Source organism: Gardnerella sp. DNF00038, from assembly GCF_049262855.1.
GTDB lineage: Bacteria > Actinomycetota > Actinomycetes > Actinomycetales > Bifidobacteriaceae > Bifidobacterium > Bifidobacterium vaginale.
Map to the genome: position 1 here is coordinate 1326443 of NZ_CP058407.1, position 115343 is coordinate 1441785.

83 protein-coding genes, 5 tRNA genes and 1 riboswitch (2 of these 89 running past the window's edge) are annotated in these 115343 nt (G+C 42.2%); of the genes, 10 read left to right on the forward strand and 78 right to left on the reverse strand.

The window, feature by feature from the left end; translation table 11 throughout:
- Together HXT19_RS05155 and HXT19_RS05160 are read right to left on the reverse strand one after the other, a co-directional pair.
- A protein-coding gene (locus HXT19_RS05155; RefSeq protein ID WP_415699078.1) for a class C sortase crosses the window boundary here: on the reverse strand, positions 1-401 show its 5' end (the start). 757 nt of this gene lie to the left of the window's left edge; 401 of the gene's 1158 nt are visible here — the first part of the coding sequence; its start codon is at positions 399-401; its stop codon lies beyond the left edge, outside the window.
- Between the two features lie 194 nt (positions 402-595).
- The gene (locus HXT19_RS05160) at positions 596-2428 is read right to left on the reverse strand and encodes a SpaH/EbpB family LPXTG-anchored major pilin (RefSeq protein WP_101890036.1); all 1833 of its coding nucleotides are present in this window, start codon (positions 2426-2428) and stop codon (positions 596-598) included.
- Between the two features lie 691 nt (positions 2429-3119).
- Between HXT19_RS05160 and HXT19_RS05165 the strand changes: the two genes are divergently transcribed.
- Positions 3120-4562, forward strand: a complete 1443-nt coding sequence (locus HXT19_RS05165; protein WP_415699079.1) for an ATP-binding protein — start codon at positions 3120-3122, stop codon at positions 4560-4562.
- 220 nt (positions 4563-4782) lie between these two features.
- Here the strand turns inward: HXT19_RS05165 and HXT19_RS05170 are convergent, their stop codons facing one another.
- The 5 genes from HXT19_RS05170 to HXT19_RS05190 all read right to left on the reverse strand — a co-directional run bounded on the left by HXT19_RS05170 (position 4783) and on the right by HXT19_RS05190 (position 15087).
- Positions 4783-8802 (reverse strand): DNA-directed RNA polymerase subunit beta', encoded by a 4020-nt coding sequence (locus HXT19_RS05170; RefSeq protein ID WP_004573798.1) that lies wholly within the window; start codon positions 8800-8802, stop codon positions 4783-4785.
- An 87-nt stretch (positions 8803-8889) separates the two neighbouring features.
- Entirely contained in the window at positions 8890-12456 is a 3567-nt protein-coding gene (rpoB, locus tag HXT19_RS05175) for a DNA-directed RNA polymerase subunit beta (protein WP_004114480.1), read from the reverse strand.
- A 199-nt stretch (positions 12457-12655) separates the two neighbouring features.
- On the reverse strand, positions 12656-13390 hold the full coding sequence (locus HXT19_RS05180; protein WP_422119656.1) for a peptide ABC transporter permease: 735 nt from the start codon (positions 13388-13390) through the stop codon (positions 12656-12658).
- 54 nt (positions 13391-13444) lie between these two features.
- On the reverse strand, positions 13445-14083 hold the full coding sequence (locus HXT19_RS05185) for a tRNA (cytidine(34)-2'-O)-methyltransferase (RefSeq protein WP_226988348.1): 639 nt from the start codon (positions 14081-14083) through the stop codon (positions 13445-13447).
- Between the two features lie 56 nt (positions 14084-14139).
- On the reverse strand, positions 14140-15087 hold the full coding sequence (locus tag HXT19_RS05190) for a DMT family transporter (RefSeq protein WP_004114476.1): 948 nt from the start codon (positions 15085-15087) through the stop codon (positions 14140-14142).
- A 277-nt stretch (positions 15088-15364) separates the two neighbouring features.
- On the opposite strand from HXT19_RS05190, the gene HXT19_RS05195 reads away from it, so the two are divergent.
- Positions 15365-15449, forward strand: a tRNA-Ser gene (locus HXT19_RS05195).
- 100 nt (positions 15450-15549) lie between these two features.
- Here the strand turns inward: HXT19_RS05195 and HXT19_RS05200 are convergent.
- The 9 genes from HXT19_RS05200 to pgi form a co-directional block, all read right to left on the reverse strand.
- A complete protein-coding gene (locus tag HXT19_RS05200; protein WP_422119657.1) occupies positions 15550-16287 on the reverse strand; it encodes an HNH endonuclease family protein in 738 nt (245 codons plus the stop codon).
- Complete coding sequence (locus tag HXT19_RS05205) at positions 16271-18871, reverse strand: ABC transporter ATP-binding protein (RefSeq protein WP_422119658.1); 2601 nt, start codon at positions 18869-18871, stop codon at positions 16271-16273. Before HXT19_RS05205 ends, HXT19_RS05200 begins: the two co-directional genes overlap by 17 nt.
- Positions 18872-19124: 253 nt before the next feature.
- The gene (locus tag HXT19_RS05210) at positions 19125-19808 is read right to left on the reverse strand and encodes a ribonuclease HII (protein WP_004114467.1); all 684 of its coding nucleotides are present in this window, start codon (positions 19806-19808) and stop codon (positions 19125-19127) included.
- A gap of 39 nt (positions 19809-19847) precedes the next feature.
- Positions 19848-20702 carry a signal peptidase I gene (lepB, locus tag HXT19_RS05215; protein WP_004114465.1) on the reverse strand — a complete coding sequence of 285 codons (855 nt, stop codon included), beginning with the start codon at positions 20700-20702 and terminating at the stop codon, positions 19848-19850.
- 38 nt (positions 20703-20740) lie between these two features.
- Positions 20741-21109 carry a 50S ribosomal protein L19 gene (gene rplS / locus HXT19_RS05220; RefSeq protein WP_004114457.1) on the reverse strand — a complete coding sequence of 123 codons (369 nt, stop codon included), beginning with the start codon at positions 21107-21109 and terminating at the stop codon, positions 20741-20743.
- A gap of 253 nt (positions 21110-21362) precedes the next feature.
- Entirely contained in the window at positions 21363-22913 is a 1551-nt protein-coding gene (locus tag HXT19_RS05225; protein ID WP_004138653.1) for a nitrate/sulfonate/bicarbonate ABC transporter ATP-binding protein, read from the reverse strand.
- Between the two features lie 95 nt (positions 22914-23008).
- The gene (locus HXT19_RS05230) at positions 23009-24757 is read right to left on the reverse strand and encodes an ABC transporter permease (protein WP_004114453.1); all 1749 of its coding nucleotides are present in this window, start codon (positions 24755-24757) and stop codon (positions 23009-23011) included.
- A gap of 137 nt (positions 24758-24894) precedes the next feature.
- Positions 24895-25107, reverse strand: a complete 213-nt coding sequence (locus tag HXT19_RS05235; RefSeq protein WP_226913173.1) for a hypothetical protein — start codon at positions 25105-25107, stop codon at positions 24895-24897.
- 113 nt (positions 25108-25220) lie between these two features.
- A riboswitch (M-box (ykoK) riboswitch) is annotated at positions 25221-25381 on the reverse strand.
- Between the two features lie 468 nt (positions 25382-25849).
- Positions 25850-27544 (reverse strand): glucose-6-phosphate isomerase, encoded by a 1695-nt coding sequence (gene pgi, locus HXT19_RS05240; protein ID WP_174190809.1) that lies wholly within the window; start codon positions 27542-27544, stop codon positions 25850-25852.
- A gap of 315 nt (positions 27545-27859) precedes the next feature.
- On the opposite strand from pgi, the gene HXT19_RS05245 reads away from it, so the two are divergent.
- Positions 27860-27932: transfer RNA gene (locus HXT19_RS05245), tRNA-Thr, on the forward strand.
- Positions 27933-27969: 37 nt separating this feature from the next.
- A tRNA-Leu gene (locus HXT19_RS05250) sits at positions 27970-28050 on the forward strand.
- 86 nt (positions 28051-28136) lie between these two features.
- On the opposite strand, the gene HXT19_RS05255 is transcribed toward HXT19_RS05250, so the two are convergent.
- The 3 genes from HXT19_RS05255 to HXT19_RS05265 form a co-directional block, all read right to left on the reverse strand.
- A complete protein-coding gene (locus HXT19_RS05255; protein WP_422119659.1) occupies positions 28137-30056 on the reverse strand; it encodes a glycoside hydrolase family 25 protein in 1920 nt (639 codons plus the stop codon).
- Between the two features lie 175 nt (positions 30057-30231).
- A tRNA-Gly gene (locus tag HXT19_RS05260) sits at positions 30232-30305 on the reverse strand.
- A 216-nt stretch (positions 30306-30521) separates the two neighbouring features.
- Complete coding sequence (locus HXT19_RS05265) at positions 30522-30998, reverse strand: holo-ACP synthase (protein WP_004573780.1); 477 nt, start codon at positions 30996-30998, stop codon at positions 30522-30524.
- Positions 30999-31570: 572 nt separating this feature from the next.
- Here HXT19_RS05265 and HXT19_RS05270 point away from each other — a divergent pair.
- Positions 31571-40783 (forward strand): Rib/alpha-like domain-containing protein, encoded by a 9213-nt coding sequence (locus HXT19_RS05270; protein WP_422119660.1) that lies wholly within the window; start codon positions 31571-31573, stop codon positions 40781-40783.
- 1216 nt (positions 40784-41999) lie between these two features.
- Here HXT19_RS05270 and pulA read toward each other — a convergent pair.
- From pulA to HXT19_RS05290, 4 genes are all read right to left on the reverse strand, one after another.
- On the reverse strand, positions 42000-48038 hold the full coding sequence (pulA, locus tag HXT19_RS05275; RefSeq protein WP_180947130.1) for a type I pullulanase: 6039 nt from the start codon (positions 48036-48038) through the stop codon (positions 42000-42002).
- 424 nt (positions 48039-48462) lie between these two features.
- Positions 48463-58023, reverse strand: coding sequence for a type I polyketide synthase (locus tag HXT19_RS05280; protein WP_101887705.1), 9561 nt, complete (start codon positions 58021-58023; stop codon positions 48463-48465).
- 171 nt (positions 58024-58194) lie between these two features.
- A complete protein-coding gene (locus HXT19_RS05285) occupies positions 58195-59841 on the reverse strand; it encodes an acyl-CoA carboxylase subunit beta (protein ID WP_004138555.1) in 1647 nt (548 codons plus the stop codon).
- Entirely contained in the window at positions 59838-61685 is a 1848-nt protein-coding gene (locus tag HXT19_RS05290) for an acetyl/propionyl/methylcrotonyl-CoA carboxylase subunit alpha (protein WP_004138642.1), read from the reverse strand. Before HXT19_RS05290 ends, HXT19_RS05285 begins: the two co-directional genes overlap by 4 nt.
- Before the next feature lie 150 nt (positions 61686-61835).
- Here HXT19_RS05290 and HXT19_RS05295 point away from each other — a divergent pair, with 150 nt between their 5' ends.
- On the forward strand, positions 61836-62489 hold the full coding sequence (locus HXT19_RS05295; RefSeq protein ID WP_032834152.1) for a biotin transporter BioY: 654 nt from the start codon (positions 61836-61838) through the stop codon (positions 62487-62489).
- Positions 62490-62712: 223 nt separating this feature from the next.
- Here HXT19_RS05295 and HXT19_RS05300 read toward each other — a convergent pair whose 3' ends face one another.
- On the reverse strand, positions 62713-63171 hold the full coding sequence (locus HXT19_RS05300; protein WP_004116604.1) for a Panacea domain-containing protein: 459 nt from the start codon (positions 63169-63171) through the stop codon (positions 62713-62715).
- Between the two features lie 47 nt (positions 63172-63218).
- Here HXT19_RS05300 and HXT19_RS05305 point away from each other — a divergent pair, with 47 nt between their 5' ends.
- Complete coding sequence (locus HXT19_RS05305) at positions 63219-64349, forward strand: RelA/SpoT domain-containing protein (protein ID WP_004116602.1); 1131 nt, start codon at positions 63219-63221, stop codon at positions 64347-64349.
- A gap of 209 nt (positions 64350-64558) precedes the next feature.
- On the opposite strand, the gene HXT19_RS05310 is transcribed toward HXT19_RS05305, so the two are convergent.
- The 8 genes from HXT19_RS05310 to HXT19_RS05345 form a co-directional block, all read right to left on the reverse strand.
- Positions 64559-65887 (reverse strand): ABC transporter substrate-binding protein, encoded by a 1329-nt coding sequence (locus tag HXT19_RS05310; RefSeq protein WP_020759440.1) that lies wholly within the window; start codon positions 65885-65887, stop codon positions 64559-64561.
- A 114-nt stretch (positions 65888-66001) separates the two neighbouring features.
- Complete coding sequence (locus tag HXT19_RS05315; protein ID WP_101887706.1) at positions 66002-68137, reverse strand: glycoside hydrolase family 43 protein; 2136 nt, start codon at positions 68135-68137, stop codon at positions 66002-66004.
- Positions 68138-68159: 22 nt separating this feature from the next.
- Complete coding sequence (locus HXT19_RS05320) at positions 68160-68960, reverse strand: carbohydrate ABC transporter permease (protein WP_004116594.1); 801 nt, start codon at positions 68958-68960, stop codon at positions 68160-68162.
- A 19-nt stretch (positions 68961-68979) separates the two neighbouring features.
- Positions 68980-69963 (reverse strand): carbohydrate ABC transporter permease, encoded by a 984-nt coding sequence (locus HXT19_RS05325; RefSeq protein ID WP_020759438.1) that lies wholly within the window; start codon positions 69961-69963, stop codon positions 68980-68982.
- Between the two features lie 296 nt (positions 69964-70259).
- Complete coding sequence (locus tag HXT19_RS05330; RefSeq protein WP_004116592.1) at positions 70260-71288, reverse strand: LacI family DNA-binding transcriptional regulator; 1029 nt, start codon at positions 71286-71288, stop codon at positions 70260-70262.
- A gap of 411 nt (positions 71289-71699) precedes the next feature.
- Positions 71700-72722 (reverse strand): linear amide C-N hydrolase, encoded by a 1023-nt coding sequence (locus tag HXT19_RS05335; RefSeq protein ID WP_101887707.1) that lies wholly within the window; start codon positions 72720-72722, stop codon positions 71700-71702.
- Between the two features lie 46 nt (positions 72723-72768).
- Positions 72769-73740, reverse strand: coding sequence for a DMT family transporter (locus tag HXT19_RS05340; protein WP_004114440.1), 972 nt, complete (start codon positions 73738-73740; stop codon positions 72769-72771).
- A gap of 65 nt (positions 73741-73805) precedes the next feature.
- On the reverse strand, positions 73806-74549 hold the full coding sequence (locus tag HXT19_RS05345; protein WP_009994300.1) for a glutamine amidotransferase: 744 nt from the start codon (positions 74547-74549) through the stop codon (positions 73806-73808).
- A 275-nt stretch (positions 74550-74824) separates the two neighbouring features.
- Between HXT19_RS05345 and HXT19_RS05350 the strand changes: the two genes are divergently transcribed.
- A complete protein-coding gene (locus tag HXT19_RS05350) occupies positions 74825-75811 on the forward strand; it encodes a LacI family DNA-binding transcriptional regulator (RefSeq protein WP_004114438.1) in 987 nt (328 codons plus the stop codon).
- Between the two features lie 310 nt (positions 75812-76121).
- Here the strand turns inward: HXT19_RS05350 and HXT19_RS05355 are convergent, their stop codons facing one another.
- The 8 genes from HXT19_RS05355 to HXT19_RS05390 all read right to left on the reverse strand — a co-directional run bounded on the left by HXT19_RS05355 (position 76122) and on the right by HXT19_RS05390 (position 85905).
- Positions 76122-76976, reverse strand: a complete 855-nt coding sequence (locus HXT19_RS05355) for a hypothetical protein (protein WP_101887708.1) — start codon at positions 76974-76976, stop codon at positions 76122-76124.
- Between the two features lie 170 nt (positions 76977-77146).
- Positions 77147-78439, reverse strand: a complete 1293-nt coding sequence (locus HXT19_RS05360) for a hypothetical protein (RefSeq protein ID WP_101887709.1) — start codon at positions 78437-78439, stop codon at positions 77147-77149.
- Positions 78440-78928: 489 nt separating this feature from the next.
- A complete protein-coding gene (locus tag HXT19_RS05365) occupies positions 78929-79483 on the reverse strand; it encodes an SIS domain-containing protein (protein ID WP_004114429.1) in 555 nt (184 codons plus the stop codon).
- A 63-nt stretch (positions 79484-79546) separates the two neighbouring features.
- Positions 79547-80422, reverse strand: a complete 876-nt coding sequence (locus HXT19_RS05370; RefSeq protein ID WP_004114428.1) for an ABC transporter permease — start codon at positions 80420-80422, stop codon at positions 79547-79549.
- Positions 80423-80655: 233 nt separating this feature from the next.
- Positions 80656-81633 (reverse strand): ABC transporter permease, encoded by a 978-nt coding sequence (locus HXT19_RS05375; RefSeq protein ID WP_016810457.1) that lies wholly within the window; start codon positions 81631-81633, stop codon positions 80656-80658.
- Positions 81634-81680: 47 nt separating this feature from the next.
- The gene (locus tag HXT19_RS05380; protein WP_180947119.1) at positions 81681-83252 is read right to left on the reverse strand and encodes a sugar ABC transporter ATP-binding protein; all 1572 of its coding nucleotides are present in this window, start codon (positions 83250-83252) and stop codon (positions 81681-81683) included.
- Positions 83253-83294: 42 nt separating this feature from the next.
- Positions 83295-84332: a substrate-binding domain-containing protein gene (locus tag HXT19_RS05385; protein ID WP_013399756.1), complete on the reverse strand. Its 1038-nt coding sequence runs from the start codon at positions 84330-84332 to the stop codon at positions 83295-83297.
- Positions 84333-84420: 88 nt separating this feature from the next.
- Positions 84421-85905, reverse strand: coding sequence for a xylulokinase (locus HXT19_RS05390; RefSeq protein ID WP_048730823.1), 1485 nt, complete (start codon positions 85903-85905; stop codon positions 84421-84423).
- 222 nt (positions 85906-86127) lie between these two features.
- Here HXT19_RS05390 and HXT19_RS05395 point away from each other — a divergent pair, with 222 nt between their 5' ends.
- The gene (locus HXT19_RS05395; protein WP_014554354.1) at positions 86128-87333 is read left to right on the forward strand and encodes an ROK family protein; all 1206 of its coding nucleotides are present in this window, start codon (positions 86128-86130) and stop codon (positions 87331-87333) included.
- Positions 87334-87436: 103 nt separating this feature from the next.
- On the opposite strand, the gene HXT19_RS05400 is transcribed toward HXT19_RS05395, so the two are convergent.
- From HXT19_RS05400 to HXT19_RS05435, 8 genes are all read right to left on the reverse strand, one after another.
- Positions 87437-87889: a hypothetical protein gene (locus HXT19_RS05400; protein WP_101886607.1), complete on the reverse strand. Its 453-nt coding sequence runs from the start codon at positions 87887-87889 to the stop codon at positions 87437-87439.
- 18 nt (positions 87890-87907) lie between these two features.
- Positions 87908-90925 carry a glycoside hydrolase family 2 TIM barrel-domain containing protein gene (locus tag HXT19_RS05405; RefSeq protein WP_101887711.1) on the reverse strand — a complete coding sequence of 1006 codons (3018 nt, stop codon included), beginning with the start codon at positions 90923-90925 and terminating at the stop codon, positions 87908-87910.
- Positions 90926-90938: 13 nt separating this feature from the next.
- Entirely contained in the window at positions 90939-91586 is a 648-nt protein-coding gene (gene pgmB, locus HXT19_RS05410; RefSeq protein WP_101887712.1) for a beta-phosphoglucomutase, read from the reverse strand.
- A 7-nt stretch (positions 91587-91593) separates the two neighbouring features.
- The gene (locus HXT19_RS05415) at positions 91594-92466 is read right to left on the reverse strand and encodes a DMT family transporter (protein ID WP_004121002.1); all 873 of its coding nucleotides are present in this window, start codon (positions 92464-92466) and stop codon (positions 91594-91596) included.
- Between the two features lies 1 nt (position 92467).
- Entirely contained in the window at positions 92468-94804 is a 2337-nt protein-coding gene (locus tag HXT19_RS05420; RefSeq protein ID WP_180947120.1) for a glycoside hydrolase family 65 protein, read from the reverse strand.
- Between the two features lie 67 nt (positions 94805-94871).
- Positions 94872-95693 (reverse strand): carbohydrate ABC transporter permease, encoded by an 822-nt coding sequence (locus HXT19_RS05425; protein WP_004114402.1) that lies wholly within the window; start codon positions 95691-95693, stop codon positions 94872-94874.
- On the reverse strand, positions 95690-96655 hold the full coding sequence (locus HXT19_RS05430; RefSeq protein WP_004114399.1) for a carbohydrate ABC transporter permease: 966 nt from the start codon (positions 96653-96655) through the stop codon (positions 95690-95692). The genes HXT19_RS05425 and HXT19_RS05430 overlap by 4 nt, the downstream gene beginning before the upstream one ends.
- An 8-nt stretch (positions 96656-96663) precedes the next feature.
- Complete coding sequence (locus tag HXT19_RS05435) at positions 96664-97887, reverse strand: ABC transporter substrate-binding protein (protein WP_004114397.1); 1224 nt, start codon at positions 97885-97887, stop codon at positions 96664-96666.
- A 198-nt stretch (positions 97888-98085) separates the two neighbouring features.
- Between HXT19_RS05435 and HXT19_RS05440 the strand changes: the two genes are divergently transcribed.
- Positions 98086-99102 carry a LacI family DNA-binding transcriptional regulator gene (locus HXT19_RS05440; RefSeq protein WP_004114395.1) on the forward strand — a complete coding sequence of 339 codons (1017 nt, stop codon included), beginning with the start codon at positions 98086-98088 and terminating at the stop codon, positions 99100-99102.
- 286 nt (positions 99103-99388) lie between these two features.
- Here HXT19_RS05440 and HXT19_RS05445 read toward each other — a convergent pair.
- The 30 genes from HXT19_RS05445 to rplD form a co-directional block, all read right to left on the reverse strand.
- Positions 99389-99474, reverse strand: a tRNA-Ser gene (locus HXT19_RS05445).
- Positions 99475-99573: 99 nt separating this feature from the next.
- The gene (gene truA, locus HXT19_RS05450) at positions 99574-100506 is read right to left on the reverse strand and encodes a tRNA pseudouridine(38-40) synthase TruA (protein ID WP_101887714.1); all 933 of its coding nucleotides are present in this window, start codon (positions 100504-100506) and stop codon (positions 99574-99576) included.
- A 78-nt stretch (positions 100507-100584) separates the two neighbouring features.
- Positions 100585-101865: an Mbeg1-like protein gene (locus tag HXT19_RS05455; protein WP_101887715.1), complete on the reverse strand. Its 1281-nt coding sequence runs from the start codon at positions 101863-101865 to the stop codon at positions 100585-100587.
- A 153-nt stretch (positions 101866-102018) separates the two neighbouring features.
- Positions 102019-102453 carry a 50S ribosomal protein L17 gene (rplQ, locus tag HXT19_RS05460; RefSeq protein ID WP_004114389.1) on the reverse strand — a complete coding sequence of 145 codons (435 nt, stop codon included), beginning with the start codon at positions 102451-102453 and terminating at the stop codon, positions 102019-102021.
- A 79-nt stretch (positions 102454-102532) separates the two neighbouring features.
- Positions 102533-103528, reverse strand: a complete 996-nt coding sequence (locus HXT19_RS05465; RefSeq protein WP_004114387.1) for a DNA-directed RNA polymerase subunit alpha — start codon at positions 103526-103528, stop codon at positions 102533-102535.
- Between the two features lie 79 nt (positions 103529-103607).
- On the reverse strand, positions 103608-104006 hold the full coding sequence (rpsK, locus tag HXT19_RS05470) for a 30S ribosomal protein S11 (protein WP_004105468.1): 399 nt from the start codon (positions 104004-104006) through the stop codon (positions 103608-103610).
- A gap of 83 nt (positions 104007-104089) precedes the next feature.
- Positions 104090-104467 (reverse strand): 30S ribosomal protein S13, encoded by a 378-nt coding sequence (gene rpsM, locus HXT19_RS05475; RefSeq protein ID WP_004105472.1) that lies wholly within the window; start codon positions 104465-104467, stop codon positions 104090-104092.
- A 132-nt stretch (positions 104468-104599) separates the two neighbouring features.
- The gene (gene rpmJ / locus HXT19_RS05480) at positions 104600-104713 is read right to left on the reverse strand and encodes a 50S ribosomal protein L36 (RefSeq protein ID WP_003842636.1); all 114 of its coding nucleotides are present in this window, start codon (positions 104711-104713) and stop codon (positions 104600-104602) included.
- 21 nt (positions 104714-104734) lie between these two features.
- On the reverse strand, positions 104735-104953 hold the full coding sequence (infA, locus tag HXT19_RS05485) for a translation initiation factor IF-1 (protein WP_004105485.1): 219 nt from the start codon (positions 104951-104953) through the stop codon (positions 104735-104737).
- 148 nt (positions 104954-105101) lie between these two features.
- Positions 105102-105662, reverse strand: coding sequence for an adenylate kinase (locus tag HXT19_RS05490; RefSeq protein ID WP_004114385.1), 561 nt, complete (start codon positions 105660-105662; stop codon positions 105102-105104).
- Positions 105663-105725: 63 nt separating this feature from the next.
- Complete coding sequence (gene secY / locus HXT19_RS05495; protein WP_422119661.1) at positions 105726-107066, reverse strand: preprotein translocase subunit SecY; 1341 nt, start codon at positions 107064-107066, stop codon at positions 105726-105728.
- A gap of 202 nt (positions 107067-107268) precedes the next feature.
- The gene (rplO, locus tag HXT19_RS05500) at positions 107269-107724 is read right to left on the reverse strand and encodes a 50S ribosomal protein L15 (protein WP_004114381.1); all 456 of its coding nucleotides are present in this window, start codon (positions 107722-107724) and stop codon (positions 107269-107271) included.
- 2 nt (positions 107725-107726) lie between these two features.
- Positions 107727-107909, reverse strand: coding sequence for a 50S ribosomal protein L30 (gene rpmD / locus HXT19_RS05505; protein WP_004114379.1), 183 nt, complete (start codon positions 107907-107909; stop codon positions 107727-107729).
- Positions 107909-108637, reverse strand: coding sequence for a 30S ribosomal protein S5 (gene rpsE, locus HXT19_RS05510; RefSeq protein ID WP_004114377.1), 729 nt, complete (start codon positions 108635-108637; stop codon positions 107909-107911). The genes rpmD and rpsE overlap by 1 nt, the downstream gene beginning before the upstream one ends.
- Positions 108634-109005 (reverse strand): 50S ribosomal protein L18, encoded by a 372-nt coding sequence (rplR, locus tag HXT19_RS05515; RefSeq protein WP_004114376.1) that lies wholly within the window; start codon positions 109003-109005, stop codon positions 108634-108636. The genes rpsE and rplR overlap by 4 nt, the downstream gene beginning before the upstream one ends.
- A 1-nt stretch (position 109006) precedes the next feature.
- A complete protein-coding gene (gene rplF, locus HXT19_RS05520; protein ID WP_004114374.1) occupies positions 109007-109546 on the reverse strand; it encodes a 50S ribosomal protein L6 in 540 nt (179 codons plus the stop codon).
- A gap of 16 nt (positions 109547-109562) precedes the next feature.
- Positions 109563-109961 (reverse strand): 30S ribosomal protein S8, encoded by a 399-nt coding sequence (rpsH, locus tag HXT19_RS05525; protein WP_422119662.1) that lies wholly within the window; start codon positions 109959-109961, stop codon positions 109563-109565.
- 82 nt (positions 109962-110043) lie between these two features.
- Entirely contained in the window at positions 110044-110229 is a 186-nt protein-coding gene (locus tag HXT19_RS05530; protein WP_004114370.1) for a type Z 30S ribosomal protein S14, read from the reverse strand.
- A gap of 1 nt (position 110230) precedes the next feature.
- Positions 110231-110803 (reverse strand): 50S ribosomal protein L5, encoded by a 573-nt coding sequence (rplE, locus tag HXT19_RS05535; RefSeq protein WP_004114368.1) that lies wholly within the window; start codon positions 110801-110803, stop codon positions 110231-110233.
- A complete protein-coding gene (rplX, locus tag HXT19_RS05540; RefSeq protein ID WP_004114367.1) occupies positions 110800-111135 on the reverse strand; it encodes a 50S ribosomal protein L24 in 336 nt (111 codons plus the stop codon). The genes rplE and rplX overlap by 4 nt, the downstream gene beginning before the upstream one ends.
- Before the next feature lies 1 nt (position 111136).
- Positions 111137-111505: a 50S ribosomal protein L14 gene (gene rplN, locus HXT19_RS05545; protein WP_004114366.1), complete on the reverse strand. Its 369-nt coding sequence runs from the start codon at positions 111503-111505 to the stop codon at positions 111137-111139.
- Positions 111506-111595: 90 nt separating this feature from the next.
- Positions 111596-111862, reverse strand: coding sequence for a 30S ribosomal protein S17 (gene rpsQ, locus HXT19_RS05550; protein ID WP_004114365.1), 267 nt, complete (start codon positions 111860-111862; stop codon positions 111596-111598).
- 2 nt (positions 111863-111864) lie between these two features.
- Positions 111865-112116, reverse strand: a complete 252-nt coding sequence (rpmC, locus tag HXT19_RS05555) for a 50S ribosomal protein L29 (protein WP_004105502.1) — start codon at positions 112114-112116, stop codon at positions 111865-111867.
- Positions 112116-112535: a 50S ribosomal protein L16 gene (rplP, locus tag HXT19_RS05560; RefSeq protein WP_004114362.1), complete on the reverse strand. Its 420-nt coding sequence runs from the start codon at positions 112533-112535 to the stop codon at positions 112116-112118. Before rplP ends, rpmC begins: the two co-directional genes overlap by 1 nt.
- 4 nt (positions 112536-112539) lie before the next feature.
- Positions 112540-113355 (reverse strand): 30S ribosomal protein S3, encoded by an 816-nt coding sequence (rpsC, locus tag HXT19_RS05565; RefSeq protein ID WP_004114360.1) that lies wholly within the window; start codon positions 113353-113355, stop codon positions 112540-112542.
- A gap of 2 nt (positions 113356-113357) precedes the next feature.
- Positions 113358-113717, reverse strand: a complete 360-nt coding sequence (rplV, locus tag HXT19_RS05570) for a 50S ribosomal protein L22 (protein WP_004114358.1) — start codon at positions 113715-113717, stop codon at positions 113358-113360.
- A gap of 16 nt (positions 113718-113733) precedes the next feature.
- On the reverse strand, positions 113734-114012 hold the full coding sequence (rpsS, locus tag HXT19_RS05575) for a 30S ribosomal protein S19 (RefSeq protein ID WP_004114357.1): 279 nt from the start codon (positions 114010-114012) through the stop codon (positions 113734-113736).
- Between the two features lie 15 nt (positions 114013-114027).
- A complete protein-coding gene (rplB, locus tag HXT19_RS05580) occupies positions 114028-114858 on the reverse strand; it encodes a 50S ribosomal protein L2 (RefSeq protein ID WP_004114355.1) in 831 nt (276 codons plus the stop codon).
- Between the two features lie 34 nt (positions 114859-114892).
- A complete protein-coding gene (gene rplW, locus HXT19_RS05585) occupies positions 114893-115189 on the reverse strand; it encodes a 50S ribosomal protein L23 (RefSeq protein WP_004114354.1) in 297 nt (98 codons plus the stop codon).
- A gap of 5 nt (positions 115190-115194) precedes the next feature.
- Positions 115195-115343, reverse strand: the 3' portion of a protein-coding gene (gene rplD, locus HXT19_RS05590) for a 50S ribosomal protein L4 (RefSeq protein ID WP_004114353.1). Its footprint extends 517 nt past the window's final position; the window shows 149 of its 666 coding nt (coding positions 518-666); its start codon lies off the right edge, out of view; the stop codon is at positions 115195-115197.

The following is a 115343-nucleotide window of genomic DNA, read 5'->3' on the forward strand; positions in this document are numbered from 1 at the left end:
TTCTTAATGCGAAGGCGAGCCATAAGACCATCGTCATTCGCTTTCAACTGATCCCAATAGTTTTGACTAACGTCAGATGTTTCGCCATGGGATGTTGGAATATTCGTGTTCGCCTCATATATTGCGCCTACGGATAGCTTGCGATTGTATTCGCGCGCGCGAGCCAGCTGCTCATGCGGAGCTGGAATAGCATGCGTGATTAGCTTAGCGTATTCTGCGGCTACTTCCGACATGTGATACTGGCTTAACCACATTGCTGCATGTGGGTATAACAGTGAGGCGAACGATGCGGTTAATAGAAGCGCTGGAACGATAGAAGATTTAGAAAATCTCCACTTTCGCTTATCGCGCTTCTTATGCTTAACCGCAACGTTTCGATTTAAGAATAAAAACCTAAGCATTTGTTGCTTTGCGATTGGACTTGAAACTGGACTTGTGATTTTATTTGCGATTTTATTTGCGACTTGATTTTCGGTTTTGTAAGCCGATGCGAGTATTCGCGAATACGCGCAATTCACTCACTTGAATACGCAAACACTCGCATACAGCTTAAATCACAAAATAATCACAAAATAATCACAAAACCAAGTAAGCCTTACGCTTCTTCTTGTTCCTTGCGGCGACGGGTGATGATGTAGAACAACGTGCCGCCCAAGCCAACAATGCCGAATGCAGTGAGCAACACTAAGCCGCGCGCACCAGTCATTGGCAGTGCTGCGAGGATCTTGTCTAAGCCAGTGGCTTTCTTGTTTTCGATTTCCTTAGTATTGTTCTTTGTAGCATCTGCAGCAGTATCTGCCTTCAAAGCAACGCACTTAGGAGTAGAATCAAGCAAATAACCAGCAGGAGCCTCAGTCTCAACCACGCAGTAAAGCTTAGTTGTTACAGCAGGATTAGTTTCCTTTGAATTGTAGACGAACAATCTTACGGAATCTGTACCTTCAGTCTTAGCTCCACCATCAATCTTTTCTTTAGTTTTTAGTGAAACATTATTGAGCTTAGTTCCAGCATCCTGATTATTCTTCTTAATCTTGCCATCTGAAACAGTAAAAGTGTCATTTGCAGTTGCAGATGTGTCAGTAACCTCATATACATCAAACTTTGCATCATTCAAAGGCAACTTTTTCTTATCACCATTTGCGCCGATTTCTTCCGTAACCTTATTAACAGTCAACGTACCAAAGTGAGCGGTATCATTAGGAATGTCGTCACCACCGCAGTCACCATCTTTCTTGGTTGGTGTACATGGATCATTACCATCACCGTTACCAGTCTTATTATCATCAACGTACGTATTGGCTACGTTAGCAATGTCCTTAACAGTATCAGCAACTTTAGTGACAAGCTCTACCTCAAGCTTAACAACTTTCTTATCGGTAGTGTGTTTAGAATACTCATCATAAGCCTTTTTGAGACCACCAGTAGATTCGGTACTAGTAAGAGAGAATGAAACTAAACCATTAGTATTTGTAGCTGTGTAATGAGTAGTAGCATCAAGAGGTACATCATTTGCACTTGTATCTTTTTGACCAGAATCAGTATAAGTCACAAGTTTTGCACTGCTAATCTTATCGTAAGTTAAACCAGTTTCTAGCTTATCCTTAAAACCGATCTTCTCGTACTTATTGCCATTCTTAGGAGCTGTGAGAGGAATCGCAATCTTCCAAGTTATAGTGGTTCCATTATCCTTAGTCAAATCCTTACGGCTTAAGCTGCTAACTGTCTTAGTTGGACGTTCCTTGCTTGTATCATTCTTTGGATACACATTAACAGCGTAAATCCAAGGATTAGCCTTGTCTTTAGGATTTGGAAGAGGAGTGGTCACAAAGAACGGAGAAACACGCTTTGTAATGGAAACCTTTTTCCATGTGCCGTCTTCTTGTAATTGTGCACCAGAAGTATCGGTTTCTTCGATGTAGTAAAGACCCATCGCAAGATTTTCAAATTTGGCTTCACCAGTATCACCAGTTATTTGGCTTGTGCCATCCGTACTAGCCTTCTCGAAATCAGGATTAGCACCATTAATAAAATCAGAAGCAGTCTTTTTACCAGCAACAGTTGTTTCAACTAAATCATCTAACTTTTTAATCTTTTCCCAGTCTGAAGACTTTGAAAGATCAATATCATCAGAAGAATTTGTATTCTTCTTCTTTACTCGCCATAGGGTAAACTTAACACCCTTAACTGGCTTCTTATTGGTTAAAGTCTTAACAGTACCATCAGAACGTTCACCAGTTGCAGGACCTTGATACTTGTGAATAATAATGGATGTAGCGCTCTTTTTGCCCTGATTAATATTAGCAGTGTCAACACCCTTAGCCTCACCCTGCGCATAAGCAATAGAGCCAGCAATACAGCATGTTCCAAGTGTGCATACCGCCGCCAAAACAGCAACGGTGCGCTTCAGCGAATTCGTATTTAAACGCATGTTTCCTCTCTTCTTTAGAGTGACATCTCGTTATGAGAATTTTGTGTTTAGAAAGAATCGCCCATGTGATTAGACTTTTCCGCAAAAATCGCATAAATATCGCGAACTACAGATTCCTCTCACCGGGCTTCTATGCGCACTAAAGCTGTGCGCCAAACCTTCATTGACTAAAACAGACTAGCATTTTGCAGCGTAAAAATCACCTAAAAATCACCTAACAAAAGCCTACTAAAATAAGCTTTTAATACCCCCCCCCCGGTATTGTTGAAATATCAGGGTTTTCTCAGCTTAATAAGTGATTAAAATTGTTAAAAATTCTTTCCGAATTTTTGCTAAATTCGCACCTTGGCGTGTCGAATAAACCGCGTCGTTATCGCTTGCGCGAACAGCGCGCGAACGTCTTCGCCGCGCAGAAGCAGTGCTTCTGCTTTGAGCGGCTCAGCGCTCCAAATTGCCTTTTCGCGCTACGCTCTAAGCGAAAAGGCAGGTCGTCGCGCACGTTTGTTTTTCCCTTTTTCAGCAAATATGACTACAAACACGGGCAAAAATAAACAAACACAAGCGAATCAAGTCAAATTGCATTTTATAGCAAAATGTCGATTCTGCAATAAATCATCAAAATAAAATTGTCGATTCTGCAAAAATTTGCTAAAATAAAATAATCGATTTTGCAAAGAATGGCGGAATTACAATGATTTATAACCTTAATCAATCAGCATCCAGCACAACAAACACTGCACGCAAATTTCCACGCAAAATCTATTCGCACATGCTCAATTGGAAAAACTCTTCTAACGGGAAAACAGCACTACTCATAGAAGGACCACGACGCGTAGGAAAATCCACTATTGTAAAAGAGTTTGCGCAAAATGAGTATGAAAGTTACATATTAGTGGATTTTTACACAGCATCTCCAGAAGTAAAACAACTATTTGAAGACCTTTCAGATTTAAACTACATCTTCTTGCAACTCCAGCTTACATATAAAACAAGCCTCAAAGAACGCAAGTCGTGCATTATTTTTGATGAAGTTCAACTCTGCCCAAAAGCGCGCCAAGCAATTAAAGCCCTAGTCAACGACGGAAGATACGACTACATAGAAACGGGCTCACTAATTTCAATCCACAAAAACGTTAAAAATATTCTTATTCCAAGCGAAGAACGCAAACTAAAAATGCATCCTATGGATTATGAGGAATTTAAATGGGCACTTGGCGACAATACAACCATTCCGCTTCTAAAAAAACTCTACGATTCTAAAAAACCAATCGGTCAAGCAGCATGCAGAAAAATGCTAAGAGATTTTAGACTTTATATGCTTGTTGGAGGAATGCCACAAGCTGTTGAAAGCTATATTGAAACCAACGATTTTAGTGCTGTAGATAGAGTAAAACGCGATATTCTTTCACTTTACGAAGATGATTTTAGAAAAATAGACCCTACTGGTAAAATATCTGCAATTTTTGATTCTATACCAGCTCAGCTCATGTCTAACACTTCCCGTTACCATGTTTCGAGCGTTCTTGCTGGCAACAGAGCAAATACTGTTCTTGAACAACTAGCTCAACTAGAAGATTCTGGAACTGTGCTAATCTCCCATCATACTAACGATCCTAATTCTGGAATGGCTCAACATAAAGATTTATCTAAGTTCAAACTCTTTCTTGCAGATACTGGTTTGTTTGTTACGTTAGCATTTAAAGACAAGTCTTTTACAAGCAACGACATTTATATGCGATTGTTAAACGATAAGTTGCAAGTAAATCTAGGTTATGTATACGAAAATATTGTTGCTCAAACTTTGAGCACTCATGGACACGAATTGTATTATCACACTTTTATGGACGGCGACGCGCGCTTAATCGCGGACGATACTAATGTTGAGATTGACAATCACGATAATCGAAATAATCACAACAATCGCAGCTATGAAGTAGATTTCTTGATTGCTGATAAGAACAAGATTGTGCCGATTGAAGTAAAAAGCTCAGGTTATAAAACGCATGCTTCGCTTGATACTTTCGCGCGCAAGTTTTCTTCGCGAATCGCACGGGAAATTCTGATTTATACAAAAGACTACCAACATAACGGAATGCTGGAATACATTCCAATAGTAATGACTGAGTTCTTGTAATTCCCCACGTTTGTTCCCTTTCTGGTTGATTTGGAAAACAAAAGCAGGATAAAGTAAACGCAAACGCAAAAAAACAAAAAACAAAAAGCCGCTGCAAGATGTGTAAAACAACTTGCAACGGCTAATTCAATTCAGACTAGCAAAATCAAACCTAGAGATTTAAGCAAATCACCCATAAATAATATAGATAGCCTAAAATCGCCAGTTATACCTAGCCTGATTAGTTAAGGTCATCGTCATAATCACCCTGACCACCCTGATCATCAAGGAAGTCATCTGGATTAAACTCATCCCCAAGCTGCATGTCGCCAAAATCAATGTTCGAGAAATCAACATCTCCCATGTTGCTCTCGCCAAAGTTTGACGGAGTGCCATTTGCTCCACCCAAACCAAGGTTTGGATAAACAGCATCACGCACCTCAGGATCTGCAAAGACATCCGCATTACGATAACGCGCCAAACCAGTACCAGCTGGGATGAGCTTACCAATAATAACGTTCTCCTTCAAGCCCTTAAGATCATCTTCCTTCTGGCTCAAAGCAGCTTCAGTAAGCACGCGAGTAGTCTCCTGGAAGGATGCGGCAGAAAGCCAAGAATCTGTAGCCAAAGAAGCCTTTGTAATACCCATAAGCTCTGGACGACCAGCAGCAGGCTTACCACCATTCTTAACAGCCTCAAGATTTGCTTCACGGAACTTAGCCTGATCCACAAGTTCGCCTGGAAGAAGGTTCGTGTCTCCAGAATCAATCACCGTAATGCGGCGAAGCATCTGGTGAACAATAACCTCAATATGCTTATCGTGAATATCAACGCCCTGAGAACGGTACACGTTGTGCACTTCTTCCACAATGTTCACCTGAGCAGCACGAGGACCAAGAATTCGCAGAATCTTCTTAGGATCCACAGAACCTTCAATCAGCTGCGTACCAACCTCAACGTGGTCTCCATCCTTAACAAGCATTGGAGCACGACGAGTTACTGGGTAAACGATTGGCTCAACCGTAGTATCGTCTGGAGTCAAAGTCACCTGACGACCATGGTCAGTATCCTCAACCTTCACAACACCTGGGAACTCAGCAATTGGAGCTTCGCCCTTAGGTGTACGAGCCTCGAAAAGCTCGGTAACACGAGGAAGACCCTGCGTAATATCGCTTGCCGAAGCAACACCACCAGAGTGGAAGGAACGAAGCGTAAGCTGCGTACCAGGCTCACCAATGGACTGTGCTGCAACAATACCAACAGCCTCGCCAACATCAACAAGAGAGCTTGTAGCCAAAGACCAACCGTAGCACTTTGCGCAAACGCCACGCTTAGACTCGCAAGTAAGCACAGAACGAGCCTTAACTTCTTCGACACCATGCGCAACCAAGTCACGCAAAACATCCATCGAAAGCGCGTCACCACACTTAGCCAAAACGGTTGTACCATCTGCTGGATCGAGAACATCTGCAGCAAGCAAGCGCGAGTATGGACCACCATCAGCAGCCTTAACAAGCGTCAAATTGCCATTTTCGTCGCGGTCCGCAATCTTCATCATAAGACCACGCTTTGTGCCGCAATCTTCCTCACGAACAATAACTTCCTGAGAAACGTCCACAAGACGACGAGTCAAGTAACCAGATTCTGCAGTACGAAGTGCGGTATCAGCCAAGCCCTTACGCGCACCGTGCTGGGAGATGAAGTACTCCAACACAGAAAGACCATCACGGTAGTTTGACTTAACAGGACGAGGAATAATCTCACCCTTAGGGTTTGCCACTAAGCCTCGCATACCAGCAATCTGACGAATCTGCATCCAGTTACCGCGTGCACCAGACTGAACCATGATGTTCACGTTGTTATCATCATGGAAGTTCTCGCGCATAGCATCTGCAACCTTATCGGTGCATTCAGTCCACAAGTTAATCAACTCTTGACGACGCTCTTCATCTGTAAGAAGACCCATATCGTACTGGGAGTTAATCTTTGCAGCCTGATTCTCGTAGTCTTGTGCAATAGCCTCACGATTTGAAGGAAGCACAATATCAGAGAATGCCATTGTAACGCCAGACCAAGGTGCTCGAGTAAAGCCAAGATCCTTCAAAGCATCAAGGGATGCGGCTACCTGAGCAGTGGAATAACGTGTAGCAATATCGTCAACAATCTTGGAGAGAACACCCTTTGGAACCTGCTGGTTCACAAACGGATAGTCCTCTGGAAGAGTGCCGTTAAACAACACGCGACCGTAGGATGTGGCGAACAATACAGTTCCATCCTTAAAGCGCTCTTCATGAACAACATCTGGGCTGCCTGGCTCTGGATCTACGACCTTAAGTTCTCCTGGCTCCCAATCCTTTGGTAGCACAAAGTCCTCTGGCACGCGGATTAATACCTTTGCCTGCATGTCAATCTCATGCTTGTCGAGTGCCATTTGAGCCTCTGCAAGCGAAGAGAAGATTCTGCCTTGACCCTTTGCACCGTCTATTACTGTAGACAAGTAGTACAAGCCCAAAATCATATCCTGAGATGGCATGGTAACAGTGTGACCATCTGCTGGCTTCAAGATATTGTCGGATGCCATCATCAAGCTGCGAGCTTCTGCCTGAGCTTCGGCGGAAAGTGGCAAATGCACTGCCATCTGGTCACCATCGAAGTCAGCGTTGAATGCGGCGCAAGCAAGTGGTGGAAGGTGAATTGCTTTACCTTCAACCAAAATTGGCTCAAATGCCTGAATACCCAAACGGTGAAGTGTAGGAGCACGGTTAAGAAGCACAGGATGTTCAGAAATAACTTCCTCAAGCACACCCCAAACCTCGGAATCTCCGCGATCTACAAGGCGCTTTGCGCTCTTCATATTCTGAGCAAAGCCCTGATCCACCAAACGCTTAATAACGAATGGCTTAAACAGCTCCAACGCCATTGGCTTAGGCAAACCGCATTGATGCATGCGGAGGCTTGGACCAACAACGATTACGGAACGGCCAGAATAATCAACTCGCTTACCGAGCAAGTTCTGGCGGAATCGACCCTGCTTACCTTTAAGCATATCGGAAAGCGACTTTAGTGGACGGTTCGATGCACCAGTTACTGGGCGACCACGACGACCGTTGTCGAAGAGTGAATCAACTGCTTCCTGAAGCATGCGCTTTTCGTTATTAAGCATGATTTCAGGAGCACCAAGTTCAATCAACCTCTTCAAACGATTGTTACGGTTGATTACTCGACGGTACAAGTCGTTCAAATCAGATGTTGCAAAGCGTCCACCATCAAGCTGAACCATTGGTCGCAAATCTGGTGGGATTACTGGAATAACGTCCAAAACCATTGCTTCTGGCTTGTTTCCAGTAGTCAAGAACGCGTTTACAACTTTAAGTCGCTTCAAAGCGCGCGCCTTGCGCTGACCAGTACCATTGTCGATTTCTTCGCGAAGTTCTACGGCAGCAGACTTAAGGTCGAAGTCCTGCAAGCGCTTCTTGATTGCTTCAGCACCCATGCAGCCTTCAAAATAGTCACCGTAGCGGTCTTCCATTTCTCGCCAAAGGTCAACATCGCCTTCCATATCTCCTGCGCGTAAGCCCTTAAAGCGATCGAAAACTGCGTTCAAACGCTGAATCTGCTCATCGTAGCGAGTACGAATAGCAGCCATTTCTCGCTCTGCTCCAGCGCGCAATTTAGACTTTGCGTTGCCTTTTGCTTCGCCTGATTCTTCCAGCTCGTGCAGGTCTTCTTCTACCTTCTTTGCGCGAGCTTCAATCTCATTGTCGCGGCGCTTACGAAGATTGCCGATTTCCGTATCGAACTCGTCTTGCAAGTCTGGAAGATCTTGATGACGCTGCTCTTCATCTACCTTAGTAACCATGTAGGCTGCAAAGTAAATAACCTTTTCCAAGTCTTTTGGAGCAATATCAAGCAGGTAACCCAAGCGGCTTGGCACACCTTTGAAGAACCAAATGTGTGTTACAGGAGCAGCAAGCTCAATATGACCCATGCGTTCACGGCGAACGCGGCTGCGTGTAACTTCCACGCCGCATCGCTCGCACACGATTCCCTTAAAGCGCACGCGCTTATACTTGCCGCACGCGCACTCCCAGTCGCGAGTAGGACCGAAAATCTGCTCACCGAACAGACCATCCTTCTCTGGTTTAAGGGTACGGTAATTAATGGTTTCTGGCTTCTTAACCTCGCCGTGGCTCCAGCTACGGATGTCGTCGGCGGTTGCCAGTCCAATCCTCAGTTTGTCAAATGCGTTGACGTCCAGCACTATTATCGTCCTGTCTCATGAAATTGTTTTTCTAAGTTTCTTAAAGTGATTAGTGATTAGTGATTAAGTTATTTCTAATCACTGGCATCACTGGTATTCAGGTTCTTGAATAACTTGATCTTCCTTGGCGGACGAATCTGGTCGCGCACCAATGTTGAAGCCCAAATCTTCAGAAGACGACACCGGATCATCATCCTCATCCTTCATGTCAATTGCCACTCCTTCGGAGTTAAGCACCTCAACATTCAAGGAGAGCGACTGCATTTCCTTGAGCAACACCTTGAAGGACTCAGGAATACCAGCTGGTGGAAGGTTATCGCCCTTGACAATAGCGCCATACACGCGCACGCGGCCGTCAACGTCATCAGACTTTGTGGTCATCATTTCGTGCAATGTGTAAGCAGCGCCATAAGCCTCAAGCGCCCACACTTCCATTTCGCCGAAGCGCTGGCCGCCGAACTGCGCCTTACCACCCAACGGCTGCTGGGTAATCATAGAGTAAGGACCAGTGGAACGAGCGTGAATCTTATCATCAACCAAGTGATGCAGCTTCAAGATGTACATGTAGCCAACAGAAATTGGCTTAGGGAATGGCTCACCAGTGCGGCCGTCAAACAATGTTGCCTTACCGTCGGAACCAACAAGCTTATTGCCATCGCGGTCTGCAAGCGTAGTGCTCAAAAGACCCTTCAAGGTTTCTGGGCGCACGCCGTCGAACACTGGAGTTGCAACAGGAGTGCATGGATCGCCATGCTCAGCGCCTTCTGGCACATACTTCTTCCAAGCAGCCTCAAGGTCTGGATCCAAATTAATATCCCAACCAGCGTGAGCAATCCAACCCAAGTGAAGCTCGAGCACCTGACCCAAGTTCATTCGAGAAGGCACACCCAACGGGTTAAGCATAATGTCTACTGGAGTACCATCAGCCAAGAATGGCATATCCTCTTCTGGCAAAATGCGGGAAATAACACCCTTGTTGCCGTGGCGACCAGAAAGCTTATCGCCCTGCGTAATCTTACGATGCTGAGCAATGTACACGCGAATCATCTGGTTTACGCCATTTGGAAGCTCATCGCCATCGTCTTCAGCGTCTTCACGAGTGATTTCCTTAACAGCAATCACAGTACCAGTTTCGCCGTGTGGCACGCGCAAAGAAGTGTCTCGAACTTCACGGCTCTTTTCGCCGAAGATTGCACGAAGCAAGCGCTCTTCTGGAGTAAGCTCAGTCTCGCCCTTAGGCGTTACCTTACCAACCAAAATGTCGCCAGCTTCCACCTCGGCACCAATGCGAATAATACCGCGCTCATCGAGGTTTGCAATAGCGTCTTCGCCAACGTTTGGAAGGTCGCGAGTAATCTCTTCGGCACCAAGCTTAGTTTCACGAGCATCGATTTCGTACTCTTCAATGTGAATCGAAGAAAGCGTATCGTCTTGCACAAGACGCTGGGAAATAATAATAGCATCCTCGTAGTTGTAACCATTCCAAGGCATAAACGCAACGAGCAAATTCTTGCCGAGTGCAAGCTCACCCTTGTCTGTTGCAGGACCGTCTGCCAAAACTGTACCTGCTTCCACACGCTCGCCATCTTTAATAAGCGGCACCTGGTTGTAGCAGGTAGTCTGGTTGGAACGCTGGAACTTAGAAAGCTTGTAGCTGGACTGAGTTCCATCGTCGTTCATAACGCGAATAATATCTGCAGAAACGTAGGTTACAACGCCTGGCTTTTCGGAAAGAATCACGTCTCCAGAATCAACTGCAGCACGCCATTCGGAACCCGTACCAACAAGTGGACGCTCCGACTTAATAAGCGGCACAGCCTGACGCTGCATGTTGGTACCCATCAAAGCACGGTGGCCTTCATCGTGCTCCAAGAATGGAATCAAGCTTGCGCCGAGGGAAACCATCTGACGTGGAGAAACATCCATGTAGTCAACAGTGCTTACAGGAACATCGACTGCTTCTTCTTCGTCAACACGAGCAAGTGCCTGAGTGCCAACAAAGTTGCCATTTTCATCGAGTTCCTGATTTGCCTGAGCAATAACGTGCTCGGCTTCGCGATCTGCAGTCATATATTCGACTTCGTTAGTCACATGACCATTAACGACCTTACGATAAGGTGTTTCAATAAAGCCGAATGGGTTGATGCGACCAAAGGTTGCAAGCGAACCGATAAGACCAATGTTTGGACCTTCTGGGGATTCGATTGGGCACATACGACCAAAGTGGGATGGGTGCACGTCTCGAACTTCCATAGATGCGCGGTCTCTAGAAAGACCACCAGGACCAAGAGCCGAAAGACGACGCTTGTTTGTAACGCCCGCCAAAGGATTGTTCTGATCCATAAACTGGCTAAGCTGAGAAGTTCCGAAGAACTCCTTAATAGTAGCGTTAACTGGTCGAATGTTAATCAACGACTGTGGTGTAATCGCCTCAGCATCTTGCGTGGTCATGCGCTCGCGCACAACGCGCTCCATACGGCTTAAGCCAGTACGAATCTGATTCTGTACAAGCTCACCAACCTGACGGATTCGACGGTTTCCAAAGTGATCGATATCGTCCACGTCTACACGCAATTGCACATCTTCGCCATCGCGCTTGCCTGGGAAGGTCTTTTCACCCGAGTGCAAAGTAACCAAATACTTGATTGTGGCAATAATGTCTTCGCGATTCAAGCTGCGATCGTTGTAATCCGCTTCCAAACCAAGCTTGCGATTGATCTTGTAGCGACCAACGCGCGCCAAATCGTAGCGCTTTGTGTTGAAGTAGAAGGATTCGAGCAAATTGCGACCCGCGTCTGGAGTTGCGGTATCTGCTGGGCGAATCTTGCGATACAAGTCTGTAAGAGCATCATTTTGAGTGTCGATTGGCTCTTTTTCTAGAGCGTCGAGAACAAGAGGATACCCTTCGAATGCCTCGGCAATTTCTGGCTTAGTCATGCCAATTGCCATCAAGAACACGATTGCAGACTGCTTACGCTTGCGATCTACGCGTACGCCAAGAACATCGCGCTTATCAATCTCAAACTCAAGCCACGCTCCGCGACTTGGAATGATTTTTGCGCCAAAAACGTCTTTGTCAGAAGTGCGATCTTGCGTGCGGTCAAAATACACGCCTGGGGAACGCACAAGCTGGGACACGATTACGCGCTCAGTGCCGCCAATAATGAATGTTCCGTGTGGTGTTTGCAGCGGGAAATCACCCATAAACACAGTCTGGCTCTTAATCTCGCCAGTTTCGCCGTTTTCAAACTCTGCGTTTACGTACAAAGGAGCGGAATATGTGTAATCCTTCTCTTTGCACTCAAGCACAGTGTGACGTGGCTCTTCAAAATATGGATCCGAGAATGTGAGGCTCATTGTCTCAGCAAAATTCTCGATTGGAGAAATCTCTTGGAACACTTCTTCCAGACCAGAGACATGAGGCACAGTGTGAGTGCCATTTGCCTCATCTTCTTCGACGCGCTTCTTCCAACGCTCGGAGCCGATCAGCCAGTCAAAGCTGTCGGTTTGCACACCGAGGAGGTATGGCACATCGATTGGCTCACAAATGGAGCCGAAATTCACACGATCCGACGCTTTATGCAATTTAATGCTGTGCTCGTCGGCACGCGCGATGACTTTGGTGGTGTTCGTCGTAGCTTGTTCAGCAGCCAATGGACGTTCCTTTATCGCTAGCTAGTTTTCTTAATCCTTGGGAGCTTTAGAAAATCGCAGCAAACGCGCTTAAAATCAACGATTTTGGGTTTGCGGGCGCCTTCTTCGGTTCCTTGAGTATGCCCGCTATATGACACACCTTGTACAAAGAAACAATTTTACCCCTTCACATCGACTTTTGGCGCCATTTGTGCATGTGCTAGCGAACAGAAATAACCACGGGATTGCTTTGTAATCCTGACACATCCTTATGCGCAATTTGTGCAATGTAAGTTCCGCGCGAAACTTTAGGCAACTCGGCGTCATCTAAGCAATCCTTGCCAGTAGGCGTTCCGACTGTAGCATCCGTGCCCCATACAATTTTTTTCTCGTACGAATCGCCTTTTGCCATTAACAAAGGCTTGAGTGGAATTCCGCACACATCTGATCTCCACTGCGGCTCTATTTTCTGCTGCTTTTCTTGCTTTTCTCTAGATTTATCTGATTTATCTGATTTATCAGACTTATCAGACTTATCAGCACTTACGCTGTCTCCAATTGTCAACACCATTCTGCCATCCGACGCATCTATTCTGCAAGAATCGTCTCCTTCATGAACTATGCGAGCAGTAAATTCTACGCTTCCTCCCATCGGTACAGATTGCGATGCTGAGGTTAATTCAATACGAACGTCTTTTGCACTACATTTTTTTATGATTCCAACAGGTCTTGGATCTGGCACAAGTTGTTTAGATAGAGTAACGTCTGAATGTTTGCTTATAGCAGTTCCGATTGCGGCAATTCCTTTGAAAACGCTGATTATGCAAAAGATACAAAACACTAAAACAGCCAGCAGCCCCACGCAAACTATGATTCGGCGGCGAATGTACATGCGGCGGCGCGCAGCACTAATCTTCCGCTTCGGTTTACGTTTTAACACAGGCATAGTCACCATTGTAATGCATGAGTAGTTTTAAGACTATTTTTGACTATAAGCTATTTTTATAGACTATTTTCCGCCCTCAAATCCAAGCTGACGCCACGCTTCATAAATGGCGATTGATGCGCAATTTGTAAGATTTAAGCTTCTAAGCGAAGGACGCATTGGCAAGCGAACCTGTTCCGCAACATGAGGGCCAGCCATAATATCCATTGGGTCTGGAATATCTCCTGGCTCTGGTCCAAAAAGCAAAATATCGTTCGGCTTATACTCAATATCTGTGTAAAGTTTTGTGGCATTTGCAGTAAACGCGATTATGCGAGAATTTGGCATTGATTCCACAAGGTTTTCAAAATTCGGGTGCATAACAACGTGTGCCATATCGTGATAATCAAGACCCGCGCGACGAAGCTTTGTGTCTTGAAGATTAAATCCAAGCGGCTCTACAAGATGCAAAATGGTGCCCGTTACCGCGCAAAGGCGAATCGCAGAGCCTGTGTTTCCTGGGATTCTAGGCGAATAGAAGCACAAGTGCGGGGTCTGAGTTTGCGCAGTGCTTGCATCTTGCGCGCTTAGCATGGCATCCATAACGCTGATTGGATTTCCGTGCGCGTCTGTTACAAGCTCGTCCGGACCGTAGTTTGACTTTCGGTAGCCGTACTCATACATCTGCTCTACACGATTGACTGGGTTTTGTGCGTCTTGCATACTTTTATCTTCTTTACTTTTATCTTCTTTACCTGTGACTTGCATACTCGTAATAATCACCTCAATAAAATCATCATAATAAAAATAAGCGCAAATCCTGCAAAATCAGCCCACGAGAACACAGCTCCCGTAAACACAACAGCCGTGATTGCAGCCATAACAGGCTCGCTCGCCCCCAAAAGCGTTCCGCGCACAGATCCAACTCGCATAACGCCAGCCAAAAACATCCAATATGCGCCAAAAGTTCCGCCAACAATCGTAAAAGTAAACAGCAAGTACGCGCGCAAATCCAAAGGAGGCATTGTTTGCCATGGCTTCACAAATGGCATCATAATAAGACCTGCAATAATAAACGTAATTCCGTTTACAGTAAGATTTCCCCATTTTGCAATCAATTTGACTGGCATAATCGCAAGAGCCGCCGTACTTGCAGCATCTGCTAATCCCCACAAAAGTCCCATCAGCGGCAGCGAAAGCGAGCTAAAATTGCCTCCCGTTGCCATAAGCGCAGTTCCTGCAAATGCAAGCAAAACACCAATGTTTTCGCGCAAAGTCGGAGTTCTTTTTGACCGCAAACACACATAAACAAGCACAAAAAGCAGATTCAGGCTTTGCAAAACAGTAGCCGTGCCAGAATTAGTCCAGTCAATTGTAAAAAGATACGCCACTTGCGTTAAAAGCACACACACAATACCTGTTACAACTAGCATTGGCCATGATTTTTTTGTGCTTAATGCATCAACGAGTTGCTTGCGATTAACAATTGACGCAACGATTACAAAAAGCACGCCTGCAGCAAGCTGACGAACGCACGCGATTTGCAACGGACTCACAAGGTATTGTGACATTAGAATCTTAGAAACAGTAGCATTTGTGCCCCAAAGCGCGCCACCAAGAATCGTCAAGATTATGCCAATCATCATTGTGCGCGGACTATGATCCACCGCAGGATTTGGCTTTTTAGGCTTTATTTTTTGGATATTCTTTACAAAACCAACATCCATGCTAAACACCTTCTAAACTTACATCCCGTACTCGCTAATAATCCTGTAGTTTTGCGCATATGTAGCAAGTTGTAAGTCGCAAACCTCGCAAATCGCTTACTACATATGAAAAATCTACACTATCACATAATCAACAACACGCACATAATCAACAACACGCAATTGCAAGGATTGCATACTCAAACCAATACGCCACGCGCGACTTTGCATTATCCTCAGTTTATGTTATCTTATTTAAGTTGTCTTTCGTTATGCTGTTTAGCACAATGATTGATGTGGAGAATTCGCCTAGTGGTCTATGGCGCACGCTTGGAAAGCGTGTTGGTGTAACAGCCTCACGAGTTCGAATCTCGTATTCTCCGCGAGTAGGGGTTCTAGCCAGTATGAGTGGTTAGAACCCTTTTTATATATTTGCCTATGCATCAAAATATATGAACATAAACAAGCAGCTTAGCGTCGAACTCAACTGTTAGGCAATTTCTGCGCAGAACAACCATGCAAAATTGAAGCCATGCTACGTTTTTCCGCATTAGTAACGCTAAGATCGTACTTATACTTAACAGCAATCTGCCTAGCAACATAATCGCATCTAAAGGATTTATTAGATGGAAGCCAATAAGCCGCAGAAGCAGATCCTTTTTCTTGGTTCGCTGCTCCTTGAACAGCAAGAAGATTAAGCATATCGTTACCAAACTTAAGCCTCTTGGCATGACTCCATTTCCAAGCGCCTGATTGCCAAGCGTTTTCTAGTGCTACAACATGGTCGATTTGAACAAGAGCACTAGTTTTTCTTCCTCGAACAAAATTAATATTTAAACCGGTATAAGGATCGTGCAAAAGCCCTGATGCTACTTTGCAAGAACCAGAATACTTAAAACGAACCTGTTTTAAATCGCGAGCAAGAACATCTTCTCTAACATCACAGCCATTTTTATCAACATCTGTAGTCCTGTATCCAAAGACACTCCTGTTGTATCCAGACGGATGTGATTTAGAGACTTTTAGCTTATTAAGAAGAGCAGCAGCATCTCCATCAGCAGCGTATTCACCAGTAATTTCGCCAACATCATGATTGATTTTTGGCAAAACAAGCCCAATAACAATGCCTATAATAATAGCCAAAGAAATAAGCCATATAAAAGAGGTTATTCTTTTAGATATAGGGTTACTTGAATAATGCGTATTACGATCGTACTGCATGATTTATATCTACAACCCAAGGAATACGCCTAATAACAACGTCTAGAACTTGTTGAATAAGGCTAATAAGCACAATAATTGCCATAACTGCGTAAACAACATTCCATTGTGGATTCTTAGTGACAATTGGGTGAATAGTGTTAGAAACAAGCATTATTGCGTTCGCAATACCTATAAGAGCAACAGACATAAGAATTGCCTGCATTCTTCCCACTTTACGAGATAATCGCACTCGCTGTTGTGAAAGCTTACGCATTGAATCAACAACACGCTTAACACAATGCTCGCCCTGTCGGAAAGCTAGAACCTCATCAATACCAAGTTCTACATCATCAACTTCAAGCTCTACCATCTTTTGCTCTGAATGAACTTTTTTAATAAAACTGCGGAGTCTAAGTCTAAATAATCCTGGAATTATAAACACTATTAGAGCACAAATCACAACAGCAAAAATAGCAATTTGAATATCAAAGTAACATAACAAAACGATTGCTGGAATAATCGACAAAACCATTCCAACACTCATGCTTAAACCTGCCTTGTGCAAATGCGCATGATGAAGATCCACGCCAGCAAAAGATGTTACTAATGTTATGCATCTTAAACATGCGCATACGCTTACGATAAGCACGTATTCTTGCATAGCAAGTCCAAAAAGCGGTCGATTAGCGATAGCGAACATTGCTGCAAAAGTGCAAACAGGTATCAATACTGCGCAAACTATATTGATTGCTGTAGAGAATGCTGAAAGAATCGCAAAAAACGCCTTTTTCAACGAAGATATAGTTGATTTACTTTCATGAGATAAATCTTTCAATAAGCCTTCGTGTTTTGCATTATTAAAATTCTTATTAGAGTTTTCATCAAAACTTTTAGCATATTCGTCTACTTTATTAGCTTTATCAACGCTTCCATCTGCGAAATTTTCGGCATAAGAGCTAATAGAACTAGAACTGGTGTAATGCGAATTATGATATACACTAACGTTAACCAAATTGTCCGCTTTAGAAGCGTAGTTATCGTCTGGCAAAAATACAAGAATCGTAGCTTTTTTAGCAACATGACGCAAAATATCACATAAATTCTTAGCTTCATCAGAACTAATATCGCTTGAAGAATAGTCGAAAATATACACTGGAGTTCTACGAATAAGCGCACGAGCCATAATAATTCGTCGGAAAATATCTTGCTTATTTTCAACCTGAATATTGTCTACACGCAAATCTAATCCGTTATAATCCGCATAAACAACACCATCTACATGAGCAGTACGCAATGCTTGCCACATAGATGTAGTAGTAGCATTAGACGATGCCATGAGCAGATTCTCTCGCAAAGTGGCTGAAAACAGATGACTATTTGAACGAACAATAGTAACAAGATCTGCAATAGCACCAGGATTTTCATTATTTAGTGAAACATAAGTTGAGTTTCCAGAAATATCACCAAAATCAGATACCACAAAAGGCGATTCAACATCTACTTCAGAAAAACCATATCTATCGCTGTAAGATAGCGCAACATCTGATTTATCGCTAAAAACTACGCCATTCAAAACATTATTAGTAAATAATTCGTAGTATTCCTTTGGCATTACATTCAATTTTCCACTTGAAATATTAAAGGATGCACGCAAAGGTTTATTATTTTCAGTGAAATTGCATCGCACATGAAGAGAAACATTACTGGCTCCATCTGGGATGCTCAGCGACTTTTTATTATCTGAGAAATCTATGGAATCTGCAGAAGCAGAAGATTCTACAGAGTCTAAATTAGAAGAATGAACCTTATTAGAAGCAACACTTTTAAACAAGTCACTAATGTTATTCAAACCTAAAACAGCCCGATTTTTAATATGCATACAGTTAGCAACTCTACGTATTGGATCTACGCTTAGCATAAGAAGGGGCAAAGTTAGCATTGCAGCAGGAAGACCAACAGATTTAACAGAAAGAAGCCAAACTGTAGAAATAATTGCCACACCAGTCATTAAATACGTTAAAAATACGCATAAACAGCGCCACAAAACGCGAACATCTGCAAGAGCAGATACAAGTGCCAAAGTAGAAAAAATTGACGCAAAAACGCAAATCGTGGCAACATAAGAGTTTATTGAAAACATTGCAACACTAACCGCAAAAGGCATAGGAAAAGCAGCAATGATCTGCGGCAAAAGTAAACCATACCAACGTTGAACCCACGCAACATCATCGTTCACACAAATAGAAGAATATCCCTTAGACCACTTTTTAGAAGAACTCAAAGAAAGCATAGAACGCAACATTTTTGGTCTAAGCTTCATAGATACGCGAGTTCCAATTTCGGTAGAAATAATGCATGACTGATGGAACGCAATATATTTTACGATGAGTATTCCAACAAGAGAAATAAGATAAGACGTCAATTCAACAGAGCTTAACAAGGATTTGCCAGTATATTTTGCAGGAATAAGCACTGGCGAAAGAATTCCAACACAAACATACACAAAACCAATATTCGCAAGAGAAGATATAGCAAGACATGCCGCTCTTAAAACAACCAAGTGCTTAACACCTGGAACAAAAGCGAAGAAACGACCAATCATTTAACTATCCTTTTCTTTTCCATAGAAAACTCTTTTAAATTCCAAAAATACTTTCACGCACTACAAAGTACACACACGATACCCTGCAGATTGAATCTACAAATTCGAGTAGCTCGCACTGTTAAAATCAGCTTTAAATCTCTTAAAAACGTTATCTAAACACTCTCTACAAACACATACCCACGCACTAGCTCACTACCCCTTTAGCATTCAAGATTACGCTGAGCATCAGGCATCAACACGCCGAAGAACTTTAGCTTAAATGCCAACTAATACGATGCAAATCACTAGGACCATACTCTAAAATCGCAGCTCTATGCGATTTAGAACCATAACCCTTGTTATGTGCCCAATCATAAATTTTATATTTAGGATCGTCAGACAAGCTTGTCATAAGAGAATCTCGAGTCACCTTTGCGATCACAGAAGCTGCAGAAACACTAGCACACTTCTGATCAGCCTTAACTAAAGTGTGAACTTTAACAGGAAAATCAATACTAGGCGCATCAAAAGTTCCAGAAACCTTACCAATATAATTAAATGGTCCATCTAAAATCGCTGCAATATGAGCATTTTCAAGCTTATATCGCATACTGTTTTGCACATCTGAAATTGCACGAATCGCGGCTACACCAAGAGCATAACTTATTCCCCACTCGTCAATCTCGCGATTTGTACAAGAACCAACAGCAAAAGCATCGCACCAATTTTCAAGAGGCTCCAATAATCCTTCACGCTTGTGAGCGTTAATAAGCTTGGAATCAGCTAATCCATCAGGAAAATAACCAGAATTAATTTTATCGGCACCAAAAAGAGCAGCACCAACCATAACAGGACCAGCTAAACTACCACGTCCAACCTCATCTAATCCAATAACCCAATCGAAGCCACTTTTTAAAAGGTCTTGCTCAAAGTTAAAAGACGGAACAGCAGCCAAAATCTCCCCAAATCTAATATCTACGCACGTTTAAAAGAACTATTTAGCATCTGACTTATTTCTTACATCATCAAACGCATCGCTATGATTTTCAAAAATACCCATACGATTCAAAGGCCAAAAACGCATAAATGCCACGCCTTCAACCTTAGAAATAGGTACCAAACCATCGTCACCATCATTCTTATGATACCTAGAATCCGCAGAGTTAGCGCGATTATCTCCTAGAACAAATACATGACCAGGTTTAACCTTCACCTTAAACGGGAAGGAACTAGGACTTACACCTGGTTTAATATAAGCAGATTCAAGCACAGGAACACCGTTAACAAGAATTGGGTCACCATCGCCCTTACATTCAACAGTATCCCCAGGCAATCCAATTAGACGCTTTATAAGATCTTTACCAGACACAATTCCGCCGCGACTATTTTCACCTTGAAGCCAATTAGCAGGATCTTCAAAAACAACAATATCTCCACGATTTAGTGGAAACAGGCGAGGAGTGAGCTTAGACGTAACAACATAATCGCCAATATGAATTGTGTCTAGCATGGAGCCAGATGGAATAAAATATACGCCGAGAATAAAAACACGAAGAAAAATAACAACAAGAATAGGCACAAGATACCATGCAACAAGCTCTTTCCAAGATGTTTTAAAAAGCTTGCGAGTACGAACCTTGGACTGAGATTTAGAGGAATCATAATCACTATCTTGATATCCAGAAATATGATTCCCTTTTATTTTTCCATGCCTAGCACGTTTAGCACTGAAGCCAGAAGTTAGACTTGGTCTTTCTTCTGGCTCCGGTGGAACTGGAGAAGGATTTAAGCCGTGACCTGCCACATTAACAATGTGACCATCGCTATTTTGCAAGTCTTCGGCAGACATATTAATCCTTAATGTTAAATCCTTAACCTTAAATAAATTTACTTAGCAGCGCTGTTGTCACGACGCTCGGCAATACGAGCAGCCTTACCACGCAAAGCGCGCAAGTAGTAAAGCTTAGCGCGACGAACGCGACCACTACGAACCAGCTTAATCGAATCGATAGCTGGGGAATGAAGTGGGAAGCGACGCTCAACACCAGTGCCGAAGCTCACCTTACGTACAACGAAAGTCTCGCGAACACCAGCACCCTTACGAGCGATAACAACGCCAGTAAAGGTCTGAATACGAGTGTTGTTGCCTTCCTGAATCTTAACGTTAACGTCAACAGTATCTCCAGGACGGAAAGCTGGGATTTCCTCAGCAGACTTAAGATGCTTAGCATCAAATGCTTCTACAGCATTCACCATGATAATTCCTCCTCGCCGCCGCATATCGACGTAAGCTACATCAAAGTAAGTTAGTCTAATTTTAACTTTTTCAACTTTACTTTGAATAATCCTTCCCAAAAAGTTTGCTTTTCAGGGCTTCCATCTGCCAAAACTTTAAAAAAGCAGGCTAGACTATTGATAAGTCGACTATGCGGCATCGCCTTATCGAAAGCATACAAAACACAAATTTATGCTCAATAATGGACATTATTGAGCATTATTTCGCACTATTTCAGCGCGCAACTCCATTAAGCGGCGCCGTCTCAACAGTACGGGTTAATTCGTCATCATCGGCATCGTAGTCAAAAAGCTCACCATAACGACCCCAGCTAATCGCAATATCAAATTGCTGACGAGCCAAGGCGTCCGTATGCTTGCTGCGAAGCAAATCCAAAATCAACTCGCCACGAAGCTTGCCATTGCGGTTTCGGCTCAAAGCCTGATCAATTGCATGAACAAGAGGAGCATGCTCAATTGCAAGACGCGCAAACACCTGCTTGCTGTGCAAAATGTCGGCATTATGCCATTCTTGACCTGCTGGCGTAATAGTAATATGACCATTTTCTGCTGTAAGCAAATTAAGCATTGTTCCAGCATCTACAAGTGGGAACAAGTCATCGATTTCGAACGACAGATCCGCAGCCAAATCAGCCAAATCAATGCCATCTGGCTCTTCCGAAATAACGTCTAGCAAACCTGCCATTCCTCCTGGCGTTGCGTTCGGCAGCAAGTGCACAGCAACAGGCTCAGGCTTCGGCTCCCCCGCATCCGCCTGCTCTTCGTTTTGCTTAGCTTCTGCCTCCGCGTCGTGATGCTTTTGAATAAGCATGTCGGCGATTGCAGCAGCCTCTGTTTCTTCCGCATCCGTCTGTTCCACAGGTTGAGAATCGCCATCTGCACCAGACAAGTCGCCAGCAACCGTTGTATCAGTATTATCTGGCTCAGATTCACCCTCTGGCATAGAACCAGTCAAAATCGCATAAAGATTATCAACCATCGCCTCAAATTCAGCACTATGCTTGTCTCTCGGGCGAGGCAAATCAACTTGCACGTCTGCAATCAAATGCCCAGGATGAGATCCCAAAACCACCACGCGATCTGCCATTTGCACAGCTTCTTCAATATTGTGCGTAACGATTACAACAGACTTGATATCACGCTCTTCACTAGACCAAAGCTTAAGAACTTCCTGACGAAGATTTTCTGCTGTAAGAACGTCAAGCGCAGAAAATGGCTCGTCCATAAACAGAGCATCTGGGCGCAAAACCAGTGCGCGCGCAATACCTACGCGCTGACGCATGCCGCCAGAAAGCTCCTTTGGGTACGCTGTTTCGAAGCCGTCCAAACCAATAGCATCAATTGCAGCTAACGCAAGCTCCGTGCGCTTTTCTTTACTAACGCCTCTAGCGCGCAAACCAAGCTCCACATTGTCTTGAACTGTAAGCCATGGCATAAGTGCGAAGGTTTGGAAAACGATTGCCACCCCTGGGTTTGGACCAGTAAGCTCGCGACCGCGATACGTTACAGTTCCCTCTGTTGGCTGAATTAAGCCTGCCATTGTTCGCAAGAAGGTTGATTTTCCAGCGCCAGAACGCCCTAGAATTGCAACGATTTCGCCTTCGCGCAACGTAAACGATATATCGTGAAGTACGTGCTGAGTAGTTCCACTATCCGATGTGAAACTTTGAGTTATGTGTTTTGCGTCGATGATATCGCTTGTAACTGAAGATTGCGCAGCCAAATTCTGCGCAGCCTTTTCTGCGGTTTTGTTCAAAGTGTTCATAATATTTGCCAATCTGTTTTGTAAAGTTAAAAAGTTTATAAACTTAAAAAGTTTAATTTTCCGTAGTTTATTTGATTATTCGATTGATTATTCGATTAATTCAAAACAAATCTTTTTGCCGAATACCTTTGCAAAGGAGTCCAGAACAGTCGATTACTTAACACCACTATTAAGCTCATAACCGTTACTCCCACAAGCGTTTTTACAGAATCACCAACGGTTGTTGCATTCGTAATATACGCGCCCAAACCTTGAGTTGCCATGTGATTCTTGCCGTATTCCACAATCTCTGACACAATCGAAGCGTTCCAAGCACCACCAGCGGCAGTAATTCCGCCAGTGCACCAGGATCCAAAAATCGCAGGCAAAACAAGAGTCTTCCACTTGAGCATACGATTTAATCTAAAGCTTCTTGTCATTTCTCTTAAATCATCTGGAATCGCGCTAGCGCCTGCAATAACGTTAAACAGAATGTACCATTGCGTGCCAAGCGCCATCAAAATAATACTTCCCCATCCAAGGTCAATGTGCCAAGCCATAAACCACATCATTGCAAATGGGAACACAAAGTTTGCTGGGAAGCTAGCCAGAATTTGCACAACAGGTTGCATAATTCGCGAAATCTTAGGATTCATGCCAATATATACGCCTACTGGAACCCAAATCAGCGAGCTCACAAAAATCAACACAGCTACGCGAGCAAAAGTCAAAGCTCCTAACGCTCCAGCTGTAGCAAACTCCTGCAAACCTGTGCGAGTTGCTACAAAGTAAAGCATTTGAGCAGCAAGCCCCAAAATCAGCACAGCCATAACAATGTTGAAAACCAAGTCGCCAAGTTTACGCTGTGATGCTTTACGCGGCCACTGTGAACCTGTGCGTCCGAATGGTCGTGTAATAATTTCAAGCCATTCGCGAATCGGAGAAAACAGCTTGCTAATAACTTCGTCGGCATGCGAATGACGAATAAGTGTCAAAACAGCACTCTTTCGTTCTTCGTCGGATGCGCTTTGAGTTATGCGGAATCGTTCTGCCCAGGCGGTAAGCGGCTTCCAAAGGAAGAAGTCAATCGCTAGCACAACAACAATCATGGATAAAATAGCCCACCAAATGTTTCCAAGCTTGTTTTCTGCTGCAGATTGCGCCACAAAACTACCTACTCCAGGCAGCGCGTAAGTGTGATTGTTTACGGAAATCATTTCGGAAGCAGTAAGGAAGAACCATCCGCCGCCAACGCTCATCATGCAATTCCAAAGCAGCGGAATCATTGCGTTTGGCATATCTAGTACCCAGAATCGCTGCCAATGCGTAAGTTGCAAGCTGCGCACTGCCTCGTCTAGCTCTTTTGGCTCGCTTAAAAGCGAACGGTGGAACGAGAAAGTCATATTCCAAGCCTGGCTTGTAAAAATCGCAAAAATCGAAGCGGCTTCAACGCCCATCATCGATCCTGGGAAAATCACCAGCCAAATCGTTACTGTAGCCGAAAGGAAGCCAAGAATTGGAACGGATTGCAAAATGTCTAGCAACGGAATAAGAACCTTGCCTAGTCGGCGGCTGCGCGCTGCAAGAGATCCGTAAATAATGGTAAAAATCAGCGATGCTATAAGCGCAAGCATCATACGAAACACGGATCTAAGCGTGTAGTAAGGCAAATTAATAAGGTCAGTTGAAACTGCAGAAGGTATTCCTTTAGGTCCAATCGGCTGGTTAATGCGCTGCAAAAGGAAAGCGCTTACTCCAAAAAGCGCGATTATACCAACGCACACAATAATGTCGGACCAAAAACGAGTGTTTTCGTCTACTTGCGTACTAGCACCGTTTTTTCCAGATGTTGTAAATATTGTCATGATAAGTCCTCTGGGAACGCGTATTTTTACACGCGTTTGCCGCTTATCACCACTATTTTTTGCGTTTATCTTAAATTTCGCTTAGAATTTTAGACTTTATTTTAGAAGCGCTTATTTAGCGCGCGGTTGCTGGCGACTTATCCCAACAAATCAAATAAAATAAAATCTTTAATCGCAAAACCTGTAATCGCAAACATTTTGGCGGTGACTGCCGGTTTTTTATATTCATCTTTTGTATATTCAGGGGGAACGTCTGTACTACTACTAATACTGTCTGAATCGTCACTAACGGCATTAACTGTATTAGCACTTTGATTACAACTGGTACTACTGCTACTGTCATGTTTCACGGCAATCACCTCCTCTAGCTTGTGCGCGCCAACGCAAAACCGTATCATCGTATCATCATTGAACCGGACGGCAAGCAAGAAGACATAAGGTGATTTTTAAATCAAAAGAAATCAGCCTTAATCTTGTCGTTCAAGCTTCAGCTTCGCAGGGCGGTGGTGTTGCATTAGTCGAAGCCTTGAAATCGACAACGACTGTTGACCAACTTGCAGTGTCTCCACTGTGTTGCGGCAGCAACCCGTATCCCCGTGGTAGCCTTACCTACCGACCGTGCTCATTATAAATTATCACTGCTCTTGTGTCAACCTATTTTTGAATTGACTTGAGAAGATTAGCCACCACTTGCACCTGTAGTGCGATTGTATAGCGACACGCCGTAAATCAGGTACAAACGCACTACAAGAAAAATCGAGAATCTCGGTGTTTAAGCGATACGCAATTGCTCAAGCACGTAAGAGGGCTTGGTGATTCTTGGTCGAACAATATAAGAGCGGTAGCCGATACCAAATAATCCAATGATCAACCACTACAAACAAACTTCAACCTAAAAACAAAATCAAAGACAAAACGGAACAACCGCAACAACAACCAACACGTAATAGGCGGAGCGTTGTGAGACAAGAAACACCCAGCCCTCGCGCAACAGTAAGCAAGGAAATGCCTCGATTAGAGAAAAAGCCTCTTGAAGATTTAATCAACAAGAGGCTTTAAATCAACAATCAAATAAGATTGCTACACACTCACTTACTTGCGATGAGCGCGATAGAAGCGAATCAAGCTCTGGGTAGAAGCATCCTGAGCTGCCAAAGCATCGTCATCCTTAGAGATTGCAGGAGTAATCTGCTTTGCAAGCTGCTTGCCAAGCTCCACACCCCACTGATCGTAGGAATCCAATCCCCAAACAGTGCCTTCGACGAAGGTGATGTGCTCGTAGAGAGCGATCAACTCGCCCAAGCTAAATGGAGTCAAAGCTTCGCCAAAGATAGAAGTGGTTGGACGGTTTCCGCTAAATACGCGAGCTGGAACAATCTCTTCTGGAGTTCCTTCAGCGCGAACTTCGTCTGCCGTCTTGCCGAAAGCAAGAGCCTTAGTCTGTGCAAGATAGTTGCCCAAGAAGAGCTCGTGCACATCCTGATCGCCATCCTTAGTAGGATTTGGCGTGTTCACGAAAGCAATGAAGTCAGCTGGAATAAGCTGAGTGCCCTGGTGAATCAACTGGTAGAAAGCGTGCTGGCCGTTGGTGCCTGGCTCACCCCAGAAGATTTCGCCGGTTTCGCTTGTTACAGGAGTGCCGTCCCAGCGCACAGACTTACCGTTGGATTCCATGGTGAGCTGCTGCAAATAAGCTGGGAAACGGTGCAAGTACTGATCGTATGGAAGCACAGCGTGAGAAGCAACCTTGTAGAAGTTGCGGTACCAAACGTTGAGCATACCGAGAAGCACAACAACATTCTTCTCGAATGGGGTTTCAGCAAAGTAAGTATCGATTGCGTGGAAGCCCTTCAAGAACTCTTCGAAGCGCTCTGGTCCAAGAACTACAGCCAAAGAAGTGCCAACAGCGGAATCCACAGAGTAGCGGCCGCCAACCCAGTTCCAGAATCCGAAAGCGTTGGTTGGGTTAATGCCGAACTCTTCAACCTTCTCGAGGTTGGTGGAAACAGCCACGAAGTGCTTAGCAACAGCTTCAGCCTTCTTTGCGTCGCTGCCGTCAATAGCACCGCACTCCTGAAGCTTATTAAGCAACCAGGTACGAGCGGTACGAGCGTTGGTCAAAGTCTCCAAAGTGGTGAAAGTCTTGGAAACAATGATGAAAAGCGTGGTTTCTGGATCCAAATCCTTGGTCTTCTCTGCCATATCGTTTGGATCGATATTAGAAACGTAGCGAGCGCTAATACCAGCGTCAGCATATGGCTTCAAGGCTTCGTAAACCATGACTGGACCAAGGTCGGAACCGCCGATACCAATGTTTACAACGGTCTTGATGTTCTTGCCAGTAACGCCCTTCCAAGCGCCGGAGCGAACTTCGTTAGCAAAATCGTAAATGCGACCCAACACTTCACGCACGTCGGCAACTGTATCTTGACCGTCTACCATGAACTTACCAGCATCTTCGGCTGGACGACGCAAAGCGGTGTGCAATACTGCACGATCTTCGGTGTTGTTAATGTGCACGCCAGTGTACATCGCCTTAGTGCGCTCATCAAGCTTAACTGCCTTTGCAAGGTCGGCGAAAAGCTTAAGCGTCTCTGGCTTAATCAAATTCTTAGAAAGATCGAAGTGGAGGTCTCCAGCTTCGAAGCTCAACTTATCCACGCGATTTGCATCCTGAGCAAACCACTTCTTCAGGCTCACGCCTTCGGACTGCAATTCATCATAGTGCTTCTGTAAAGCAGCCCATTCAGGTGTTTTAACGGCGTCAACTGGTGGATTGATGGCCATTTCTTGGTCCTTTCATCTTGAATGAAGTGACGTGATGCCTTGTTTTATCAATCTTTAGGCACACTTGAACACGTTTTAATCACAATAATCATCGAGAATCATAGTGAACTATAAAGTAAACACGTGTAAATGCGCGCAAAGTGGAACTTGTGCATCACTATCTTCCAATTGCCAAGATACTCACAAAAGCGGACAGAAATACACTTTGACTAGAACACATGCGAACATTTGCGGCGCGTCATGCTAGACAAATTGCAAATATTAATATATAGTATTTGATTTGTGCGCGAGTCGCGAATGCTTCTCGGGCAAATTGCCACTTTAGCTCAGTCGGTAGAGCGTCTCACTCGTAATGAGAAGGTCGACAGTTCGATTCTGTCAAGTGGCTCTTAAAGTTTCTTTTTCGCTTGTTTTAGGCGATTTAAGCGCGAGTGGCGAAATGGTAGACGCGCAGGATTTAGGTTCCTGTGTCTTACGACATGTGGGTTCAAGTCCCATCTCGCGCACAAAAATGGACCAGATGCTATTGCACTTGGTCCATTTTTTCTCTTAAACTAAACAACCAGAGAAAATATTAACTCTTGGTCTAAAACTACACTCCAAAAGCATAAGTCTTAGTATCTTTGAGTGTACCATTAGATGTGTAGGCTTCAAAATGTGTCCAATAAATTCCAGGCTTAGGACTCCACAAAGCCCACGGACCCTTAAATTGGCTCACCCATTGTTTGGCGTTATAGTCATATATTTTGATAATCGTGTAACCATTAGGATTATTTGTAGTAGCACCTAGTAAAACATTGCTACCACGCCAAGCCGCATAAGTGCCAGAAATCACGGTATCACCTGTAAAAACAGGAGCCGGTGCATTTTGAATCTCATAATGGAAAGCAATGGTTTTGTTGCCCAAAGGCTTCTTAGTGAACGAATCACGAACATCACAGTGAAGCCAATAATCACCGTTGCTTGTCACCCAAGAAGCCCAATTGCTAACAGACCAGTCAGAAATAGTCTTCCACTGCTTATTAAGCAAATCGTAAGCAAGCCAGCGATATTCCATATGATTGTAAATACTACTACTTGCTGCGGCACCTACAGCTATATCGTTACTGCGAATAATCCACGTAAAATCGATGTGAGCGCGGCTTGTAGGCGTAGTTGGCCTAGTACCAAATGCATTTAAATCAACATTACCTTGAATTCCAGATACAGAACCGCTAGAAGTGTACTGCCAGCCGCCTAATGGTGTTGTAATGTTAAAAAGCGTACTGGCACCATAGCTAGCAACCCAGCTTGTACGATCGTGAATATATTGGGAATTAAGCGGACCGTTTAAATAATTAGCATAAGAATAAACACCTAGATTAGTGTATCCAGCAGAAGCAAGCTGGTTCCACCACGATGCAACAATATTCTGATAAACGTATGGATCAGTAGGTGGTTGATGCCCTGCCCACTCCCATCTTTCCAAATCATAGTAAACAGGGTATGCAAGGTCACTTGGATTAACGCCAGCACCTTGCAAAAGCCTTGCCACATCAGCACCTTCGGAAGCTCCATCAGAAGGCGTTTCAGCGTAGGAATAAACATAAACTCCAAAAGGAATACCTAAACGCTTGCATTCGTTAATATTTCGCACAGCATACTTGTCGTAACCATTATCCCAACCGTAGCTGATGCGAATTATCGCACCTTCTACTCCAGCGGCTTTAGCAGCAGCCCAATCAATTTCGTGCTGATGTTCAGAAACATCTATAACACCCCTAGCGTTATAAGCAAACATGTTTCCGTTGCCATCAAAGAATGATTGAGAACCATTGTAATCTTCCCATTCCACACCATAATTTGTTACAGGCAAATAGGCTTTGCGAACAATACCATCAGTTGTTGTGGCTGTTTTAGAAGACAATATTGTTGAATCTTTTGCTTTAGCAGAAGATTTAGACTCGTCTGGAATAGGCTGATTTGAGCTTATTAGACGAACTTTGGAAGGATTGGCGGAACTGGCAGAATTCGTAGAATTCGTAGAATTGTAGCGCTTAATTGCTTTTCGCAAATCTCCAACAGTAATAGGCGTAAAACGTCTTCCATCGCTCTTAGCAAGAGGATCTGGCTGCTTGTCTTTAGTGCCAATAATTTTAGGATCAGTAACAATATCGCCAGTTTTAAGAGATTTCAAATGACCAGTAGATGTAAGAGCATATTTTGAAGAAACTACTTCGTCACTATTCTTAAATGACGACGCCACTTTTGAAGGCAACTTAAAATCAGGATTATTGGCATCACCATCGGCAAAACCATTCAAACGATTATCTTCAGAAGAATTAATATTCCCATTATCTGCACTTTTTATTGCATTATTTTTGGCACTTCTTAATGAACTTCTTGATGAACTAGAATCAGAGCCTTCAAAAACACCACGTCCTTCAACATTAATAGATGGAGAAACGTTCATAACAAATGCAGCAGCAACAGAAACTAAACTTGCAATTACACGTACAATAATTTGTCCCACAACTCCTCCAGAGATATGCTTTTACGTGTTTTTACCTCATACAACCATAGCAATATGCGCAAACAGTAAAGAAACAAGTTGCAAATCATATAGAATAACGAAAAACACAAAAATAACTAGAACTAATCACGATATATTTAGAACAATCGGAATCAAAGAAATCACAGAAATCAAGTGGAGCGGATGACGGGAATCGGACCCGCGTCATCAGTTTGGAAGACTGATACTCTACCATTGAGCTACATCCGCAATTGCACGTAATGGAATTTTTATAAGACCCCAAAACAGCGACTCGAACAATTATACAGATGATTTTGACATAAAACAACTAACGACACTCCACTTAGATTCTCAAGAGCGTTGTAGCACACTATTAACATTCCCGCGTTTGTTCCCTTTTTATGCAAATACGACAACAAACGCGGGAAAAATACACAAAACCATACAGTGCAAATTGCAAAATATCTAAGCTATTTCTAGAATCACAAACGCAGATGCGATTGCAGATGCGTCTTCAAGCAAACCATCGTGGCTCAAAGAAACATGCCATCTAATAGAAAAGCCATTCTGTGCATTAATCATAGGAACCGTGCCTAAAGATTGCATAAGCTTTTCATTAACAGCATCATCAAGATGAACACTTGGGCAACCATAAGAATCATCTAAAATCTCAATACTCGCCCACGGTGTGTTATCTAGCGTGTAAGGATATTTTGCATCTCCAAACGAAGATAAAGCCTCACACCAAGATTTTATAACCGCCTCTTTTCCAGCCCAGCGCGCTGCAATATGCATCGCCTCAGCGTCGTTTTTTGAGTGCGCTCGCATGGCGCACTGTCTAAGCTCTCTCTGAGAAAACAGAGCACGCCAACCATCGCCATCATGCATCTGCTGAGCGAATTGTGCAACGTTTACCAAGTCGTGCCCTATTCCTGCAATCATACACACCTACTTTTAGTACATATACATACTTTTTTATGTTCTACGCAAAAATACTATATAAAATCTTGTATAAAATATATTTAAATCAACAATCACTTGCACGCTTTTACTGCAGTAGCAAACGCCGAAAAAGTCACCGGCAAATGTTTTCCAAAACTACAAAAACGACAGCAAACGCCAGAAAATTACGCCGCTACGACCTGCTTAAGCATGTGTACAAGAAACGCTACAAGTGTGATTAATTCATATGCGAATAAATTACTATAAAACGATAAAATTTTAGATAATTTTAAACAATCCGTCGTTATGCCAATATTTTATACATAGAGCACCCCCCCCCCCCGCAGGAAATTTTACAGTTATGGAACACTTAACAATAAAAAAATTACGACAAAATAGTAAAAATACGATATAATATTATGCAGCATGTATATAAGCGTACTTATTGTCTACCGTTGCTTTATGCAAACACAGAATTCGTATTTGAAGAAGAACTAGACACAAGTTTATATACGACACACATTAAGGAACGTTAAATTAAGAAGCACAAGAATAAAGGATTACGGATTATTATGGCAAATAACAACCGCAAAAAGCATGCACGCGAGCAAGTTGAGAGCTCGTTTAAAAACGTTGATTCATCTTCTGCGTATGCAACCATGCGCAAGGTGTCATTGAGCACACTTGCCACAGTTCTCACTGCAGCAACCTGCTTGGGTGGTCAGCCAATCCTCGCATCCTCTAATATTCTTCTTCCTCCAACTACGGCAGCTTTCGCGCAAGAAGTGCGTAACGCAGACACTACTCCTTGGCTACATACGCCGAATATTCTTGAGTTCCAAAGGTATCGCTTTGCTAACAGCAATGGAACAATCGGTCAAATAGGATCCGACGGTTTAGGTGATTACAGTAATACTACTAAAAAGTCGGATATGTATGCACACCTTGAAGAAAACAACGGTGCTAAGTATTTAGTCTTCGATGTGTTCTTTAACAACGATGGTAAAGATATGACTGGCGCTTCCAAACAACAACAGTATGTTTGGCAAATTCCTTTTGCAGTTGCTGACTTAAATAATGGTTATTACAATGGAGACACATTAAGTGATTTAAGCTTTAATTTTTATAAACGAAATAGCACTAGTCCACAAACAAAAAACGCTGTTCTTTCACGCGATTTTTCATTATTCACTAAAGAAGATAGCCAATCAGCAACACTTAGTAAGCCTTTGCAAGATGATCAGCACCTTGGAAATTCTATTTACAAAATAACCTTAGGCATAAGAGGAGGAAACAGCAACAAGCAAGATTTGAGTGATACTTTCCACAAGAATGCAGGCGACGGGGTTATTAGCAATGCTACAACATTGAGAGGCGTATATAGCGGCAAGAGCTACGGCATCGGCTTAAGAACTACAAACGTCGACTTTGCAGTGCACATGCATTGCAAAGTAAAGTTACGTCAAGGAGTCACTCTTGAAGACATCCAAGATGCTTATACATGGGCAAATACAAGTACTTATGGTAGAACGACTAACTCAGCATACACCTTTATTTCTGGTCGCGAGCGCTGGAGCGAACCAAATCTTAAGCGCACAAAAAGTGATAATTTGCCTCCAAAGTTATATTTGAACGGCAAAGAGATTGGCGATTCCAACAACAGCATTACCGTGTATCAGGGCGATACTCCTACAATCAAATTCGGAACATCTGACGACAGTGGAAAAGTAACGAAATTCTCTGTAAGCGGATTGCCAGACTTTGCTAAAAATGGCAATGTTGACGAGAAAAACGATAATGGTATTGATGCTAGCGAAAGCAATCCTCATACCAAGGTTATTAATAAGACTACATTTATACACAAAGATAAAAGTGGCAATCCTGTAAACTCCGACTACACGATTACTGTCTCTGCAACCGACACTTCTGGAAACAAAGCAGAAAAACAAGTAAAAATAAAACTTGAAAACCTTAATAAAAAGTACAAGGAGCCAACTGCTACACCGATTACTGTTGATTGGGGACATGCACTTACTGAAAACGACTTGAAGCCTCACGTTACTGGGATTGAAGGCGGAGGGAAACTCGTCTTTAATCCATTCCCTCAAACCAATATTCCACAAGAGTACTTTAATGGAAGGGAAACTCTTCCCACAAACGCATCTGCAAAAGTTGTGTACTCAGATAACTCGTATCACGTTGTCACGATTCCTGTAAACATTAAAAAGCCACTTTCTTTGCAACATAAGCTTAATGGAAATACCGTTAATGCTACTGTTGGCGAAGCTCTTAAAAAGATAAATGGCACCAACAAGGTTGACGCTAAGGAATATCTTGGCAATCTTGATAATGCTACTAAGAAGAACATCAAGAGCGCAGAGTGGGTTAATGGCGAGCCTTCCACAGCTGTTGCAGGAAAAAGAGAGTACACTGCTAAAGTCACGTTTAGCGATGGCAGCACAGCGGAAGAAAAGGTTACTTTCACGGTTCGCCCTCAAAAGCCTAAGATTGAAACTGATTTTACTGGTGTTGCAGGCGTAAAGGGCAAGGAAGTTGTAGTTAATGCAGGCCCTGGCACAGCTGGAAGCACTGTAACGCTTAAAGATAGCAAGGGCAATCAAATTGGAACTGGAAAAGTTGGCAACGATGGCAAAGTTACAATTACAGTTGCTAACGGCATTCCTGAAGGAAACATTACTGCAGTAACTACTACTGCAGATTCCGTAAGCTCTGACGCAAGCGACGCTAAGAAGGCTACTAAGGATGACAAAGCTCCAACGCTTACTGCCGATAAAGATAGCATTACCGTAAAAGTTGGCGACGATCTGAAGATACAGCTTACTGCAACAGATGATGTAAAGATTGAGTCTATTGACACAGCAACAGCAACGATGGCTCTGTTTAAAAATGACCCAACAAAGCTGCTTAGTAACCCAACTCGCGCTGGAGTCAAGTACGATTCTAAGAATAATACAGACACACAGAAGAAACTTACTTATACATTCTCTGGCTTTAAGCCTGAAGAAGTTGGCACTTATACTCTTACGTTCTCCGCAACTGATGCCGCTGGTCACAAAACAGAAAAAACTGTGACTGTAAAAGTGGAGAAAAAAGAAGACATTAAGTCAAAGAATATTGCTGTTGACTTAGGTCACAAGCTCACCGAAAAAGACGCCGAAAAAGCTATTGCCAACGGAAGAAAGCTTAAAAAAGCAGGCGCAACCTTCAAGTGGAGCACTGAAACTGGCGGAACTCCAGACACTTCCACTGTTGGCAAGGAAAAGACTGGAAAAGTTATTGTAACTATTCCTACTAACGACAAAAATCACCCACGCGTTGAAACTGTTGCTGTTAAGGTAACTGTTAGGGATAACGAAAGTCCTAAAGTTGCGATTCAGCAAAAGGGCGACGGTGGTACATATAACACCATTGATCCTGGATATCCAGATGGTCCAAAATACCCACCAGTATTTACTATCACTACGTACCGCGGTGATAAAAACGATATTAAGATTACCGCAACAGACAATAGCGGAGAAGTTACAACTCTTACTTTAACGCCTAAAACTCCAGGCGAGACAGAAAAAGCTCCTACTGGAACTGGCGCAACTGCAGATCCTAAGACTTTGACGCTTGACGGCACTACTCCACTCAACACTAAGCCTGGCGAGTATACGCGTACCTTAAAAGCGGTGGATCCTTCGGGCAATCCTAATGAAGTAACTGTTAAGTTTATTGTTAAGCCGCAATCCGACAAATATGGTGATGTTAAAGGCACGCCTGTTACGTACAACATGGGCAGCGGCACAAAGCATCCAGATCCTAAGAGCGGTATTGATCCAGAAGCAGTGAAGAAACTGCCTAAGGACGCTAAGTATTCTTGGGCTAAGGAACCAGATTGGAATAAGCCTAGCAAAGATACAACCGCTACAGTTCGCATAACGTTCCCAGACGGCTCAACTAAAGACGTGGAGACAAAAGTTACCGTTAATGACAATATCGCGCCTGTTATTGATAACCCTGCTACAAATCAGGTGAAACATGACGATAAACAAATGTACTACCAATTTAAAGTACATAAAGATAAGCCTTTTGATATTGAAATTAAGTCTTACGATAACAGCGGCAAGATTAGTAGCGCAACAATATCAACATTCCCAGGCTACGACGGAAAAATCACTGTTGACAATCAAAACGGAAATTCTGCAGAAAAGCCTGCAACTATTCATATTAAGGGCACTGGAAAGCGAGATCCGAATATAACCAATTCGTCAGACAATAAGTGGTCTCGTGAGCTTGTTGTTACAGACGAAGCTGGCAACGAGTCTAAGCTTAAGGTTCAGATTTCCGTATACACGGATGCTGAAGAGCATAAGGCTACCGCATCTAAAGTTGATAATCCTAAAAATAAAGATGCAATTAAAAACGCTATTAAAATCACTAAATATGACAATCCAAATACGCCAATCAATAAGACTGGCATAACATTTGACGTTGGAGATATTCCTACCCAAGATGGAAATTACGCTATTCCTGTAACTGTTAAATATCCAGATGGATCTTCCAGCAAGATTGAAGTGCCTATTGTCGTTAATAGGGAGTCCAACAACTATGACCCTGTTGGTAAAACTATTACAGTTCCATGGAATTCAAAAGAAGATCTTTCCAATAAGATTAAATCCTTCGGTGAAAGCAATGGCTTGAAGTGGAACGGCGACTCTCCAAAGCAAGATCCAACAGTAGAAATCGTCAACACGAAAGACGTTCCAAGCACCGATAAGCCTGGCGAAAGCCAAGTGCAGGTTAAGGTTACGTATTCGGATGGCTCTAGTGACGTTGCAACAGTAACTGTTAAAGTGCTGAAGCCACAAAGCGAAACTTATACGCCAGAAGGTCAAACAATTAACATTGACTACAATAAGACGCCGAATACAGGTATATCCAGCAAGATTACCGGCGTTGGCAAGGATAAAGGCATTAGCTTTGGTAAAGATAAGCAAGGCAAAGATATAACGCTTCCAGAAGGCGCAAGTATTGCTATTGACGACAAAGCTAAGACTGTTCCAGATGGCACTCAGCCTGGTACTTTCGATATTCCTGTAACCATTACATATAAGGATGGCTCTAAAGATCACGCAACAGTAAAGGTTACTGTAGGAAAGCCTCAAAGTGAAACTCATACGCCAAAGGTTGACGGCGGAATCACTAAGAAGTATGGAGAAAGTGGCCCTTCTGACAATGACATCATTGCTAAAGTCACTGTTCCAAATAAACCAAATGGTACAACAATTACAGTTGATAAAGGTCAAACACCTATCGACACTAAGACTCCTGGAACCGTAAACGTTAAGGTTACTGTTAAGTATCCTGACGGTTCTGAGGATCACGTGGAAGTTCCTGTAACAGTTGGCGAGCCAGATAACGAGACCTACAAACCAGGCGCAGAAGCTATCAACAAGAAGCGTAATGATCCAGCACCTACTGCTGAAGACATTAAGAATGCTGTGAAGACTTCTACAGTTGATGGCAAGACTCCAGATAAATCTAAAACAAAAGTAGAGCTTGTAGATCCAAAAACTCCTCTACCAACTACAGATAAGACTGGCACAACTAACGTACCTGTTAAGGTCACATATCCAGATGGTTCCAGCACTGTTGTGCAAGTGCCTGTAGTAGTTACAGATACCGATGCCACTGCAAACACTCCTGCAGTTGACCCTGTGGAAGAGCCGTATGGCACTGGTAAAGAAAAGACCAAGAAAGCTGTTACGGATGCTGTAACTGTTCCTGATTTTAAGCCAAAGAAGGATGGCGATAAGCCAAAAGTCACCATCACCAGCAAAGATGAGGATATTCCAGACGGCACAAAGCCTGGCACTTATCACGTTAAGGTTAAGGTCACGTACCCGGATAACACAACTGATGAAGTTACTGTTGATGTGACTATTAAGAACAAGCAGTCGGATACTTTCGAGCCAAAGGTAACACCTGTTGTTAAGCCGTTTGGCAAGAAGGTTACATCTGATGATGTAACAGGCAATGTAACTGTTCCTGATTGGTCAAAAGATTCAAAGGAACAACCAAAGATTGAGTTGAACGAGCCTAATACAAAGCTTCCAGATGGTAAGACTCCTGGAAACTCTACTGTTAAGGTTAAAGTCACCTACCCAGATGGCACGACTGACATTGTTGACGTGCCAGTAACTATTAGCAATAAGCAGTCTGAACTTTACCCACCTAAGGCAGATAATCTTGAAAAAGATAATGGTCAAAAGCCTTCGGACGACGAAATTATTGGCAAAGTAAGTGTTCCTACCTGGCCAACGAACGAAACAAATAAGCCAACTTACTCTATTGCTGAGGGAGATAAGTCTAAGATCCCTAATGGAGATAAGGCTGGCAAGTTTGAAGTGCCTGTAACAGTTACGTATCCGGATGGATCAACAACTGTTATTAACGTACCTGTAACTATTAAGTCTCCAACTGCTACAGCTAAAGTTGTGACTGTGCCAAAGGGCGTGGAACCTAAGCCAGAGGACAGCATTGCCAATAAGGATAAGTTCCCTGATGGCACTAAGTTCGAGTGGGATAACAACGGAAAACCAGACACATCTAAGGAAGGTAACAGCGTAAAAGGCAAAGTAAAGATTACTATTCCTGGATCTGATACTCCTCAAGAAGTTGAAGTAAAGGTTAACGTTGTTGACCCAAGTGCATCTGAAGTCAACGTGCCACAGGGCAAGGATTTGCCAGAAGCTAAGGATGTTATTAAGGATTCTCACGATACTAGTAAGTTCCCTAATGGCACTACGTTCGAGTGGAAACCTGAAGATAAACCAGATACTAACAATCCTGGCGCAAAGAATGGCAAGATTATTGTTACTATTCCAGGTCAAAAGCCTGTGGAAGTGTCTGTAACAGTGAACGTTTTGCCAAAGCCAGAAGCGAATGTTGTGAACGTTCCACAAAATGGCACATTGCCAGAAGCTAAGGATGTTATTAAGGATTCTAGCGATACCAGTAAGTTCCCTAATGGCACTACGTTCGAGTGGGAAGATAGTGGCAAACCAACTACAGATACCGTTGGAGAAAAGACAGGCGGTAAAGTAAAAGTCACCATTCCAGGTGTAAATGGCAAGTCTGGTTATACGATTGATGTTCCTGTAACTGTGAACGTAAACCCTGTGCCTATAGCAAAGGAAACCACCGTCCCACAGAACAGCAATCCTGATCCTAAGAACAGCATTGATAACAACAACAAACTCCCTAAGGGAACCACATTCGAGTGGAAGAAAGATGCTGCCCCAAAGACCGACAAGCCAGGCACTGCTAGTGGCACAGTGATTGTCAAGATTCCAGGGCAAGCACCTCAAGAAGCGCCAGTAACAATTACTGTGACACCAGAACCTGTCGCAAACGACGTAACTGTGTTGCAAAAGAAGAATGGTGACACAACTGACACTACTCCTAAGCCAGAGGATGTTATTAAGAATCATAAGGATCTACCTAAGGATGCTAGTATTTCTTGGAAGAAGAAGCCTGATACATCAAAGACTGGCAACCAACCAGGCGTTGTGACCGTTAAAGTGCCAGGCGAGCCAGATGTTGACATTTCAGTCAATGTGTTCGTTGTGCCAAATCCAGCCGGTAAAACGGTGAGCGTACATGTTGGTGATTCTCCAAGCGCAGAAAACAGCATTGCCAATAAGGATGAGTTACCTAACGGAACCAAGTTTGCTTGGGCAACTAACGGTACTCCAGATACCAAGACAGCTGGAAACAATAAGAGCGGCACTGTCGTGGTAACTATTCCGGGTATCGCAAATCCTGTGAACGTACCAGTAACAGTAAACGTTGTGGCACAGAACAAGCCATTTATCAACGATGGTAAAGCCGAAAACAAGCCTGGTGATAAAGGTTCTGCAGATAATGGCAAGACAACTATTACTGGTAAGGGAACTCCTGAAGCCACTATCAAGGTTCAAAACAGCAATGGCACCGCATTGAAGGATGGCGATAAAGAAATAACTGTCACTGTAGATAAAGATGGCAACTTTACCGTTGATGTTCCTCATCAGACCCCTGGCACAACACTCAAGCTTGTTCCAAACAAGGGTGGAGTTGATGGTGATGCAACTACTGTAACCGTCACTGCTAAACCACAAAAGCCAACGATTACGGTACCAACCGACAACCAGAAGAACGACGGAAACGTAACTGTAACTCCGCCAACTGATGACACAACGGTTGTAAAGATTGAAATCAATGCTAAGCCAAATTCAATCAATGGTCCAGAACAGCCAGTTCGCACAATTATTGCTAAGAAGGATAACAATGGTAAGTGGAAGATTGACGGAGACGCTCCAGAAGGCGTAACCGTTAATCCGCAAACTGGCGTTGTTACGATTCCAGCAAAGAATTTGGAGGATGGCAGTACTATTACTGCAGTATCTAAGAACAAGACGGACAAACCATCTGATCCCGCTACTGCTGTAACTGGCTTTAAGACTCCACAGATTAGTGAGCAAACGCTAAAAGACAATCCAGATGATTCTACTAAACAAATCATCACTGGAAAGACTCTTCCGGGCGCAACAGTAACTGTTACCGATAACAATGGCAATCAAATCGGAACTGGTACCGCAGATAAAGATGGCAACTTCACTATTACTATCGACAAGCAAAAGCCTGGTGCCATCGTCACCCTCACACCAACCAACGGTAAGGGTGATGGTGCAAAGACAGGCGATAGCGTAAATATTACTGTCAACGGAAATATAACTAAGCCAAAGATTGACACTCCAGCCGAGGGTGGTGCTAGCGTGACGCCTGATCTCACGGATACGCGCGTGAACAAGGTTGTAGTTACTTACACTCCAGAAGGCAGTGAAACAACCGCAACGATTACTGTTGTTGCTGAAGGCGACAAGCATGAGTGGAAGATTGACGGAGACGCTCCAGAAGGCGTAACCGTTAATCCGCAAACTGGCGTTGTTACGATTCCAGCAAACAAGATTAAGCACGGTAGCACTATTACTGCGCAATCAGAAGACAGTAGCGATAAGACTGGCAAGAGCAAGTCAGAAGTGGTAACTGCTAAAGTTGGCGAAAAGGAGAAGCCTGCACCAGAACCAACGCCAACGCCTGCGGGTGAGCCGACTATACTCACGCCACAAGATGGTGTTGAGCAAGGTTCCGCAACTGTTACCCCACCAGCAGATGCTGATACTCTAGAAATCACGTATATTCCAGAAGGCGATACAACGACTCCTGTAACAATTACCGTGAAGAAAGATAAGAATGGTAACTGGACTATTAACGGTAATACTCCAACCGGCGTGACTGTTGATCCTAAGACTGGTAAAGTCACCATCCCTGCAACCCAAATCAAGGATGGTAGTACGATTACCGCGCAAGCCAAGAAGAATGGTCAACCATCCAACAAGGCAAACGGTAAAGTAGGAAACAACCCAACCAAGAAACCAACACCAACGCCAGAACCGGCACCGACACCGGAACCAGCACCTGCGCCAACCCTAGAACATGAATCTGGTTCTCATGATTCTGATGAACACACTGGCAACAGTGAAAACAACAGGAATAAGAGCAATAACACTCAGTTACAAGCTCCTAAGTCTCCTGCACATCACTCCTCCGGTCATGTTGCGCAATCAAAGTTAACCAATACAGGCTCTGCAATTGCTGCAGCAAGCACTGTTGCTGCACTCGCAGGCGCAATAGGTGCTGCACTCGCAGTCATTATTCGCAGGAAGAAGCGCGACTAAACGTTGGTGGTGCAACAAATATTAAAATTGAATAAATAATATACATATGCTCCGTGATAAAAGGGTTCGCAAAATTTACGACAACTCTTCAACCACGGAGCATTGTTATATCTGTAAAGCTATAGAACTGTAGACTACAGAGGTATAAGCTACAGAGATATAGGTGCGACAAATAGATGCCGTTAAATGATCTGGGTACTGGTAGCGGGTACTGGTAGCGAAATAGCATACCACTGCGATAATGACAGCGTACTACTGGCATTAGGTAATATCAGGCGACATACGCAATGCTACACGTACTAAATATGGCATACTGAACTACAGAGCTACTTACGTAATTTTTAACGCAACTCCAATCGCCTTACATTTTCCTGCAAATGTGGTCAAATAAAGCCAGAGCGAAAACAGATGCCGTGGAATAACACAGCAAATGTTTCCGCTCTGGTTTCGCACTTATTTCAATGCGTCAATACATCCGCAATTAAGCGTCAATACATTAGCAGCTAAAGCAGCAACTCAGCAGTAGCAGCCGCTGGCATCTAGGCGAGCGTCTGGGTTTAGAGCGTAGTACGGTTTCCTTACTTGGTATTGCGCGAGGTTTGAGTATTTCTCTCCTCGCAAATCCCGTCGCTACTCTCCTCTTTTATTGCTCGTATAGAAATACATCAAACCTTCTGAATATCTAGAACTTTTGCGTGGTTTTTATCACCGAGATTCTCGATTTTTCTTGCTACTTCAGCGAATCACCATCAAAGAGCTGCGAATCGACTTGCTTGAGCGCTTAAAGCGTAGCGCGCGAATGCACTTCGATTCGCTGAGCTTGCTCAAAGTTGAAAGCACAGTGTGCTTTCAACGCAAGCGAAGACGTGAGCGCGCTGTAACGCGCGAGCGATATGCTTCATTCGCTGCGAAAAATCTCGAATCTATACCTAACTTGGCGCAACCTTGTAGTGCGTTTGTACCTGATTTACGGCGTGTCGTCATACAATCGCACTACAGGGTTGATCGTCGTTCGCGCGGATTAGCCGTGTGATTCCGAACGTCTATTAGTAGCCGCTCGGCTGATCTGGCGCGTAAAGTCCACTGGACTTTACGTTTAAGCCAAATCACGCTTTGACTGAGCTTGAAATGCGTTATGAAATTTCAAGCTCAGTCAAAGCAAACGCACTACAAAAGTGCTCTCGCGCGCGACGCTTTAAAACTCAAAGCCACAAATCTATCTAAATGCAACTTTATAACGAGCAATAGCTGCAACAAATGTAAGTATAATGAACAGCGCAAAAGTATAAACAATGTTGCTTCCTGTTTGAAGCATAGATCCACCACGCTTTGAAACACCATTATCTACAACAGTTACTTCAGTCCATGCGATTTGTTTGCCACTCTCGTCTACAAGTAGAACAGTGTGTTTACCAGAGTATCCAGCTGGGAATATTGCATCGAATTGAGGCACGCCATTCACCATTCGTACAGTAACATACTTTGAACCGTCGGAGCCTTTAAGCAATCGCGGAGACGAGTAGATGTATGCGTAAGCATATGCAATACCTTCACGATTCAGACGTTCAATAAACTCGCCGTTTTGAATGCGAATGTTTACTTTGTTCACAACTCCAGCATTCGCAACATTATTGTCTCGTACTAGCAGAGTTCCTCTTAGCTCTGACTTAAGCTGCTGCACTGTTGCCGGTGCATTAGGAGTTGGAGCAGCTGATGATGGCTTAGCAGGCGCAGATACAGCAGAATTTGAGGAAGATTCAGGTTTTGTTTTAGCTGGTTTAGACTGATCTGAATTTTCATGCACATTCTGCTTAGGTTTTGAATGAGTTTGATATTCAGAAGTAGAGTGAGACTCAGCATTAGGCTTAGATTCAATACTATTATTAGGTTCATGAGCAGGCGTATTAGACTTAGAGCCTTGCTGGGATGCAGAACCTGATTCGGAATTACTAGGAGCAGTACCCACATCTGGGACTAAAGTATGTGGAGCAGGATGATTTTCAGTATCAGAGTCTCCAGGAGTTTGCTCACGACCAGGCGTAGATGAATTTGGCTCATGAGTTCCAGGATGAGTTTCTCCAGGAGTTGGAGTTGGAACTGGCGCTGGCTGAGGAGCCGGATTCACAGGATTAGAACCAGGCTGAGGATGAGGGCCAGGCGCTGGAGCCGGATTTGGCACTACAGGACCAGGAACAGGTGGCTGAGGTGATGGAGTAACAGTACCAGGAGTTTGTTCATGCCCAGGAGTAGATGGATTCGGCTTCTGCGTACCAGGCTTAGATTCATCCTTCAACTTATTGATATCCAAAGGATTCATCTTATATTTGAGAACATCATCAACATTAATATTTGCAAAAGGATTGTCGTTCTTCTTTTCAGCATCCTTCACAAGTACTGAAGTCGAAAGAGCAGAAACCTTGTAATTTCCATTGTCATCTACAGATGCTTCAGGACACACTGACTCATCATTGCTGTTAGCTTTCCCATCAGCAATGCGCACGCGATACTTTCCTTTGCCAATATTCACAGTAAATTCACCACTATTAGCATTGAAAATAAACACATACGTTTTACCGTTGTTGTCAACACTAAATGCGTTAATACCATCGCTGCTCTTAATCCAATGCATATTATTGTTAACATCAGAATATTCAGAATCTCGTAAAGCTGGAATCTCGTTTCTTAGCTTTATCAACGCTTTGAAGTACTCGACAGCATCTTCATTCGTTTTAACTAAATCCCACTTAACGGAATTGTCACCGTCGCCAGCATTGTAACTATTAGCATTACCATTCTTGCTTCGTAAGAACTCTTGACCAAGCTCAAAGAATGGCATGCCATGCGCAAACATTACAAGCGAATTAGCAAGCATTACTCGCTTCTTAAGATTCTCTTCTGTCTCATTAGGCAAGGATTTCTTCAACTTATCGTAAAGATTAAGATTGTCGTGAGCTTCAACATATTGCACAGTCTGACCAGCATTCGCGTAGCGCCTACCAGTGCAGCTTGCGTTTCCAGGCTGGCAACCGTAAAGATTTTGCATTACAAGATTGTCGCTGCCTCTGTTTCCAGACACGAATCCAGCAACATCATCATCTCCTTGACCCTTTACAGCATCACGGAAGGAATCGTTAAAGAACGCAACGCCATTATTTTCAGCAAGCTTATACGCATTAGGCTGAATAGTGCGGTTTCCATAAGGCAATTGGCTCATATCCCAGCCTTCGCCAAGAATAATCGAGTTCGGGTCAATTGCATGAACAGCTTCACGCACTTCCTTAATGGTTTCAAGGTCAATCAATCCCATCAAATCAAAACGGAAGCCGTCAATACCGTACTCTTTAGCCCAATACTTTACAGAGTCAACAATATACTTTCGCATCATTTTGCGCTCTGAAGCAGTATCGTTTCCGCAACCAGATCTATTAGACAAGCTGCCGTCATCGTTGTAACGGAAGTAGTAGCCTGGCACAGTCTGTCCAAAAGCGTTCTTTTCTGCGTTATAAACATGGTTATAAACCACGTCCATAATCACGCGCAAACCAGCCTTATGTAGACCTTCAACCATTTGCTTTAGCTCCGTAATACGCGTAGCAGGATTTGCTGAATCAGACGCATAGGAGCCTTCTGGAACGTTGTAGTTTATTGGATCATAGCCCCAGTTTTGATGAGGATTATCTTTGTCGTTCTTATCAACATAACTCAAATCTCCTGCTTCATTAACAGAACCAAAATCATACATTGGCATGATTTGCACATGAGTGATGCCGAGGGACTTCAAATAATCAAAGCCAGTTGGCTTGCCATCTTTTTTAGCACCAGATTGAATTACACCAAGATACTTTCCGCGCTTTGCAACATCTACGCCAGAACTTTCATGAATCGAAAAGTCGCGAATATTCATTTCTGCAATAGTCGCATCAGTTGGACGCTTTCCAAATGATGCCTTACGAGATACAGGTGTTGCCATGTTGCCACCGAATACAACGGATCTCATTCCATTTCGCACAGCAGCTTTTGCATAAGGGTCTGGAGAATTATTAACAGTGCCATCTGCAAAATAAACCTTGTATGTATAAGCAGTGCCAGCTTTTGCATAACTCGTAGTAATACTCCACACGCCAAGCTTTCCATCTTCTGTGCCAAGAGTCATATCTTGCTTTTTATCTTCTTGCGCTTTTTCATCAGTTGACTTATAAGTTACTAACTCCACTTTTGCAGCAGTTGGCGCCCAAAGCTTGAAAGTCGTAGAACCATCTTTTACAACAGCACCCAAGTCATCGCCTGTGTACGCATACTTTTGATCAAACTCATCAGTGCGAACAATCTTAGAACCTTTAACAGTTGAAGCAGACACTGTTTTAGGCATTCCACCAACACCCTTAATGTTGATTTCATACATTTTCTTAAGATCTAATTCGTTCTTTGCAGTGATTACGATCCTATTATCCACAACAGCAACTTGCGAAATATCTACTGTCTTGTGTTGATTTTTCTTTGAATCTGTAGCATCAGTTACAGTAACATTTTTCTTCTCAACTTCCGAAGGGTCGCCGCTCACGTTTACAGTAAATTCCTTAAAAGACGTAATATCAGCATTAATAGCATTAGCCTTCGTGTTGATTACGTTTGGGCTTAAGTAAACTCTACTATCGCCCTGCATAAGCCAGATTTCAGCATTACCAGTGTTACCATCTTCGCTTAAGGTAATTGCTTTTGCAGGAATTGGGCGATCGCCTTCGCCAGGATCTTTAGAAACCCAATCGTTGCCTTGCATAGAATAGCGCACAATAAACTTTGAATCTTTTATGCCAGAATCATTGTGGAATGTATATTCTGCAATCTTACCGAAATCATCATGAGCCGTAAAATCTTGCTTTACGCCCTTCTCACTACCGTACCAAGTCCAAAGATTCCAACCAGCGTAATCCTTATTTGTTCTGCGGTAGTGAACAGTAACATTTAATGTTTTAATGCTATTAAGCTTGTTAGAGACTTCAGATGGAGGTTCTGCAAAAGTATTTGAATCTCCTCCGTAAACCCAAGCTTCGCCAACACCATCTTCGATTTGCCAGATATTACGATCTCCGCCGTCCTTATGCCAGTCCTGACCATCAACGGGTTTCTCGGTAATAATAAATCCAACTTTTCCGCTCTCGTAAGTGCCATCAGCTTCAACTGCGTAAGTCTTACCAAAAGCGTCTTGACCATTGAATTCATGCCAAGCACCTTTTATCTCTTGACCATCTGCATTTTTAAGACCCCAGATATAGACGCCCATATGGCGATTGTCACCATATTTTTGCTTATAGTGAATAACAATCTTTGTCTTTAATTCAGTAGGCTTTGAAGATGTGTCCTCAACCTTGCAAGGAATGCTAGCAGATTCAGAACCGTTCAAATCGGCATCTACTACATAAGTTTTCGAACCAGCTTGAATTTCAAAGTTTTCTCTAGACTTATTGTTCTTGTTATACCAATTACTTCCACCGTCATTAAATACAGCAGTAATTTGCTTGCCATTATTAGGAATTGTTCTTGCAAACCAATCATTGCAAACTTTGCGCATTGGCCTACCAGGAACTGCAGTCCAAGAATCATTGCCGATTTTATAATGAATATTTACGGAACTTGGCTTAGGACTTCTATTCTTAGCATTAAAATAGACAGTTGTTGACTGGTCTTGAACATCGTCAACATTGTATTTTGGATCAGATTCATCACGTGCTGGACCAGCTTTACTAGCGCTATCTGCTTTAGAATCCGCATGCAAAGCAATTGCAGAATAAGGAGCAATAGTCGCAGAAACCTTGCCATCTGTAACTTTAACAGTCTTAGAGCAATTCCCCGCAGCATAAACGTTGCAATACTCACCATTTGGCAAATCAGTAGTATACAAAACTTTCTTTGCGTTTGGAGTATTGTTGATTGCTAAGAATCCCTTGCCTGCACGACTAAAAGCAATGTTATTATTGTCACTCTCCTGCCAATTAGTTACTTGAGCACCATTTACAGCATTAAAGAAGCCAACCATTCCACGAATCGAAGTCCAACGCTGAGTGCACTGCCAACCAGTTGTTGGAGAACAATCTACATTTGGAACAGAGGTTTCAGTCGCACCAGGCGCACCATCATCCTTATTTTTTGCATCAAACCTATACCCCGAGTAAATGTTTGGGTTTCCGTAAGGGTAGCCAAGCATAAACGCGTTTGCAAGCTCGTAGCGAGGACCATCCTTATAAGTAAGAGTGCGCACATAATTTTCTCGAGGAGTATCCCAATTAGTAACAAAAATTGAAGCTTTATCGCTTGGAACAAGTCCATTAGTAATATTCTTTAGATTCGATATTGAGCCATAAAAATCGTTCTTTAATCGGTAAGAATATTGGAATTCGTTGACTTCGCCTTCGTTTAAATGCTTATCTGGCTGTATTTCTTTAGCTTCAGAAGGATTGCCAATCGTCTCCTGCATCCACCAAATCTTGTCAGGCGTAGTGTGCGCAGCATCAGCAGCAGCTTTCTTAATCGCAGCCATATCTGTTGGAGAAATATGTTTTACTGCGTCGATACGGAAGCCAGCAACACCAAGCTTGAGCAAATTAGCAAAGTACTTACCTAAAGTCTCTCGCACATGCTGCTTTGACGTATCCAAATCAAGCAAGCCAACAAGCCTGCGATTCCACACTTCCTCAGAATTGTTATAGTGCTCAATATTCCTAGCATCTTGATGGAAATCATCCTTCTTATATCCAGCATCTGGGAAATCTTCTTTAGCAGCGCTATATTGGCTCCCACCAACACCCTCTGTATGAGTGTCACCAGCACCAGTCATGTGATTAATAACAGCATCCGCAATGATTTCAACGCCTGCAACTTTGCAAGTGTCAATCATGCTCTTAAACTCATTTTCAGTACCGAGTTTTGACTTTAATTTATAGCTCACAGGCTGGTAAGAAGTCCACCACTGAGTACCCTTTACATGCTCATTTGGAGGAGACACCTGCACATACTTAACACCCTCAGGACCATAAGTTGTTTTGCATTCTTGAGCAATACTCTTCCAATTCTGCTGGAATGCAGTAACAATAACGCCCTTACGGTTAAGAGTTAGATTGCTAGATTGAGGATTACTAGATTCACTACTAGACTCACTACTAGCGCTTGCATTGCCAACAACAGCAAAACCTGTTATTAACATTGCACTCGCTGCAATCATAGAAACTATTTTCGACGCAAGGTGGCGATGAGTGACCATCTGCATATCCTTTCCTCCGTTGGCACAAACATGCTTCTATATTGTTTTATTCCATGCAAAACATGAAAACTATAGGTGACACAACTATGTTTCACTTCTTATTACAACCAACTTTGGTTTACACATAAGATTGCTTATTTTGAACGCAAATCGCCATAAGCACATTGAATTTTTCGCAATTTTGCACGTAAGGAGCTATTGTAACACTTTTGCAATTTTTACAAAAGTCAAAAATACAACTGCTATATTAGTTACGCTTGTAGTCGAATCGACCTGCCTTCGAGCTTAGAGCGTAGCGTGCGAACAACACAATACGACGCAAATTCAGTACAAACGCACTACAGTTTTGTTTGTTTGTGTAGTGCGTTTGTATCAAATTTTGGCATTTTTTGGTACAAACGCACTACAAGATTCTACCTGAGAGTCAGCAATAGTAGCCGCTTGCATCTAGGCGAGCGTCTGGGTTTAGCAGCATAGCTTTTTCTGCTTCGTGACCATCGTAGCGAGTGCCATCCGGAAGGCGCGTGCCATCCTTCAGCAAGTGACGATTCTCAACAGGCTCGAACAAAGCAGATCGACCCATCATTCCTTCCTCAAATCGCCTCTGGCCCGCAGCCAAACGCGCATTCGCCTTGGTACGCCAATTCTTAAGCATATTAACACCTGCGCTAGCAGCTACAGCAGCCTCAAAAGCACCAGGATGAACCAATGCCACAAATCCGCTAACATGACCGAAGCCGAGCGAAGTTGCGAGAGCAACCTTCACTGCACAAGAACCTGCACAATCGCCAATGCGCATCGGCTCACGCAACCAAACCATGTAGTCGTCGCGCGCAAGCTTAGGATCCACGCAGTCAAGTGATGCGTTTCCAGGGATTACGCCACTTCTAAACAGTTGTGTCAAACCGTTGATTTGGAAGATGCACGCACCACCCTTTGCATGTCCGGTCAGCGTCTTTTGGCTGATTACGAACAGTGGATTTCCGTCCGTGCGTCCGATTGCGTGCGCAAGAGTATTGTGCAGCTCGGATTCGTTCGGATCGTTTGCATTCGTAGAAGTATCGTGCTTAGAAACCACAGCAATATCGTCCGGAGTAACGCCGAGAGCTGCCAAATCACGCACGAGCTTAGACTTAGCTCCACCCATGCCTGCAGCCAAAGCACCCAAGCCCGGAGCAGGAATAGAAGTGTGAATGCCGTCAGCGTAGGAGTGAATGAAACCAACCACACCAGCAACAGGCAAGCCAAGCTTCAAAGCAATATCGCCGCGCGTAACCAAAATCGTACCGCCGCCTTGTGCTTCAAGGAAGCCTCCACGTCTGCGATCGTTTGCGCGAGAGAAGAATCGTGGATTGATGCCCTTCGCATACATTTCTTCGCTATTGGCAGTTGCGTTCATATTGCCGAAGCCAACTACGGATTCCACACCGATATCGTCAATTGCGCCAGTTACTACGAAGTCAGCTTTGCCGAGAGCAATCTTGTCGACGCCTTCTTCGAGCGAAACCGCTGCAGTTGCGCATGCAGACACCGGCTGAACCATATTTCCGTAGCCGCCGATATAGGTTTGCATTACGTGAGCTGCAACAACGTTTGGAAGCGCCTCTTGCAATACGTCCGTAGGAATTTCGTGGTTAAGGAAGCGATCCAAGTACAGTTTGCGCATTGAACTCATGCCGCCGAAACCGGTTCCTTGCGTGGAAGCAACCATCGACGGATGCACAGATTGCAAAATCTCCGAAGGCGTGAAACCAGCAGAAATATAAGCGTCTACAGTTGTGACAATATTCCACAGCGCAATCGTGTCAACACTTCCAACCATTGAAGCTGGAATACCCCACTTCAGCGGATCGAAGCCCTTAGGGAATTGTCCACCGACGGTTCTGGTCATTGCAGCCCTACGCGGCACGCGAATCATAGAACCTGCCTTGCGCGTAACAGTCCATTCGCCAGATTCTGCATCGCGAGCAATCTCAGTGTGCGATTCGTCAAGCGCCACGTATTCGCGCGCAATTGTTTCTGTTGGAACGCTGAAACTCACGTCGTGATCGAGGAAGATTTCTGCTTCTTCTTCGTTCGCTCCATCCTTGTAGTCGCCACCCATGCCGGTTTCGAATGGTCGAATACCGGAGCGCGCCACTACTTCATCGCGATATTTCTCTGCAATATCTTCTTCTGGAACAAGCGTGCCGTCCGCATCATACCAGCCTGGCTTTGGTGAATCCTGCCAAGTAAGCAAGCCCATATTCCAAGCCAATTCCAGTACTGCTCCTGCAGAAAGCTCCACGGATCCATCTTCGCGAATTCCAAGTTCTGCTTCGAAACGAGTACGTCCAGAACCCCATGGTCCAAGTTCGCCGACTGAGACGATTACAATTTCGTCTTCTGGACGCGCTGTTACGTTCTTCCAATCAGCCAAGTTGACTCGCGGCTGAGTTGGCACGTAAGGCGTTGGAAGTGCTTTGTTGGTTGATTTAGCAGTTGATTTAACAGAAGATTCTGCAGCTTCTTCTGCAGCTTCTTCTGCAGCTTCCGCAGCTTCAGCACGCTTCTGATCTTCCAGTGCTTCTGCACGAAGAGCATTCAAATCAAGAGGCTCCTTGCCTAATCCACCCGTAAGATCAACGTTCAAAGGCGCGATTGCGGCCTGTTCGCGCGCTTCCTTCGTGCACAAATCGAGCAAACGATCTGCCATTTCTTGCGTTGAGTAGGTAGTTAATCCATGACGTTCAACTACAGCCACAAGCGGATCATTTCCACCCATTAAGCCGGTTCCACGCACCCATCCAATCTTAGGATGCGCAAAAGTCACGCGATCCGACCACACACTTTCTGCATGCGCACGGTTCACAATCGCGTCGAAAGCACTCTTGACTTCGCCGTAAGCACCATCGCCGCCGAACATACCTCGGTTTGGAGAGCCAGGTAACACAACGTGCATACGATGTTGTACATCTGTATCTGCTCCAATCTGTGCAAATCCGGCGATTGCACGCTCCACACCCCACAGCATCAAGCGCGATTGCGATTCAAAAAGCGAACCAGAATCAGCCAAAGTACCGTGAACTGGTGGAGCTGCAAACGGGAAGAACATGCTCGGCTCGTAAGCAGGCTTCAAAATAGTAGTAGTTGCGCCGCTAACTTTCTTCGAAACTGTGCCAACCCACTTTACAAGCGCGTCAACATCGCGATAACTAGACAAGTTTGCTGGAACAAGCCACAACTTTGCGCCCATTTGAGCGTTTTCGCGATACGCTTTCTTCGCCCAAGACTTAACGCTCGGCTTGAAACTGTGCGAAGTTGCGATAACCGTAGCTCCACCCTTAAGCAAGCCCGTTACTACGCGAGCAGCAATCGAATTAGGAGCAACGCCTGTAACTACTGCAACTTCTCCTGCAAAACGAGTTGCTTGAGCAGTATCGGCGTTGTTTTGCGCAAGTTTAGTGCGAGAATCGCGAACAATACCATTAAATATTGTTGCAAGATTGTTTAATTCGCGAGATTTAGAAAGACTTGCAAACCACTCAGCTTCCGAAGCTACTGCTTCCCCTGCACCAAGGAAACTACCAAAATCATTTAAGATTTCAGAAACTTCATTTACCTGAATATCAACATTCTTTCCAGCATACTTGTAGTACAAGCGAGCAACGTCTTCGCGAGCCGAAGCCCAGCGGTCGTCGAAAAGAATTGCCTTTCGCTCATCAAATCGAGGAGCCACCTGCTTTGGCCAATCTGCACCAAGCTCAGCTTCAACAGCAGACACAACAGCAGCATTTTCGTCACTTTCAGTTTCTGCTTTAGGAGCCTCAACACCAAGCTTTGCTAGCACAAACTTAGCAGTTGCAGCAAGTATGCCATCTGCGCCAACAACCTGCTGAGCGAAAGCGTCAAGAGCTGCAGAATCAACAACAGCACCGCCGGCTGCGCCAGCAGCACCAGGCTGAGAAACGCTAACGCCATGAGCTTGAGCAACTTGTGCAATTGCTGCGTCGATTAAAGCGTCAGCTGCAGCAGTATTCTTTGCAGGATCAGTTGAAAGTTGCGCAAGATTTTCACCGCGCACGCTAGCACCTTCACGCGTTTGCAAAACCAAAGCCGCAAGAACGTGCGCACGCCAGCCTTCTCCAAGTTGCCAGACTTCAGAGATTCGCTTGTCAATTTGCGCTGGTTTCACACCGGCTGCACCGAAAAGCGCACGCAAACGTTCGCGCACAATATCGGAAAGCACGGCACCAAAAGCTTTATAGCGAGGAGCAACCGAATCAACTAACTTTTTAAGCGCACTCATTGGAGCTTCTGCAGCACCGTCCACGCTTGCCACGCCAAGCTCGGAACTAATATCCATAAGAAGCTGGTTTCTGCGCGAAGATACGCCATTTGTAAGCGTATCAGTTGTATCAGTGTCGCCGATTTGGTCAAGACGGATTTTTGCACTATACGCAATAAGCATTGAGATTGCGTCGGATGCTTTGAATGGCAAGTCTGCTACAGGTCCGCTTGCGGCTGCATTAGCTGCAGGAGCAGCAGAGACAACATTTGCTGCAGGAGCTGCAGGAGCAGTAGTCGCATCAGCAGTGCTACTTGCTTCTTGACTATCTTCCTCAGTAAACACTTCAGGCACAAGCGAATCAGTGTCAGTCATATAAACGCGACCTTCGTCACGACCAACGTTGTAAACAGTCACTTTTTCGCCACTAAACTCCGGCAAAGCAAGAGTTTTAGCACCAAGATTTGCCAAAGTTGGCGCGTTTCCTAAACCAACTTCAACGTACTCTTCAACGCCAAGACCACCGCGAGCGCGATCGGCAAACATAAGAGCCTGCGTTTCAATCCAACGAACTGGAGAAGCGAACTGCCATGAAAGAAGCTCCGTAAGAAGCAATCTACCGAGCTTCTGCTCATCCTCTGCATAAGATTTCCACGTAGTTTCATCTTCCAAAGCTGCTTCAATGCGCTCAGATGGCACAACATCCAAAATCTTTTGCGCAAATTCTCGCGTAAGCTCAAACGGGCAAGCCACGAGGTTTGGAATGTAACGGCCTACAAGCACAGAGTAATCAATATGCTTCGGCAGCAGCGAATCGAGCTTGTCGCGGAATTCTGGCACACCCTTTCGAAGAATTCGAGAGTGGAACGGCACGTCAATTCCTGGCACAAGCATAAATGGAGGCTTACCGCCATACTCTTTAGCCCTCTTGGTAGAATCTTGAGCCAAAGCTTTCAAACCTTTTATTGTGCCTGCTATTGCGTATTGTTGACCTGCCAAGTTGTAGTTTACGATTTGCAAGAATTCGCCAGTTTGCTTAGAGATTCCTTCAACGTACGCGTTTACACCATCATCGTCCACACCGAACTGGTTTGGACGCAAAGCGCCCATTCGATAGTTGGATCGGCCTTGCTCATCTCGCTCAATCAAGTGATGCATTGTAGATCCGCGGTGGAACACGAGTTCCAACACGGTTTCTAGCGGAATAATTTGAGCGAAGGAGCTTAGCGCATTGTATTCGCCAAGCGAGTGACCAGCAAAATACGCAGGCCAAATATCGCATCCTGCTTCTCTTAAACGCGCGGTTTGCGCAAAAGCAACAGTAGCGAGCGCAACTTGAGTAAATTGCGTTAAGTTGAGCAAGCCTTCTGGATGACGATATGTTACGCCATTTGCTGTTAATTCCTTAGGATTATCTCGCACTACAGCAAGAATTGAGAATCCTAGTTTTTCGCGAGTGAGTTTGTCTGCGCGCTCCCAAGTTTCGCGCACAGCTGGCGATTTTGCGCGCTCATCCAATGACATTCCTTGTTTTTGGATACCCTGACCTGGGTATACGAATGCTGCACGTGGAGCGCGAGTAAGTGCGCTCGCTTTAGAAACTATTTGCCCGTTTACTCGGCATGTGATTTCTAGCGCTAGCCCTCCGCGGCGTACTTTCCCTACTCGTTCTACGGTAATTTCTACCTCGTCGTTAAGCTGCACCATGCCGTACATGTTGTACGTCCAGCCAACAAGATCATAGCGTGCGCCTTTTTCATCCAATGCTTGAGCAACATGCTGAGCTGCTGCTGAAAGCCACATGCCGTGTACTAGAGGTGCGGAAAGTCCAGAGATTGCGGCTCCTCTTTTGGATGTGTGTATTGGGTTAAAGTCACCTGATGTGCGCGCAAAAGCTGTCATGTCTTTAGGTGCGCGAATTACGACGCGTCTAAGCGCTCTTCTAGGCGTGTTGTCTACGCTAAATCCGTGTAATTCTGCCGCATCTCCGTATTCTGGAGCAGACTTTGGTAGTGCTGCACTGTAGCTTCGCCCACGAATCGCGAATCGTTCTGTTTCGTGCGCGATTTTTGTTCCGTCTTGCGCATTGTGAATTATGTGTATTGTCACTACTCGCCCAGAAGCTGATTCGGCGTAATCTTCTGCCCAACCAGTGAGGTTTATGCGTGTTCCAACATATTTTTGCAGGTCTTCTGTAGATACATCTAGTTCTATTAGGTGGTCTAAATGTACTGCGTTGAGTAGTCCTTCAATTACTGGGTATCCGTCTACCATTACAGATCCTAGTGCTGAGTATATTGTTGGCCATGCTGGACCTACTAGCGCGTCTGGCACGATTCTTGATGCTTGTAAACCTTCTGGTAGGCGTCCAGCTGTAGCGGATTCGTGGTCGATTCCTAGGTTTCTAGAAAGCGTGTATGCTGATTTAACCACGCCAAACGGCATTTCGCAGGCTGTTTCACATGTTGTTTCACAGGCTGATTTGTTAGCTTTTCCACAAGCTATTTCTTTTTTAACTTGCTCGCACGCTTCTTGGCTTGCGTCTACTTTTGGCATTTCACTTAAAACATCTCCAGTAATCGCAGTATTTCCAATGCCTGCGGTTGCTGCCAACATGTTATAAACGTGTTTTGGTAGTCGCTCGCGGTCTACTACTGGTATGCTTCCAGCACGCTTTGCATATACAATAAGCGGAATTACTATATCTCTAACAGCATGATTTTTTCCGCTGTTCTTTACGCTATTCTTGATACCGTTTTCATTGTCTGATTCATGCTCATCCCAGAACGTGTCTAGTTTAATGTCTAGATCAAGCTTAATTACGCTATTTTCTTCACTTATTACGGTTATAACATAGTTTTCACTATTATTTTGCGTTTTATAAGCAGGATTATTGGTTACGTGACCAATCCAAGAAATATTCGGACATGAGCGCACATATTCTTCAATATTTTGCGCACAGTCTATTTGGCTAAACGCGTTTTGATTAAAGTCCAGAGGCAAGTCGCAAGCAACCGAACGATTTATAACCGCAGCCTCAAATCTTCCTAAAATATCCGCGATCGGCTCATCCATTGTGGTTATTCCTGCAACAGAAATAGGTCCTGGAATTACTCGCACAGCATCCGCAGAATATCGCGAATCTTCCGACTGCCAAAGCTGATCCTGACCCCACCAGCGAAGAAGATCATTGTCAATTACTGGCACAAATGGCATCGGCTTAGGATATTCACGCACCAAGGTTGGGAACCACGCAGCATCCATTGGAACAACGTTCATCGTGCTCGCATTAGGAAAAACTTGCACAAGAGAATCGAGAGCAGACTGAGGATTTTCAGCAACCTGCTTAATATCTGGCAAAATCGAAGTAAATTCGCCAGAATCTTGGCTTATTAAACGCGCTTCAATACGCTGTAACAAATGCAGGTAGCGATCCGCGTAAGTAGGATCTGCCCAAGGATAGCTTAAATCAAGGAATCGCTGCGCAAACTGGGTATATGTCATATTTTCAACATCGCCAAAATATGGTTTTGCAGTAGAGTTAAGCGCGCGAATCACTTCATCTCTGCGGCTAGAAAGCTCTTCTGGATGCTTCATCATATGAACAAGAAGACGACCACAGCGCGCGGACGCATTCTCAATCTCGTAAATATCCGCGTGCAAATGGCTTAATCCGCTTGTTACTCCGCCAACAACCTTTCCAGAAGGCACCCAGCGCTCTCCAATCGGAGCAAACGGATCTTCACTTGCGCCAAGACCTTCCACACACGCATCATTTGCTTCTGTGATTCCAGGCGTCTCCACCAACATGCGCTTAACTTGCGCGCTTGTGTGCGCTTCCTTTGCTGTCATTGCTGCCGTGCCGATCATCACAGCATCTACTGGCATATTTGGCAAACCGTACTTATTGGACCATTCGCCACTAATGTAATCGGCAGCGCGCGAAGGAGTGCCGATTCCGCCACCTGCTACAAGCACCAAATTATTGCATTCGCGCACTTGAGCATAAGTGCTAATCAGCAAATCATCTAGCGACTCCCATGAATGGTGGCCGCCTGCAGATCCGCCTTCTACTTGCGCAATAATTGTTGCTGGCTTAACAGCTTTTGCAATGCGAACTACTTGGCGAATCTGCTCTACTGTTCCTGGCTTAAAAGCAACATACGGGAATCCGTCGGCTTGAAGAGTTTCAACAAGTTCTTTTGCCTCGTCTAACTCTGGGATTCCTGCAGATATTACAACGCCGTCGATTGGCGCTCCAGAAGCACGCTTTTTTGGAACTATACGTTTGCTGCCAAATTGTAAATTCCACAAATAGCGGTCCATAAACATGGCGTTGAATTCTACGGTTGCTCCTTCTTGCAATTGCTTGCTCAAAGAATCCATGTGCCTGTCGAATACTTCTTCTGTTACTTGTCCACCGCCTGCAAGTTCTGCCCAATATCCTGCGTTGGCTGCGGCGGCTACAATTTCTGGGTCTACTGTGGTTGGAGTCATGCCAGCAAGAAGCACAGGAGCTTTGCCTGTTAGCTTGCTGAATTTTGTTACAACTTTCTTTCCAGCTGGAGTATCGATTACTCGCGGCGCAAAATCCGCCCAGCAGCCGGTACGCAATAATTCAGCTTCTGCAGCGCTAGTTGTGCTTGCTTTTGCACGCGCGTTCATTGTTCCAACTTCTACTACGCCAGCTCCGCTTCCTTGTAGTAGCACGTTTGTTAACTTGCCAAGCACTTCTCCTGGACCCATGTCTAATACGTATAGCTCTCGCGCATTTACGTTATTTAAAACTTCTGCTATTTGATTCGTCCAATCTACTGGCTCCACTAGCACAGCGCTTGCAAGCTTTAGTGCAAGTTCAGCATCTAATCCTGCGTCCTTTGCCCAGGCTTCAACTTGTTCTACAGCAGGTTTCATGATTGGAGAATGGAATGGCACTGTAACATCTAAATACTCTGCGATTGGCGCAAAAACCGATCCGCCTCGTTCCTTCATTTCGCGCATTTTTTTGGAGCGCTGCGACTCTTTCTGTGCCTGATTTTGCACGGCTTCCATGTCTTCTGGATATCCTGATAGCACAATGTGATTTCGCGAGTTTTTAACTGCGATTGATATAACGCCTCTGGTTCTTTCTACTCGCCCGATCAAGGCTTTTGCCTGATCAAATGTCACGCCTTTTAGCGATAGCATTGGTGTTTTTTCGCCGTTTCCACTGATTTCTAACATTCGCGCTTCGCGGTCTGCGGCTGCTCCGATTATGTATGCGATTGCTATAAGTTCAGCTATTTGGTTTTGTGCGTTTTGCCATGACCCTGCTTTTATACGAGCTTCTACTATTTTTGCGGCTATTATGCCTTGAGAGTGTCCAAGGCTTGCAATTGGCTTGTTTACTTCAAAGTTGTAGCCTAAGTTTGTTAGGTCTTTTACGCTTGCAAGCTGAGCAATTGTGATTCCTGGTACGCTTAATTGTGCGCTGGCTGTGTTGATTTTAGGATTTTCTAAAGCATCGAATACGTTTATGTCACTTCCAGCATTTGCTAATAACTGTGGATATATGTTTGATAGTAAAGTTTTTGCTAATTTGTTATATTCGCGTAATTCTTTATTTAATTCTGCATCGTTTTGTGTTTCTTTTAAGGCTTGCACCCATGGTGTGGATTGTCCTGCGAAGGTAAGAATGTGTGGTGTTTGTGCGAGCTGGTCAAATAAGTATGTTGTCATTTTATTTTCCTTTGTTCGTGGGTTTAAGTTTTATTTTTAAAATTTATTTGTGCTTTTTGGATTATTTGTGCTTTTTGGATTTATTTATCTTTGGTCGCTTTATGCGCGGTTGCTGGCGACTTTTGAGTGTTTTCCAAATAATTCCCGAATTATTCCCAAATTATTCCCAAATCACATTGGCTGGTTTCCATGATGCTTCCCTGTTCTCGAAACACGTTTTTTACTTCTTAAAATCTTCAAAGAATTAGCAATAACATCTCTTGTTTGCTCTGGATCTATCATTGCGTCAATCTGGCCAGTTTCCAGAGAAAGATTCGCGTTTACAGTGGTATTTTCGTAATTCTCAACAAGCTTTTTTCTTAAAGCGTCAACATCTTGTCCGCGCTCTTTTGCTTTTTGCAAATCCTTGCGATGAATAATGTTCACAGCTCCTTGAGCACCCAAAACCGCTATCTGGCTAGTAGGCCAAGCGTAGTTAAAGTCTGCACCCATAGACTTTGAGCCCATTACAATGTATGCTCCACCAAAAGCTTTGCGTAAAATCACAGTGACAAGCGGAACTTGCGCGTTTGCGTACGCGTAAATCACTTTTGCTCCCCTGCGAATAATGCCCGCGTGCTCCTGATCCGACCCTGGCTTGTATCCAGGAGTGTCTACAAGAGTTACAACAGGAAGATTAAACGCGTCGCACAATCGCACAAATCGCGCTACTTTTTCGGAAGAATTAACGTCTAGAATTCCAGCATTGACTTTAGGCTGATTTGCCACTATTCCAACAGGATGACCTTCTATGCAAGCAAAACCGACTACTGCGGATGCTGCGTAAAGCTCTTGAACTTGCACAAATTCGCCATAATCTACGATTGCGCGAATAACGTCTAAAACGTCGTACGGCTGGCGATCGTTGCTCGGAACAATAGTCGCAAGCTGCTTAGCGGTTTCTCTGTCTGCGCGCGTGGCAGCGTATGCGAATGTTGGCGGATTTTGATTGCAATTTTGCGGCAAATAAGCCAAGATTGTGCGCGCATAGTCAATGGCGTCTGCCTCGTCTTCGCCCAAATAGTGAGCAACGCCCGAAGTGGAGTTATGCACATATCCACCGCCTAAATCGTCCATGCTAATCGACTCGCCTGTGGCAGCCTTAACAACATCTGGGCCAGTTACGAACATGTTGGAGTGTTCGCGAGTCATGATTATAAAATCCGTAAGAGCAGGGCAATAAACTGCACCACCAGCGCAAGGTCCAAGAATTAGTGAGATTTGCGGAATTAAACCGCTTGCTTCACAAGTTTTTTTGAAGATTCTGCCATATTGCGTAAGCGCGTTAACGCCTTCTTGAATGCGAGCGCCACCCGAGTCGATTAGGGCAACAACTGGAACTCCAAGCTGCAACGCCATGTCTAGAAGATGGCATATTTTCTGTCCTTCAGCGCGTCCAAGCGTGCCGCCACGAACGGAAAAATCCTGCGCATAAACTGCCACTTTTTTGCCGTATACTTCGCCAAAGCCCGTGATTACAGCGCATCCTGCAATATCGTTATTTATGTCTCCACCGTTAAAGCGGCCGATTTCTTCAAACGTTCCCGTATCAAAAAGCAAATCCAAACGCTCTCTTGCTGTGGATTTTCCCTTTGCATGCTGGCGCTCTAAAGCATTCTGCTCGGCGTCTCTAGCAAGGCGAGCCGCGTGTTCTACGGCTGATTTTCCACGCTGAGGCTGCGTAGGCTGCGCATTTTGCATAGTTTTTGCGTCTTTATTAACATCTTTTTTATTAACATCTTTTGCAACTTGTGCAGTATCTTTAGTAAGCGCACTCATTTTGCACTACCGCCTTTAGTCACGTCAATTGTTACAAGCTTTTCGCCTGCTTCTACACCATCTCCAGGCCCTACAAAAATGCCAGTAACTACGCCAGCTGCAGGTGCATAAACGTAGTTTTCCATTTTCATAGATTCAAGAACAGCAAGTAAATCGCCTTTTGCTACGTTCTGACCTTCCGCAACGTTTACGCGTGTAATCACAGCTTGCATTGGAGCAGAAATCACTCCAGGAGCATCCTTTGGAGTTTCCGACTTGTGAGTATCTCCTCTTAATCCTCGTCCTCTAAGCGGCTGCGATGCGCGAACTGTGCCTCTAACTCGCGCAGAGCCAGTAAGATTGTCTACAATATCTTGCGGAATAGTAAGTTTTACGCGCTTATTGTCTACTTCTATTACAAAAGACTCCATTTTAGTTGTCTTATTTTGCGCGTCTTCACCAGACTTATTGGAATCCAAAGAAGCAGGCTGTCCGCCATTTGCCGCTGCAGCAGTGCGGTTCAAATACTTGTGTTCAAGCCATTTTGTAGAAATATCAAAATCGTGATCTTGCGCTGTAAAATCAGGATCGTTAAAAATTTGCTCAAAAAGCTTAGCAGGAGTGGGCACTCCCTCAATGCAAAGCTCCTTAAGCGCGCGTCTTACGCGAGCAATCGCCGCATCGCGATTTTGAGCCGTAACAATAAGCTTGCCCATCATGGAGTCGAATTTTGGAGACACGCTATCTCCAACTTCTACTCCAGAATCCACACGGATTCCAGGTCCAGATGGCCACTCGATTTTTGTTAGTGTGCCTGCGCTAGGCGTAAGATTCGTTGCTGGGTCTTCCGAAGTGATTCTAAGCTCAAAACTATGCCCGCGCGAAGGGTGATTTTGCGTAAGCTCACCGCCGTCGGCAATCGTAAGCTGTTCGCGCACAAGATCTAGTCCGCTAACTTCCTCACTAACTGTGTGCTCAACTTGCAATCGTGGGTTCACTTCCAAGAAGTAAACCTTGTGTTGAGATGTCACCATATATTCACACGTGCCCAAACCAACGTAGTCAACAGCTTCAAATAGGTTACGAGAATATCGGTGAAGCTGCGCGTTCTCGTCATCGGTAAGGAATGGCGCTGGTGCTTCCTCAACCAACTTTTGGTTTCGGCGCTGCACCGAGCAGTCGCGCGTGGAATATATGGTGAAGTTTCCATGCGAATCGCGGCCAACTTGTGTTTCCACATGGCGCGCCTTGTCTATAAAACGCTCAATAAAGTACTCGTCAAGGTCGCCGCCTTGCAAAGCGTCGTGGTTCATGTAGAATCCGCGAAGCTCGTCATCGTTGTGCACAACGGTTATTCCGCGACCGCCGCCGCCATCCGTGCGCTTCATCATAACCGGGTAGCCGTGTGTTTGCGCAAAAGTCAACAATTCTCGAATGTCTTTTACAGGCTCCGATATGCCTGGTACGGGCGGCACTTTAGCGCGAGTTGCCACGCGGCGAGCGGTTATCTTATCCCCTAAATCAATAAGCGCTTCTGGCTTCGGACCAATCCACACAGCGCCAGCATCAATCACCTTTTGCGCAAAACTCGCTACTTCCGATAAAAATCCGTAGCCTGGGTGCACAGCATCCGCTCCGCTTTTATGCAAAATGTCTATAATCGCGTCTTCGTTTAAATAAGTGTCTCTGTACGTGTCTCCAGAAAGCGCGTACGCTTCGCTTGCCATCTCAACATACTGTGCTTGACGGTCGGATGCCGCATAAATAGCTACAGTTTGTATTCCCATTTCTTGAGCAGTGCGAATCACTCTAAGCGCGATTTCGCCGCGATTTGCCACAAGTATTTTTTTGATATTCGTAACCATACGTTACAAGTTATAGGAAATTTGGCTTATAGTATCCGTGAATTTGAACAAAACATTATGCGATTTTTTGTAAACTTCTCCAACGCGCGACTGGTGATTTTTGTCTAATCTTTGATTCAGCAACGAAAAACAATACGAAAGAAGGATATCGTGGCTAATTTTGAATCTAACTCTGATGCAAACTCTAGCGCAGTTGCATCTAAGGCTTTTGACGTTAATCGTTTGGCTGTTCCATTTGCTAAGGCGTTTTTGTTTACTGTTCTTATTAGCGCTGCAACTATGGCTGGCGCATTGCCGATTCCTGGAACTCCTGTTCCTGTAACTTTGCAAACTTTGGTTTTGGCTTTGGCAGGTCTTACTTTGACTTGGCGTCAGGCTGTTAGCTCTGTGCTTATGTACCTTGCGATTGGTGCTGCTGGAATGCCAGTGTTTGCAGGCGGAAAGAGTGGCGTTGTGGCTTTTGCAGGCCCTAGCGTTGGATTCCTTGTTGGATTCGTGTTCGGCGTAGCTGCGATTGCGCTCGTAAAGTCTGCGCTCGAAAGCGTTGTTAATGCCGCTATGCCAGAGGATTCTGTTGCTAAGAAATTTGCACGATTTGGCGCGTATTTTGCCGCATCTGTTGTTGGTTCTCTTGTGATTTACGCATTTGGATTTGTAGGCCAATCGCTTATGATGCACTTGCCTGTTTTGGCAATCGCCGTTGCTTCTACTGGCTTTATTGTTGGCGATATTATTAAGGCTGCAATCGCTAGCGCCGCTTGCGCAGGATTGTATGGCGCGTTTAAACGCAATCACAATGCGTGATTAATCGCGATAAATCGCGTAATGCGTAATGCGCAATGCGCAATTAATCGCAAGCGTAACGCGCTAACTATCTAAGACCGCAGTCTCGTCGCTGCGGTCTTTTTCGTTCTAAACACTAATCGCGCAATCCCTCCTCCCGCGTTTGTTCCCTTTTTAAGCAAATTCGACAACAAACGCGGGCAAAAATAAACGAACGCGTACTAGCGTAATCAACAACGTAAATTTAAAACAAAGGATTACGAGTATAGTACTCTTTCAAAGAATCTTTGGTAATCACTTTAGAGCAAACAGCCGAGTCATCAACACCTTCACGCAAATCACTCCATGGAGCTTCTTTGTGCGTTCTTTCACTCAACTGGCTGCCAGTATACGCACCAAATTTATCGCATACTTTCTCAATAATACGCTTTTGATCGTCAGTTAAAATATTGGAATCAGACTGCTCAATATCCGAAAGATTAATCTCGCCTTTACGAATCAAAAACTTACCGCGATGGCGACTAAACAGAGTCGGGGCCACAGGACCATTTCTCCAAGCCTGAAAATTCTCACAAAACAACGGATTTCCAGTAGTGGCTAAACAATAAGCCTGCGAATAATAAGCCAACTTCTGCAACTTCATAGTAGTAACAGTTCCAGTAAGCTCAAGGATATACGCAGCCACATTAAAAATTGTTGTCATACGCACCTCCTCTTTAAACAGCGAATATTTTATAGTATACTATTACGATGACAATTAGCAGAAGCCAAGCAAACAGAGCAGGAAAAATACTCAAGACTGGCAAAATTTCAGATGAGTATTATGATGCAATATCGATTCTTGACGCATGGCGTAAACAGCATGAAAATCCTGCTAAAATCTTTTTCAAAAAACTTCTTGAGATTACAAATAAATATCCAAACTCAATTGCAACTTATCGTCTTAAACGCAAAGAATCAATACTTAATAAATTAAATCGCAATAATAATCATTTTAAATTAGGAGAAATAGACGATATAGTAGGGTGCAGAGTAATAGTTGATTCTGTAGATGAAGTATATAAGATCTACAACGAAATTATTGATCTTAAACAATCAGGATACATAGGTATTAAAACCATAAAGGACTATATAAAAGAGCCTGAATCATCTGGCTATAGATCCTTGCACGTTATAATAAATCAACTCTGCTCTTATGAAGAAGAAAGCAGAACGTATAGGATTGAACTACAAATACGAACTAGGCTACAACATTATTGGTCTACTGCCGTAGAGGCAATGGGAGAAATTGATGGCGTAGAATATAAGAATCCTACTTTGTCCGCATGTGACAATACGCATCGTATAAAATCCTGCTTAAAATTCTTCAAATTAATATCTGAATTAGTTATTGCACGAGAATATAAAAACAGCAAATCAAATAAGACTATTGAATCAATAAATGCAGAATTAGAAAAACCTGATTTTAGGGAAATCATTGAAGATCTTACATTAGTACAAGAAAGTATTTCTATTAAAATCCATGGAAGCTTTGACATAAATGAAAAGAGATTATATTTGCTAGAATTTTCTCGCGAAACACAGGAACTGAACGTATACTCATACACAATTGATTTAACAGATGAAGCAATAGAAGACTACAACAATAGTGAAAATAATATTAGATATAAGAAAAAATATGGCGTGAATAATGATGCTTCACAGAAAAAAGATAAGAATCAAAAAGATTCATCAATCACTAACAGTATTACAGTAAATACAAAAGTCAGGGATATCAATAGGGTTCTTGTGTATGCAAAAAACAATGAACAACTATACGACGCATATCCTAACTATTCATATGCTATAGGAAAATTCATCGATTTTGTAGAAACTAGATAATATTACCCATCATGCTTTCTTGAACTATTTTATCTCAGGTACGGCTATACGCACAAATGTCGAAATGTAGATTATGCAATAAACAACATATCTTTCAATATGCATATTGCCAACTACTTCATATTTATTTCAAAACATGTAAAGCGCCACATTGCATATGAATGAAAGCGCCTTACAATTTGAAAATATATATAAAATGAAATCAGAATTTACCGACTAACACTCTCACTTACTGTCTGAATTGCTTTCAACGCAGATTCTACAGTAGCGTCTCCTGTATAGATTTTCTGCATTTGCACTGCAATTTCATCATTAATCTCCTGATAAGCTAACTTTCGCGCAAGTTTTGAGCGAGCCTGACCTTCAGTGACAAGATCAATAGAAATCTTAGCTGATTGTGTCGCATCATCTGGAATTTTGACCTTCATGTCTTTATCTACTGGAGCGCCTTGCAAAGTGTTAATCCACTCCTGTTGCCCATCGCCAATAGTCATAAACTCAATGAATTTCATTGCAGCTTCCTTCTTTTTGGAGTCTTTGTTAACACACAAACCGAAGTCAACGCCAGTAGTGGAACCAGAATTTTTATTTCCTATTGCAGGAAATTCAATCATACCTAATTCATCTTTCTCAATTGCAGTTCCCTTAGTCTCTTCATTTGGTAAAACAGCAGAAACATGCCAAGAACCTGTAGGGAAAAATGCGGTTTTACGAGCATAGAAGTAATTATCACGAGCATCTGGATATGTGGATGTTCCTACAGCACCATCTTGGAACAATCCATCAGATACCATCTTTTTCCAAGCCTTCATGGTTTTAACAAAAGTTTTGTCAGTGAAAGATTTCTTTCCAGCTGCTGCAGAATATATGTCACCCTCTCCATACTGATTTGACAGCCATACAAAAATGTCATCAAGATGCCACCCATCTTTAGCACCAAGAGCAAGAGGCATTAATCCTTTGGATGTAAGAATTTTATTTGTTTCCAAAAGTTCATTGTATGAATGAGGAACCTTAACACCATTCTCGTCAAGAAGAGTTTTATTGTATAAAATATACTCAGATCCAGACGTGATTGTAGGCATTGCAACCATTTTTCCGCTCATATTGGTTGTTTGTTCAACAGCTCCTTTAGAAACTTTAGAATCCCATTCTGGCATGTACTTGTTAGCGAGCTTTTTCATATCCGCAGCAAAACGACCATATTGTTCAACAGTAGACCCAGCCTGTACTCCGAATATATCTGGGCCATCGCCTCCTGCCATAGCTGTTTGTAGTTTTTTCTGATAATCAGACATTTCAGAGGTACGCCACCACTTGATTTTAATATTCGGATATTTCTTATTAAAAACAGAATAAATTCTCTTCCATTGAGCATCAGTAGGCTGCCATGTCCAAAATGTCAAAGTGATAGGCTTATCAGTTGTTCCTAACCCCTCATCAGATTTACTAGCAGAACTTGAACCGCATCCAGCAAAGAGTCCAATTGACATGGCAACTGCTCCTAAAGCTGCAATAATCTTATTCTTTTTAAACATAGTATTCTCCTTGTTTTATTAGCGTCTTTCATCAACGCAATAGTTTTCACTTCTTTGTGATATCTACTTAACCCTGACAAATTGCCAAGATTATAGTGCAATTTATTCAGTTTTTCACACTCCTTTCTCCACGCGTTCTACGGATCTATCAACTGAAATACCTAATGAGGTACGAGTATATCCAGTGATGGAAGCTTCACTAAGGGTAATATCTACTACTTTGTTTCCAATAAATGGCAAGCGCCAACTATGATTACGCACATGAACAAAAAGCATCCTATCAGAAGCAGCAAGGCGCACAGTCCTCAATACTCGTCCTCTAATATCTCTTCTTGCATCATCTTGCAAGTTCAATCTCGACGGTTCTTCACAAGCTATAATAGATTTTCCATCACGCAATAAATCAATACAATTCATACATACCACTAAGCTGTATTCGCCTATATTAATTACTGACTCCGAGCGATCATTAGTAAGCGCAAAGTCTATTACACAACGGTTACCATTAAGCAAATTGCGTAATCTCATTCGCGATGAAGTAACATTAAACGGTTCCACCTCATTGCTTGTAAGACGAAAACGATCGGCAACATTAATCTCGTTCACAATATTGCATAAAGACTTTCCCCATAAATTAACATGATTTACAGCAGAGAAAGACGAAATTGCAGAATCATTATCTTTTACAATTACACCACAAAATCCTTGTTCTGAGCTAATATCACTTATCGTCGCTACATAACGACCATCAAAGCGAGCTGCCAAAATTCCGTATTCACGTGATACAACTAGCTCATGCCAATAAGATAAATTTATGTCAGAAGGCAACATAGTATTTATCTGTCTAACTATTCCAGATACACTATCTATCACTTGCAAACAATGCAATCCAACATCAACCAGAACGTAAGTGTAATTATTGTTATCAAAATAACGAGGGATTAAGCCAAATCTAGATCCTAACGGACCATTACCACCCTTCACCCACAAACTAATAGTTAACGTTGAAGAAATAAGAGGAGAAATTGCCGAAAAACCATAACTATCATAAGAAGATATAGAAGGTTGTCCATCAATTTCCAAAACATGTGCAGAACCAGATATTATATTCCAATCCGATGGAATTCCATCAGTGAAATCAGTGCATACATCAGCAGATAAAGGAGCATCACATACGCAATTTGAAGGTCCAGTAGTATCGAGCAATCCCTCTGAATAGTATAGAGGATCTATACGCATAACACGTTTCTCAGTACCATCATGCAATTCATCTGAAGCATCACGACCATGATAAACCACCCAATCATCAACCCCATTTGGTGCTTTTACTATAGAGTTATGACCAGTACCTTCAACCTTATCAGAGCGTATAATAAGTGGATCAAAATGACCATTATTACATTGCTTTACCCATGAAAGCTTGTCTATATGCCTATCAGAAGGAACCTTAGGTAATGTAGCAACTGAATACCCAACAAAATAATCTTCATGTTCATAAGCATTGGCAGAATAGGTGATAAAACCTTTGTCTCGGAAAGTAAAGTATGTAGCACCTTCTACAGTATGCCAATCTCTCCCATCTCCAAAACGATTACGAGCAAAAATTTCTTCATCCATTGTAGGTAAAATTAATGGCTTCGGAGATCCTTCTCGCTTGTATGGGCTTACCATTCTGTCAATCATCACAGAAGTACCAGGTCGTAAATTAGATAAACCACATGCCTGATTATCCGCATACAGCATGTATAACTGATTATCATCTCCAACAACAACCTGTGAATCAATAGCGAATGTATCAAATAGTTCAGCTTTCTTTTCAAATGGACCAAGAGGATTTTTACTTACAGCAACACGCATAATTTCTGTATGAGTATCATTTTCACACTGTGGCATATTTGAAAAATACATATAAAAAATACCATTAATCAAAATTACAGAAGGTGCCCAAAAATTCTTTCTATTATTTTCTGTGTAACAATAACCATGTGATACCCAACGAACCATGTCTGTAGATGTTGAAACTAAAACACCATTTTTGTCAGTAGCATAGCAATAGTACAAATTACGATATCGAATCACAAATGGATCAGGAGCAGTATGTTTTTCACCATCAGAATACTGAACTGGATTACTATAGTGTTTTTCAGTCAACAACATGTTTAAACAAAAATCGGAATTGCACTCATTATGTAATGCACTTGAATTCACATTATTGCTAACATCAACGCATCCTACGTTTAATGAACCCATAGTATTACTCCTATACATTTGCTTAGTTCTTTACTGCTCCAGCAGTAATACCAGACTGAAGCCATTTTTGACTAATCATGTAAACAATTACTGACGGTATTGTCATAAGAATCAATGCAGCATATTCTTGTGAAATCATCTCTGGAGTTTGACTTCTTGTTTCCATAAAATATGTTGATGCCAGAGTGACAGTGTACTTACTTTCATCTCGTATAAGTAACAGAGGAATTAAATACTCATTCCAGCTATATACAAATGTTAGAACTCCAGTAGTAGCGACCATAGGCGTGGAAATTGGTATAAGTATGCGTGAATAAATACTCCAAGTAGAACAACCATCTACTCTCGCGGCTTCAATGATTTCGTTAGGTATACAATCAAAATAATTTTTCCATAGCAAAAGCATTTGCAAAGCATTAAATGCAACAAGTGGAATAATCATACCAATATACGTATTGATCAGTCCAAAAGTTTTTATTGTGAAGAATAATGGCATTGTCACCGAAGCAATTGGAACAGCCATGCAAGCGAGCATTAATATATAAATAACTTTTCTTCCGGTAAATTTCATTTTTGAAAAAGCAAAACCCGCAAGCGATGTTATAAATACAACTATTACGACAGTAGATATAGATATGAGGAATGAATTAAATACTACTTTGAAATAATGTACATTTTCATTAGTTATTACTGACTCATAACTTTTAAAACCGTTGAAGTTAAGAGATTTAGATATTGCAGTAGCTATTGGAAAAAGCCAAATCAAAAGAAAGAATACAAGTACAACATACATAATAGCGGTCGTGCTTACTTTACGTTTCATTGTAATATCCTTTCCTTAATCATCTGTTAGATCGATCATTAATAACAACTTGAATTATTGATAGAACAACAGAAATAATCAGAATCATTACTCCAATAGATGCAGAGAGACCCCCATTAAACTGTTGAACACCTGTCTTATATAGGTAAGTGTTTAGGAATTCAGTAGAACGGCTAGGACCTCCACCAGTGGTTTGAATAACAATATCAAAAGTTTTAAGAGAACCTACAATGCCTAAAAGAATCAAAGTGTTAGTAGTACCAGAAAGATTTGGAATAGTTATTCTAAAAAGAGTATTCCAAAAACCACATCCATCGATTTTAGCTGCCTCGTAAATATCATCAGGAATTGACATAAGACCTGCGTAATAAATAATCATCGAAAAGCCCATCCACTCAAATATATTGATAGCGCATATAGAATAAAGTGCTATACGTGGATTACCCAACCAACTTTGCGACAAGAAACCAAGATGTAGAAAACGCAATGCTTCATTAATAGCACCTACATTAGTATCCATAATTATTCGAAAAATAGCAGCAATAATAACAGGAGCCATCGCAATCGGCATAAAGAAAACTGCTTTAAATAAACTAGATCCTCGTAAACGTTCCTTGAGGATAACAGCAAGAAGCAGACCCAGTGCAGCCTGGATGAACACAGTAACTACCATAAATATTATATTGTTTTTTAACGCTATCCAGAAAATAGAATTTGGAACAAGCAACTTAATATAGTTTTTTAAACCAATAAAGTCCATCTCCTTTGAAATACCATCCCAGTCAGTGAATGAAGTTGCAATTGTAAAACCTATGCAATAATAGATAAAGAAACCTGAAAGGATAACCAATGGAGCTATGAATAAGTATGGACGAATCTTAGTTTTCCAAGAGCCAATATTATTCCCACTATTTTTCATCATCATTTTAGACAAGTCGTTACGATGAACAGCAGTATCATCTATAGAGCCTTTAGTCGTGCAGTTTTCCATTGCTGACATCATGAGAAACCTCCGTTGGTGTTCAGTAAATTTCTGTATCGTTTCAGATTTATTGAACAAAAACTCGCAATAATTAATGAAAAAGCAATCAACAAGAGCAAAATATCTACAGCAACAAACTTACTACTTCAAATATCTTACCCATATCGATGTTTTCATATCTTATCTCTGAAACGATTCAGTTTTTATTTACTTATTTTAAGTATAGAATAATTCAAAATTTTGTCAATACATAATAAATAATATTGAAAATGAATTATTGAAATATATAATATAACTCTCTACTACAGATACACGCGTTAAATACTTGGAGAAGATTTACGGCACACAAGACAACAATCAACATCAATACGCTGTCGAGGAAAACGTCCACCTGATACAACTTGATCTACAATGGATTTAACTGACAATTTAGCAATCTGTTTACGACATGGGTTTACACTTGTCAAAGACGGAATTGTGTACTTTGCCTCATCTATATCATCAAAACCAACTACGCGAACACTTTCAGGAATACTCACTCGCATCTCACGCAACTGACTCACTACGCCCAGTGCTAATAAATCATTCAAAGCAAAAATACCATCTGGCCTTATTCCTTGTGAATACATATCACGTACAGCTTTTGCACCTTCTTCACTAGTCCAATCACCACATTCACGAATCATTAACGGATCAAATGCTATTCCATGATCAGCCAAGGCCATCATATATCCCTTAGTACGCATCGAACGCGAAGATGGTATAATTTCATCTAGCGTTCCACCCACTACTGCTATAGTACGACATCCTGAATTTATAAGGTGATTAGTAGCCTCCATGGCACCAGAATCATTGGCTATTACCACATGCGGGGCTGGGGCATTAAAAATACGCTCACCCAATATCACCAAAGGATAGTTGCCTTTAAGCTCATCAACATCAATCGATGTCATGCATGTTGGGCTCAGTATTAATCCATCTGTCATATTACGCGACATAGCCTTGATTGAGCTAATTTCATGCTCACGATCATTTCCAGTAGATTCGACTATTATTCGATAACCATACTCTCGAGCAGCTTTAATTATTTCCTCGGCCAATTCAGCAAAATATATCTGCGTAAGATCTGGTATTGATAATGAAATCAATCCTGTATGACCACGACGTAAATTACGAGCTTGCTGATTAGCAGAATAGTCCAACTCTTCAATTGCATTCTGAATCTTTTGTTTCGTTGTAGACTTCATAAACGGATAGTCATTAAGATAATTAGACACTGTGGCCATAGACACATTAGCAAGTTTGGCAACGTCGCGTAAAGTTGATCTGCGTGATTCAGCAGACATAATATATTTCCTTAAATAATCGTTTTATATAATATGAAATTAAAGTTCTGAATGGTTTTAGAAGTAAGTGTAAATCATACCTAAGATTTACAGGATAATCTAAATTTACAATAAATAAAATATAACGTATTAATTTGTTTATACATTACTTAATTAAAGAAAAATGGGCATATAAAATTGTCGCGTATTAAAGAACTACAATTAGACTACAAAACCAAGAACACTTCCCCGCGTTTGTTCCCAAAATCGCCAAATATGACAACAAACGCGGGCAAAAATAAACAAACGCGGGCTAGCGTAATCAACAAAAAACACAATTATATTAAAAACTTAAATTAATACGACAATACAAGGGTGCGCATGCTATGCATATTTGTTACGCAAAAGCATGCACACCCAACTTATTTCTAATTACAATTCTTCTTCAAATGGTTCATATGTCTGTTTCAAAACAAAATCAAAATATCTTACATGACTCCATTCGTCAGGATTACCAAAATGTAATACTTTCAAATTGTGATTATCATACGAAAATGCGTATAAATCTTTATTACTTATATCGTATGCAGACGTATATTGAGTCCATGGAACCAACATCTCATCATCTACCGATATTCGTAGAACTCCCTTAGGGGTGTTCTCCATTGACAACAATTGAAATACTTCATTAATCGCATTCTCGTCATCAACTGGCATAGACATTAATTTTGCATAAGCCGCTCTCAAAAATCGACTTTCTGGTTTATAGTCGCTAGGTATATCGAGTAATCCACTTATGTTCTCATCCAATCCTACATTATTCACAGCTTCATTGTTGTCATAAAGATATTTGCGATTGGTAGAACGTTCAAGATGAGCCTTCAAATTATTAAGATGCCAGTCAAAGGTCGGAGCATTTGTAAATACACCAACTGTATTTTCAAATATTTTAAAACCATTAGAAATAGAAGGTTCTACAACTATAGATCTACCTGTTTCATCGGAAAAGACAGCATGTTGCGGAACAGACATCCCCATCATTGGACCAGGTTCATTAACTATTCCTAAATCCGAATTGAGTGAATTAATGATCTCATCGAGAGAACGATACTGAGTTAATATCCATGTAACTAATTCTTCTCCACGAAGCGCAATTTTATTAGAATCATCAATTTCTTTCTTACTCACATATCGGAAGAAGTGATCGAAATAGAAAGACCCACCGCATATTCCGTATTCATTTATTCCATCTAAAATAACAGGGTTCTTATGCACATCTTTAGCCCAAGCAACACCCATTACTGCACATTTAGTAATAAATGGTGTATAGGTTGATTCTATAGATGTACCAGACGGTATCTTCATACCAGCATATTCAAACTCTTGTTCAAAATCTTGGGTTCTTCCCCAATATGAATTTCCTTGTTTGCTTCTTATTCCAATTCCAGTACACATTGTTATTACTCCTTTATAATAACTAACTGAAAATAAAAACTTTTTATCAATTGACTTGTGAGACTAATTCATCCTGATCATTACGAGCAGAAGGTATTGCAGCTATAACAGCACCTACTAGTGCTACAACTGTTCCAATAAGTGTAATAACGTATACTTTTGCACCTAACGCTGGAACAAGCCAGTCGATCAACACAGACCCAAGTAATTGTCCAGCCGTCGAAGCTAGTCCTAGAAGAAGTAGACCTAATCCTCTCACCAATAAAGCCATTAAGGCTATAGACAATAATCCAAGCGGACCACCTAAGTACATCCACCAAGTCAATGGAAGATGGAAAGAAGTCTGACCTGTAGCGATTCTAACAATAAGAGCAATTGCTAGTACGGAAAAACCTACTATAAAGTTCCAAGTTATAGAAACTAACATAGAACCAGTTTCATTAGCCACTGCCGAATTACCAGCAGGTTGCCATCCCGCTAAAAGACCAGCAGCAAATGGTAGAACAGCTAGAAATACAACTGACGGAGCATGCCAGCTTGGTGAAACAACCATAATAGTTGCAACAATTGCAAGAATTGCACCAGATATACGAGGTAAATTAAACGGTTGCTTTGTATCTACACCTATTCCAAATCTATCGCATAATAATCCAGACAAAACCATTCCGCAGATTAAGGTTGTCTGGAATGTTGCAACACCAAGTACGGACGCAGATGCTCCTTCAGAAAAAACAACCATAGCTCCACATAATCCAGCTAGCCAACTCCACCAAGGTATATTATTAGAGCGAATTTTCGAAGGAATTGAAGCAAATTGTTGTCTTGTAGACGCTCGAGAGAGAATTATGATAAACATAACAACAAGTCCCGAACCGAATGATACTACTGCGCAAGCATTGCCATCAGCTAATTCTTTTCCCAATTGTCCATTCACAGCAGATTGCATTGGAGAAAGCATACCAGCCAATACCGTTCCAATGAACAATAAAGGAACCATATAACGTTGTTTACTATTCATAATGATTATCTCCTTTCATATAATTCTTCACTCTTATAGTGAATAATAATTTTAATTTGCAATTATTAAATTTCTTTAGAAAGCCACTTAACACAATTAGAAAATAGTTGACCATATCCACTCCATTGCATAAACGCTTCCGGAGCCCAATGAGGAGCTATATCTGATGCAAAAGCAATACTTCTGCCTTTATATACCTCATTAACAATGAGCAAAGGATTATCATCAACTTTCATGAGAATATTAGAACTTTCTTTAGCTAAAAGCTTTTGATATCCAAGAAGAATTGGAATAGGACTCAAATCATTCACAATTGGATGATTGGATACTATTTTAGGAATTACACCTTGAGGTTTTTCAGCTCTATCATCAAATGGACTTATTTCAACAGGAAGCACATCTTCAATAGATGTACCATGATAATGAGCTTTACCTTCAAATCCAGCAAAGGAAAGATATCCACCTGCCATCATCAGTCCATGACCTTCACGAACCCATTTAGCTAATAAATCTAAACGATTTACGCATCTTTTTCCTTCACCAAATACCCTATTAGGTAGTAAAAATGAATTACTTCCTATATCTGAAAGTATCACAACATCGTATTTGTTTAATTCATCCATTGTCCATGGAAAGTTTTCTGGAACATCATGAGCTTTTAGATGTGTAACATCGTGACCAAACTTTCTAAGAGCATCAAGAAATTCCACGCAACCAATTTCTAATTTAGTGGATGTGAATTCATCAAAACCTTTATATTCTGTAGTGGATGAAATCCAAGATTCTCCAGCTAGTAAAACTTTTGTCATATAAACAGCTCCTTTGCTTTGAATAAATAAAAACATCTCTATTTTGTAAATCTCACACATTAAGGATGTTCTTATAAAAAATAATAAATCTTTTGCGCAAATAAAACAAACACAAAAAACGCTAAAAATATGGGCTAAAAGGGCTTCATTGCTAGAATACTATAATATTTTTGCGCAAATTTTTCTATTGTAAAAGTTTTTGCGCAATAGTAGCATTAACAGTATTAAATTACTTATTAAACTATTGCTTTTTCAATAAAACTTATGGAGTCTATATGTCAATTGTTCAAGTGGCTAGAAGAGCAAATGTATCTACATCTACCGTATCGAGATATTTGCATGGTACGTTAAACGTAGAAGACTCTACAGCACAAAGAATTGACGAGGCTGCACATTTCTATAAATACACAACTAAAATAAACTCAAAGACAACTTACAAAGCACTGGCGCTTGTTATTCCTGGATTAAATAACCCATTTTATAGTGAACTATGTCAACAACTATCCATGGCAGCAGATGGTTTAGGATATACATTAAATATTAAAATATCGCAAGGAAATCCAATAAAAGAAAGAAATATTGTTGAATCCATAATTAAAGAGCAAAAGTATATTGGACTTATATACGCTGGATTAAATAACAATAATATAGCTTTGCGTAAAGTAATACCTTCTGGAATGAATGCCGTTTTAATAGATGAGCAAATGAATGATGAAAAATTATCTAATATATCAACAGTAACTGTTGACAATTACTCTGGAGCATACCAAGCTGTCTGTTATTTACTTTCCCTGGGACATAAGAGAATAGCCTACGTGTCAGGACCAGATGGATTAAGCACAACCTCAGACAGAAAACATGGCTATTTATCCGCTTTATCAAATAGCAAAATATTATACGATGATTCTTTAATATTTTCTGGTCCATATACTGAGGAATTTGGAGAAAGTATATTCCCATACATAGTAAGTAACCCAGATCCACCAACCGCAATATTCTGTAGCTCAGATATTTCAGCACTAGGGTTACTTGGAGCAGCTGAAAGATATGGATTAAAGATACCAGATGATTTATCTGTAATAGGGTGCGATGGAATTCACATTGGCAAATGGGCGCATCCTAGCTTAACAACATTGCAGCAACCATTTGAAGCTATTGCTAAATCTACTTTAGAATTAATAAGTTTTAATGGAGAAACAAAACATATTCAATTACCATTAACGTTAACTATTAGAAATTCTACTTGCAGAATAAAAAATTAGATCATCTGAAATATACGTTTGTTACAAGCTCTCGTAAAAACAGTAATTCATATTGATACCCACGAAAATATTAGAAATAAGCTCATATACAACGGCTTATCCGACTACAAAACCAAGAACACTTCCCCGCGTTTGTTTATCAAATCACCAAATCCGAAAACAAACGCGGGCAAAAATAAACAAATACAAGAGCACACGCCAACATAACGACACACACTACAACCACTTACTTGCGTAAGATAATTCTTTCATTAGAGTCCCAAAAAGGATTAATTCAATTCATTGTTAATGCGAAACAATTAGCTACGTATTAAAAAATGTTAAAAGATTTTAAGCTAAATACAGATGTTAAAAATGTAAAGAACAATAATAACAACTGATAATTTGTTTCCATTGTTTTATAGTACTTTAGCATAGATTTTTTAATAAAAAGTTCACCTTCTTTATCTTTATCATCAGATTTTAAATATTTATCAGTTACAGTCATATCATCCAAATCAATTTTTGTTGAATAAGATTTATTTTTATAAATATTCATACGAACTCCAATAAAACAAGAAATTAGAAGAATAGCTACAGCCACTATTTGCCTAGAATCTACAACTGACTTATTAATAGCAAAATCGTTGGAAATAACAAAATCATCATTAACAACGAGATTTTTAACAACAATAGAATTATTAGGAATAAGAGAATTTCTATAACAAATAAAATCATGAACAGTAATAGACATAAACACAATCATCGTAGAAGCATACATATACATGCGATTATCTCTTAAATCATCATATAAATAATCATAAATTTCTTTACAGCAAACTTTTTTTATTTTGTAGTGGGAGTAAATAAAGAAAAATAAAATAATTACAACATAAAAAATCAAAACAAAATAATTTACATAAACAATAGAGAAATACGAATAATCATGAATCGCATAAATATTAAAACCACTGAGAAAAAAGCAAAAACAAAATAAAAAAGAAGAAAATTGTTTATTTTGCGTATTAAAAATAAACATCGCTGATAATGGTATAGCAACTAGAATAATATAAAAGAATCCTATATAAGCACCAATAAGGTCTAGAATTTTTTTACACATACATTCTTTATAAGCTTTAATCTGCAAATTAGAGCAATCCTCACACACAGGGATTTTATTAAACATAGGCAACGTCGCCTCGATTCAATGAGTAATTTATTTAGATATGAAAATGGGGGCTGAGAGAACCCAGCCCCCGAGTGGCTTAGTAAAACCAAACCACTGGAAGTTGCAACTTACTCAGCTCTACTACAGGAGCATACGCTCTTAGTTTAGTAAAGCCAAGTAGGTAGTGCTTAGTGACGCATCTTGCGAACAGCAGCACCCATACCAGCAAGCATAGAAGCAGCCAAAGCAGTCAAAGCAACACCAACACCAGCATTACCAAGCTTCTCGCCAGCCTTACCATGACCCTTAGCACCCTTAGCAGCAAGCTCACCCTTAGCATCAGCCTTCTTAGCAGCAGCCTGCTGAGCAGCCTTACCAAGCTTGCCACTAGCAGCATCATTCATAGCCTTAGTAGCACCTGGAACATCCTCAAAATTAGGAGCCAAAGGATCAGAAGTCACAACAGGAGGAAGCTGAGAAGCCTCAACACCGAAAGTCACCGCATCGTTATAGCAAGCCTTGTACTCAGCCAAAGCAGCATTATACTTAGCAGTAGAAGCAACAGCCTTAGCCTTAGCCTCAACATAATCCTTATTAGCCTTAGCAGTCTCAGCAACAGCAAAAACAACCTTAGCCTGAGCACGATCTACAGCATCAGCAAGACGCTGAGCCAAAGCAGAATCATTCTTAGCAGAAACATTATAAGCTTCCAAAGCATCCTGAGCAGCCTTCAAAGCCTTCTCAGCAGCTTCCTGAGCAGCTACCTTACCAGCCAAAGTAGCCTTAGCCTTCTCATACTCAGCATAATCCTTAGTATAAGCAGCAAAAGCATCATCAAGATGCAACTTAGCAGTCTTCACAGCCTCAACAGCCTTAGCCTTATCAGCAGCCTTCACATGAACATGCTTTGCTTCACCTGGCTTAGTTGGCTGTGAAGTTGTAGTCTTACCACCAACGAGTTTAGCAAGCTCTTCCTTCAAAGCCTTAAGATTAGCAACATCCTGAGTATAACCAGAATTATATGCCGCTACCTTTCCCTTGGCTTCATCAAATGCAGTCTTAGCCTCGTTATAAGCATCTTGCGCAGTAACAATTGCCTTACTTAAATCCTCACCACTCTGCTTATTATCAGCTCCGTAAGCCTTATCTGTATCTTTGTCGAAGTCATCAGTCGACTTCTTATCATTGCCAGCCTTTGCTTTATACGCCTTAAATCCAGCGTCATAAGCAGCGTAAGCAGCATTAAGAGCCTTATCAGCCTCTCCAAACTTAGTCTCAGCCTGAGTATAACCGTTCAGAACATCCTCAGATGGCTTAAGATTGTTATTCTTCATCTTTGTCTCAAGAAGAGCAATAGACGTCTTAAGATCTGCAATCTTAGCATCAGTATCAGCATCAGCCATTGCTGGGGTTGCCATTGCGAAGCCGGCAAGCAAAGTAGCGCCAGCAGCGAAAGCAGCGATAGCCTTCTTATTCATCATTTTAATTTCCTTTCTTCTTCTCCTCCGTGCTAGGAACACGAAAAAGAATTTGCCTTATGCGGTTTCCCGCGTAGCACCAGTTGAACTAGGGATTCACTGGTTGCTGATTCAAAAGATACAACATGCTTTAACAAAAATCAACCAAAACATTCAGCTTACATTCAGGTTTGTTTTGAAGTTTTTCTGAAAATTCACAATAATATACACAATAAAACGTAAAAATTACGACTAATCATATTTAAAAACAGAAAAATATCCAAGACACGCCGTATATAGAATTTTTTTAAGATTCTTTCAGGTTTTTTTAAGGTTTGCATTTAATTGGCGTGTCGTCTGTACCTTCCGACAAACTTTTGCAATCATTTTCTGCAAAATAAAACATGTACACAATCAAACAACAAAACGGCATGAAGCTTATGCAAAAACACAAACTCCATGCCGCACTATAGGAGAAAACTACGGGCACATACTTATACTGTCCACCATAAATCACTCGTAGTTTCGATGACGATAAGACATATCCTCATACGTAATTGATTCACTGCTATGAATAGCATATATAACAGAATCAAGAAATATCCAAGATGCCGTCTCCCACAATGTTCCCATTGGGTGAATCGTAGGAACCAAATCCCCCTTTCCCTTATAAACAGAAGCAGGTATAAAAATAGTTAAATCAGAAAGTTTAGATGCACTACTATCTGGAACACCAGTAACACATATCAATGTTGCTCCACTTTCTTTTGCCAATCTTGCAACAGTCAACAAATGCTCAATCTCACCAGATCCACAAGTAAAGAAGAAAACATCTCCCTTAGAAATAGATGGTGCTGTGTCATCCCAAATCCAATGACTAGAATACCCAAGATGCATTAATCTCATACAAAATGCCCTACATGTAAGACCTTCACGACCTACACCAGCACAAACTATTCGTCTAGCAAATTTAATTTTTTCTATTACTTCATCAATTGATGAATAGTTCATAACATCAAAAGTTTGATGCAACTCATTTAAAATAGATTCTACATCTTTAGAATTCATAAAAACTCCTTTGTTTTAATAATTTCCCTAATAATTCAATAACATAATTACATGTTATTAATACTATTTTTTAGAAATATTATTATCTTTATTATCATGTGATGATTTGCAATTTACAGATGTTTTATACTCCAAAAGCCTATTAACAATCATCACAAAAATAAGAGCCGCTCCCCATGTAAGATTTTTAATAAATGGAGAAAAGTTTAATATAGTAAAACCAGTTTGCAAAACTTGAAGCATAATGACTGAAAGGAAAAGATTGGCAAACTTGCCTCTACCGCCAAATGGATCAAATCCAGCAAGAACTACAACCAACAACGCCTGAAGCAAATATGTTCCACCAAAACCAACTCTAGCTGAATTCACCCTAGCAACCATAACAAGAGCTGCAATAGCAACAAATAAACCAGAAATTGCATAAGTTATAATAATAGTTCTATTAACTCTATGCCCTGAGAACAGAGAAGCTACAGGATTTGAACCATAGAAATATAGTTCTCGACCATATCTAGTATGAGAGGCAACCCATCCAGTAATCGCATAACTAATTATTCCAATCAAAAACACGGTAGGAATACCAGCTACAGATGATATTCCAAACATAGAATAATCAATCACAGATACTCCTATAGATGAGCCATTGGTAGCAGCTGTTGCAATGCCTGCAAATAAAAGTTGCGTGCCCAATGTAGCAACAATAGGATTCACTCCAGCCATGCTAACTAAACACCCATTAATAACACCACATACAATTGCGGAAAGAAGACCAAGTACAACAGCGATAACTATAGATAAGATTGGCGAACCAATTCTGCCCAATTCAGATCCCGACAATATCCATGCAATAACTATTGCAGCAACGTTCATATTCGCAACTACAGATAAATCAATGCCACCAGTTAATACAACAAGTCCCATAGCTAAAGCAAGAAACATAAACTCACCTATTTGGAAACCCATTGATTGTAAAGTACTCCAGTTATATAAAGTATCGCCTAATAAAATATAAAATATAAGACAAACTAATATAACAGAACAATAAAGAACCTTACTAGAGCGCTCAATATTTGACCATACACGTTTAATATTCGATAAATTGAATATATTTAATCCAGCCAATAAATGATTTAACATAATTTAACCAATCAATCTTAAATTTATTTCAAATTTCAGCCAAGAAAGGACATATTCTTACGATTACGCAATTTCTCTCCATAGTAAATCGCAACTACTGCAGCAATCATCACTCCGCCAATAAATAGATTGTTCCACGATGATTTCAATCCCAAAAAGACAAGAGTATTATTAAGCAATTGCGTTAAGGCAACGCCAAGAAAAGTGCCAAATAATGTACCATATCCGCCAGTAATTCTAGTTCCCCCTATAACTACTGCAGCAATAACAGTTAACTCTGTACCCATAATGCTTGTTGGGTCAACAAACTTTAAATTGGCGAATGAAATAATTGCCATTATTGCAGCTAAAACACCCATAAGAGGATAAATGAATAGTTTTATACCAAGAACTGGCAGACCAGCACGTCTTGCAAACTCCTCCGAATTACCTATAGCGTAAATACTGTGTCCCAAAGAAGTATGATTCATAATAAACCATACAAATATGTAGACAAATATAGATATTAGGAAGAATATGGAAATACCATTTTGCTGACCATTCACTGTGAAGGAAACAATATTACATCTTCCAAATTCTAATAAAGAAGATGGCATCTTACTGATAGTAACTGGTTTAGTTCCAACCGTAGTTGTCATTAACCCATAAAAAATAGAAGATGTTCCCAATGTAACTATAAATGTTGGTAATTCAAGCCAATGAATTAAAAGTGCGTTTATAGCTCCTAGAACTGCTCCTATAACAGCAGCAATAATAAGAATAACTAAGATTGAGTTTATCTTAGCGTTAACAGCAAATACAACTGATGTATATCCAGACATAATAGCTACAGCTGGAAAAGATACATCAATACCTCCAGCAATCATAATAACGTATACTCCTGCAGCAAGTATCGCCATTGTTGCACCATTACGCGTCAAATCTGCAAGAGTTCCCAATGTAAAGAAGTGCTTATTCACAACAGAAACAGTCATGGCATACAAAATTATTATTGTGAGCAATGTCTTTTCCATAGAATTTGGTCGTTTTACATTAGGCAACAATGATCTTAATTTTGGGATCACAACGCACCTCCATTTTGAACAAAAGAAACAGATTTGTCTGAAGAAGATATAAAACTCTCATTGGATTCATGAGAATTATCCCTATCTGTAGATTCCCTGAAAATCTTAGAAAATCCAGGTTCTAATTCATCACCAGTTATTTGAGTAGAAACTTTTCCTTGTTTAAAAATGTAAATTTTATTGCAAACAGCAAGGAGCTCTTCTTCCTCATCAGATATAACTATAACCGATATGCCTTTCTCAGCTAGTCTGCGTATGATCTGATAAATTTGAGATTTAGATCCAACATCAACACCAACGGTTGGAGAATCTAATATCAACAGCTTTGGGTTAGTTGCAACCCACTTACCTAAAAGAACTTTTTGTTGGTTACCTCCAGATAAAGATTTAGCCAACAAACTGAGATCATGTGTATTAACTTGCAAATCATTGAGGATTTCATCCCCAACTATTTTTTCTTCATTTTGATTTACAATTCCAAAACAGTTAGATATCCTACTCAAAATTGCAGAAGCACAATTACTTAAAAGATTACTATCTTGGAAAAGACCTTGCTTATACCTATCTTCAGGAACTAAAGCGATACCTCTTTCTATAGCATCACGAGGATTATTTATATCAACAATTTTTCCATTAATCTTCACAGAACCACTAGTTATATGATTAAGTCCAAATAGAGCAAGTGCTGTTTCTGTTCTGCCAGAACCAAGCAATCCACTAAATCCAACTACTTCACCAGGATTTACACTCAAAGTAACGCCATTAACTCTAGAAGCTTTTACATCTTCCATATTTAATGTTGGAACAACTTCCTTGTTCATGTCATAATTATTAGGAATACCGAATTGAACATCATGACCAATCATAAGAGAAGATAATTTTCTAGGATTTAAGTCCTTTGCATTATAAGTTCCAACTAATTCACCAGATCTAAATACTGTGATTCTATCTGCAACAGAAAAAACTTCATCAAGCTTATGCGATATAAAGACTACAGAAACTCCATTCAATTGTAGATTTTCTATAGTCTTCAATAATTCTTCAACTTCTGAATAAGTAAGAGCAGTAGTAGGTTCATCCATAAAAATAACTTTTGCATTAAGCACTAATGCTCTCGCAATAGCTACCTGCTGACGAGCAGCCATTGATAAATTCTCTACTCTTTCATAACAATTAATATTAGCTCCTATACGTTCGAGTGCTTCTTTTGCAACCTTATCAGCCAAAGAATTATTTATAAAAAATCTGCGGTGATGGACTTGCTCTGGCAAACAAATATTATCCTTTACCGTCATCGTGTTAAACAATGATAAATCCTGATGAATAACAGCTATACCGAGATCGATTGCTTGTCTAGCAGTTAAAGCAGAGTAATTCTTACCATCAACTTCAATACTTCCAGAATCAGGTCGCAAAACTCCGGATAAAATCTTAACTATCGTTGATTTACCGCATCCATTGCCACCAGCTAAGCAGTGAACTTCACCACTAGAAATATCAAAATTAATATTTTTTAAAGCATGCACTCCACCAAAACTTTTAAAAATATTCATTGCCTTTAGACGCATGTCCATCACCTTTATTCTTGAATCACTATGAAACTTAAAAGATTAGAAAGGATACTTTCCGTCTGGGAAATCACCTTTCTTAAGAACCATAGGAGCATTACCTCTTACTTGATGACCATCAACTTGAATATCTTCATAACCTTTTACATTTAGGTTTGTACCATTACTAATCTTCTTGCCCTTAATCTTGTTATATGCAAGAGATAGAGCTGCGTAACCAGCATCAGCAGGACGCCAAGCTTTAGCATACTTAACCCAACCTTCATTTATGTAAGGCATATCAACAGATGGAATACCAAGAGAAGAAACAAATACGTTTTTATTTCCTCGCTCTTTCAAAACAGCAGCCATATTAGCTCCTGCAGAAACGGATGTGCCAAATAGTCCTTTCAAATCTGGATGCGCATTAAGTATCTCCGTTGAAACCTTTCGAGCAGTATCATCATTATTGTTATCTTCATACGGTTCGTCAGATACGAATGAAATATCTGGATATTCTTTTTCTATCAAAGACTTACATGCCTTGTACCAAGCCATATGTGTTTCCATCGTCTTTGAACCAACTATCGCTGCTATCTTGCCCTTACCACCTATTCCATCAGCAAGAGGCTTGCAGAATCCCTCACCAAAGTCTTTATTCTTAAATGCTTCTATATCATAGTCAACATCATCAGCAATATTGCCACCTTCGTGAGAAATAACAACTATGCCTTTAGCCTTAGCTTGCTTTATTACTGGCTTAAGAGCTTGAGGATCATTTGGAACAACAACAATAGCTTTGACGTTTTGCGAAATTAAATCAGAAATCATCTGAGCCTGCTTTGCAGAATCACCAGAATCTGGAGCAATTTGTTTAACTTCAACTTCTCCTTCATGATCTTTACCAAAACGTTCAACACCACTTCGCATATCATCAAACCATGGAATTCCCTCTTGCTTGGCAACAAGAACCATTTTTATTTTTCCATTTTTTGACGATTGCTTTGATCCTATTAGACCACCTGATCCACATGCTGACATAGGAGCTAAAAACGCAACAGTCAGCATCGTTGCCAATGTTACTTTCATTGATTTACGCATCTTATTCTCCTTTGATTAGTGATGCATATGATTTTTTAATTTATAAACTATAAATATTATTTTTTACGATTATCGATATATATTAGTTTCAATGTTTTATCGTATCTATTGCCATACAATCTACAGCTTCTGAACGCGTTATAAAACGTTCAGAAACTTCATTAAATCGCTCTGCAATAAATGGAACATAATCACCTATATACTCACTAGACAATCTAGGCACCCATTCTGGAGGCTCAGAACCACCACAATAAACCCACGCAGCTTGTTTTGAAGCTCCATCCGCAACATATTCGCTATATTCTGGTACACTGACAGGCAATCCAAGAACGCATGGAGCAATTCTTCTAACAGCCTCAGACTGAGCGCCGCCTCCTATAAGATTAATCTTATTAACTTTCATTCCTAGAGATGTCATAGCTTTTATTCCGACACCAACTCCGCATAGCATTCCTTCAATCGCAGCACGTGCAATATTTGAAGGAGTAAAATTCTCACAAGTAACTCCATGTATTGCACCAGTCGCATCTGGCAAATTCGGCGTTCTTTCTCCTTCAAAATATGGAAGAACAACCAATCCTTCTGATCCAGGAGGAGCACACAAAGCAGAATGCGAAAATTCTTCATGTGTCATATGCAAAATTTGCCTAAACGAATCAATTACTCTAGATGCGTTTAACGTACAAACAAGTGGCAAATAATTTCCTGTAGCATCTGCAAAACCCGTAACATATCCTTTTGAATCGTGAATTGGAACTTTAGACACCAAAGACACAACCCCAGAAGTACCAATAGATAAAACAACTTCCCCTGGCTTTAGACCCAACCCAAGAGCAGCAGCTGCATTATCTCCAGCTCCTGGACCAATCTTCATATTAACGCCACAAATATTTGATTCACCGATACACTCATGAGGTCCTACCACTCGAGGTAAAACAACTTTACTTGCAAAATCATCTCCAGCAGCCATAGAGATTATACTTCTCTTGTATTCATTATCTTCTGAAGAAAAATATCCAGTTCCAGATGCTTCTGAACGATCAGTTGTTAAAGTATTTATGTCTTTACCGTCTTTTAAAACCCAAGTAAGCCAATCATGAGGAAGTGCAATAGCTGCAGTTCTCTTTAGATTATCAGGTTCTTCACGATTCATCCATCTGAGTTTGGTAATGGTTAAAGATGCGACTGGAACACTACCGACAGACTTAGCCCATTTTAATTTTCCATTTTCAGTAGAACCATTTCCAAATTCGTTTATTAATTCATACGCATCAATTGCAGATCTTGTATCATTCCATAAAATAGCATCTCTAACTACGTTACCATTGTTGTCAAGCGCAACCATACCATGCTGTTGACCTGCTATAGATATAGCGACTACATCATCCAATCCGCCGGCTTGTTTAACAGCTTCATCAAAAGCATTACGCCAAACATAAGGATTTATTTCAGTACCTCGACCATGCTTGGCAGAACCAGACCTTACTAATGCGCCAGTTTTCAAATCGCGAATAACTATCTTGCATGATTGAGTAGAAGAGTCAACACCCGCTACCAATTTATGAATACTCATATTACCTCCCAACACCATCGTCAGGTTTAATTGCTTTATGCAACATAATACGTCAAATAATTAACTTTGTCTACACGAGCAACAAAAATATCTTAACAATTCCAACATGTACGGCATACTATATATATGCAGTTGATGGATTACAGTAAACACACAAGCGCGATGTCGCTATACAATAATCGACTCGATCCAGCACGGTCAAAATCCATTCGAAACCATAATTTGACGTTAATAGCTAACACACTGACTTCAAGCAACAAACATTATTCTAGAGCAGAATTAGCAAGAATAACTGGATTAAATAGGTCAACTCTTACACGTTTGGTAGATTCACTAATAGAATATGGAATAATTAGCGAATTACATTCAGAAATAACTGGATCAGGAAGACCAGCAGTACCACTGACCCCATCATTACATACTTATGCATCAATAGGATTATCTTTATCAAAATCAAATTTGGAAGCCTGTGTAATAGACATATCTGGAAATATTCTTTCAAGATATTATGAACAAATAAATGACACAAATCCTACAATAATATTGAAAAAAATCAAAAACATTATTTACTCAACGAAGCAAAAATTGCAAAAAGCAAATCTTCCAACAGTATCAATATCTATAGCAATTAGCGGTTTAATGAATACAACTGAACAACACAAAATATCAAGCCCAAATCTTAAATGGAACCACGTTGATTTATCTGACTTCTACAATAAGAACGACAAAGATAATAACTTAGAATTCATACCAATATCATTTATAGACCTTGCTGCAGCTGGAGCATATGCAGAAATCTATTTAAGAAACAAAAAAGGTAATACAATACCGAATTTTCTCTATATACATAGCGGCAATAGCATAGACACAGCATTAATAAAAAATAACACTTTTGAACAAGGGTGCAATAATTGGGGCGGAAAGTTCGGGCACGTTTTTGTATCATCGGGAAAATCTAATTGTTCGTGTGGGCATACAGGCTGTTTAGAAAGCTTTGCTGGAAGTCGAGCCTTAATAAGGGAAGGAAAACTAGGAGAAAATGCATCGATAAATAATTTTTATGCAGCACTATTCAGAAATGAGCCTGCTGCAACTCGAGCCGCAAATATAGCAGCAGAAAAGCTTGGAATAGCAATATCATCATTTATAAATATATTTGACATGCCAGTTTTTATATTTGATGGAATATATTCAGAAATTTTCGATTCTGTAAAAGATAAAATAATTGAGACTATTAAAGAAAGAGCAATATGCTCAAACTGGTCATCTATAGAAATAATGAAATCTATTGTTCCAGGTAATGCATCAGCATTAGGGGCAGCATGGAAAGGTATGAACGAATTCTTAAATACTCCAGAATTATGGATTAAAAAGTCTAAGGAAGCTTTGTCATACTACCCTATACAATCCATGTCTTCAGATATATAACTCATTACATTATTTGCATAACACATTTGTATACGACATACAAAATATAAATTCTGGCTATTTTATACGAAGTGAATATATAAACTTGCAGTACGCATTGTATTCACTTATTAGGGAAGCTAAAACCTTCAACTGTCACCTGAGCCTGCATCAATACGCCATAAGATTGCTGAAGTATTTTAAACGCCTCGGACATATCAATAAGAAGAATGCCGCCTTCATGTAACTGAACGGTCTCTCCAGAACCTACGAAATATTCACGATCGTTTAAATCACTGTAACGCTCAACTGGTAGCAAATTTCCTTTATCAGCAATATCAATATAAGCAGTACCGCTTACAGAATACAACGCAGTTTGATATCGTCTCGAACCTATAAACCGTTTTTCAACAACGCATCGCAAATCATGAGTCCAAAATGTAATAGAATCCCCTATAGAGTAAGCCTCATCATTAGATAAACACTTGACCTTACCAATAGCCTCAATAAAACGCTTCCATTTTCGACTTCCATTTATACATACTTCAAATTCTGAAACATCGTTATAAATACGCATAATATCTTTCTTTTCATATCAATCCATTGTTGCATTATCGCAAATAGGCATAAAGGAAAAAGCGAAATTACAATTCTCAAAACGAATTCTATGAGAATCTAAAACCTCACTGCCCCATGAGTTAGATCCCAAACCCAATATTTGATCATTGAGATTTATTGTAACAAGATCATCTTCATGTAATTCATTTCTATGCTTCGCCTGTTCAATAGTATTGGAAGTAAACGGCCAAGCAGAGTAAGAGAATCCATCAGTCATAGAACTACTAGACAAACGCGTTACTAAAATACCTACCCCACTACTATTACGCACAGATACCCACCGCGTATTTTGATGGTTTCCATAATCTTGCGGACGAACGTATGGAGTGATCATATCGTCAACACTGGCTTCCCAGAGTCCAACAACTTGAGAACTACAAGAATCTGGATATGTTTCACCCGGACCACGACCATACCAAGTAATATTGTCATACTCTCGAGGCATAGCAAAAGTTAATCCCACACGCGGAATAATATCTTTATAACTACCATAAGCCTCAGCACGTATTTCAAGATTAAGTACTCCAGACGAATTTACAACATACCTACTATTTAATTTCATTCCGAACGATAATACGGGAGGAGCAAATCTCTGCTCTACAGTGACTTCAACAATATCATCACAACTCTTCCAATTAACGGAACGAGTATCTAATTGCATAATATCTAAGAAATTAGGCTTCCATAATTCATTGTACTCTTGTCTATAATTATCAATAAGAGGTCGCCAAATATCAAAATGAATCGGAGCTTTAATCATATCATAGGAAGCATTGTACCAATGTATGAGATCACCAGAAATTCTGTCAAATACATATTTCTGCGATTTCGATGTGATAACAATATAGTCTTCATCAACTTTAATATCTGGTCGAGATACAGAACACTTTTCTTGCGAACATGGCAGTTTTATATTACCAGTCCTATAACAATACTGATATACACCAAGCGGAGAATGCTCATCATTCCACCAATAACGATGCAAACTATAAACATAAGCAGTTATTAATAACTCCCCAACATTTGAACCTAATTTAGGAATATTTAATTTCACACGCATCGTATTAGAAGGATGTAACTCTCCCGGAGAGATAGTCGTATTATAGATGGCACGACCATTCTCACTCAATGAGAGATCAATACGAATATCATCAAGGTCAGTAAAATAACGCTTATTGGTTATAACTATATATTCACCATCTAAATCTACATGAACTGGACATAAAACCTGTTTATACTCTAATAGACCAGGACTTGCCTCTTTCCACGGAAAAACAAGACCGTCGATGCTAAAGTTGCCATCATTTGGATAATCATGAAAATCTCCGCCATACGCATTATATGAACGACCCTGTGAATCAACTTGAGCAATTCCATGATCACACCATTCCCAAACAAAATGCCCTTGAATACTAGGATAACAATCAATAACCTTCTGATATTCCTGTAACCCACCAGGACCATTGCCCATAGAATGTGCATATTCACACAATATTCTTGGCTTTTTTGTTGGATGTTCACCAAAATCATTCATTTGAGAAACTCTCGAATACATAGTTGAAAGAACATCAACAACTTCACCAAACCTATCTTCCTCATAATGTACTGGTCGCGTTGGGTCAAGCTCTTTGCATCTATGGTACATAGCCCGGAAATTACATCCAAACCCCGATTCATTACCAAGAGACCACATAACAATACACGCATGATTACGCTCTTGAAACACTTCACGTTCAATGCGTGACACATAAGCTAGTTGCCAATCAGAATCATCACTAATCATGGAGATATTACCAACATGTTCAAATCCATGACATTCAAGATCAGTTTCAGCAACAACCATAAAACCAAGCTCATCACATAATTGATAAAACCTAGGATCATTAGGATAATGAGAAGTGCGTATTGCATTTATATTATGCTGTTTCATCATTATAAGCTCATGTTTCACATCAGCAATATCAATAGCACGACCTTTATTCTGATCAAAATCATGACGATTAACTCCATGCATAACAAAATACTTACCATTAAGATACATGAGACCATCTTTAATGCTTATTTCAACGAGCCCAAGACGATGCGACACAACTTCGTTAGATCCAGTATCACTTGTAACAGTAATTACCATGTCATATAAATATGGGTCTTCAGGATTCCAAAGATGCGGATTGTCAATATACATTTTTGTATGTACTTCTCCATTTGGAACCTTTTGCTCAATACGCGAAACCACAATACCGTTATCCTCAATACTGCATGAAAAAGAAGAAGTTCCGCTTATTGTAGCATCAAAAGATAAACAGGCTCTACCATCATCTAATAAATGAGTGCGAGCGAAGAAATCTTTCAAATGTACCTTTGGTCTACGATATACATATATATCACGAAAAATTCCACTAGCCCACCACATATCTTGATCTTCAAGATACGTTCCATCGCAATATTGCATTACAACGATAGCGAATAAATTCGTGCCTTCAACTACGGCTTCAGTAATATCAAATTCAGCAGAAAGACGTGATCCTTTTGTCATTCCAACATATCTGCCATTTAGATAGACTTCACCATAACTTTCAATACCGTCGCAACGCAAAATAATCTCTTCATCATCGTCAATAGATGAAATTATTATTTCCTTCTGATAAACAGCCGTTGGAGTCAAAGTTGGAACTCTAGGAGGATCAACAGGAAAAGGAAATGCTTCGTCAGTATATTGCAGTTGACCATAACCATCAAACTGCCACATATGAGGAACATTTACTTCATCCCAATTGGATTGTAATTCTGTTTTCATATACTTTCGGACAGAATTGGGACTGTTCAATAATGCAAATTTCCATTTTCCATTTAAACATACATATCCATGCGCAAATTCACGCTTATAAGTTTTTGCTAAACTAGAACACTCATAACTTAAAAAATATGCTCGAGCCGGTAATCTATTTTTACCAGTCAACGAAGGGTTCTCCCAATCATTAACACTTTCTACCATTGTTAAACCCCATTTACTTACGAAATACTGCTAGCAAATCGCTAAATGCATGGATATTATACTCAGCTTTTAGCGATGAAATTGCAATACTACCAAAAGCAGCACAATCCATACATCCAGCATGGGCCGCTTCAATTCCAGCTATGGCATCTTCTACAACAAGACACTTAGATGCCTCACACTGCAATAATTGCGCAGTTTTAACAAAAACCTCTGGATTTGGCTTTGAGTGTGTAATATCATTACCATCACACACTCCATCAAAATAATCATCAAGTTGAATCTGATGAAGAATATACTTAGCATTTTTACTAGATGATCCAAGCCCCAATTTTATTCCATCACAACGAAGCGACTCCATAACTTCTTTTACTCCTGGCAATATGTCATCTGGGCTCATCTGAGAAAGCATACTACGATAATATTCGTTTTTTTGATCCGTCCACTTTATTTTTTCTTTGTCAGTCATTTGACCTTTGTACTTTTCGAGAATAATATCAAAACTTTCCATTCTGCTAACGCCAAGTAATCGTTTGTTTATCTCTTGATTAAATTCAATATTTAGTTCGTCTGCTATATGTTTCCAAGCAAGATAATGATACTTGTCAGTTTTACAAATAACTCCATCTAAATCAAAAATAACAGCCTCGTACTTATACATTGTTATATCACTCCTTTGTTGAACGACGTATAAATGATGAAGGAAGACTAGAAATGAGCACTGCGCACAAAATAATTGCACTGCCAATAATCATACGAATGGTTACTATTTCATTAAGCAATATAATTGAGAATAAAGTGCCAAAGACCGCCTCTAAAGATAACACAATGGCTGATTGCGTTTCATTAACGTATTTTTGACATGCTGTTTGCAGAAGATAGCACACAGTCGTACTTATAAAACCAAGATAAATTACACTAATCCAACCGTTTGGCGAAGCAATCCAATGGCATTCTCCAGTAAATTGCATTACAATAAATGACAATAAAAACGCAGTACACATTTGTATACAATTGAGTACATTAGGTCTATAAACTTTTACAAATATTCCAGTTAGGACAATCTGACTAGCAAAACCTAAAGCACAAAGCAATGTCAGCAAATCACCAAAGGAAATCGTAAAATTATTACTTAAAGAAAGTATTGCGACACCTAAAACGGATAAAATAGCTCCTACAATCTCCTTCACGCCTACACGTTTTTTAAATAAAAACATACTCAAAAAAGGAACAATTACGACATTCAGAGAAGTAATAAAAGCATTTTTTGATGGCGTTGTATACTGAAGCCCAAATGTTTGTAAGGAGAAACCTGCAAACAAAGCTACACCCATACCTACGCCAGCTAAAATCTCCTTATAATTAATGACAGTAAATTGCTTAGCAGAGATTACAAGCATAACCAATGCAGCAATAGCAAATCGTATTGTCATTATTTGCATTGGTGCAAATGAGCCTAGTGCTATATCACTTGCTACAAATCCACCACCCCATATAGCAGTAACAACAGTTAAACCAATTATTGCCAATTTACGACGCATACTACATACCATCCTCAGCACACCCATTTATAACTACTGGTGCACCATGTATTAGAATTTTCATGCTGCTACCTTGCAACATGTGAACTTCAACTTTATCTGCTGATATATTTATTTCCAACCATCTACCAGCATAATGCAATCTGAAAACTATAGACTTCCATCGAGATGGAAGTTTAGGATCTATAGTCAATACATTTTCAGCATTAATATTTATGCCAGCAAATCCAAAAATAACAGTTTGCCACACTCCACCAGCATTAGCAGCATGTATCCCTTCGCGTGTGTTACCCTGTAAATTAAGTAAATCGAGTGTAGCAGACCTCTTTATATAACGATATGCTTTAGAGTCATCTCCAACTACAAGACCCATAATGGCATGGATACTAGGACTAAGAGAAGAACCATGTAGCGTCCTAGCTTCATAAAAATGATAATTGTTTTTTACCACTTCTTCAGAAAACTCATTCCTCAAAAGATGCATTAGCATCACAACATCAGGCTGTTTAATAATCTGAGTTTTCTCTACTGGATACTCTTTCAATGCAGATGGACGAATTGGCCAATCATTCTCATCATATTGACTAATAACTACATCTTTCAAATTAAAGTATCCCTCAAATTGCTCAATAATTCCATTACAATCTTTCGGAAGATATATGTGATCTGCTACATACTTCCAATGAGCAATCTCCTCTTGAGTAAGGTCAGAATTATGAATAATTTCACTATACTTTTCAGGTTTTGCCACTTTTATTTGTGATAATAGTTGCAAAGAATAACGTATATTCCAACGCGCTAGATAATTTGTATATGTATTATTATTAACTGGCTCATGCCATTCATCAGGACCTGTAACTTGATTAATCTCATAACGAGAATATTTTTCTACCCACTCACAACGACTTACCCAAAAACGAGCAGTCTCTAATAAAATATTTATTCCTTTTGAATATAAAAATTCGTGATCATGAGTAATTTGCAAATACTTAGCAACACCAAAAGCAATTGCAGCAGTCACATGCTGCTCATATTGCGCAACATAGCAACGATAACAAGTACCATCTGGCTCAATCGTCCAATCTGGGCATTGTTCAGATCCGTCATCAGCTGACTCCCATGGGTACTGAGCCCCTAGTAGTCCATTCTTTTTCGCATTCCTCTTAGCTGCTGGTAAAAGATTATATCTATACTCTTCTAACTTACGCGCAGTATTTGGAAACACAAAAGCAAAGAATGGCAACATGAACAACTCGCTATCCCAGAAAGCGTGCCCTCCATATTCCTCTCCACTTAATAACTTAGCACCAATATTAACTCTATTATCTTCTTCATTCGCAGAACTCATAAGATGAAAAATATTGAATCGTATTGCACGATTTAATTCATTATCTCCTACAATTTCAATATCCGCGTGATCCCACATCTTCTCATACACCGCGATATGATTTTGCAGTTCTTTTTCTACACCATCAAGAATCATTGCATTTATTTCTGACTCTACATCTTCAAACAAATGATCAACAGGTGTATCTCTACTATCTTTTACTGCAACATATTTCACGAGAATAATAGGTTTTTTGCATTGAACAGAAACGTCACAAAATTCAACACCTCGTTCTCCAAAAGCATGAAAACAACGATTCTGTAATATGTTTACAGTAGACTCAAAATTATTGTCGTATTCATATCCCAACAATCTTGCACCAACTGCAACATGAATATTGTCATCACGTGTAGCCACTTCTAAATACGTACCATCAGAACTTAAACTATTATTACGTATTAGCTCTGTATGCTTTACTTTAAATCGTGGAGCATCGCAAAAATTGATAATAGACCCATCAATAGTGTGTTCTATTTCCAACAAACCATTGTAATTTAATGGAATTACTCGAACCACAACTGCCATACGATTACGATGAGCGCGACTCACAAATCGCAATGTATCAATCTGCGTATCACGCCCTTTTTTATCACGCAACACAGTATATTGTCGTAGACAAGCACGTTTCATATCGAGCCATCTACGATATTGTATAATTTCACAATCTTCAATACCTATACACTGCTTCTCAAGATATAAGCGAACGCCTAACCAATTAGGTAATGTTGCTAATTCTTTCATAAAAGTTTCGGATTTATCAAATATGCCGTTTATATACACATAAGGAAGAGAAACACTAGTTCCTTCTTCATGAGCACCACGAATTCCTAAATAACCATTTGATAATGCAAACAAACTCTCATATTGTAAATTTTTTTCAGAGCAATATGAATCTTCTGTTATACACCAATCGCTATCAAACACGCTGAAAATATCAGAATTCATAAGCATAGAACAATCCCCCTTTTTTGCGAAAATATATACAATGACAAACACTGAAGAAATAGAAAAACTACTTTTACTTTATTGAACCACTAGTTCCCTCAACTATGTACTTCTGACCAGCTAAGAAAGCAATAACTGGAGGAATAATCATCACGACAGTAATACAAAGCATTGGAATAATTTGCGTTTGATGCACACCTTTGAATGATGCCAAGCCTAACGCAAGCGTGTACTTACTACGATCTTGCAAGAAAATCAAAGGTCCTAAATAATCGTTCCACACGGTAATAATGTTCAACAAACCAATTAGAATGAGGCACGGTCGCATGATTGGCATATATACTTTCCACCAAATCTGCAAGTCATTACAGCCATCAATGCGTGCAGCTTCTTCGTATTCTTTTGGTACTCCAAGAAGGAATTGCCGCAATAAGAAGATGTAATACGCTGATCCAAAGAACGCTGGTACAATCAACGGGAGCAATGTATTTATCCAACCAAAAGCCTTAAATTCCATATACTGAGGAATCATTGTTACATCCCAAGGAATCATCATCGTACTTAGCAAAATGATAAAAAGAACATTCTTCCCTCGGAAATTGTAACGAGCAAATCCATACGCAACAAGTGAACAAGAAAGAATCTGACCAATTGTAGTAAATACCGTCACTATCATAGAATTCATGAAAAATGTTCCAAAAGGTTGAGAATTCCAAGCTGTGACGTAATTATCCCAGTGCCATTCTTTTGGAAAAAGTGTAGGTGGATATGCAATAGCTTCAGAAGATGTTTTTAATGTTGAAAACAACATATACCCAAATGGTGCAAAGAAATAAATTGCAACCATTACCAATAAGGCATACACAACCACCTTAGACTGGATAGACATTTTCATAGCACAACCTTCTTACGCCCAAATTTCTTTATATTTTTTGCTGCATTTCGACCCTCAGTCTCATAGAACACCCAAGCGCTGGACGAACGAAAAACTAACGCAGTTAATAACAGTACGATAATAAACATCACCCAAGCATTCGCGCTCGCATAACCTAATCTATGGAATTTAAAGGCATTTTCGTATGTCATCAAACCGTAAAAATAGGTTGATTTTAGAGGTCCGCCATTGGTTAAAAGCATCACTAAAGTTACCTGTTGGAAAGAGGTAATAATAGATGTAACCAAATTAAATAATAGAGTAGGTGTAATCATAGGCAATGTAACATTGAAGAATTGCCTAGTCATACCTGCACCATCAATAGCAGCCGCCTCATATAGTTCTATTGGAATATTTTTTATATCTGTATAAAAAATAAGCATCATACTACCAACACCAAATGCACTAGCAATAATTACTGCTAACAATGCCCACTTTGGATCAACAAGCCATTGTGGACCTTTAATTCCTAAGAAAGATAGAAGATAGTTAAGAACACCATAATTTCCATTTAGTATCCACCCAAAAATTATAGAAACTGCAACTCCTGAGATAACACATGGAATATAAAACAATGTTCTAAAGAATCTTACTCCCTTCACAGGCATAGCAATAAGTACAGCAAGAAACAGAGCGATTATTAGATTTAATGGAACAAAAATCGCCGCATATTTAAGCGTAATGCACAACGCATTCCAGAATTGTACATCATTGAACAACATCTCACTATAGTTTCCTAGCCCACGAAAAACTGGAGATCCAGTTATTCCCCAATCAAAGAAACTAATAGCAAATGATAAAAGCAGCGGTCCTAATGTAAAGACCAAAAATCCAATAATCCAAGGAGCAATAAAAAGATAGGGCCAAATACGCCGAGACACTGACGCAGTCAGCCCCTGTGTCCTATTAGATATAACACTCATAATATGCTCTATTTCAACACTTCTGACAGAGCATCTTTAGGAGATACACTAGAGCTTGGATTATACATTTTTTCAAAAGCTAGAGAAAGCTGATCAGATTTTTTGCTCCAATCTTTAACAATGAAACTAGCTGGAGTAAATCCATCAGACAATTGCAACATATCATAGAATGGGCGGTAATGCGGCTTTTTATTCATACCTTCTGATTTCACAACACTTATTCTTACAGGTAATTCGGTTCCGATACGAGACTTATTTGCCTCATCATTTGTCCAGAACTTCATAAACTTCCATGCCAAATCCTTATGTTTGCTATTCTTTGACATAGCAACACCCGAAGAGCTTAAAATAGAAACAGGCTTTTTCTTCGCATGGTCAAATGACGGTATATTTACAATCCCATAATTAAGCCCATCTTTATCAAAAGTATTCAAAGCCCAAGCTCCATAAACGAACATAGCTACATTGCCAGATCTAAATTCATCAGTACCATTAGATTCGGTGGCAACTGCAATGCCTTCTTTGCCCATATCTTGGAAGAGCTTGAATGCTTCTAAAGCTTTATCAGAATTTACATTACCTTTCAAATTACCGTTTTTATCAGTATATTTTGCACCATTACTCCACAAATACATTTCAAAATCATAAGGATCAGGTTTCATTTGATATGCAAAACCCTTAACGCCAGTCTTTTTCAGAATCTTCTTCGAAGCAGAACGAACATCATCCCAAGTCCAATTATTTGTAGGTTCTTCAACTCCTGCTTTCTTAAAGATATCCTTATTGTAATACAATGCGTGAGTGGTGAATCCAACAGGAAGACCTAAAGTTTTGCCATCATAAGAGTTATAATTCCAAAGAGTTGGGTAGAAAGCATCTTTGTAAGACTTACCTTCTTTCTTAATGTATGAATCAAGAGGTTCGAGACCATTTGCGTACCCAGGATAATTCCACATATACATTACATCTGGCGCATCATGAGAACCCATTCCAGCACTAATTTTTGCGTCAAAGTCCTTACCATACGCTTCTAGCGTTACATGAACATCCTTATTTTCAGAATTAAACTTATCAACTAACTGCTGTTGACGATCAACATCTTCCGCTACATCCCATGTAGCAAATCGAAGTTGAACTTTACTATTATCAGCAGTTGAAGAACCGCATCCAGACAAAAGCATTGATGTTGACGCAATCAATGCACATGCAAATAAAATTGATGACTTTTTCATAGAAACTCCTTTGCTAAACACAGTGATTTATCAGCAAGGATTCGACGTATATTCGCCGATTAGCATCATTGCTTAATGTCATTCTAGCGAAAAAAATACATTTGTGCAATCGGTTGTCCTACGGCGTGTCGGCATCATACTTCTGGCAGATTATAATGATAATAATAGATTTTTATTTGTTGCACGCATTGAGGACATATGAACACATCCCGTAAAAAAGCAGTAACTCTTGCAGATGTTGCTGCAGCTGCAGGAGTGTCTCGCTCAACTGCATCACGCGCACTAAATCATTCTCCGCGTATAAGTAAAGGTACAACTGAGCGCATAGAAGCTCTTGCAACTACGATGGGATTTGTTCCAAACGCTCAAGGACGAGCACTTGCTTCTGGTAGAGCAGAAGCAATCGCAATACTAGTCACTGAACCACTTAATGAATTATTTACTGATCCAACTTATGGAGCATTTATCGGAGGGATCACTGCAAAATTAGCTCAGACTTCTTATCTACCGATGTTACTGCAAGCAAGCAGCGATGATGAACGCCAAAGAGTAAAACGACATTTGGAATGTAGGTCTTTTGACGCAGTCATTGATATATCTCCATACACTGATTCTTACTTGTTAGATATAATGAATAAACTTCATACCCCTGGAGTATTGTTAGGACAAATCACAAATGAACGCTATCAAGGTATGTTTTCTGTAGTATATTCTGACGATACAAAAGGAGCTAAATTAGCTGCTCAGACAATTGTAGATCGCGGAAGAAAGCATCCTGTAGCAATAGTAGGACCTCGCGATAATCCGGCTTCACAATACAGAATTAAAGGATACACTTCCGTCTTTGGAACTAAGTTAAGTCCAGATTCTATAATCTACACACAATGGGATGCAGCTGCTGGATTTGCCGCAATGATGCAAATCCTGAGCCAAAAGAAGCCAGTTGATGCAGTATTAGCTGGATCTGATCGCATAGCAGTAGGAGTTCTTGAGGCATTAAAACAATACAACCTACAAGTTCCTGACGATGTATCAGTTATTGGTTTCGATGATCATAACCTTGCACAAACTACAACACCATCGCTTACTACGATACATCAGCCGCTCTATGAAGAAGGACAATTAGCTGCTGAGCTTGCTATGAAAATGATTGAAGGTCAAGAGCCAATAACATCCATTCTTCAAATGAAATTAGTAATAAGAGACTCAGTGTAATTACTCCACAACACACATTATTTTGTGAACAAATACACTACAAGGTAATCACGATTACCTAAGCCTATCTTTCCCGCATTTGTTCTCTTTTAAGCAAATCTGACTACAAACACGGGCGCTAGACCTGCCTTCGCGCTTAAAGCGTAGCGCGCGAGCGATTTTCCCGAGATTGTTTACGTATTTGGCGATTTTGGAAACAATATCGGGCGAAAAGAAACAAACGCAGGCAAAAATACACAAACGCAAACAAAAAGGGCTTCTAGCCAATCGCTAGAAACCCTGCTTGCGGATGAAGCGAGATTTGAACTCGCGGAGGGTGTAACCCTCACACGCTTTCGAGGCGTGCTCCTTAGACCGCTCGGACATTCATCCATTTTGCGCAAACTGCAAAACGCAGAAAGAAACGCAACTTTTCAATTGTAAACCAACCCTAGAATATACACAAATTTGTGTTGAGAATTTTGCAAACAATCAATCAAGTTCTTCAAGAGTTCGACGAGCGCGAATCGCATTAGCCCTAACTTCAAGTTGATCTTTCGGAGGATATTCAACATATTCCAAAGTCAAACCATTAGCCGCAATAGGACCAGTAGAGCCTTCTCGAATCGGATTTTCAATCTTATCCTTAAACCAGTCAACAGAACGCTTACCGCAACCAACTTGTACACAAGCCTGAACAAGAGAACGAACCATATTATGTGCAAACGCATCAGCAACAATAGTAAACTCAATCAAACCGTGCTCAATAGGTGGAATATTGCCAGTTGATCTAGAAGCAATAGACGAACCAACAGGCGCGCAACCATCCAAACAAACGCGATTCCAAACCGCTTTTTTAACGCAGCGAATCGTAGTTCCACCAGGATTTGGACGAGCAAAAGACCCAAAATCATGCAAACCAACAATCATCTGTGCTGCCTGATTCATAGAATTGACATCTAAATCGTAATCAATTTGCAACACAAAACCACGCATACGCGGATCCAAATTCTCGCGATTTGCCGCATCACTAATCCTATACACGTATGTGCGATCAAGCGCAGAAAAACGAGCATCAAAACCGCTTGGTGCAATTCTTACACTGTGAATCGAAATATCTTTAGGCAAAACCCCACGAAGCCTATATTCTAAAGCTTTTACAGGCGTCAAATTTGTGTGTCCAACACAATTTTGTAAAATATCATCTTCTACATCTAAATGACAAACCTGATAAGAAGCATGAACACCAGTATCCGTGCGACCAGCAACTGTGAGTCGAAGCGGAAAACAGGAATCGCCATCATGCACACGCAAAACTTTATATAAAGCGTCTTCCAAAGTGCCTTGCACTGTTCTTAAATTCGGCTGCCTAGCCCAACCGTAAAAATCACCGCCATCATAAGCTAAATCCAAACGAAGACGCATCAAAAAAACCTTCCAAAACAATTATTATAAAAACCGAATATTAGTTGCCCTAGTCGCCAGACTGCAACAATAATCTTTTCAATTCTTATGTTCTGATCCACCAACACCAGTAAACGCACTCATAATATTACGAATTAACTCATAAGTCTTTGAATCCATATGCGTTGCTATGCTCAATATTTTCGGCAAAAGCTCCGACCAATGCGCAGAAATTTCATCAAAAGTAGGATATCCTAAGCTAGTTAAAGCGTTGTAAACACTATCGATTCTGCGTTTTCGCTCTTCGAAAGGCAAATTCAACATCCAATCATTAGCAGCTTTAGAAACAGCAAGCGCACGCGGAGTTACATGATCACAATAGTCAAAATCTCCGTCTTTAACCTGCCAATACATGCCAAAATGTTGCATCAATCCAATCGACTCAGCAACCGTAACTTTATACGGTACGCCAGTATCCATAATCAATCCAATAAAAGCAGATTGTGGAACGACTTTTTCGATTCTGGAAACAACACGAGAAAAAACCTTTGGATCAACAACATCCGAGCCAAAACTAGGACCGTCCATAGAATAAATTTTACTGACAAGATCACCAAGTTGTTGATTTTCTGCATCCAAACGCATTGCCGCATATGCAGCCATATTCCCGCCTTTTGAATGACCCACAACAAATATTTTAGAATCATTATTTTGATTCACAATATCGTTTTGCAGCGTATCAGCTTGCGACATATCAGCTTGCTCTGGCTTCTTCCCAAACAAATTCGCAAAATAACCAAAAATTCTATGAAAAATATTATTCTTAACGCCACTTTTGCAAGAATCTTTACACGCGCGCCTAGATATAGAGAGCAAATATTCTGCAGCAGACTCTTGTGCTGGAACTGGGCAGCGAAAAGCCATATTAAAATCTTCCTTCCACCCAACAAGAGTGTTATCAGTCCCCCTGAAAGCAACAACAAAACATCTATAGCCAACACAATCAGTCAAATCAAAAGTAACTGCAGCAAACTGCTGTTCACACGAATCATCAACCTTCGACTCGTCAAAACGCTCAAGAACCTCGCCGACTCGCATTCCCCTATATCGCGGACTAGCTGCAACAGCGAGAAGAAGACTCTTACGAAAATCATCAACTTTAGCTGAACCAGAGCTAAACATTGAAGAAAAATCCTCACCGCGAAGCAATTCGCTTAAAGGAACGGTTGCTAGTGCGTTAGAATCGTCATTATACTTTGGAATCGATTCAGGCATGCAAACATACGCCAACTCGCATAAAATAAGCGAATCTACGGCGTTGAATTTTCTATCTTTAAAGTTAGTAAAATCGTTATTCACTAAATCGAGAATATTCGTCATATTTCAATAATAATTGATACCAGATATAGAAAAGATATATCAGATATAGAAAAACGGGCTGGAGATAAAACTCCAACCCGTTCAATAAATCTAAAACACGACGACTACTCGTCGAAAGATTTACTTACCGATGCATCAAGATGCTAATCTAAACTACTCGGCTGCTTCTTCTTTAGCAGCAACTTTAGCAGCAGACTCAGCTTCCTTAACGACAGCCTTCTTTGGGCTTACTGGCTCAACAACAAGCTCAATAATAGCTTGTGGAGCAGTATCACCACGACGAGGAGCCATCTTAACGATGCGGGTATAGCCACCTTCACGCTGCTTCATCTGCTCAGCAATTTGAGTGAAAAGCATGTGAACAACGGACTTATTGCGGATCACGCGCAACACACGGCGGCGCGAATGCAAGTCGCCACGCTTAGCGAATGTTATCAAACGCTCAGCAAGTGGACGAAGACGCTTTGCCTTTGGCAAAGTAGTCACAATACGACCGTGCTGGAAGAGGCTAGTAGCCATGTTGGCCAGCATCAGGCGCTCATGCGCTGGGCTAGAAGCCAAACGAGGCCCTTGTTTCGGTGTAGGCATTATTACTCCTTATTGTCGCAGAATTCAGGTGGGCAAAAACCCGAACATCCAAAAACCACGACGATTGGCGGTGGACTGTTTACTCGTCTTCTGGCGAGAAGAACGTGCCACCTTCGAGATTATTGGCGTCAAAGCCAAGCGGCGAGGCCTTAAGAGACAATCCCATAGACTGCAATTTCTCTTTAACCTCATCGATGGATTTCATGCCGAAATTACGAATATCGAGCAAATCCTGCTCAGTGTGTACTACCAGCTCACCAACAGTGTGGATTCCCTCACGCTTCAAGCAGTTGTAGCTGCGCTGCGTAAGATTCAAATCCTCAATCGGAGTAGCCATCTGAGAATCAACTTCTCCCATGACTGGAGCTGGACCAACTTCAACACCTTCTGCATCGACGTTAAGCTCACGGCAAAGACCGAAAAGCTCAACCAAAGTCGAACCAGCAGATGCAACTGCATCTCGTGGTGTAATAGCTGGCTTAGTTTCCACATCCAGGATGAGCTTATCGAAGTCCGTGCGCTGTTCCACGCGGGTAGCTTCGACCTTATAGCTCACCTTCAAAACTGGTGAGTAGATCGAATCCACTGGAATGCGACCGATTTCGCTGTTTTCCTGCTTATTCATCTGAGCAGGTACATAGCCACGACCGCGCTCCACGGTGAACTCAATTTCAAGCTCACCATCTTCAGCAAGTGTAGCGATATGCATCTCTGGATTGGCAATAGTGACGCCAGCAGGAGGAGTAATATCTCCAGCTGTTGCTTCACCCTTGCCGCTCTTGCGAAGATACATCACTACTGGCTCGTCATACTCACTTGTAAGTACGATACCCTTAATGTTCAGCAGGATTTCAGTGACATCCTCTTCAACACCTGGCAGAGTCGTGAACTCATGGAGAGCACCAGAAATGCGTACCGAAGTTACGGCAGCACCTGGAATGGAGCTCAATAGGGTACGACGCAGCGAATTGCCGAGCGTGTATCCGAAACCTGGTTCCAACGGCTCAATAGTAAAGCGAGAACGCTGGGGATTCAGTGATTCCTCGGTAAGTGTTGGACGCTGTGCGATAAGCACTTTTGTATCCTTTCAGCTTCTGGTCGGTGGTGCACTCGCCGCCCATAAGCGGGTTGGATGGATGGATTCGTAAGAGTGCTCAGACGCGGCGACGCTTTGGTGGGCGAACGCCGTTATGCGCTTGTGGGGTGACGTCGGTAATAGAACCGACTTCAAGACCCGCGGACTGAAGGGAACGGATAGCGGTTTCACGACCGGAACCTGGACCCTTAACAAACACGTCGACCTTCTTCAGGCCATGTTCCATTGCCTTACGAGCAGCAGACTCAGCAGCCATACCTGCAGCGTAAGGAGTCGACTTGCGGGAACCCTTAAAGCCGACATCGCCACCGGAAGCCCAAGAAAGGACTGCACCCGATGGATCGGTGATGGAAATAATCGTGTTATTGAATGTTGATTTAATATGCGCCTGCCCAACCGGTACCGACTTGCGGTCCCGGCGACGCGGCTTGCGCGAGGCTTGCTTTGCAGCTGCCATTGACCCTCGTTTCCTAATGACGAATTAGTTGGTATGTCTAGGCGATGAGAATTAACTCGTGGCCTAGAGCCGACCACCGACTACTATCTGGTGGCCTTCTTCTTCCCGGCGACAGTACGCTTCGGACCCTTACGAGTACGAGCATTAGTCTTAGTACGCTGACCACGCACAGGAAGACCCTTGCGATGACGCTGGCCTTGATAGCAGTTGATCTGAATCTTACGACGAATGTCTGCATCGATTTCACGACGCAAATCGCCTTCAATCTTATAATTAGCTTCAAGATAATCACGCAAAGTGATTAACTGTTCATCCGTAAGATCCTTGACGCGAGTATCCGGATTAACACCGGTCGCGGCAAGCGTTTCCTTAGCGCGAGTACGGCCTACACCAAAAATGTAGGTGAGGGCAATCTCAATGCGCTTCTCATTGGGAATATCTACTCCGGCAAGACGTGCCATTGTAATTCCTTTACTATTACGCAGGTCGTGCACCAAGTCTCCCGCAATCCTGCGGCCTGGGCCTGCGCACCCAGGGTTCAGCTTTAGCTGCGACTTAGCGCCTTATCCTTTATCTTCGCGGTGGGGATCCACTCAGCCCTGACGCTGCTTATGACGTGGGTTGATGCAAATCACCATGACGCGACCGTGACGGCGGATCACGCGGCAATTTTCGCAGATCCTCTTCACGCTAGGGCTGACCTTCATGGTTTTCCTTTGCTTGTACCTTTACTTATAGCGGTACGTAATACGACCACGGTTCAAATCATAAGGGCTCATCTCCAGCACAACACGATCTTGAGGAAGAATACGAATATAATTCTTACGCATCTTTCCAGAAATCGTAGCCAGTACAATGTGCTCGTTCTCAAGCTGAACGCGAAACATCGCGTTTGGCAGTGCTTCAACTACCGTGCCTTCGACTTCAATCACACCGTCTTTTGCCATGAGCCTCGTTCCGTTCCTTGGACGTACTACTTTACGTATCCGAAGACACGCCAATCTTCTATGATACAGTAAATGCGCCCAATACAACACTCGGCGTGTCGCAAAAGGCGCATTATAAATACGAGAAAATCTAAATTTTAAATAAATCTCATACCAAAGACTCAACTATGCGATTGTTGATTTCAGCAATATCGCCAACACCATCAACCTCAACAAGCTGACCACGGCTTTCATAAATATCAAGAAGAGGAGCAGTTTCCTTCTCGTAAGTTTCCAAACGAGTAGCAATTACCTCAGGAGTATCATCTGAACGACCCTGCTCAATTGCGCGCTTCTTCATACGCTCAAGCAAAACCTCACGCTCCGCTTCAAGAGCAACAACGTGATCCAAAGGAGTACCAAGCTCCTCAAGCATAAGATCCAAAGCCTTAACCTGAGACGCATTACGTGGATATCCATCAAGAATCCAGCCATTCTTAGCATCATCCTGAGCAAGACGATCCTTAACAATGCTATTTGTCAATTCATCTGGAACAAGCTCACCCTTATCAAGATAACCCTGAACCTTCTTACCAAGCTCCGTTTGATTCTTCAAGTTGTAACGGAAAATATCGCCAGTAGAAATAGCAGGAATCCCATAATGCTCTGCAAGCAAAGCAGCCTGAGTGCCCTTACCAACGCCCTGTGGTCCCATAATTAGCAATCGCATATTAATCTCCTTGTTTCTTTATGCTCCATCGCAAATCTTAACAACAAAACCTATCTAGTAATACTATTTAGCAACTTGCTTACTATCGTTATGATCAAACAAGAATCCAGCATATTGGAACTGCTCGGTCTGAGCCTTGGCTTGACGCAAAGTATCCAAACCAACACCTGCGATAATAAGAATCGTAGTACCACCAAATGGAAGCTTCATATTAAGGTGCAAAGACATAATCAAAACTGTTGGAATCAACGCTACGAATAGCAAATAGACAGCACCAACAGTGTTTAATCTATTCATGACATAGCTAAGATAGCGACTTGTAGCACTACCAGCACGAATACCTGGAATAAAACCGCCGTATTCCTTCATGTTATCTGCAGTTTCATCTGGATTAAAAGTAATCTCAGTGTAGAAGAAGCAGAAGAACACAATCATAACTGTGTACAAGGCTATGTACCACACAGAAGTAGAGTTTGCTAAATTGACATTAATCCAACGCACCCAATCCTTACGACTATCACCGAACTGAGCAAGAAGAGTTGGAATAGCAAGAATCGAGGATGCAAAAATTGGTGGGATAACACCACTCATATTGACCTTAAGAGGTAAGTATGTAGAAGAACCGCCATACATCTTACGACCAATCATTCGGCGCGTATACTGTACAGGAATTCTACGCTGAGCAAGCTCCACGAAATCAACAAAAATAAGAATTACAAGCAGAACGCCACCGACAATAGAGAACTTGGTCCAATCGCCATTAGTACCATTGGTTCCCCAACCAATTTCCCACAGCTTTGGAAGGAAGCCAGAGCAGATAGACATGAAGATTAACACTGACATGCCCTGACCAATACCCTTATCCGTAATAAGTTCTGCCATCCACATGATCAAACCAGTGCCACCAGTCATAATCAAAACCATAACCAGTAAGCTCCACATAGAGCCATCTGGAATAACCTGACCACACTGATAATTAAATAGTGCACCAGAACGTGCAGTAACCAAAATGGTTGTGGACTGTAAAATTGCCAAGCCAATAGTCAAATAACGAGTGTACTGAGTAAGCTTTGTTTCTCCAGACTGACCTTCCTTGTGAAGAGCCTCAAAACGAGGAATCACAACCCTAAGCAGCTGAATAACAATAGACGCCGTAATATAAGGCATAACGCCCAATGCAAAAATAGACAGCTGCAAAAGCGAACCACCAGAGAACAGGTTCACCAAACCAATAAAGTTTTCACTAGAAGAGGCAAGCTTAGCTGTGCAAGCACGTATAACTTTGTAATCAACGCCAGGAATTGGAATAAAGGAACCAATTCTGTAGATGATAATCATTGCGAAGACGAAGAGGATCTTATTCCTCAACTCCTTCGTCCTGAAGGCCTGGATTAACGTTTTCACCTGGGTCTTCCTCCCTTTTTTGCGCTACGATCTAGGCGCAACAGTAAAAAAACAAACTCTGAGGCAATAGTTTATATCACGGTGCATACCGATACAGTCATTCCGTGAGTTTAGACAATAAAAAATAATCCCTCCAGCCAAAACTAGAGGGATTATTAAACAGTCAAATCACTGCGTTAATTAGCATTATCAGCTGAGTACATTACTCTTCGCTAACAGAGCCACCAGCAGCTTCAATCTTGGCCTTAGCAGATGCAGAAGCTTTAACTCCCTTAAGAGTCAAAGCAACCTTAAGATCGCCATCACCCAAAACCTTAACTGGGTAACCATCACGCACAGCGCCCTTAACTACCAAATCAGCAACAGTAACTTCGCCACCATTTGGGAAGAGCTCTTCGAGGGCTGCAACATTAACAACCTGGAACTCTTTCTTGAATGGGCTCTTAAAGCCACGAAGCTTAGGCAAACGCATGTAAAGTGGAAGCTGGCCGCCTTCAAAGCCTGGACGAACTTGGTAACGCTTCTTCGTACCCTTATCGCCACGACCCGAAGTCTTACCCTTAGAGCCTTCACCACGACCCACGCGAATGCGATCCTTCTTAGCTCCTGGAGCTGGACGCAACGTGTGCATGTGCAACATTGGTTCTTCATTAGCCATAATCAGTCAACCTCCTCAACGCTCAGCAAGTGGCGAACGGCCATAACCAAGCCACGATTGACTGGATTGTCCTCGCGAACAACGCTCTGGCCAATCTTGTGAAGACCGAGAGTTTGAACGTTCGCGCGCTGACGCTCGGTGGAATGAACCAAACCGTGCACCAGAGTGATCTTCAAGTTAGCCATCACTCACCATCCTTTGCTTGGGCAGCCTTAGCAGCCTGAGCTTCTTCACGAGCCTTGCGAGCTTCGGCAATGCCTGCAGCGCGCTCACGAAGCAATGCGTCTGGTGCAACTTCCTCGAGGGAAAGTCCACGACGAGCGCAAATCTCCTCTGGCTCTTCAAGCTTCTTCAAAGCATCCACAGTAGCGCGAACCACGTTAACAGCGGTTGCAGAGCCCATGGACTTGGTGAGGATATCGGTAATGCCAGCGCACTCCATAACAGCACGCACAGCGCCACCAGCAATTACACCAGTACCTGGAGCAGCTGGACGAAGCAAAACTGTGCCAGCAGCATCGTGACCCAACACAGGGTGGGTTACGGTACCACGAATACGTGGAACAGTGAACATATGCTTCTTAGCATCAAGCTGACCCTTAGCGATAGCTGCTGGAACTTCGCGAGACTTACCGTAGCCAACACCAACAGTGCCCTTACCGTCGCCAACAACAACAAGTGCTGCAAAGCTAAAGGTACGACCACCCTTGTGAGTCTTGGAAACACGGTTAATAGTAACTACGCGATCCAGAAGCTCTTCGCCGCGGTTTTCTTCACGACGGTTACGACGCTCTCCGCGCTTACCTTCGCCCTTAGAGCGACGGGAACGGCGATCGTCAGTACGCTCCTCGGCGGATGCCTGAGTGTTCTGAGTTTCTTCAGCCACTTGGGTTTCCTTTTCGTTATCGCTCACAGTGCTAGACCTCCCTGACGGGCGCCTTCAGCTACTGCTGCGACGCGACCATGATACTTATTACCGCCACGATCGAAGATTACAGCGGTAATACCCGCTTCCTTCGCCTTGGCAGCGATTAACTCGCCAACCTTGGTAGCAGCTTCAGTCTTCGTACCAGTAAAACCAGCGAAGTCAGAAGTCAAGGTGGAAGCGCTTACAAGGGTAAGACCCTTAGTGTCATCCACAATCTGAGCAACCATGTGACGGTTAGAACGAGAAACTACCAAACGTGGGCGCTCTGGAGTGCCAGAAATGCGCTTACGAAGACGGGCGTGACGACGCAAACGCGCGACTTTGGTACCCTTACCGAAAATCTTAACGCTCATATCACTTACCAGCCTTTCCAGCCTTGCGCAAAATACGCTCATCGCTGTACTTAATGCCCTTACCCTTATAAGGTTCTGGAGCACGCAGCTTGCGAATGTTAGCGGCAGCCTGACCAACGGCCTGCTTGTCAGTACCCTTGACGATTACCTGATTTGCGTTTGGCAATTCAAACTCAATACCCTCAGGTGGCTGAACGGTAATAGTGTGAGAATATCCGAGTGAGAACTCAATGCCCTTACCCTTCATCACAGCACGATAACCAGTTCCAACAATGTCCAAAGTCTTGGTGTAGCCTTCATGCACACCCTTAACCATGGACGCTACGATTGCACGAGCCAAACCGTGCTTTGCACGAGTTGGACGCAAATCATCAGCTGGGGTTAAAACGATCTTGCCATCAGCAACTTCAGCGGTAATACCTTCTGGAATTACATAGGAATCAGAACCCTTAGCGCCCTTAGCACTAAAGGACTGACCTTCAATCTTTACTTCCACGCCTGCAGGAATGTCGACGGGGAGCTTACCAATATGCGATGCCATTTTCAGCTCTCCTTTCTCACCATACGTAGGCGACGATTTCGCCGCCAATGCCTCTGTCGAGGCATTCCTTCTGAGTCAACAATCCCGAGCTGGTCGAGATAATAGCGATACCGAGACCACCAAGAGGCATAGGCAAAGAATCAGACTTTGCGTAACGACGCAAGCCTGGCTTAGAAATGCGCTTGATTCCCTGGATGGAACGCTGACCATTGGAGCCATACTTTAATATGACTTCCAAAGTCTGTCCAACCTTGGCTTCCTTAGCAGCAAAGTCTTTAATATAGCCTTCACGCTTCAGAATCTCGGCGATATTCGCCTTGAACTTGGAGTACGGCATTTCCACGGTATCGTGCTTTGCCGCGCTCGCATTACGCAGACGTGTCAACATGTCTGCGATAGGATCTGTCATTGTCATGTTGGGCTAACGCCCTTTCTCGCCGTGGTTTCCACCGCCTGTTTTAGTTATTCTTAAAGCAGTGGACCTTCAGCGTCGATATTTACCAACTGGACTTCGTAACACCCGGCAACTCACCGCGATGTGCCTTTTCACGAAGGCATACACGGCACAGACCGAACTTGCGATACACGGAGTGAGGACGACCACAAACCTGGCAACGCGTATAAGCGCGCACCTTGAACTTCGGCTTAGCGGCCGCCTTGTTTTTCAGAGCGGTTTTTGCCATATCAGTTCTCCTTGAATGGGAAACCGAGGTGCTTAAGTAGCGACTTCGCTTCCACATCGTCCTTGGTGGTGGTCACCACGGTGATGTCCATACCACGCTGATGATCAATCGAATCAGGATCAATCTCGTGGAACATTGACTGCTCCGTAAGACCAAAGTTATAGTTACCCTGACCGTCGAACTGGTTGCCATTAATACCACGGAAATCGCGGATACGTGGCAAAGCCAGAGTGAGCAAACGATCCAAGAATTCCCACATACGATCACCACGAAGAGTTACGTAAGCGCCAATAGCCTGACCTTCGCGCAAATGGAACTGCGCAACAGACTTCTTAGCCTTAGTAACCTTTGGCTTCTGACCAGTGATCAAAGTGAGATCCTTAATCGCACCTTCGATAAGCTTGGAATCGCGAGCTGCAGCGCCAACGCCCATAGAGACGACGACCTTCTGCAAACGAGCCACCTGCATAGGATTAGTGTGGCCAAATTCCTTTTCCAAAGCTGGAACGATTTGATCATTGTATTGCTGCTTTAAGCGCGGAGTTGCCGGCGCCTCAACTGTAGTATCGGTCATGCCAGCTCCTTTCCGGACTTCTTAGCTACACGCACGCGCACGGTCTTTACTTTGCCGTCGCGAGCTTCTTGCTTAACAATCACGCCCACGCGGGTTGGTTGCTTGGTCTCTGGGTCAATCACCATAACGTTAGAACGGTGAATTGGAGCCTCAACAGAGACGATGCCTGCCTGCTGACCCTGCTGGGTAGCACGCACATGCTTCTTAACAACCTGAACACCCTCGACGATCAAACGGTCTTCGGCGAGTACACGAAGTACTTTGCCTTCCTTACCGCGATCCTTGCCGCGGATAACCTTTACCTGGTCGCCGGACTTAATCTTGGCTACCATCTCAGATCACCTCCGGGGCGAGGGACACAATCTTCATGAAGCGCTTATCACGCAATTCACGACCGACTGGTCCAAAGATACGAGTGCCCTTTGGTTCACGGCCAGAGCCGAGAATAACAGCGGCGTTCTCGTCGAACTTAATATAGGAACCATCAACACGACGATGTTCCTTGACAGTACGGACGACGACAGCTTTAACTACGTCGCCTTTCTTGACCGACCCGCCAGGAATAGCATCCTTAACGGAGGCGACGATGATGTCGCCGATGCCGGCATAGCGTCGCTTCGATCCACCGAGCACGCGGATGGCAAGCAATTCCTTAGCACCCGTGTTGTCGGCGACATGAAGCCGCGTTTCCTGCTGAATCATTGATTCTCCTTAGTCGAGCTGGTTCTCCCCGCTCACCCGTACCTACTAAACAACAGGCACAGGTGAAGCGCGGAGCCTTGCTGAACTTGTTTACTTGGCGCGCTCGATAATCGAGTCGAGACGCCAACGCTTGGTCTTGCTCAAAGGCCGAGTTTCCATGATACTCACGAGATCGCCAATATGCGCCTCATTGTGTTCATCATGTGCCTTGACCTTGCGTGTGGAGCGGACGACTTTACCGTAAAGTGGGTGTGTCGAACGCTGCTCCAGCTCCACGGCAATTGTCTTGTCCATGGCCTCGGACACGACGTAGCCGCGACGAACCTTGCGGAAGTTGCGCTCTTGGTTCTCAGCCATGCTTACTTCTCCTTGACCTCAGTGGCGCCAGGCTCTTGGCTGATGCCGAGTTCACGCTCACGCAGGATAGTATACATCCTGGCTATGTCGTGCTTGACCGCCTTGAGGCGAGCGCTGTTTTCGAGTTGACCAGTTGCTGCCTGGAAGCGCAAGTTAAAAAGCTCTTCCTTAGACTTCTTTAAGAAGCCTTCGATTTCAGCATTAGTCTTCTCGTTTAAATTCTTGATGGTGTAGTCTGCAGTTCCGACTGGCATCAGATGTCACCGCCTTCACGCGCAATAACACGGCATTTCATTGGGAGCTTGTCGATAGCGCGGCGCAAAGCCTCGCGAGCGACGTCCTCAGAAACACCACCGATCTCGAACATTACACGACCTGGATGGATGTTAGCAATCCAGAATTCTGGAGCGCCTTTACCGGAACCCATTCGTGCACCAAGCGGGTGCTTGGTTAATGGACGATCAGGGAAAACCGTAATCCACACGCGACCACCACGCTTAATATAGCGGGTCATTGCGATACGGGCTGCCTCGATCTGACGGTTAGTGATGTACGCCGGAGCCAGCGCCTGAATACCGAAATCGCCGAAAGCGATAGCGGTTCCACCCTTAGACATGCCGCTACGGGTAGGACGGTGCTGCTTGCGATATTTAGTCCTTTTTGGGATAAGCATCTGCTCACTCCTTCGTTTCCGTTGCGGCAGGAGCTTCAGCAGCTGCAGCTTCAGCTGGCTTCTCAGCCTGTGCTTCGGCAGCCTTCTGCTGGTTGGCAGAGCGTGCGCCACGACGTGGACGACGATCGCCACGGCGACCTTCACGCTTACCCTGCTGGGCCTGCTGCTCTTCGAACTCACGCTCGGTCATATCACCCTTATAAATCCATACCTTTACGCCGATACGGCCGTAGGTAGTCTTAGCTTCAAAGAAGCCGTAATCAATAAGGGCACGCAGGGTCTGCAGTGGAACGCGACCCTCACGATAGAACTCAGAACGGCTCATTTCGGCGCCACCAAGACGACCAGAGAGCTTAATACGGATACCCTTTGCACCTGCGCGCATTGCATCCTGCTGTGCTTTACGCATAGCGCGACGGAATGTAACGCGATTGGTTAACTGTTCCGCAATTCCCTGAGCAACCAATTGAGCGTCAAGTGCAGCATTCTTCACTTCGAAAATGTTGAGCTGTACTTGCTTACCAGTGAGCTTCTCAAGCTTTGCACGAACACGCTCGGCTTCTGCGCCACGACGACCGATAATAATACCTGGACGAGCGGTGTGAATATCAACACGAACGCGGTCACGAGTACGCTCGATAACGATGCGGGACACGCCTGCACGTTCGAGGTCATGGCTCATTTCCTTGCGAATCTTGTCATCCTCAAGGACGAAGTCACGGTAACGCTCGCCGGCTTTAGTAGAATCAGAGAACCACCTAGAGCGATGATTCTCGGTAATGCCCAGGCGATAGCCGAAAGGATTGATCTTCTGACCCATCTTTAGCGATCCCCTTCCTTAAGCGAGACGATAACAGTGATATGGCTTGTGCGCTTGTTAATGCGCGCAGCGCGACCTTGTGCACGAGCGCGGAAACGCTTAAGCGTTACACCCTCATCCACATAGGTTTCCTTGATGACCAAGTCTTGCTCACGGAATGGTTCTCCAGCCTTTTCAGCCTTAACGCGAGCGTTAGCGATCGCGCTTTCAAGAACCTTACGCACTGGTAAAGATGCGTCCTGAGGAGCAAACTTCAAAATGGTAATAGCTTCGCTTGCACGCTTGCCTCGGATGAGGTCGACCATGCGGCGAGCCTTGCGCGGCGTCACACGTACGTGACGAGCGATTGCTTTAGCTTCCATGTGTCCTAACTCTCCTTTAGCGGCGTGCTTTCTTGTCGTCCTTCACATGACCCTTGAAGGTCTTGGTTGGGGCGAATTCACCGAGCTTATGACCAACCATTGCTTCGGTAACGAATACCGGCACATGCTTGCGGCCATCGTGTACGGCAAAGGTGTGTCCAATGAAATCAGGAGTGATCATCGAACGACGCGACCACGTCTTGATGACGTTATGCGTGCCCTTGTCGTTTTGTTCGTCGACTTTCTTCTGTAAGTGGGCGTCGACGAAAGGGCCCTTCTTGATGCTACGAGTCATCTGTTCGACACTCCCTTACTTGCGGTTCTTACCATTCGGACGACGACGAACAATCATCTTGTTCGAAGCCTTCTTCGGACGGCGGGTACGAACCTCGCCCTTGCCCCATGGAGAAACAGGTGGTTTACCACCACGGGTACGACCACCATGAGGGTGATCAACAGGGTTCATAGATTCGCCTCGGGTGATTGGCCTGCGACCAAGCCAACGAGCACGACCTGCCTTACCAAGCTCGATATTAGCGTGGTCAGAGTTGCCAACCTCGCCGATTGTAGCGCGGCAACGAGCGTCCACGTTACGAATTTCGCCGGATGGCATACGCAACTGAGCGTAAGCGCCATCCTTAGCTACGAGCTGAACGGCAGCACCTGCGGAGCGTGCAATCTTTGCGCCACCAAGTGGACGAAGCTCGATTGCGTGCACCACGGTACCAGTTGGGATGTTCTTAAGAGGCAAGTTGTTGCCTGGCTTAATATCAGCCTGGGCGCCAGTCTCAATAACATCTCCCTGGGAAATGCCTTCAGGAGCGATAATGTAGCGCTTCTCACCATCTGCATAATGCAACAATGCGATGCGAGCGGAACGATTAGGGTCATACTCAATATGAGCAACCTTTGCTGGCACGCCATCCTTGTCCCAACGCTTAAAATCGATGAGACGATACTGACGCTTGTGTCCGCCGCCGCGATGGCGGGAAGTCATGCGACCGTAAGAGTTACGACCGCCAGTTTTGCTGAGTTTGCGTACCAACGACTTTTCAGGAGTGGAACGCGTAATCTCGGAGAAGTCCGAAACGGATGCGTTACGACGTCCTGCAGTCGTAGGCTTATAAACGCGGATAGCCATAATGTAGTATTCCTTTACTTTTCTCGGCTAGCCTTCAGTTACCAAAGATATCGATTGTCTGGCCCTGTGCCACGGTGACAATAGCACGCTTCTGATTCACACGACGACCGAAGCCGGTGCGAGAGCGCTTAAGCTTGCCAGCGCGATTCAAGGTGTTAACATTCGTTACCTTGACTTTGAAGATTTCTTCGATAGCCTGCTTGATCTGAACCTTGTTAGCATTTGGAGCTACCACGAAGGTGTACTGACCACGATCGGAAGCTGCATAGCTTTTTTCAGAAACAACTGGCTTTAAAATGATGTCATGTGCTGGGTTATGGACTGCGACCATTTAAATCAGGCCTCCTTAACTTCAGGCTCGGTCTTAGCTGCAACGAAGGCTTCGAAACCTTCCTTGGAGAAGACTACGTACTGAGCGGTGATGACATCGTAGGTGTTGAGCTGATCAGCGAAGATCACATGCACCGTTGGAATGTTACGAACAG

Coding starts and splice junctions, on each gene's coding strand:
- HXT19_RS05160 (WP_101890036.1), bottom strand. CDS start 2,428: ATGCGTTTAAATACGAATTCGCTGAAGCGCACCGTTGCTGTTTTGGCG.
- HXT19_RS05165 (WP_415699079.1), top strand. CDS start 3,120: ATGATTTATAACCTTAATCAATCAGCATCCAGCACAACAAACACTGCA.
- HXT19_RS05180 (WP_422119656.1), bottom strand. CDS start 13,390: ATGGTGACTATGCCTGTGTTAAAACGTAAACCGAAGCGGAAGATTAGT.
- HXT19_RS05185 (WP_226988348.1), bottom strand. CDS start 14,083: ATGCAAGACGCACAAAACCCAGTCAATCGTGTAGAGCAGATGTATGAG.
- HXT19_RS05190 (WP_004114476.1), bottom strand. CDS start 15,087: ATGGATGTTGGTTTTGTAAAGAATATCCAAAAAATAAAGCCTAAAAAG.
- HXT19_RS05200 (WP_422119657.1), bottom strand. CDS start 16,287: ATGCAGTACGATCGTAATACGCATTATTCAAGTAACCCTATATCTAAA.
- HXT19_RS05205 (WP_422119658.1), bottom strand. CDS start 18,871: ATGATTGGTCGTTTCTTCGCTTTTGTTCCAGGTGTTAAGCACTTGGTT.
- lepB (WP_004114465.1), bottom strand. CDS start 20,702: ATGTCTGCCGAAGACTTGCAAAATAGCGATGGTCACATTGTTAATGTG.
- rplS (WP_004114457.1), bottom strand. CDS start 21,109: ATGGTGAATGCTGTAGAAGCATTTGATGCTAAGCATCTTAAGTCTGCT.
- HXT19_RS05225 (WP_004138653.1), bottom strand. CDS start 22,913: ATGAACACTTTGAACAAAACCGCAGAAAAGGCTGCGCAGAATTTGGCT.
- HXT19_RS05230 (WP_004114453.1), bottom strand. CDS start 24,757: ATGACAATATTTACAACATCTGGAAAAAACGGTGCTAGTACGCAAGTA.
- pgi (WP_174190809.1), bottom strand. CDS start 27,544: ATGGCCATCAATCCACCAGTTGACGCCGTTAAAACACCTGAATGGGCT.
- HXT19_RS05265 (WP_004573780.1), bottom strand. CDS start 30,998: ATGATTGCAGGAATAGGGCACGACTTGGTAAACGTTGCACAATTCGCT.
- HXT19_RS05270 (WP_422119660.1), top strand. CDS start 31,571: ATGGCAAATAACAACCGCAAAAAGCATGCACGCGAGCAAGTTGAGAGC.
- pulA (WP_180947130.1), bottom strand. CDS start 48,038: ATGGTCACTCATCGCCACCTTGCGTCGAAAATAGTTTCTATGATTGCA.
- HXT19_RS05280 (WP_101887705.1), bottom strand. CDS start 58,023: ATGACAACATACTTATTTGACCAGCTCGCACAAACACCACACATTCTT.
- HXT19_RS05285 (WP_004138555.1), bottom strand. CDS start 59,841: ATGAGTGCGCTTACTAAAGATACTGCACAAGTTGCAAAAGATGTTAAT.
- HXT19_RS05290 (WP_004138642.1), bottom strand. CDS start 61,685: ATGGTTACGAATATCAAAAAAATACTTGTGGCAAATCGCGGCGAAATC.
- HXT19_RS05300 (WP_004116604.1), bottom strand. CDS start 63,171: ATGACAACAATTTTTAATGTGGCTGCGTATATCCTTGAGCTTACTGGA.
- HXT19_RS05305 (WP_004116602.1), top strand. CDS start 63,219: ATGACAATTAGCAGAAGCCAAGCAAACAGAGCAGGAAAAATACTCAAG.
- HXT19_RS05310 (WP_020759440.1), bottom strand. CDS start 65,887: ATGTTTAAAAAGAATAAGATTATTGCAGCTTTAGGAGCAGTTGCCATG.
- HXT19_RS05315 (WP_101887706.1), bottom strand. CDS start 68,137: ATGGGTTCATTAAACGTAGGATGCGTTGATGTTAGCAATAATGTGAAT.
- HXT19_RS05320 (WP_004116594.1), bottom strand. CDS start 68,960: ATGAAACGTAAAGTAAGCACGACCGCTATTATGTATGTTGTACTTGTA.
- HXT19_RS05325 (WP_020759438.1), bottom strand. CDS start 69,963: ATGATGTCAGCAATGGAAAACTGCACGACTAAAGGCTCTATAGATGAT.
- HXT19_RS05330 (WP_004116592.1), bottom strand. CDS start 71,288: ATGTCTGCTGAATCACGCAGATCAACTTTACGCGACGTTGCCAAACTT.
- HXT19_RS05335 (WP_101887707.1), bottom strand. CDS start 72,722: ATGTGTACTGGAATTGGAATAAGAAGCAAACAAGGAAATTCATATTGG.
- HXT19_RS05340 (WP_004114440.1), bottom strand. CDS start 73,740: ATGAATAGTAAACAACGTTATATGGTTCCTTTATTGTTCATTGGAACG.
- HXT19_RS05345 (WP_009994300.1), bottom strand. CDS start 74,549: ATGACAAAAGTTTTACTAGCTGGAGAATCTTGGATTTCATCCACTACA.
- HXT19_RS05350 (WP_004114438.1), top strand. CDS start 74,825: ATGTCAATTGTTCAAGTGGCTAGAAGAGCAAATGTATCTACATCTACC.
- HXT19_RS05355 (WP_101887708.1), bottom strand. CDS start 76,976: ATGTTTAATAAAATCCCTGTGTGTGAGGATTGCTCTAATTTGCAGATT.
- HXT19_RS05360 (WP_101887709.1), bottom strand. CDS start 78,439: ATGATGAATAAGAAGGCTATCGCTGCTTTCGCTGCTGGCGCTACTTTG.
- HXT19_RS05365 (WP_004114429.1), bottom strand. CDS start 79,483: ATGAATTCTAAAGATGTAGAATCTATTTTAAATGAGTTGCATCAAACT.
- HXT19_RS05370 (WP_004114428.1), bottom strand. CDS start 80,422: ATGTTTCTTGCTTTAGCTATGGGACTTGTTGTATTAACTGGTGGCATT.
- HXT19_RS05375 (WP_016810457.1), bottom strand. CDS start 81,633: ATGGAAAAGACATTGCTCACAATAATAATTTTGTATGCCATGACTGTT.
- HXT19_RS05380 (WP_180947119.1), bottom strand. CDS start 83,252: ATGCGTCTAAAGGCAATGAATATTTTTAAAAGTTTTGGTGGAGTGCAT.
- HXT19_RS05385 (WP_013399756.1), bottom strand. CDS start 84,332: ATGCGTAAATCAATGAAAGTAACATTGGCAACGATGCTGACTGTTGCG.
- HXT19_RS05390 (WP_048730823.1), bottom strand. CDS start 85,905: ATGAGTATTCATAAATTGGTAGCGGGTGTTGACTCTTCTACTCAATCA.
- HXT19_RS05400 (WP_101886607.1), bottom strand. CDS start 87,889: ATGCGTATTTATAACGATGTTTCAGAATTTGAAGTATGTATAAATGGA.
- HXT19_RS05405 (WP_101887711.1), bottom strand. CDS start 90,925: ATGGTAGAAAGTGTTAATGATTGGGAGAACCCTTCGTTGACTGGTAAA.
- pgmB (WP_101887712.1), bottom strand. CDS start 91,586: ATGTATAAGTACGAGGCTGTTATTTTTGATTTAGATGGAGTTATTTGT.
- HXT19_RS05415 (WP_004121002.1), bottom strand. CDS start 92,466: ATGCGTCGTAAATTGGCAATAATTGGTTTAACTGTTGTTACTGCTATA.
- HXT19_RS05420 (WP_180947120.1), bottom strand. CDS start 94,804: ATGCTTATGAATTCTGATATTTTCAGCGTGTTTGATAGCGATTGGTGT.
- HXT19_RS05425 (WP_004114402.1), bottom strand. CDS start 95,693: ATGAAAATGTCTATCCAGTCTAAGGTGGTTGTGTATGCCTTATTGGTA.
- HXT19_RS05430 (WP_004114399.1), bottom strand. CDS start 96,655: ATGAGTGTTATATCTAATAGGACACAGGGGCTGACTGCGTCAGTGTCT.
- HXT19_RS05435 (WP_004114397.1), bottom strand. CDS start 97,887: ATGAAAAAGTCATCAATTTTATTTGCATGTGCATTGATTGCGTCAACA.
- HXT19_RS05440 (WP_004114395.1), top strand. CDS start 98,086: ATGAACACATCCCGTAAAAAAGCAGTAACTCTTGCAGATGTTGCTGCA.
- truA (WP_101887714.1), bottom strand. CDS start 100,506: ATGCGTCTTCGTTTGGATTTAGCTTATGATGGCGGTGATTTTTACGGT.
- HXT19_RS05455 (WP_101887715.1), bottom strand. CDS start 101,865: ATGACGAATATTCTCGATTTAGTGAATAACGATTTTACTAACTTTAAA.
- rplQ (WP_004114389.1), bottom strand. CDS start 102,453: ATGCCTACACCGAAACAAGGGCCTCGTTTGGCTTCTAGCCCAGCGCAT.
- rpsK (WP_004105468.1), bottom strand. CDS start 104,006: ATGGCAGCTGCAAAGCAAGCCTCGCGCAAGCCGCGTCGCCGGGACCGC.
- rpsM (WP_004105472.1), bottom strand. CDS start 104,467: ATGGCACGTCTTGCCGGAGTAGATATTCCCAATGAGAAGCGCATTGAG.
- rpmJ (WP_003842636.1), bottom strand. CDS start 104,713: ATGAAGGTCAGCCCTAGCGTGAAGAGGATCTGCGAAAATTGCCGCGTG.
- infA (WP_004105485.1), bottom strand. CDS start 104,953: ATGGCAAAAGACGGTGTGATTGAAGTCGAAGGCACGGTAGTTGAAGCA.
- HXT19_RS05490 (WP_004114385.1), bottom strand. CDS start 105,662: ATGCGATTGCTAATTATGGGACCACAGGGCGTTGGTAAGGGCACTCAG.
- rplO (WP_004114381.1), bottom strand. CDS start 107,724: ATGGCTAATGAAGAACCAATGTTGCACATGCACACGTTGCGTCCAGCT.
- rpmD (WP_004114379.1), bottom strand. CDS start 107,909: ATGGCTAACTTGAAGATCACTCTGGTGCACGGTTTGGTTCATTCCACC.
- rplR (WP_004114376.1), bottom strand. CDS start 109,005: ATGAGCGTTAAGATTTTCGGTAAGGGTACCAAAGTCGCGCGTTTGCGT.
- rplF (WP_004114374.1), bottom strand. CDS start 109,546: ATGGCATCGCATATTGGTAAGCTCCCCGTCGACATTCCTGCAGGCGTG.
- rpsH (WP_422119662.1), bottom strand. CDS start 109,961: ATGACAATGACAGATCCTATCGCAGACATGTTGACACGTCTGCGTAAT.
- HXT19_RS05530 (WP_004114370.1), bottom strand. CDS start 110,229: ATGGCAAAAACCGCTCTGAAAAACAAGGCGGCCGCTAAGCCGAAGTTC.
- rplE (WP_004114368.1), bottom strand. CDS start 110,803: ATGACCGATACTACAGTTGAGGCGCCGGCAACTCCGCGCTTAAAGCAG.
- rplX (WP_004114367.1), bottom strand. CDS start 111,135: ATGGTAGCCAAGATTAAGTCCGGCGACCAGGTAAAGGTTATCCGCGGC.
- rplN (WP_004114366.1), bottom strand. CDS start 111,505: ATGATTCAGCAGGAAACGCGGCTTCATGTCGCCGACAACACGGGTGCT.
- rpsQ (WP_004114365.1), bottom strand. CDS start 111,862: ATGGCTGAGAACCAAGAGCGCAACTTCCGCAAGGTTCGTCGCGGCTAC.
- rpmC (WP_004105502.1), bottom strand. CDS start 112,116: ATGCCAGTCGGAACTGCAGACTACACCATCAAGAATTTAAACGAGAAG.
- rplP (WP_004114362.1), bottom strand. CDS start 112,535: ATGCTTATCCCAAAAAGGACTAAATATCGCAAGCAGCACCGTCCTACC.
- rpsC (WP_004114360.1), bottom strand. CDS start 113,355: ATGGGTCAGAAGATCAATCCTTTCGGCTATCGCCTGGGCATTACCGAG.
- rplV (WP_004114358.1), bottom strand. CDS start 113,717: ATGGAAGCTAAAGCAATCGCTCGTCACGTACGTGTGACGCCGCGCAAG.
- rpsS (WP_004114357.1), bottom strand. CDS start 114,012: ATGACTCGTAGCATCAAGAAGGGCCCTTTCGTCGACGCCCACTTACAG.
- rplB (WP_004114355.1), bottom strand. CDS start 114,858: ATGGCTATCCGCGTTTATAAGCCTACGACTGCAGGACGTCGTAACGCA.
- rplW (WP_004114354.1), bottom strand. CDS start 115,189: ATGGTCGCAGTCCATAACCCAGCACATGACATCATTTTAAAGCCAGTT.